This is a genomic window from Rhizobium sp. BR 362 (genome assembly GCF_036528765.1).
GTDB lineage: Bacteria > Pseudomonadota > Alphaproteobacteria > Rhizobiales > Rhizobiaceae > Rhizobium.
Genome location: NZ_JARWGH010000010.1, coordinates 1 through 115,343, shown reverse-complemented (window position 1 = coordinate 115,343; position 115,343 = coordinate 1). Strand labels below are relative to the sequence as shown.

General features: G+C 56.3%; 109 protein-coding genes and 7 pseudogenes (1 of these 116 running past the window's edge). 47 read left to right on the top strand and 69 right to left on the bottom strand.

Annotation, left to right across the window (positions count from 1 at the left end; translation table 11 throughout):
• The 5 genes from QDY28_RS15935 to QDY28_RS15915 form a co-directional block, all read left to right on the top strand.
• Positions 1–255 carry the 3' portion of a hypothetical protein gene (locus QDY28_RS15935; protein WP_331382645.1) on the top strand. Its footprint begins 54 nt before the window's first position, so 255 of the gene's 309 nt are visible here — the last part of the coding sequence; its start codon lies off the left edge, out of view; the stop codon is at positions 253–255.
• Complete coding sequence (locus QDY28_RS15930; RefSeq protein WP_331382644.1) at positions 255–608, top strand: hypothetical protein; 354 nt, start codon at positions 255–257, stop codon at positions 606–608. The genes QDY28_RS15935 and QDY28_RS15930 overlap by 1 nt, the downstream gene beginning before the upstream one ends.
• Before the next feature lie 498 nt (positions 609–1,106).
• Positions 1,107–1,421 carry a hypothetical protein gene (locus QDY28_RS15925; RefSeq protein WP_331382643.1) on the top strand — a complete coding sequence of 105 codons (315 nt, stop codon included), beginning with the start codon at positions 1,107–1,109 and terminating at the stop codon, positions 1,419–1,421.
• Positions 1,422–2,084: 663 nt separating this feature from the next.
• Positions 2,085–2,567, top strand: coding sequence for a hypothetical protein (locus QDY28_RS15920; RefSeq protein WP_331382642.1), 483 nt, complete (start codon positions 2,085–2,087; stop codon positions 2,565–2,567).
• Positions 2,568–2,583: 16 nt separating this feature from the next.
• Complete coding sequence (locus tag QDY28_RS15915; RefSeq protein WP_331382641.1) at positions 2,584–2,904, top strand: hypothetical protein; 321 nt, start codon at positions 2,584–2,586, stop codon at positions 2,902–2,904.
• Between the two features lie 104 nt (positions 2,905–3,008).
• Here the strand turns inward: QDY28_RS15915 and QDY28_RS15910 are convergent, their stop codons facing one another.
• Together QDY28_RS15910 and QDY28_RS15905 are read right to left on the bottom strand one after the other, a co-directional pair.
• Positions 3,009–4,670: a hypothetical protein gene (locus QDY28_RS15910; protein WP_331382680.1), complete on the bottom strand. Its 1,662-nt coding sequence runs from the start codon at positions 4,668–4,670 to the stop codon at positions 3,009–3,011.
• Between the two features lie 59 nt (positions 4,671–4,729).
• Positions 4,730–5,803 carry a glycosyltransferase family 2 protein gene (locus QDY28_RS15905; RefSeq protein ID WP_442967532.1) on the bottom strand — a complete coding sequence of 358 codons (1,074 nt, stop codon included), beginning with the start codon at positions 5,801–5,803 and terminating at the stop codon, positions 4,730–4,732.
• 228 nt (positions 5,804–6,031) lie between these two features.
• Between QDY28_RS15905 and QDY28_RS15900 the strand changes: the two genes are divergently transcribed.
• From QDY28_RS15900 to tnpC (QDY28_RS15890), 3 genes and pseudogenes are all read left to right on the top strand, one after another.
• Positions 6,032–6,403, top strand: a complete 372-nt coding sequence (locus tag QDY28_RS15900) for a transposase (protein ID WP_331382640.1) — start codon at positions 6,032–6,034, stop codon at positions 6,401–6,403.
• Complete coding sequence (tnpB, locus tag QDY28_RS15895; protein ID WP_331382639.1) at positions 6,400–6,744, top strand: IS66 family insertion sequence element accessory protein TnpB; 345 nt, start codon at positions 6,400–6,402, stop codon at positions 6,742–6,744. Before QDY28_RS15900 ends, tnpB (QDY28_RS15895) begins: the two co-directional genes overlap by 4 nt.
• Before the next feature lie 75 nt (positions 6,745–6,819).
• Positions 6,820–8,209 (top strand): annotated as a pseudogene (tnpC, locus tag QDY28_RS15890) (IS66 family transposase); the annotation flags it as partial.
• Between the two features lie 27 nt (positions 8,210–8,236).
• On the opposite strand, the pseudogene QDY28_RS15885 reads toward tnpC (QDY28_RS15890), so the two are convergent.
• The 6 genes and pseudogenes from QDY28_RS15885 to QDY28_RS15860 form a co-directional block, all read right to left on the bottom strand.
• A pseudogene (locus QDY28_RS15885) lies at positions 8,237–10,272 on the bottom strand (recombinase family protein).
• The gene (locus QDY28_RS15880; RefSeq protein WP_331382638.1) at positions 10,269–10,763 is read right to left on the bottom strand and encodes a hypothetical protein; all 495 of its coding nucleotides are present in this window, start codon (positions 10,761–10,763) and stop codon (positions 10,269–10,271) included. Before QDY28_RS15880 ends, QDY28_RS15885 begins: the two are co-directional and overlap by 4 nt.
• A 52-nt stretch (positions 10,764–10,815) precedes the next feature.
• Positions 10,816–12,405, bottom strand: a complete 1,590-nt coding sequence (gene tnpC / locus QDY28_RS15875; protein WP_331382637.1) for an IS66 family transposase — start codon at positions 12,403–12,405, stop codon at positions 10,816–10,818.
• 54 nt (positions 12,406–12,459) lie between these two features.
• Positions 12,460–12,813, bottom strand: a complete 354-nt coding sequence (tnpB, locus tag QDY28_RS15870; RefSeq protein ID WP_331382636.1) for an IS66 family insertion sequence element accessory protein TnpB — start codon at positions 12,811–12,813, stop codon at positions 12,460–12,462.
• Positions 12,797–13,255 (bottom strand): IS66-like element accessory protein TnpA, encoded by a 459-nt coding sequence (tnpA, locus tag QDY28_RS15865; RefSeq protein WP_331382635.1) that lies wholly within the window; start codon positions 13,253–13,255, stop codon positions 12,797–12,799. Before tnpA (QDY28_RS15865) ends, tnpB (QDY28_RS15870) begins: the two co-directional genes overlap by 17 nt.
• 298 nt (positions 13,256–13,553) lie before the next feature.
• Positions 13,554–14,054, bottom strand: a complete 501-nt coding sequence (locus QDY28_RS15860; protein WP_331382634.1) for a DUF995 domain-containing protein — start codon at positions 14,052–14,054, stop codon at positions 13,554–13,556.
• A gap of 238 nt (positions 14,055–14,292) precedes the next feature.
• Here QDY28_RS15860 and QDY28_RS15855 point away from each other — a divergent pair, with 238 nt between their 5' ends.
• The 6 genes from QDY28_RS15855 to QDY28_RS15830 all read left to right on the top strand — a co-directional run bounded on the left by QDY28_RS15855 (position 14,293) and on the right by QDY28_RS15830 (position 19,478).
• On the top strand, positions 14,293–14,766 hold the full coding sequence (locus tag QDY28_RS15855) for a hypothetical protein (protein WP_331382633.1): 474 nt from the start codon (positions 14,293–14,295) through the stop codon (positions 14,764–14,766).
• 172 nt (positions 14,767–14,938) lie between these two features.
• Entirely contained in the window at positions 14,939–15,298 is a 360-nt protein-coding gene (locus tag QDY28_RS15850; RefSeq protein ID WP_331382678.1) for an aminotransferase class I/II-fold pyridoxal phosphate-dependent enzyme, read from the top strand.
• A 334-nt stretch (positions 15,299–15,632) separates the two neighbouring features.
• The gene (locus QDY28_RS15845; RefSeq protein ID WP_331382632.1) at positions 15,633–16,754 is read left to right on the top strand and encodes a helix-turn-helix transcriptional regulator; all 1,122 of its coding nucleotides are present in this window, start codon (positions 15,633–15,635) and stop codon (positions 16,752–16,754) included.
• Between the two features lie 93 nt (positions 16,755–16,847).
• A complete protein-coding gene (locus tag QDY28_RS15840) occupies positions 16,848–17,387 on the top strand; it encodes a pyridoxamine 5'-phosphate oxidase family protein (protein ID WP_331382631.1) in 540 nt (179 codons plus the stop codon).
• Positions 17,388–17,485: 98 nt separating this feature from the next.
• The gene (locus tag QDY28_RS15835) at positions 17,486–19,036 is read left to right on the top strand and encodes an aminoacyl--tRNA ligase-related protein (protein ID WP_331382630.1); all 1,551 of its coding nucleotides are present in this window, start codon (positions 17,486–17,488) and stop codon (positions 19,034–19,036) included.
• Positions 19,037–19,241: 205 nt separating this feature from the next.
• A complete protein-coding gene (locus QDY28_RS15830; RefSeq protein WP_331382629.1) occupies positions 19,242–19,478 on the top strand; it encodes a hypothetical protein in 237 nt (78 codons plus the stop codon).
• A gap of 166 nt (positions 19,479–19,644) precedes the next feature.
• On the opposite strand, the gene QDY28_RS15825 is transcribed toward QDY28_RS15830, so the two are convergent.
• Both QDY28_RS15825 and QDY28_RS15820 read right to left on the bottom strand, forming a co-directional pair.
• On the bottom strand, positions 19,645–20,211 hold the full coding sequence (locus tag QDY28_RS15825; RefSeq protein WP_331382628.1) for a nucleoside 2-deoxyribosyltransferase: 567 nt from the start codon (positions 20,209–20,211) through the stop codon (positions 19,645–19,647).
• 215 nt (positions 20,212–20,426) lie between these two features.
• Entirely contained in the window at positions 20,427–21,341 is a 915-nt protein-coding gene (locus QDY28_RS15820) for a LysR family transcriptional regulator (RefSeq protein ID WP_331382627.1), read from the bottom strand.
• A 95-nt stretch (positions 21,342–21,436) separates the two neighbouring features.
• On the opposite strand from QDY28_RS15820, the gene QDY28_RS15815 reads away from it, so the two are divergent.
• The 5 genes from QDY28_RS15815 to QDY28_RS15795 all read left to right on the top strand — a co-directional run bounded on the left by QDY28_RS15815 (position 21,437) and on the right by QDY28_RS15795 (position 26,063).
• Positions 21,437–22,423, top strand: coding sequence for a quinone oxidoreductase family protein (locus QDY28_RS15815; protein ID WP_331382626.1), 987 nt, complete (start codon positions 21,437–21,439; stop codon positions 22,421–22,423).
• 183 nt (positions 22,424–22,606) lie between these two features.
• Positions 22,607–23,767 (top strand): alpha/beta fold hydrolase, encoded by a 1,161-nt coding sequence (locus QDY28_RS15810; RefSeq protein ID WP_331382625.1) that lies wholly within the window; start codon positions 22,607–22,609, stop codon positions 23,765–23,767.
• Positions 23,768–23,821: 54 nt separating this feature from the next.
• The gene (locus QDY28_RS15805; RefSeq protein WP_331382624.1) at positions 23,822–24,673 is read left to right on the top strand and encodes a class I SAM-dependent methyltransferase; all 852 of its coding nucleotides are present in this window, start codon (positions 23,822–23,824) and stop codon (positions 24,671–24,673) included.
• 73 nt (positions 24,674–24,746) lie between these two features.
• Positions 24,747–25,004, top strand: a complete 258-nt coding sequence (locus QDY28_RS15800) for a hypothetical protein (RefSeq protein ID WP_331382623.1) — start codon at positions 24,747–24,749, stop codon at positions 25,002–25,004.
• Between the two features lie 432 nt (positions 25,005–25,436).
• Entirely contained in the window at positions 25,437–26,063 is a 627-nt protein-coding gene (locus QDY28_RS15795; RefSeq protein WP_331382622.1) for a hypothetical protein, read from the top strand.
• 214 nt (positions 26,064–26,277) lie between these two features.
• Here the strand turns inward: QDY28_RS15795 and QDY28_RS15790 are convergent, their stop codons facing one another.
• Genes QDY28_RS15790 through QDY28_RS15780 form a run of 3 tightly spaced genes read right to left on the bottom strand, consistent with a single transcriptional unit; the run spans position 26,278 to position 28,199 of the window.
• On the bottom strand, positions 26,278–27,177 hold the full coding sequence (locus QDY28_RS15790) for a universal stress protein (protein WP_331382621.1): 900 nt from the start codon (positions 27,175–27,177) through the stop codon (positions 26,278–26,280).
• Positions 27,178–27,211: 34 nt separating this feature from the next.
• The gene (rnk, locus tag QDY28_RS15785; protein WP_331382620.1) at positions 27,212–27,676 is read right to left on the bottom strand and encodes a nucleoside diphosphate kinase regulator; all 465 of its coding nucleotides are present in this window, start codon (positions 27,674–27,676) and stop codon (positions 27,212–27,214) included.
• Between the two features lie 19 nt (positions 27,677–27,695).
• On the bottom strand, positions 27,696–28,199 hold the full coding sequence (locus tag QDY28_RS15780; protein WP_331382619.1) for a PTS sugar transporter subunit IIA: 504 nt from the start codon (positions 28,197–28,199) through the stop codon (positions 27,696–27,698).
• A gap of 509 nt (positions 28,200–28,708) precedes the next feature.
• Here QDY28_RS15780 and QDY28_RS15775 point away from each other — a divergent pair.
• From QDY28_RS15775 to QDY28_RS15760, 4 genes and pseudogenes are all read left to right on the top strand, one after another.
• Positions 28,709–29,287 (top strand): SMP-30/gluconolactonase/LRE family protein, encoded by a 579-nt coding sequence (locus QDY28_RS15775; RefSeq protein ID WP_331382677.1) that lies wholly within the window; start codon positions 28,709–28,711, stop codon positions 29,285–29,287.
• Positions 29,288–29,397: 110 nt separating this feature from the next.
• Positions 29,398–29,868 (top strand): annotated as a pseudogene (locus QDY28_RS15770) (VOC family protein).
• Between the two features lie 72 nt (positions 29,869–29,940).
• The gene (locus QDY28_RS15765) at positions 29,941–30,930 is read left to right on the top strand and encodes an AraC family transcriptional regulator (protein ID WP_331382618.1); all 990 of its coding nucleotides are present in this window, start codon (positions 29,941–29,943) and stop codon (positions 30,928–30,930) included.
• A gap of 59 nt (positions 30,931–30,989) precedes the next feature.
• Positions 30,990–32,198, top strand: coding sequence for an MFS transporter (locus QDY28_RS15760; RefSeq protein ID WP_331382617.1), 1,209 nt, complete (start codon positions 30,990–30,992; stop codon positions 32,196–32,198).
• Between the two features lie 668 nt (positions 32,199–32,866).
• On the opposite strand, the gene QDY28_RS15750 is transcribed toward QDY28_RS15760, so the two are convergent.
• Complete coding sequence (locus QDY28_RS15750; RefSeq protein ID WP_331382616.1) at positions 32,867–33,826, bottom strand: LysR family transcriptional regulator; 960 nt, start codon at positions 33,824–33,826, stop codon at positions 32,867–32,869.
• 108 nt (positions 33,827–33,934) lie between these two features.
• Between QDY28_RS15750 and QDY28_RS15745 the strand changes: the two genes are divergently transcribed.
• Positions 33,935–34,384 (top strand): cupin domain-containing protein, encoded by a 450-nt coding sequence (locus tag QDY28_RS15745; RefSeq protein WP_331382615.1) that lies wholly within the window; start codon positions 33,935–33,937, stop codon positions 34,382–34,384.
• 274 nt (positions 34,385–34,658) lie between these two features.
• On the opposite strand, the gene virB11 is transcribed toward QDY28_RS15745, so the two are convergent.
• Genes virB11 through QDY28_RS15685 form a run of 13 tightly spaced genes read right to left on the bottom strand, consistent with a single transcriptional unit; the run spans position 34,659 to position 44,791 of the window.
• A complete protein-coding gene (virB11, locus tag QDY28_RS15740) occupies positions 34,659–35,666 on the bottom strand; it encodes a P-type DNA transfer ATPase VirB11 (RefSeq protein ID WP_331382614.1) in 1,008 nt (335 codons plus the stop codon).
• Between the two features lie 15 nt (positions 35,667–35,681).
• Entirely contained in the window at positions 35,682–36,854 is a 1,173-nt protein-coding gene (virB10, locus tag QDY28_RS15735; protein ID WP_331382613.1) for a type IV secretion system protein VirB10, read from the bottom strand.
• A gap of 9 nt (positions 36,855–36,863) precedes the next feature.
• Positions 36,864–37,724: a P-type conjugative transfer protein VirB9 gene (virB9, locus tag QDY28_RS15730; RefSeq protein WP_331382612.1), complete on the bottom strand. Its 861-nt coding sequence runs from the start codon at positions 37,722–37,724 to the stop codon at positions 36,864–36,866.
• Positions 37,721–38,392, bottom strand: a complete 672-nt coding sequence (locus tag QDY28_RS15725) for a virB8 family protein (RefSeq protein WP_331382611.1) — start codon at positions 38,390–38,392, stop codon at positions 37,721–37,723. The genes virB9 and QDY28_RS15725 overlap by 4 nt, the downstream gene beginning before the upstream one ends.
• Positions 38,392–38,676 carry a hypothetical protein gene (locus tag QDY28_RS31010; protein ID WP_442967534.1) on the bottom strand — a complete coding sequence of 95 codons (285 nt, stop codon included), beginning with the start codon at positions 38,674–38,676 and terminating at the stop codon, positions 38,392–38,394. The genes QDY28_RS15725 and QDY28_RS31010 overlap by 1 nt, the downstream gene beginning before the upstream one ends.
• 43 nt (positions 38,677–38,719) lie before the next feature.
• Complete coding sequence (locus QDY28_RS15720; protein ID WP_331382610.1) at positions 38,720–39,649, bottom strand: type IV secretion system protein; 930 nt, start codon at positions 39,647–39,649, stop codon at positions 38,720–38,722.
• Positions 39,650–39,652: 3 nt separating this feature from the next.
• The gene (locus QDY28_RS15715) at positions 39,653–39,886 is read right to left on the bottom strand and encodes an EexN family lipoprotein (protein ID WP_331382609.1); all 234 of its coding nucleotides are present in this window, start codon (positions 39,884–39,886) and stop codon (positions 39,653–39,655) included.
• The gene (gene virB5, locus QDY28_RS15710; protein WP_331382608.1) at positions 39,883–40,578 is read right to left on the bottom strand and encodes a P-type DNA transfer protein VirB5; all 696 of its coding nucleotides are present in this window, start codon (positions 40,576–40,578) and stop codon (positions 39,883–39,885) included. Before virB5 ends, QDY28_RS15715 begins: the two co-directional genes overlap by 4 nt.
• Complete coding sequence (locus QDY28_RS15705; protein WP_331382607.1) at positions 40,578–42,944, bottom strand: VirB4 family type IV secretion/conjugal transfer ATPase; 2,367 nt, start codon at positions 42,942–42,944, stop codon at positions 40,578–40,580. Before QDY28_RS15705 ends, virB5 begins: the two co-directional genes overlap by 1 nt.
• Positions 42,937–43,275, bottom strand: coding sequence for a type IV secretion system protein VirB3 (locus QDY28_RS15700; protein ID WP_331382606.1), 339 nt, complete (start codon positions 43,273–43,275; stop codon positions 42,937–42,939). Before QDY28_RS15700 ends, QDY28_RS15705 begins: the two co-directional genes overlap by 8 nt.
• Before the next feature lie 5 nt (positions 43,276–43,280).
• Positions 43,281–43,583, bottom strand: coding sequence for a TrbC/VirB2 family protein (locus tag QDY28_RS15695; protein WP_331382605.1), 303 nt, complete (start codon positions 43,581–43,583; stop codon positions 43,281–43,283).
• Positions 43,580–44,248: a type IV secretion system protein VirB1 gene (locus tag QDY28_RS15690; RefSeq protein WP_331382604.1), complete on the bottom strand. Its 669-nt coding sequence runs from the start codon at positions 44,246–44,248 to the stop codon at positions 43,580–43,582. The genes QDY28_RS15695 and QDY28_RS15690 overlap by 4 nt, the downstream gene beginning before the upstream one ends.
• A gap of 3 nt (positions 44,249–44,251) precedes the next feature.
• Positions 44,252–44,791, bottom strand: coding sequence for a hypothetical protein (locus tag QDY28_RS15685; protein WP_331382603.1), 540 nt, complete (start codon positions 44,789–44,791; stop codon positions 44,252–44,254).
• 99 nt (positions 44,792–44,890) lie between these two features.
• Between QDY28_RS15685 and QDY28_RS15680 the strand changes: the two genes are divergently transcribed.
• Positions 44,891–45,244, top strand: coding sequence for a MarR family transcriptional regulator (locus QDY28_RS15680; RefSeq protein ID WP_331382602.1), 354 nt, complete (start codon positions 44,891–44,893; stop codon positions 45,242–45,244).
• A 198-nt stretch (positions 45,245–45,442) separates the two neighbouring features.
• On the opposite strand, the gene QDY28_RS15675 is transcribed toward QDY28_RS15680, so the two are convergent.
• From QDY28_RS15675 to QDY28_RS15655, 5 genes are all read right to left on the bottom strand, one after another.
• The gene (locus tag QDY28_RS15675) at positions 45,443–46,168 is read right to left on the bottom strand and encodes a winged helix-turn-helix transcriptional regulator (protein ID WP_331382601.1); all 726 of its coding nucleotides are present in this window, start codon (positions 46,166–46,168) and stop codon (positions 45,443–45,445) included.
• A gap of 51 nt (positions 46,169–46,219) precedes the next feature.
• Positions 46,220–46,990, bottom strand: coding sequence for a 3-oxoacyl-ACP reductase FabG (gene fabG / locus QDY28_RS15670; protein ID WP_331382600.1), 771 nt, complete (start codon positions 46,988–46,990; stop codon positions 46,220–46,222).
• On the bottom strand, positions 46,990–48,702 hold the full coding sequence (locus QDY28_RS15665) for an acetolactate synthase catalytic subunit (protein ID WP_331382599.1): 1,713 nt from the start codon (positions 48,700–48,702) through the stop codon (positions 46,990–46,992). The genes fabG and QDY28_RS15665 overlap by 1 nt, the downstream gene beginning before the upstream one ends.
• Positions 48,699–50,060, bottom strand: a complete 1,362-nt coding sequence (locus tag QDY28_RS15660) for an aspartate aminotransferase family protein (RefSeq protein ID WP_331382598.1) — start codon at positions 50,058–50,060, stop codon at positions 48,699–48,701. Before QDY28_RS15660 ends, QDY28_RS15665 begins: the two co-directional genes overlap by 4 nt.
• Before the next feature lie 94 nt (positions 50,061–50,154).
• Positions 50,155–50,799, bottom strand: coding sequence for a GntR family transcriptional regulator (locus tag QDY28_RS15655; protein WP_331382676.1), 645 nt, complete (start codon positions 50,797–50,799; stop codon positions 50,155–50,157).
• Between the two features lie 295 nt (positions 50,800–51,094).
• On the opposite strand from QDY28_RS15655, the gene QDY28_RS15650 reads away from it, so the two are divergent.
• The 5 genes from QDY28_RS15650 (at position 51,095) to QDY28_RS15630 (ending at position 56,872) form a co-directional block, all read left to right on the top strand.
• On the top strand, positions 51,095–52,201 hold the full coding sequence (locus QDY28_RS15650; protein WP_331382675.1) for an ABC transporter ATP-binding protein: 1,107 nt from the start codon (positions 51,095–51,097) through the stop codon (positions 52,199–52,201).
• 3 nt (positions 52,202–52,204) lie between these two features.
• The gene (locus tag QDY28_RS15645) at positions 52,205–53,104 is read left to right on the top strand and encodes an ABC transporter permease (protein WP_331382597.1); all 900 of its coding nucleotides are present in this window, start codon (positions 52,205–52,207) and stop codon (positions 53,102–53,104) included.
• Positions 53,105–53,177: 73 nt separating this feature from the next.
• On the top strand, positions 53,178–53,954 hold the full coding sequence (locus QDY28_RS15640; RefSeq protein ID WP_331382674.1) for an ABC transporter permease: 777 nt from the start codon (positions 53,178–53,180) through the stop codon (positions 53,952–53,954).
• Between the two features lie 87 nt (positions 53,955–54,041).
• Positions 54,042–55,076: an extracellular solute-binding protein gene (locus QDY28_RS15635; RefSeq protein ID WP_331382673.1), complete on the top strand. Its 1,035-nt coding sequence runs from the start codon at positions 54,042–54,044 to the stop codon at positions 55,074–55,076.
• Positions 55,077–55,393: 317 nt separating this feature from the next.
• Complete coding sequence (locus QDY28_RS15630; RefSeq protein WP_331382596.1) at positions 55,394–56,872, top strand: NAD-dependent succinate-semialdehyde dehydrogenase; 1,479 nt, start codon at positions 55,394–55,396, stop codon at positions 56,870–56,872.
• Positions 56,873–57,105: 233 nt separating this feature from the next.
• On the opposite strand, the gene QDY28_RS15625 is transcribed toward QDY28_RS15630, so the two are convergent.
• Both QDY28_RS15625 and QDY28_RS15620 read right to left on the bottom strand, forming a co-directional pair.
• Positions 57,106–58,299, bottom strand: coding sequence for a glycosyltransferase family 4 protein (locus tag QDY28_RS15625; RefSeq protein ID WP_331382595.1), 1,194 nt, complete (start codon positions 58,297–58,299; stop codon positions 57,106–57,108).
• Between the two features lie 461 nt (positions 58,300–58,760).
• Complete coding sequence (locus QDY28_RS15620) at positions 58,761–59,051, bottom strand: hypothetical protein (protein ID WP_331382594.1); 291 nt, start codon at positions 59,049–59,051, stop codon at positions 58,761–58,763.
• Positions 59,052–59,457: 406 nt separating this feature from the next.
• Between QDY28_RS15620 and QDY28_RS15615 the strand changes: the two genes are divergently transcribed.
• The 3 genes and pseudogenes from QDY28_RS15615 to rctB all read left to right on the top strand — a co-directional run bounded on the left by QDY28_RS15615 (position 59,458) and on the right by rctB (position 62,109).
• Positions 59,458–60,171, top strand: coding sequence for a winged helix-turn-helix transcriptional regulator (locus tag QDY28_RS15615; protein ID WP_331382593.1), 714 nt, complete (start codon positions 59,458–59,460; stop codon positions 60,169–60,171).
• A 250-nt stretch (positions 60,172–60,421) separates the two neighbouring features.
• Positions 60,422–61,677: pseudogene (locus QDY28_RS15610) on the top strand (8-amino-7-oxononanoate synthase family protein).
• 114 nt (positions 61,678–61,791) lie between these two features.
• Complete coding sequence (rctB, locus tag QDY28_RS31005; RefSeq protein ID WP_442967531.1) at positions 61,792–62,109, top strand: SMa0974 family conjugal transfer regulator; 318 nt, start codon at positions 61,792–61,794, stop codon at positions 62,107–62,109.
• Positions 62,110–62,133: 24 nt separating this feature from the next.
• Here the strand turns inward: rctB and QDY28_RS15605 are convergent.
• The 4 genes and pseudogenes from QDY28_RS15605 to traA form a co-directional block, all read right to left on the bottom strand.
• A pseudogene (locus QDY28_RS15605) lies at positions 62,134–62,426 on the bottom strand (IS66 family transposase); the annotation flags it as partial.
• A gap of 48 nt (positions 62,427–62,474) precedes the next feature.
• A pseudogene (tnpB, locus tag QDY28_RS15600) lies at positions 62,475–62,824 on the bottom strand (IS66 family insertion sequence element accessory protein TnpB).
• Entirely contained in the window at positions 62,821–63,291 is a 471-nt protein-coding gene (gene tnpA, locus QDY28_RS15595) for an IS66-like element accessory protein TnpA (RefSeq protein WP_331382592.1), read from the bottom strand. Before tnpA (QDY28_RS15595) ends, tnpB (QDY28_RS15600) begins: the two are co-directional and overlap by 4 nt.
• A 381-nt stretch (positions 63,292–63,672) precedes the next feature.
• Entirely contained in the window at positions 63,673–68,286 is a 4,614-nt protein-coding gene (gene traA / locus QDY28_RS15590) for a Ti-type conjugative transfer relaxase TraA (RefSeq protein WP_331382591.1), read from the bottom strand.
• Positions 68,287–68,419: 133 nt separating this feature from the next.
• Between traA and QDY28_RS15585 the strand changes: the two genes are divergently transcribed.
• Genes QDY28_RS15585 through traG form a run of 3 tightly spaced genes read left to right on the top strand, consistent with a single transcriptional unit; the run spans position 68,420 to position 70,834 of the window.
• Positions 68,420–68,701: a TraC family protein gene (locus QDY28_RS15585; protein WP_331382590.1), complete on the top strand. Its 282-nt coding sequence runs from the start codon at positions 68,420–68,422 to the stop codon at positions 68,699–68,701.
• The gene (locus QDY28_RS15580) at positions 68,691–68,930 is read left to right on the top strand and encodes a conjugal transfer protein TraD (protein WP_331382589.1); all 240 of its coding nucleotides are present in this window, start codon (positions 68,691–68,693) and stop codon (positions 68,928–68,930) included. The genes QDY28_RS15585 and QDY28_RS15580 overlap by 11 nt, the downstream gene beginning before the upstream one ends.
• Positions 68,921–70,834, top strand: coding sequence for a Ti-type conjugative transfer system protein TraG (gene traG, locus QDY28_RS15575; RefSeq protein ID WP_331382588.1), 1,914 nt, complete (start codon positions 68,921–68,923; stop codon positions 70,832–70,834). Before QDY28_RS15580 ends, traG begins: the two co-directional genes overlap by 10 nt.
• A 189-nt stretch (positions 70,835–71,023) precedes the next feature.
• Here the strand turns inward: traG and QDY28_RS15570 are convergent, their stop codons facing one another.
• The 18 genes from QDY28_RS15570 to QDY28_RS15485 all read right to left on the bottom strand — a co-directional run bounded on the left by QDY28_RS15570 (position 71,024) and on the right by QDY28_RS15485 (position 93,449).
• A complete protein-coding gene (locus QDY28_RS15570; protein WP_331382587.1) occupies positions 71,024–72,469 on the bottom strand; it encodes an oligosaccharide flippase family protein in 1,446 nt (481 codons plus the stop codon).
• Between the two features lie 227 nt (positions 72,470–72,696).
• Positions 72,697–73,617 carry a glycosyltransferase family 8 protein gene (locus QDY28_RS15565; RefSeq protein WP_331382586.1) on the bottom strand — a complete coding sequence of 307 codons (921 nt, stop codon included), beginning with the start codon at positions 73,615–73,617 and terminating at the stop codon, positions 72,697–72,699.
• Between the two features lie 213 nt (positions 73,618–73,830).
• A complete protein-coding gene (locus QDY28_RS15560; RefSeq protein ID WP_331382585.1) occupies positions 73,831–74,793 on the bottom strand; it encodes a glycosyltransferase family 2 protein in 963 nt (320 codons plus the stop codon).
• A 421-nt stretch (positions 74,794–75,214) separates the two neighbouring features.
• Positions 75,215–76,294 carry an acyltransferase family protein gene (locus QDY28_RS15555; protein ID WP_331382584.1) on the bottom strand — a complete coding sequence of 360 codons (1,080 nt, stop codon included), beginning with the start codon at positions 76,292–76,294 and terminating at the stop codon, positions 75,215–75,217.
• Positions 76,295–76,489: 195 nt separating this feature from the next.
• The gene (locus QDY28_RS15550) at positions 76,490–77,602 is read right to left on the bottom strand and encodes an O-antigen ligase family protein (RefSeq protein WP_331382583.1); all 1,113 of its coding nucleotides are present in this window, start codon (positions 77,600–77,602) and stop codon (positions 76,490–76,492) included.
• Positions 77,603–77,816: 214 nt separating this feature from the next.
• Positions 77,817–78,992: a polysaccharide biosynthesis/export family protein gene (locus tag QDY28_RS15545; RefSeq protein WP_331382672.1), complete on the bottom strand. Its 1,176-nt coding sequence runs from the start codon at positions 78,990–78,992 to the stop codon at positions 77,817–77,819.
• Positions 78,993–79,223: 231 nt separating this feature from the next.
• Entirely contained in the window at positions 79,224–79,904 is a 681-nt protein-coding gene (locus QDY28_RS15540) for a sugar transferase (RefSeq protein WP_331382582.1), read from the bottom strand.
• 258 nt (positions 79,905–80,162) lie between these two features.
• Entirely contained in the window at positions 80,163–80,939 is a 777-nt protein-coding gene (gene rfbF, locus QDY28_RS15535) for a glucose-1-phosphate cytidylyltransferase (protein WP_331382581.1), read from the bottom strand.
• 92 nt (positions 80,940–81,031) lie between these two features.
• The gene (gene rfbC, locus QDY28_RS15530; RefSeq protein ID WP_331382580.1) at positions 81,032–81,610 is read right to left on the bottom strand and encodes a dTDP-4-dehydrorhamnose 3,5-epimerase; all 579 of its coding nucleotides are present in this window, start codon (positions 81,608–81,610) and stop codon (positions 81,032–81,034) included.
• A 78-nt stretch (positions 81,611–81,688) separates the two neighbouring features.
• Positions 81,689–82,783 carry an NAD-dependent epimerase/dehydratase family protein gene (locus QDY28_RS15525; RefSeq protein WP_331382579.1) on the bottom strand — a complete coding sequence of 365 codons (1,095 nt, stop codon included), beginning with the start codon at positions 82,781–82,783 and terminating at the stop codon, positions 81,689–81,691.
• Positions 82,784–82,845: 62 nt separating this feature from the next.
• Positions 82,846–85,200 carry an AAA family ATPase gene (locus tag QDY28_RS15520; RefSeq protein ID WP_331382578.1) on the bottom strand — a complete coding sequence of 785 codons (2,355 nt, stop codon included), beginning with the start codon at positions 85,198–85,200 and terminating at the stop codon, positions 82,846–82,848.
• A 186-nt stretch (positions 85,201–85,386) separates the two neighbouring features.
• Entirely contained in the window at positions 85,387–86,385 is a 999-nt protein-coding gene (locus QDY28_RS15515) for a glycosyltransferase family 2 protein (protein WP_331382577.1), read from the bottom strand.
• Positions 86,382–87,584 carry a glycosyl transferase family 1 gene (locus tag QDY28_RS15510; protein ID WP_331382576.1) on the bottom strand — a complete coding sequence of 401 codons (1,203 nt, stop codon included), beginning with the start codon at positions 87,582–87,584 and terminating at the stop codon, positions 86,382–86,384. Before QDY28_RS15510 ends, QDY28_RS15515 begins: the two co-directional genes overlap by 4 nt.
• A 77-nt stretch (positions 87,585–87,661) precedes the next feature.
• Positions 87,662–88,432 (bottom strand): glycoside hydrolase family 16 protein, encoded by a 771-nt coding sequence (locus QDY28_RS15505; RefSeq protein WP_331382575.1) that lies wholly within the window; start codon positions 88,430–88,432, stop codon positions 87,662–87,664.
• Between the two features lie 477 nt (positions 88,433–88,909).
• The gene (gene lhgO, locus QDY28_RS15500) at positions 88,910–90,106 is read right to left on the bottom strand and encodes an L-2-hydroxyglutarate oxidase (protein ID WP_331382574.1); all 1,197 of its coding nucleotides are present in this window, start codon (positions 90,104–90,106) and stop codon (positions 88,910–88,912) included.
• Positions 90,107–90,172: 66 nt separating this feature from the next.
• Positions 90,173–90,895: an SDR family oxidoreductase gene (locus tag QDY28_RS15495; protein ID WP_331382573.1), complete on the bottom strand. Its 723-nt coding sequence runs from the start codon at positions 90,893–90,895 to the stop codon at positions 90,173–90,175.
• On the bottom strand, positions 90,892–92,166 hold the full coding sequence (locus QDY28_RS15490) for a DUF4910 domain-containing protein (RefSeq protein ID WP_331382572.1): 1,275 nt from the start codon (positions 92,164–92,166) through the stop codon (positions 90,892–90,894). The genes QDY28_RS15495 and QDY28_RS15490 overlap by 4 nt, the downstream gene beginning before the upstream one ends.
• A gap of 44 nt (positions 92,167–92,210) precedes the next feature.
• Positions 92,211–93,449: a class I SAM-dependent methyltransferase gene (locus QDY28_RS15485; protein WP_331382571.1), complete on the bottom strand. Its 1,239-nt coding sequence runs from the start codon at positions 93,447–93,449 to the stop codon at positions 92,211–92,213.
• A gap of 421 nt (positions 93,450–93,870) precedes the next feature.
• On the opposite strand from QDY28_RS15485, the gene QDY28_RS15480 reads away from it, so the two are divergent.
• Positions 93,871–94,158 carry a hypothetical protein gene (locus QDY28_RS15480; RefSeq protein WP_331382570.1) on the top strand — a complete coding sequence of 96 codons (288 nt, stop codon included), beginning with the start codon at positions 93,871–93,873 and terminating at the stop codon, positions 94,156–94,158.
• 42 nt (positions 94,159–94,200) lie between these two features.
• Positions 94,201–94,473: a hypothetical protein gene (locus QDY28_RS15475; protein ID WP_442967530.1), complete on the top strand. Its 273-nt coding sequence runs from the start codon at positions 94,201–94,203 to the stop codon at positions 94,471–94,473.
• 180 nt (positions 94,474–94,653) lie between these two features.
• Here the strand turns inward: QDY28_RS15475 and QDY28_RS15470 are convergent, their stop codons facing one another.
• The 4 genes from QDY28_RS15470 to QDY28_RS15455 form a co-directional block, all read right to left on the bottom strand.
• The gene (locus QDY28_RS15470) at positions 94,654–95,430 is read right to left on the bottom strand and encodes an amino acid ABC transporter ATP-binding protein (protein ID WP_331382569.1); all 777 of its coding nucleotides are present in this window, start codon (positions 95,428–95,430) and stop codon (positions 94,654–94,656) included.
• 1 nt (position 95,431) lies between these two features.
• Positions 95,432–96,094, bottom strand: coding sequence for an amino acid ABC transporter permease (locus QDY28_RS15465; protein WP_331382568.1), 663 nt, complete (start codon positions 96,092–96,094; stop codon positions 95,432–95,434).
• Complete coding sequence (locus QDY28_RS15460; protein WP_331382567.1) at positions 96,094–96,741, bottom strand: amino acid ABC transporter permease; 648 nt, start codon at positions 96,739–96,741, stop codon at positions 96,094–96,096. The genes QDY28_RS15465 and QDY28_RS15460 overlap by 1 nt, the downstream gene beginning before the upstream one ends.
• Before the next feature lie 90 nt (positions 96,742–96,831).
• Entirely contained in the window at positions 96,832–97,650 is an 819-nt protein-coding gene (locus QDY28_RS15455) for a transporter substrate-binding domain-containing protein (protein WP_331382566.1), read from the bottom strand.
• 352 nt (positions 97,651–98,002) lie between these two features.
• Between QDY28_RS15455 and QDY28_RS15450 the strand changes: the two genes are divergently transcribed.
• Together QDY28_RS15450 and QDY28_RS15445 are read left to right on the top strand one after the other, a co-directional pair.
• Complete coding sequence (locus tag QDY28_RS15450) at positions 98,003–98,218, top strand: hypothetical protein (protein ID WP_331382565.1); 216 nt, start codon at positions 98,003–98,005, stop codon at positions 98,216–98,218.
• A 65-nt stretch (positions 98,219–98,283) separates the two neighbouring features.
• Positions 98,284–98,775, top strand: coding sequence for a cupin (locus QDY28_RS15445; RefSeq protein ID WP_331382564.1), 492 nt, complete (start codon positions 98,284–98,286; stop codon positions 98,773–98,775).
• A 37-nt stretch (positions 98,776–98,812) separates the two neighbouring features.
• Here QDY28_RS15445 and QDY28_RS15440 read toward each other — a convergent pair whose 3' ends face one another.
• Complete coding sequence (locus tag QDY28_RS15440) at positions 98,813–100,711, bottom strand: glycoside hydrolase family 15 protein (RefSeq protein ID WP_331382563.1); 1,899 nt, start codon at positions 100,709–100,711, stop codon at positions 98,813–98,815.
• Positions 100,712–101,376: 665 nt separating this feature from the next.
• Positions 101,377–102,612 (bottom strand): cytochrome-c peroxidase, encoded by a 1,236-nt coding sequence (locus tag QDY28_RS15435; RefSeq protein ID WP_442967529.1) that lies wholly within the window; start codon positions 102,610–102,612, stop codon positions 101,377–101,379.
• 155 nt (positions 102,613–102,767) lie between these two features.
• Between QDY28_RS15435 and QDY28_RS15430 the strand changes: the two genes are divergently transcribed.
• The gene (locus QDY28_RS15430) at positions 102,768–104,342 is read left to right on the top strand and encodes an acid phosphatase (protein WP_331382562.1); all 1,575 of its coding nucleotides are present in this window, start codon (positions 102,768–102,770) and stop codon (positions 104,340–104,342) included.
• Positions 104,343–104,370: 28 nt separating this feature from the next.
• Here the strand turns inward: QDY28_RS15430 and QDY28_RS15425 are convergent, their stop codons facing one another.
• Positions 104,371–104,493, bottom strand: coding sequence for a hypothetical protein (locus QDY28_RS15425; protein WP_331382670.1), 123 nt, complete (start codon positions 104,491–104,493; stop codon positions 104,371–104,373).
• Between the two features lie 165 nt (positions 104,494–104,658).
• On the opposite strand from QDY28_RS15425, the pseudogene QDY28_RS15420 reads away from it, so the two are divergent.
• Positions 104,659–104,784 (top strand): annotated as a pseudogene (locus QDY28_RS15420) (ABC transporter permease); the annotation flags it as partial.
• A gap of 72 nt (positions 104,785–104,856) precedes the next feature.
• On the opposite strand, the gene QDY28_RS15415 reads toward QDY28_RS15420, so the two are convergent.
• From QDY28_RS15415 to QDY28_RS15400, 4 genes are read right to left on the bottom strand one after another with little or no spacing between them, the layout of a single operon-like run.
• The gene (locus QDY28_RS15415; protein ID WP_331382561.1) at positions 104,857–105,804 is read right to left on the bottom strand and encodes an ABC transporter permease; all 948 of its coding nucleotides are present in this window, start codon (positions 105,802–105,804) and stop codon (positions 104,857–104,859) included.
• Positions 105,805–105,809: 5 nt separating this feature from the next.
• Positions 105,810–106,787, bottom strand: coding sequence for an ABC transporter permease (locus tag QDY28_RS15410; RefSeq protein WP_331382560.1), 978 nt, complete (start codon positions 106,785–106,787; stop codon positions 105,810–105,812).
• A gap of 1 nt (position 106,788) precedes the next feature.
• On the bottom strand, positions 106,789–108,285 hold the full coding sequence (locus QDY28_RS15405; protein ID WP_442967528.1) for an ATP-binding cassette domain-containing protein: 1,497 nt from the start codon (positions 108,283–108,285) through the stop codon (positions 106,789–106,791).
• A 29-nt stretch (positions 108,286–108,314) separates the two neighbouring features.
• Positions 108,315–109,328 (bottom strand): substrate-binding domain-containing protein, encoded by a 1,014-nt coding sequence (locus tag QDY28_RS15400; protein WP_331382558.1) that lies wholly within the window; start codon positions 109,326–109,328, stop codon positions 108,315–108,317.
• A gap of 871 nt (positions 109,329–110,199) precedes the next feature.
• Between QDY28_RS15400 and QDY28_RS15395 the strand changes: the two genes are divergently transcribed.
• The 4 genes from QDY28_RS15395 (at position 110,200) to QDY28_RS15380 (ending at position 112,217) form a co-directional block, all read left to right on the top strand.
• Complete coding sequence (locus QDY28_RS15395; protein ID WP_442967527.1) at positions 110,200–111,279, top strand: hypothetical protein; 1,080 nt, start codon at positions 110,200–110,202, stop codon at positions 111,277–111,279.
• A 157-nt stretch (positions 111,280–111,436) separates the two neighbouring features.
• A complete protein-coding gene (locus QDY28_RS15390; RefSeq protein ID WP_331382557.1) occupies positions 111,437–111,619 on the top strand; it encodes a hypothetical protein in 183 nt (60 codons plus the stop codon).
• 50 nt (positions 111,620–111,669) lie between these two features.
• A complete protein-coding gene (locus tag QDY28_RS15385) occupies positions 111,670–111,849 on the top strand; it encodes a DUF3606 domain-containing protein (protein WP_331382556.1) in 180 nt (59 codons plus the stop codon).
• A 56-nt stretch (positions 111,850–111,905) separates the two neighbouring features.
• Complete coding sequence (locus tag QDY28_RS15380) at positions 111,906–112,217, top strand: hypothetical protein (protein ID WP_331382555.1); 312 nt, start codon at positions 111,906–111,908, stop codon at positions 112,215–112,217.
• 76 nt (positions 112,218–112,293) lie between these two features.
• Here QDY28_RS15380 and malQ read toward each other — a convergent pair whose 3' ends face one another.
• Positions 112,294–114,219, bottom strand: a complete 1,926-nt coding sequence (malQ, locus tag QDY28_RS15375) for a 4-alpha-glucanotransferase (protein WP_331382554.1) — start codon at positions 114,217–114,219, stop codon at positions 112,294–112,296.
• A 389-nt stretch (positions 114,220–114,608) separates the two neighbouring features.
• Here malQ and QDY28_RS15370 point away from each other — a divergent pair, with 389 nt between their 5' ends.
• On the top strand, positions 114,609–114,998 hold the full coding sequence (locus tag QDY28_RS15370; RefSeq protein ID WP_331382553.1) for a hypothetical protein: 390 nt from the start codon (positions 114,609–114,611) through the stop codon (positions 114,996–114,998).
• A gap of 161 nt (positions 114,999–115,159) precedes the next feature.
• Here the strand turns inward: QDY28_RS15370 and QDY28_RS15365 are convergent.
• Positions 115,160–115,343: transposase (locus QDY28_RS15365; protein ID WP_269824817.1), on the bottom strand; the 184-nt coding region annotated here is incomplete at its 5' end.

Here is a 115,343-nt window from a genome sequence, read left to right as displayed (position 1 = left end):
TGGATTGTTTCGCTATGCTTACATGAGGGCGCCCATGCGCTTTCGGCATATTGGGGAGGAGATCGAAGTGTTGCTGCAAAGGGATATCTCAGTCCCGAATTACTGGCTTACACGCAGCCACTGTTGAGTTTCGCCCTCCCCCTGCTTTATCTTTTACTAGGCAGGATCGGTCTTCCGGGCGGCGCGGTGTCCATTGATCACGGAGTAAGCGTTGGCGGGCTTTCGTATCTGCTGCCTGACCATTGGCAAACCTAGTGTTCCTTCTAATCCTCTCGATCCCCCTCCTCTTCGGATTGGCAGACAACGATTCCCGTTTTTGGCAGACAGTCGCACTTTTGGTCGCTTTGCAGGCTTCTGCGGTCGACTTGAATCTTCTTCCCATTCCGGGCCTAGATGGTTTTGGCATCCTGCAGCCATACCTTCCGCGTGACATGCAAATGCAGGCTAATCAAATTACCCCAATGCTGAGCATCCTCCTGCTGATGATGATCACTTCCCATTCGGTAAGCAAAGCTCTCTGGAGCGCGGTATACGAGCTTACCGATTTCTTTGCCTTTGATCGCTTCCTCATCTATGAGGGATTGAAATTCTTCCGCTTTTGGACGTGAAGTGTTTGAGTGACAATGAAATAGCTCTCGATGACGATGCCATCGGCGCTGACATTGATTGTATTCCGAAGAACATGCTGCCGGTTAACGGCAGCGTCTCGCATGCAATCGTTGAAGACATGCAAGAAACAAGGATGCTGAGCCGTTGTTAAGATGCTCCGTTAAGTGGTACGGGTTGTGGTAGGCGCTTGCGGCGACGCTTGGAGAACTCACTTTAGCTGGGAGAGGCATCGGCTTATTGGAGCAATGCGTTAGGATTCGTCGGCTTCGTGGCCAACGGATTCCTGAGCTCACCAGAACTTCTATTGGAAATGTTGGAACATGCCTTTGGCCCTTGAAGCGGAATTAAACTGAATTTCCATCAGCCCCGACCTTGCCTAGAGACGACAGCTGTTAAGACCTTTGTCTATAGTGCAAGCCCCGTCGAACGCATATGGCAGTTCTCCTACTCGACTACACAAATGTGATCGATTCTTTTGGAGTGGGCTTGAGATAGAAATGACTGACTTAGAGCAAATGAAAATCGAGCGCGACGCTTATGAATTCTGGTTGGACCGGGTCTTAATGCACGCCGGGACCGGCTTCATGCTGACACCGGTGGGCTTGGATGGCCACCTGCAAGAGATCAAAAATGGTGAGCCTCTCGATTTTCTGCCTCCTGGGGAAGAGATGGCCGCAGCTTGGATCGATGAAAAGCATCTTCAGCGCTTCCCCGTTTTTGAGGCGGTTGCTCGGAGAATAAGGGAGCGGCTCATCGCTTATGGCCAGACGGGATCTCTGGAAGCCCTGCAACTAATCCAACCGTCGGATTAATGCTCGTAGCCAACGGGATTGTCTCCCTCGCGGATTTTGACCACGAACCTAGAGTATCTGGACGGCATGAACAGTGCGGGCCTTCGCGGCGCGTAAGTCTCTTGTGTGAGGCCAACTCGACTTTTAGGTGGCTAGCCCGCAAATGCCACCAGCTGTATCGGGATCATTCATCACAAAGGACTCATTGCCGATTGTTGTTCAGCTGCTTGCCTCGCGCTGCGTCCGGCGTCGCCCGCGTGAATATCCTTCAGCGCCTTCGAAGGGCTGCTATTGACGCGAACGCAAATCTTTGAATGAGCACTTCGCTGGCTAGACGTAGAAGATAAGCCACCTATTTCGACAACAAACGGCGGCGCCGCGATCCGCCAAAATCGGATGAACCAAGCGGACCCAGCCTCGACTCGCTCCAGCAGGAAGAGATAAGCGGCGTTTTAGTCTTTTTTTGCCTCTAGGCGGGCGCCAGAACGCTCGCATTTGCCTCCGGTGGTGGTTGAACATACGAATCGCCAACTATCCGGTTCTCACTTATTCAGCAATCAAAGAGCGAAATTCCACTGTGAATCGCTGAAAAGCAGGGTAGTTCCCCTTGACTTTTCGCAATCTGAAATGGAATTAACCAGAAGATAACGCTGCGCCATTTTTTTAATTTCAGGGCCGCATCCCTTGCGCATTATCACGCTTTCTACGATACCGCCACGGTTCGCGACGCTCGCACCCACTCTGAACAGCCTGCTGCAACAAAAGGGGCAGATTGACGAAGTGAGGCTCTACATTCCGAAAAAGTATCGGCGCTTTCCCGAATATGACGGTTTTTTGCCATCAGTCCCTGCCGGTATCAAAATCTTCCGGCCTGATGATGATATGGGGCCGGCGTCGAAGGTCCTCTTCGCCGCGAAGGAATTTCGCAATCAATCCGCGCAAATCTTGTTTTGCGACGATGATAAGATTTTCTCGTCGGTCAGAAGACCTCTTTTCAGCACAATTTTCGCGGCCAGGCGAATGCGTCGCGCTAATCGGGAAAGATATCCCAGCAAGCGACGGAAAGCCTTCGCCACTGCGACCAAGGGCGGTCCGTCGCGGCAAGACAGATATCGCTCTCCGAGCCAAACGCTTAAAGCACAAATTCAGTTCGATTGTCTTGCGTAGCGAAGCACAAAGACCAATGCGTTGCCCTGTAGCAAAAGGCGGGTATGTCGACATTCTCCAAGGCTTGGGCGGAGCCGTAATTCGCCCTGAATTCTTCGACGATATTGCCTACACGATCCCTGAAGTCATATGGGCCGTTGACGACGTTTGGCTGTCCGGCATGCTCGCTTTGAAGAATATCTCCATTTGGCTACCGGCAGGTGTCGAGGAGCCGGAAACCACGGAAGCACACGATATCTCGTCTCTATATAAGGCGACGATCGAAGGCGCCGGTCGCACAGAAGCGAACCGGCGATGTATTGAGTATATGCAAAATACGTTTGGCATTTGGCGGTGAAATGATCCCCTACCCGAGGTTGGGTTAGGCGCATTGGGAACGCGTCTCGTCGTCCCAATTGTCCCACTAAGCGGTGAAACTTCCCACCGCTTCCAATCATCTTCCTAGGCTAGTGGGTCCGGGCAGGCTTTTGGTGATGCCGCACCATCCGACGAAATGAAGCCCTTGTCGATCGCGTAGAGCTTAGCAAAAGGTGTATCGCTGATAATCTTGAGTCCGGCGGGTACGCTGTATTCGCCATAACGATCCGGCAGATCAGCATTGACGACAAGGACGAAATCGAAGCGCTGCCGCCAATTTATCAAATAGGGCGCAAAAGCGCTGAAGCTTTCCACCGAGTCCGGACAATCCAGCACGCTGACGGAAAGCAGGTTGCCCTCTGGAACGGCGATATCGGTCCATGGCGGCAATACCGCCAGTGGCTGCTTGCCTTTGGCAGTAAATAACGTAGGCACGAAAGAATGGGCGAAAGGAACTGCGAGCGTCGGCAGGTGCCGGAAAGTGTCCTCATTCCATGCGAAGTGCCGATGCTCGATTCCGGTGTGAATGTCTCGATGCTCATGGGCCATGGGTAGGATTGCCGATCCTTTCGGTATGGCGGTAAGGACCGTGCGAATATTTGCGACATCGGCCTGCCCACACCACCAGTTGAAACCAACCCAGACCGTTCTGCCAAAGACCACACAACTTAGAACGGCAACGAGCATTAAGGCTTCGCGGCGTGGCAATTGCGGCAGAGGGCAGATCATCGCCATCGCCCCAAGCGCCGCCATAATCGGAAAGCGCCAGCTGATCCACCCCGTGCCCATGATATGGAGCGGCGAGACGCAAGAGAGGATGAGCAGGCCCGTCACGGTCACCCCTAAGCCGCGATGCACCTGAAGGCGTCTCGTGCGAAGCGCATTGCTACAGACAAGCACCAACGGAATCAAAAGCAAAACGTCAACCGTTGACGCATAGGTCCAGATCGCAGACATGAAATTTGCCAGGATTAAGATAGGCGAATTGTTCCATATTGCGCCGAAGCCGGCATTCCCACTGTTAGGTAGCACGGGTGCATAGGCGAACAGCCACAGCGCTGGAAGCACGGAGGCGAAAATCCCAATCGACAGTCTTGCGCACCGACGCACCAAGTCACGCGACGACAAGGCCGCAAGTGTCGAGGAAAGCTCGAGGCCGCAGAGAATCGCGATATAAAACCCAAGGGAGAAGAGATGCATAATCGTCAGCAGCAGGCCCGCGGCGATGCGCCAGAGAAACAACGCTGTCCAATTTCTTGGCTGCAAGGCATGATCGACCGTTGCAAAGAACAACGCCATTCCTAAACCGATTTGAAAATTGATAAAGCCGCCGATCAGCGTCGCGCACCACGCAAAATAGAGAATGGCAACCTGCCAATAGAACGCTCCTTGAAAAAGGCGCCGGTGCAACGCGATTGCCCCCAGTGGCGGCAATACGATCGCCAAAAAAAGCAGAATTCTTGCCAGAAACGAAACGCCAATCAGCGGTCCGAGATAGTAGGCTAGGAGGTCGATGCCGGCATTGGTGAAAGTCCTACTCCAATCGATCGCGTAAATCTGCTGAAACGGCTGCTCTGTTATTCCGCCGGCGAGCAGCCACATGCGCGCATAATGGTTGGGATAATCCAACAATGGTGGAAACTCGAATGCAGCGACGAGAACGGCTACGACGCCAACAAAGGCCGCGATCGCGATATTCGGCCGCTGCTCGACGATCACACACTCGTCACTAACATCTCTCGCCATGGAATCCGCTGGTACCGACGCGGTAGAAATATCCAAAGTGTGCTCCACAAGACGTGACATTATCGATGCATTTTCAAGTAATCGGCATTCGGCAGAGTTTCGATCTGCGCGGCCAGCGCAGCTTCAAGCGCCCGGCGTTTTTCCGTGGCATTCATATCGGCAAAATCGCTGGCAAGGTCGATGGAATGTCCATTTTGAATGAGACTTTCGATCACGAACATCGGCCGCCTTTTGTTCTCCTGAACCAGGCGGCCGATATATTCGCCGATGATGCCGATGCAAATCAGCTGGATCGCGCTAAAAGCGGCGATCGCAGCTATAATGCTTGACCAGCCAACGATAGTCTCGCTCTCGATCCAACGCACCAGCGTATAGATCAACAGCGCGATAGCGGCGGCCGCCGTAACCATGCCGAGCCATGTACTGATGCGCAGCGGCACGGTGGAAAAACTGGTAATAGCGTCGATGGAGAAATTGACCATCTTGCGCAGCGGATATTTTGTGGCGCCAGCGAACCGGGCGTCGCGCTCATAAGGCAGTGCTACCTGCCGCCCACCGATCCAGCTCACCATTCCGCGAATAAAGCGATCACGCTCGGGCATCGACAGCAAGATATCGACGATCCGGCGGCGCATCAGGCGGAAATCCCCCACGTCACGGGGGATAGTCACAGAGGCCAGTCGCGACAAAAGGCGGTAAAAGAGCGAAGCGGATGCGAGCTTGAACCAGCTTTCCCCTTGTCGGCGCGCGCGCTGCCCATAGACGACATCTGCGCCGCGATCCATGATGGTCATCATCATCATCAATAGCTCCGGCGGATCCTGCAGATCGGCGTCGATCAGAAGCACACGCTGGCCGCGCGATGCGGCAAGCCCGGCCGTCGCAGCAAGCTGATGACCATGATTGCGCATCAACCGGACGCCGAGCACCTGCGTGACTTCTTCGGCAAGCGAGGCAATAACGTCCCAGGTCCTGTCCGTTGACCCGTCGTCCACCAGAATGATCTCAAAGGCATCGCCGACTATGTTACGCGCTGCCGCTACCGCTCGCCGACAAAATTCCCGCAGCCCCTCTTCCTCATTATGGCAAGGCGCAACGATGGAAAGAAGGAACTCTCGCGATATGTCGTTCATAGTCACCAACACGGGATTGAAGCGGCGAGATTAAGTCCAAAAAGTCAAACAAGATTTAAGGATACGAAAGACCGCACGGAATCGGTTTGACGGACTTGATTGTAGACAGTGTTGAGACGCCGAAGGCGTACGGATTAAGGTAAGCGCATAGGCGACCCCACGTAGCATCCAGATAGAAAATCGCTCATTTTCAGCATGAATCATGCTGGGAACCCTATGAGTGAAGATATGAATCATGATCGTACGTTCGAAATTCTGACGGCAGAGCCGGTGCGAACGCGGCGGAAACCGAAGTCGTGGTCAGATGAGGCGAAAGCTCTGATCCTGGAGCAAGCTCTCGCTCCTGGCGCTAATGTCTCTGCGGTGGCGCGTGCCCATGGAATGGACCCGTCGCAGCTCTTTGGATGGCGGCGAGTAGCCCTCGCATCTGGTTCGGTTCAGCGCCTGAAAGCAACCGAAAACGAAGAGGCCTTTACTCGTTTTGAGGCGGTGCGGACGGACACTGTCGAGATCCAGGTGGGCGACACGACACTTCGCGTCAGCGCTTCGATCAATCCGGCGCTGCTAAGCGGCATTGTCCGGGCGGTACGGCAAGCATGATCGCTTCGGGTGTCGTGGTCTATGTGTCGTGCCAACCGGTCGACTTCCGCAAAGGCGCTGCATCGCTGATGGCCCTGGTTCGCGATGGCGGCCTCGACCCCTTTAGCGGCGCTCTTTATGTATTCCGCTCAAAACGCGCAGACCGGATCCGCATTGTTTGGTGGGACGGCAGTGGGGTCTGCCTTTACGCCAAAATAATCGAGGAAAATGGCTTCTGCTGGCCTGTCCCGTCTGCTGCCTGCGTCCGTCTCGACCATGCGCAATTAATGGCGCTTCTGGCCGGAATGGATTGGAAAAAGATCCGCCCCGCCAAGGTGCGGCGGCCACTTTCGATCGGCTGATGACGATGTGCGGCAAGATGAATCATGTTGCTGTAAGTGTTGGGAAATCGGCTGATTCTATGCTCTACTACGCGCATGGTTTTACCCGGTCCCGACCTTCCTGACGACGTCGATGCGCTGAAAGCGATGATCATCGCTTTGAACGCAGAGAAGGCTGCGACTGACGCCGAAATTGCCCGAATGAAGGCTGTCCAACAGAAAGCCGACGAGCGGATCACCACTTTGACGGCGATCTTGAAGGTTTTGCAGCGGGCCCAAAACGGGACGCGCTCCGAGCGACTGCGGCTGGCGATAAACGACGAGCAGATAGACTTCGCTTTTGAGGAGGTCGAGACTGGCCTTGCGGCGATTGATAGCGAACTCGGCCAAGTGGGCAAGGCGCGGCCAAAAAGGGAGGCCCGGCCTCGCAAAGGTTTTGCCGCCCATCTCGAACGCATCGAGGAAGTGATTGAGCCGGAGATCCCCGACGACTGCCAAGGCTTGGAAAAGGTTCTGATCGGCGAGGACCGATCCGAGCGGCTTGATGTCATACCGCCGAAGTTCAGGGTCATCGTGACACGCCGCCCGAAATATGCGTTCCGCGAACGTGACGGCGTGCTGCAGGCTTTGGCACCCGCGCATATCATCGAAGGTGGGCTGCCGAGCGAACGGTTGCTGGCCTATATCGCCGTGTCGAAATACGCCGATGGTCTTCCGCTCTACCGGCAGGAGGCGATCTATCTGCGCGACAAGCGTGGTCCTCAGCCGCTCTTTGATGGCCCAATGGATGGGGCATCTGGGCTTCGAGCTGCGGATCCTGGCGGATTACATCTTGGAACGCATCAAAGCCGGAGAGAGGGTTTTTGCAGACGAGACCACCTTGCCGACGCTGGTCCCCGGCTCTGGTAGAACGATGAAGGCGTGGTTATGGGCCTACGCTTGCGATGACCGACCGTTTGGCGGGTCTGGCCCGCCGATGGTTGCCTATCGCTTCGAAGACAGCAGGGGTGGCAAGTGTGTCGCGCGTCATCTCGCCGGGTTTAGTGGCATCCTGCAAGTGGATGGGTACTCGGCTTATACCAGCATGCTCAAGGAGCGCGCCAAGTCCGGCAGCAATGAAACGATCAAGCTGGCCGGATGCTGGGCACATTTACGCCGAAAGTTCTACGAGCTGCATGTCGGCGGCATTAATGACGCTGCGACAGCGACGATTACAGCGATGACGGAACTTTGGAAGGTCGAGGACGAGATCCGCGGCAGTGATGCCGAAACCCGTGCCACACGTCGTCAGGAGACGTCCGCTGGCATCGTCGCCGATCTCTTCCGCTTGTGGGAGAAGGAACTCTCCAAAGTCTCCGGAAAGTCCAAGACCGCTGAGGCGATACGCTACGCCCTGACATGCCGGGAGGCGCTGGAGCACTTCTTGACGGACGGTCGCGTGGAAATCGACTCCAACATAGTCGAGCGTGCCATCCGACCCCAAACCACGTTGTGTTCATTATGCACCCCCTATTCAAGTGTCTGTAAACATTGGAATTTGACTTTCCGGCGGCGACTGACACGGGCGCCCTTTCCGCCTCATCGCAGTTGTGACGCCGGGATTGCGAAGATCCGAGGCGTTAATTTGGTACGGCGCGCCAGGAACAACCTGTTGGGCCGGCAATATTCCGGCCGCTATCAGGCTGCGAATACGATGAGCAGTAACGTTACTAGCCTTGGCAGCTTCGGTTAGCGTTAGCCAGCTTGAATTCCACGCACGCGGCGGATCGAGCCGACGCGTTTTGCTGTCCAGGTCTTGCCTTGAGCAGTCGGTAGTCCCATCCGATTCAAGGTCGCAGCGATGTGCTCATCAGACCAACGGCTCGCCATACTCTCTATGACGGCCAAGGCGTCGTCGGACGTGACACATTCGTGTTCACCGGATTGTGGTTTGCGCAAGCGGAGGGTGGAATGTCGACCACCCTTCCAATGGATCGTCAGCACGATCTCGCTGTCGGCCTCATCGAGGTTGACGGTAATGTCGTTTATGAGCGCGCGCACCAACTGCTGGCGCGTGCGCATCGACACGTTGGAAGACGACCAGGCTACGTCGAGATCTTCGGCAAGGCCTGTAAAATCGGGCTTGGGCATAGCCGAGTTGGACATCTTCATGTCTTCCAGACGAGCCTCATACTCGCCGACACGGCGTAGTGATGTCTCCCAGTTCTTCTCGAGCTGTGCGGCAATCAGGCGATTATCCGGATCGCACGCCGCGTAGCGCCGCTCGGCGAGGGAAGCTTCGTAACGAGCTTGTTGCAACTCGAGTTCGAGAATGCGCTGTTGTTCCCGTTGGGTTTCCATGTGCGTCCGCTCTGCAACAAGCGCTGCTTGAATTGCAATCGGCTGAACGACCCGCACCAACTCACGCGCAATCGCCGTGTCGACCCGCTGGCCGCCAAAACACATGCACCGTGGTAGTCCGAGAGCCGTCCGGCCGACGCATTGGTAGACAGGATAAGGGTAACGCCCTCGATACGCTACCCTCAGCCGATGCCCGCATTGGCCGCAGGTCATCAACCCGATCAATAGGGATCGGCCACCTCGCCCAGACTTGGCTCCGTCGCGTTGACCATATGCATTAATGGCGAGTTGCTTCTGATTACGCTCGTATATTCCCCAGTCGATATAACCTTCATGGTGATCCTTCAAAAGGACCTCATACTCGTTGAGTGGCAGAAGGTGACCGTACGTCTTGTGGGGGCGGCCGTCGACGACTTCGGTTCTGCTCTTGCTTTTGCCATAGGCATAAGCTCCAGCATAAAACGGATTCTTCAACACCGAGATCACATTGCGATAGCGGATCGGCGTCCAGTCGAGCGCCGTCAGTTTCCTGCCATCCGAAGGGCGAGGAAAATGCATTCCTTCGCGATGCAGCGCCAAATGGGTCTGACGAGCGCTTCCCAGTTGGCGAAAACGGCTGAATATCTGCCGCACTGCCTCCTGGACGCGAGCGTCAGGATCCAGGCCAAGGCCGATCTCGCGATGCCAGATATAGCCAATCGGCACGCCAATACGCAGTTCTCCTCGTCGTGCCTTGGAGCGGACCGCTTCGTGCATGCGAGTTCGCAAAATATTTAACTCGAATTCGCTGATACTCCCCTTCATGCCCAACAATAGCCGGTCATTCGGACGGCAAGGATTGTAAACACCGTCGAGGTCGATCACCCGAGCTTCAACAAGGCCGCACAGTTTTAATAGGTGATGCCAGTCTCGGCCGTTACGGGCGAGACGGGAAGCGTCGAGACAAAGGATGGCGCCTACATTACCAGCACACAACCAAGCCACCAGCTTGTCAAACCCCGGTCGCGCGACGGTCCCGCTCGCCGAACGGCCAAGATCGTCATCTATGACCTCGACATCTCGAAATCCACGCCGCCGTGCCTCCTCGACAAGTTCATACTGGCGCCGCTGGCTCTCGCGATTGAATTGCACTTGGGCGGGTGTGGACTGACGGACATAAACGACGGCCTTCCGCTTTAGCAGCGATGCGGGAAGATCAACGTTCGTCATCGCCGGCCTCCATGATTCTTATCCCGCCCGCCTGCAGGATCAATTGCGCGAGGCGCAAAATCATTGCTTGTCGCTCCGCCGTGTTCATTCGCGTCAACTCGGGTGTTTCCAACGTCATGCTGAGCTGGCAGGGTTTTACGATGGCGGGGTGCTGTCGTGCTTTCATCGCATGCCTCCTCGATAACTGTTGTGTCATCCGAAAAGACTTGCCTGAGTCCGTGATCCTTGAGTACCCGATCGAGGTCCGTCAGCGCTTGCAACGATACCTGCGGCTCTCCCAATGTCATCGAGGCACAGGTCGCGCGGTCGAGCATCCACCGGTCCACAGCCGTCGTTACTCCGGGTTCGTGCTCGACAACTACGACTTCCGATCCGCTGCGCTGCTCGCCGTAGTAGCGTCGGACATGCCGACCATAAAACGCATGCCAGCGGTAATGGATCTCGACTTCTTCCCCGATATGGGCAGAATGTCCGTAAGCGCTCATTTCCATGCGCGTTGACGTGGCCGGTTTGATTTGGTCGCTGTTAGACGGCTGCATCGGATCAGGCAGCGGCGGCTTTTGGGAAGTTGAAGGGCAGCAGGTCGGTGATGTCGGCATCTGTTGCACGCTGCGGTAATTCGCTAAGAACGTGACGCATATAGGCCAAGGGTTCGATATCGCAAGCTCTGCAGGTCAGCATGAGGCTGTAGACGACGGCGCTGGCCCTGGCTCCGTCCACGGTGTCGCTGAACAGCCAACTCTTTCTTCCCGTGGCAAAAATCCTGATGTCGCGCTCAAGCAAGTTGTTGTCGATCGGCATCCTGCCGTCTTCAGTGTAACGCGTCAGGTACTCCCACTGGTTCAGGGTGTAGGACACGGCATCGCCGATCTTGCTGTCGGGCAGGACCTTCGGCGTTATGTCGTCGAGCCATGCCTTGAGAGCATTGAGGATGGGCACGCTGTGTTGCTGGCGGAAGCGGCGAATGCAGTCGGCTTGTGTTTCGTCCTTGTCGGTACCGGCGGCAATGTCCGGCTTCTCGCTGCGCGCCTGGCTCTCAATCCGGTAGAGCTGCTCGAAGAACTTCAGCGCCTGCTCCGGCGGACCGCCGCCTTTCTTCCTTGCCTTCAGTGCATCGACGAAGCGACGCCTGGAATGGGCCATGCATCCCAGATGGGTGGCCCCTGCCAGCGTGCGCCAGGCGGAATAGCCATCGCTCATCAGTATGCCGCGGTAATCGCCGAGGAAGGCCTGCGGATAAATTTGGCCGCGGCCGGGTTGATAATCGAGAAGCACGATCGGCTCGTGGCTGTCCTCTCCACTCCGATACGCCCACATGAATGATGTGCTGGTGGCCTCCCGGTCCTTTTCCTTCAAGACCTGGACCGTCGTCTCATCGCCGTGGATGAGCGGCTGCGACCTGAGCCGCAGCTTCAGCGCGTCATAGATGCGGGAGAGATGCTTCTCGCTCGATCCGATCACCCAGTGACCGAGAGCGCCGCGGCTGACGGGAACGCCGGCACGCTCGAAGGCCTGGGCCAGACGATAGAGCGGCGTGCCATCGACATATTTGTGGACGAGCGCGAAGGCCAGCGTCGAGGCCGTGGCGATGCTGCCAGGCAAGGGCTGTGCGGGCATCGGCGCGATGACAACAGGCGTGTTGATACCGGTTCGGTCGCAATGGCGGCAGGCGTACTTGAAGCGCACATTCTGCAGGACCTTCGCCTTCACCTCGATATGGAGCTGTTCGGTGACGGCCTCGCCCATGCGATGCATCTGGTGAAGGCAGCAAGGACAGGCCTTCTGGTCGTCGGTAAGATCATACTCGACACGCTCGCGCGGCAGGTGTTCCGGTAGGGGCTTGCGGCCACGCTTCTTTCCCTCCGGCTTTCCGGCGGACGCAAAGCCAGTGTCCGGCAGGTCGACGACACCACCGTCTTCGCCGCCGGCGTCGTCTTCATCGGCAACCTGCTCGGCTTCGTTGAACAGCCGATCGATGTGCTTCTCGCTCTTCGGCGCAAAACGATGGAGCCGCGCCAGTGCCAGTTCTTCCTCGAGCTTGACCACGCGTTCCGTGAGCTGACGGTTTTCCGCCTGCAGCGCCGCAATGCGCGCCATCAACTCCTCAACAGTCGGTTCGCCGGGTCTGATCATCAGATTCTTGAATCTGAACCGCACCGCCGCGTCAACCGCAGAAGTCGAGAGCCGTCAGCCGGCGATCTGGTATTGCCGCACCGGATGGCGGACCATCGCATCGATATCGATACCGTCGAGGATCCAGTGGAGCTGCTCGGTCGAAAGCGCCACCACCGCCGTCTCCCGGCGCGGCCACCGGAACCTGTCTTCCGTCAATCGCTTCAGGACCATCACAAAACCGGACCGATCGAAGAACAGGAGTTTCATCCGGTCGCGGCGGCGATTGCAAAACGCAAAGACCGCAGGCGCAAACGGGTCGAGCTCCATCACCTCCTGCACCAGGACCGCAAGGCTGTTGATGCCGGCGCGAAAGTCGATCGGTTCGCGATGCAGGTAGACCTTGAGATCATCACGTAGTCTGAACATGACCCAGAGCTCCGATGATGGCCGTCAACGCATCCACATCACCGCATTCCAGCGAAAGCTTCACGCCGTTCGGAAGCAATGCGCTGATTTTGGAAAATCGCGACAGATGGGCTGTCTTTTCCTGTGTTGCCGCATGGGTTTCACCACACGTGGCCGGCATATCCAACGAGCCGTTCTCGACAGGCAGGCTGTAGTCTGCTGCGACGACTGGGATAAACGCCGATCTTGCTGATCTCACCGAGGAGCCAGTCTCCTTGGCATCCTTGACCCACTTGCGCAGAAGGTTGGCATTGATCCCATGGGCAAGCGCAAGGCCTGATATCGACACACCAGGCTGAAGGCAGGCCGCAACAAGCCGCTCCTTCGATCCAGGATCATAGCGGCGTCGCCCATCACGCCCAACAAGCCGCACACGCAGCTTCTGCCCACCATCGTCACTCATATTTGGTGTCCACCTATTTCAAGTGGACACTTCATGCGACACAGGCCCCGATGGGAAAAGGTGCGGGGAAATGAGCGCTTTCGCTTATGCGTGCTTCGATCCAGGTGGAGTAGCTTTCAAGCCGATCGGAAAGAGACGGACCTTTCGGCGAGGCGAAACGCGCATTGCTTTTGTTGAGTGGGTGAATCTTTCGCTGCCATCACGGTCTCCCGGTTTGGGTATTGCGATGAGCCCCGGCAGTGCGGGAACGGTCCGAGATCACCGTTCACCGCACTCAGATCATGCTGCCGCCTCAGACTTAATCTGGTAGAGATGCCTTAACCGTCTCCATCCGCCCAGAAACTTTGTCACCCATCTTGAAGCTGTCCCTGAATTCGCAATCACAGACGTTACCGGTCCACTCTCCGTTTCCTGATCCGTTCTTGCTCCAAAAAACCTTCCCTACCTTGAACCAGGAAACGCACGGGGCCCACTTGGTGCCGTCTCCGGTCTTTTTGCCTCGCCAAACTACGTCATAGCAGAATTCGTTATCCTTGACGGTCCACTTACCTTCGGCCCAGGCCTTCTTGCCATCCTTCTTGTCCATGATGCCGAGCACGTTGCCATCCGCTGTCCATGTGTAACTCACCTTCCCCCCATCGGTGTCCCATATGGCGGTGTTGCCAACGTAGAGTCTTGTTGTTTCCTCGGCCGTCAGCGCCTTGGCATTTTTGGGCATCTTCATGTTGGCCTGCGCAACGCCAAATGATGTGGCAGTGGCCAGGCTTGCGGCGATCGCGATCGAAATTATGCGTTTCATAGTTTTCCCTCCAGTTTGATGGTCCATAGGTACGCCGCGATCTGTGTGCTCACATCTCCCAAATGGGATATGACCTGCCCCCAGCACCTCCGTATCCTCCAGGTCCGGTCATGCGGCCTTGGGGGATAGCACCGTGGATAGCGCGGAATTCGATGTCTTTGATGGGGTGACAACCGACTACTACGACCAGGCAATCATCGACAACCTCCCTAGTCGATAGAAGCCCCTGACCGGGTGGATGGACGCGCGGACGCGGAACGGCCTCGATCCCTACAGCAAATATACCGCCGCCTGGATCGACACCGAAATCGTCGCCTACGCGAGAAACGGGGAACCCTTTCCCGGCGTGAACTTCGCATCCCAGGATTACCTGAACCTCGCGACGGAGAAACGCGTCATCAATGTGGCGACGGAAGCGGCCGAGCGGTACGGGGTCCACAGCGCGGGATCGTCGGCCTTGATGGGGCTTACGGAGATGACGATCGAACTGGAGAGGAAGCTCGCCACCTTTCTTGGGCTCGCCGATGCAACCGTGTTCCCGACCGGCTGGGGAGCTGGCTACGGGCTCATCAGGACGCTCGTGCGCCGGGATGCCCATGTCGTCATCGACGTTCTTGCACATGCCTGCCTCCAGGAGGGAGCCGACGCCGCGACGGGCAACGTCCACCGGTTCCCACACTGCTCGAACGAGGGCGGTTGCAGGGTGCTTTGAAGAATGTCAACATCGTTATGGGGAGCTTCTCCAAGACATTCGGTTCCAACGGCGGTTTCGTCGCCTCGAACAGGACGGAGCTGAAACTCCCGCTGAGATACACGTGCGGCCCTCTGACCTTCACCAACGCGATATCGCCGAGCAGGCGGCCGCGGTGCTTTCCTAGCTCGGTATCGTCGACAGTTCCGAAGGCGAGCGTCGGAGGAAGCGCTTGATGGGCAACGTCATGCACATGCGCTCATCCGTCCAAAGCGCCGGATTTCAGGTCATCGGAGAGCCAAGCGCGATCGTTCCGGTCGTGCCCGGGTCCAACGGACTGTCGCGCAAGATGACCTCCTACATGCTGAACAACGGCGCGATCGTTAATCTCGTCGAGTATCCCGCCGTCGCGAAGAACGGATGTCGTTGGCGGGTGCACTTGATGCATAATCACACGCGCGAGCAGATAGACGCCTTCGTGATGACTGCCATGGCGGCGCGCGACGCCGTATCATCCGGCTGCGATCGATTGCTATCGCTTGCCACAGCCTGATACCTTGCGGAAGGAGCACCGAGGCGCAAACAGCCTACCATACCCTCGCGCCTCGCCAAGCTAGCAAGAAATTGCGGCCCCCTGCGAGCGATGTCGTCTTCCATCTGTGATAAGCCCCGCGCAGAGTTGTATGATCAGTTGTCAGCCGAAAGCGCACTAGCCTAGAACAAACCCTTCGTCCGGAGCCCGCCAATACCAGTATCGACCTCGGCGCTTACTGTCGACTTCGCACCAATAACGTGCTTATATAAGCGTAGTTGCGAATATAACGATTGCGTAATCGACGATACTAGGTGTTTCCAAATCGCAGGGACGGGGCGACCCAGCGCAAAACATGGCGTACCACGTTGTCGACGTCGAAAGGACGACTGATCATCTTGTCGACCTAATCTATGCCTGCCTTCTCGGCGAGGCCACTTGGCAGCGCTTCCTTGACGAATTGAGCAACTTACTCCCCGCAGGGAAATCGCTGTTTCTGTTGCATGACACCGTCAGGCATAAGGGTTCTTTTTCATTGGCCTCCGGGCTGCGCGAGGACGATCTCGTCGCGTATTCCCAGCACTATTCGAAGATTAACCCGTGGATGAAAGGCGCAGCCATCCGTCCTATTGGGTTGGGTGTCGTTTCCGAACAAATGCTTGAGAGAGCCGACCTCGTCCAGACAGAATACTATTGTGATTTCCTGCGGCATGTTGATTGCGAGGCGGCCGTCGGAGTGACGATTGCCCGCGAAAACGGGAGGCTGTTTGCTCTAAGTACGCTCACCGCAAATCCCGATCCAGATGACAACATGGCCGCTGCCAAGGTGCTCACGGGACTCTCCCCGCATCTCCATAAGGCGTTCCGTTTCTATCGCGGGCAGGAACAAGGGGGTAACGCCGAGAACCAAATAACCATCCTCGATCACGCTGACATCGGGGTTGTGGTTGTCGGAGAAGGCGGAGTGCTCAGACGTTCCAACTCATTGGGTGATCGTCACCTCGGAGCCGGGGAACTCGTCGGACTTTCGCCTGTCAGCAGGGTGACCCTCAGAGATAGGACTGCCCAAGGCGTCTTACGTGAAATGGTCGACGGGATAGCGGCTGCGCCAAGGCTGCACTCCTACGTCGTAATGACCTCTCAAGGTCTGACTAAGGTCACCCTCGCAAAGATTTGTAGGGACGCGCTTGCCGACTTTTTCATAGGCCCGGCTGTGGCGATCATCATCGATACGGCAAGCTGGTACAATTCCGCCGGCATTGCAAGCTTCGCGCGCCGCTTCAAATTAACTCCAGCAGAACTGAGGCTGGCGGATGCCCTCGGCCGTGGCGCATCGGTACGTGAGGCTGCCGGTTCCCTGGGGATCGTTGAAGGCACTGCCAGGCAGCAACTAAAGTCGATCTTCCGCAAGACAGGAGTGTCGCGGCAGTCGGAACTGGTGATCTGCATGCACAGCCTCTCGACGGGAGCCACGTAACCCGCGTTCGAAGCTCGCGCCGATCTCGAATGGACCGTCTTATTCGTCCTGGAAGGCACGAGGTTAGAACGGACGCAACAATGGCTTGGTCGGATGGCGAACGCATATCTCGCAAGCTCGCGGCGCTGGCGGCCAAACTCCGCTGAGCCGGCGGGCTTTCGAGTGGGACTGCACAAAAATCGAGAATACTCACTGAGGGACAGGACAATGGATGATTTTCATACGAAACGCATGATCCTTGAATTCCTGAGAAAGCACACCTTGGCGGTCATCGCGACCTGCCATCGTGATGGAACGCCCGAGGCTGCTACGGTCGACTTCTCGGTGCGCGACAATCTTGAGGCCGTGTTCAGCACCTTCAAGGAAACGCGAAAGTTCGACAATCTCGCGGAGCGTCCAGGCGTCGCATTCGTAGTCGGATGGAACGACAATATCACGGTGCAATACGAGGGTGAGGCAACAAGGGTTCCTGCCGCGGATATCGAACAATACCAGGAAGCTTATCTCAACAGCCTTCCGGCCGCGAGGGAGTTCATCGAGAGAGGGGCCGTGATATTCAAAGCGACGCCGCGGTGGATTCGATATTCGGATTTCAACAAGGAGCCTCCCGAGCTGATCGTGATTCAATTGTGACAGACGCAAACGGCTTCGGGTCGCCATCCGAAGGCGTCGGCTGCGTAGCACCTGTGCGATGTTGTCACCCATCGCAATCCAATTTGGATTTTGACCGAATGCAGAAGTTCGCCCTTAAAATAGCCCGCGCCCAAAACTTCCCCGAATGGTATCAGTCGGTCGTTCGCGATGCCGACATGGCCGAACTTTCCCCGGTGCGGGGCTGCATGGTCATTAAGCCATGGGGCTACGGTATTTGGGAGCTTTTGCAGCGTCAGCTTGATGACTGTATCAAGGCCCTTGGATTTGACAACTGCTACTTCCCTCTGTTCATCCCCATGAGCTTTATTGCCAAGGAGGCGGAACACGTCGAAGGGTTCGCCAAGGAAATGGCGGTGGTCACGCACCACAGGCTTAGAAACATTGATGGCAAGCTAGAGCTTGATCCTGACGCCAAACTCGAAGACCCGCTGATTGTTCGGCCGACGTCTGAGACAATCATCGGCGAATCCTTCCAGAGATGGATTCAGAGCTATCGCGACCTCCCGCTGTGCATCAACCAATGGGCAAATGTTGTCCGTTGGGAAATGAGAACGCGCCTGTTTCTCCGGACGGCCGAATTCCTTTGGCAGGAAGGTCATTCCGCACATGCCGATGAAGCGGAGGCGCGGGAAAGCACCCGCGATGCGCTGGAGTTGTATCGCGACTTTGCCGAAAGGGTCCTTGCGGTTCCTGTGGTCGCAGGCGAAAAACCGGAGCACGAACGTTTCCCGGGAGCCGATAACACATATTCGATCGAAGCGATGATGCAGGACGGCAAGGCGCTTCAAGCTGGCACCGCTCATTATCTAGGAACCCATTTCGCTACGGCGCAAAACATCAAGTTCCAGAACAAGGATGGCGGCAACAGCTATTGTCATACATCAAGTTGGGGGCTCTCAACGAGGATTATTGGCGGCATCATTATGACCCATGGTGATGATGACGGCCTTCGTTGTCCCCCGGCAGTTGCCCCCCGTCAGGTGGTCATCGTGCCGATTCTTCGCGATAAGCCGGAAGACGCGGCGGTTCTCGCGTTCTGTGACGAGATTCTGCGTGGCCTTCGGTCGCAATCGTGTTTCGGCATGTCCGTCCGCGCGTTTGTAGACAAAAAGCTCACCAAAAGCTCCGACAAGCGTTGGAACTGGGTCAAACGCGGCGCACCGATTATTTGCGAAATCGGACCTCGCGATGCTGCTGGTCAGGTCGTGAGCTTCATGCGCCGGGACAAGCTTCGCGACGGTGGCGCGATGGCATCCGAAACCGTCTCGTTGGCCGAGTTCATCGATACCGTGCCGTCACTTCTCGTTGATATCCAGCAGGCTCTTTTCGAGGAGGCAAAAACGCGGCTTCACGCCAATATCCGAACCGATATCGACAGCTTCGAGGCACTAAAGTCCTATTTTGGAGAAGCATCCGACGATGGCGACGATTCCAGCGATGCGAAAGGATGGTTGCGATGCTCATGGTCCAAGCCTACCGGCGATGACCTCGCAAAAATAGTCGACCTCCTCAAAACGTTGAAACTCACAATCCGCAACGCTCCACTCGACCAACCCACATCGTTCAAGCGATGCCTGTTCACCGGACAAGCTGGGGTAGAGGAGATAATTGTCGCTCGGGCGTATTAGTCCAACGCCAGAATCTCCTGTTCTTGTCGTCTCAGCTGTGGAGGGGGTGCAACCGCCGACAGGGTGTCGATCTAGACCGTTCAGCACTCGCCGATTGGGTCTCGGTTGATCGAACGGTCGGAAAGCGCCGGGTGCTCGACAATCACCGACCAGCCACTGGATGGCTACAATCGTGGGTCTTCCTCACTTTGTGTAGTGGTGTGTTTTGCATTTTCTCGAGGACTATGTACGCAGCGGCAAGCAGGACTTTTTGAACCGGGAAATCCGCCGCGATCGGCGCTTGCAACTGCCGGACTTCAAGGACAATCTGGAAACTCGGCTCATTCTGCTGCGCCGACGGCTTGAGGAAAAGGCCGGGCCGATCGTCCTCCAACGGGTTGACCGCGGTCGCCTACGGCTGACGCTCGCCGGTCGTCCAGATATCGAGGTGATCGAGGCCTAGGCTTTTTCGGTCGAGCCTCGGAGGGCCACGATCGCGGGGTATTGTTCTGGACGCTGTCCTGTGACGTGGCCACCTAATTTAATGCCATAACTCACCGGAACAGCCGCATTCTCACGATCTGCCAAGCGGCAATGGCGGCCCGTTGTTCGGCTCGGATCGTTACACCTCAAATTCGTGTCGCCAAGTACTTGAGGCAATCTTCAAAACCCGTCAGGTCCGTGTAGAGTGCGTCGAACGCCGCCCTATGAATCGCGATATGACCTGCTCGGCGTGCCACCCCGCCATGCAGCATCAAGTTGTCGATCATCTCGAAATCCTCAAGAGCCGTGCCATCCGGGCCGCGTTTGCGGCCGGTCTCGTCTGGTGCAATCTGGCCATCATAATAGCTGGCAACGCGCGCGAAATGGTTGTCGGTAATATTTGTGTAGGCTGCCACGAGTTTGCCCTGCGCGCATATGTAACCGAGCTCGAAGGCGGTGCCGGTGTCGGCGGCCATTCCGCGAAACGGTGTCAGATTGGCGATCACGCCGTCGGCGCTATTCATCATACTTTCGTCGACGGCGCTGATCTTCAGCCCGAACTCGTGTCGGGTCGGCGCTGGCTCAATGAAAATGTCGCCAGGGCAGATTGGTTCGAAATCATAAGAACGAGTGAGCGCGGCTTTGGCATCTAAGATCTCGCGGGCGTTTCGGAGGAAGACTTCGGGGCCGGCAAGGTAGAGCTTGAGAGGCATGTTGAATCCCTGAATTGACTGGTCCTGCTCTTTTAATCGAAGTTTTAAAATTTCACTCTGAAATGTGAATGCACGACGTATTAACGAATATGGCAGTCGCCTGGGCAGGAGAGACCTAGGATAGCACTACCTCGAAGGCAATCGAGAGCTTGGGGTGCTTTAATTGCACGTGCATCTTGCGCCTCGTTGTACGTACTGGTGTTGGGCTGTCTGCTTCAAGATTGCCCAGCGCCGGCAAACCAACCCAGCTGGCCTTTCAACTGCGAAGCGAGCGCGTCCCTTACGACAGCAACGCGCTGTGTGAGGGCCACATCGGGTCGAACGAGAAAAGTCTCGACGGAGAAAGCCGGTTGTTCGGGCATCACCTGCATCAGTGACCCGTCATCGAAATGCGAAGCTAACAGCCAATCCGGCAACCACGTTATGCCGACACCATCGAGAGCAGCGTCCCGCAGGGCTTCAATGTCATCGGACATGAAACCCGTCGGGGGATCAAGCTGGACGAGGCCTTCATCGGTGGGGAAAAGCCATTGACGGGGGCGTCCATCGCGGCAGTAACGTACCGTTCGATGATCTCGCAGATCATCCAGAGAGGCAGGAAGCCCAAACGTCTTGGCGTAAGCCGGCGCGGCAGCTAACACCAATGGCCGTCTGGCAAGCACGCGTGCAATCATGCTCTCTCCACCGACAAGCGGTCCGTTGCGGATCGCGAGATCCAGGCCCGATCTCACCATGTCCTCCGGCTGATCCGAGAGCCTGAGCTCTAGTCTTAGCTTCGGATATTGTAGCGACACGTGGCGAATGATCGGAGCCACAAAGCGTCGACCTATTCCTAAAGGCGCCGAGATCCTGACATGGCCCTCCGGATCTGATCCTCGTTTGGCCAATTCCTCCAATTCGGTCATTTCCGCAAGGATTGCTGCAGCCCGTTGCGCAAGTTCTCGGCCTTCTTCAGTGAGGTTTTGTTGACGGGTCGTGCGCCGCAGCAGCGGTGTTCCAAACCACTCTTCCAGCGCACGCACATGATTGCCCACCATTGCGGGAGATAGCCCCAAATCTCGGGCGGCAGCGGCAAAGCTGCCGAGTTCGATTGTCCGAGAGAAGACCTTCAAGGCTTTAAGCTGATCCATTCAACACATATTCTAATCAATGATCCCACTGTTTCGACAATAATCATATCTGAGGAAATACGCCATCTATTAGCCGCACAACACAGGAGACAGTTATGAAAGCCATCCTTTTAGAATCTTTTGGAGGTTTGGACCGCTTACAACTGAGGGAAACCGCAGATCCTCAGCCCGGTGCTGGCCAAGTCAGCATCGACGTGGCGTTTGCCGGAGTGGGTTTTGTGGACACGCTGATCCGCGCCGGCAAGTTCGATTTCTTTCCGCTGCCGCTTACACCAGGCATTGAGGTCTCGGGCTATATTCGAGCTGTCGGTCCTGGCGTGACCCGCTTCACCACCGGACAACCAGTTGCGGCGTTGCTCACTGACTTTACAGGACCGGGCCTCGGTGGCTATGCAGAGATTGCGCTGGCGCAGGCGGCTCTGACCGTTCGCCTGCAGCCCGAAACGGATCTCGCCTTTGCCGCGGCCATAGCGGTCAATGGCGCCACGGCAGTGATGGCAGTTAAAGAGATGCCGCGGGGGGCAACAGTGGCGATTAGCGGAGCATCTGGTGGGCTGGGTCGCAGCTTGATTGCTTCCGCCCTAGCGGCAGGAGCCGCTCGCATCGTCGCAATTTCTGGCAAATCAGATATGGAAAAGGAACTTGGGCTGCTCGGTGCATCGGAAGTAACGTCACCAGCGCACTTCGCCGAGGCGGCACCGCATCTCGATTTCGCTTTTGATACAGTCGGTGGGGAGTTGCGGCTCATGATGCTGCGAGCCCTGAAGCCCCGCGGGCACTTGATGATACTCGGCAATGCCAGTGGTTCAGATACGAGCATCTCCGGCGATGACGTCTGGCTCAGGAACCTCTCCGTATCGGGGCTGTCGACCGGCGGACTGTCCCACCTCAAGCCTGAGCGAATTGCGGCAGCGGCAAAACGGGCGTTGGAGATTGTCCGCTCGGACGTCGCGAAGCCGACGATCCTACCACTCGCCCAGGCAGACGAGGCGCATCGTAGACTAGAAAGCGGCTCAGGCGGCAAGATCGTTCTAGCCGTTTGCCCCCATTCCGCTTCTGGAGAGCACGGAAGACCTCGCTGACCGCAGAAGGAGCACCGTAAGCTCAGCAGCCGTACGACGAAAATCGCGATGCTCGGCAACGCTCAGAATCACCTCGATCTCCTCCAGGACGTGAAGTTCTGCTTCATAGCCTATCAACATTATCGGCAATAGTCGCTCCCGGAAAGAGGACCTATCGTTTCCCTGCGAAATGGAGGGACATCGATGGCAAACCCGAGAGGACGAGAGGCTGGAAGCCCCCTACCCGACAGCGGCGGAGCAAGCCTATCAAGACGTACGGTGCTTTTGGGGGCGGGCGCTCTCGCCGCAGGTGCCGTCGTAGCCGAGCCGATCCGTGCACTGGCTGCAGGGCTCGCCAATCCCGACGGGCCAAAATCCTGGGCTGACCCGAAGGTGCCAGAACTGACGCACCACGTCGTCGAGACTAATGGCATAGGAATGCATTTGGTCGAGCAGGGATCGGGGCCGTTGGTCATCCTTCTCCACGGCTTTCCGGAGTGTTGGTATTCGTGGCGGCATCAGCTGACGATGCTGGCCGAGGCAGGATTTCGCGCTGTGGCACCGGATCTCCGCGGCTATGGCCAAAGCGACTGTCTGCAGGATGGAGGGAAATACACTATCCTTGATTACATTGGCGACGTGGTTGGCCTCGTCGATACCTCGCATGTCGAGCAGGCCGTGATCGCCGGTCATGATTTCGGGGCCACGATTGCATGGCAGGCGGCGTTGATGCGCCCGGATAGGTTCCGCGCCGTCATCGGCCTCAGTGCTCCGTTCAGGCCGCGGGGGTTCGGCACTTCGGTTTTGCCAACCACAGTAATGCCGCAGAACGACAAGGCAGTTTACTACCAGCTCTATCTCGCCACCCCGGAAGCCGAAATCGGTATGGAACAGAATAGGCGGCAGACGCTGCGCTCCCTCTTCTTCCATATGTCCGGCGAGGGGTTGCGGGCCGCTGACCCGGCGGCCGCCGATCTGGAGCCTGGAATGATCCAGCGAAGGGGTGCGGTTCTGGCGGATGACCCACCTTTGCCGGGCTGGATCACGACTGCCGAACTGGATGTATACGTCGAAGAATTCACCCGCAGCGGCTTCCATGGCCCTCTGAGCTGGTATCGTAACATCGATCGCAGCTGGGAGCTTTTAGGAGTGACACAAGGTGCCGCGGTGACCATTCCCGCTCTCTATATGGCAGGCGACCGCGATTTCGTTGTCGCCGCCAATCGTGAATTTATCCCGCAGCAAGCCAAGCTCGTACCGAAGCTCCACCGCCCATTGATACTCCCCGGTTGCGGCCATTGGACCCAACAGGAGCGCGCAACTGACGTCGGCGCTGCCATGATCGACTTCCTGCAAAAGCTCTAGACGCGAACGCAAGTGCGCCGTCGGATTTCCAGGCCTCCAGAAAAGGAAAGCACAATGACCAACGAACTCGATGCAGTACGCGCCCACTATCGCGCCGCTGGTCTGACCGAACGGCTGAAGGCTGCACTCTCCAGCTTCGGCTCGGAGGACAAAATCCTCCATGCCAGTGAGCTTGCCCCACTCGACCACTTTCACACGCGTGGCATGGCAGCAACCGTTGAGCTTGCTGCTCTCGCCGGAATTACCGCTCGGATGTCCGTACTCGATGTTGGGGCCGGCGTTGGTGGACCCGCTCGCTTCCTCGCGGCGACCTATGGCTGCTCTGTAAAAGGCATCGACCTCAGCGAACCCTTTATCCAGGCAGCCCGCTATTTGACCCAGCGTACCGGTCAGCAGGATCAGGTCGGCTTTCAAGTGGGAAGCGCTCTTGAGCTACCTTTTGAGGATGCCACATTCGACGCGGTGTTTCTTCAGCATGTGGCCATGAATATCGGCGCCCGCGATCGGCTTTACGCTGAAATCCGGCGTGTCCTGAGGGCCGGCGGCAGGTTTGCGACCTATGATGTCGTCCTGTGTGAAGGCGAGCCGACTTATCCCCTACCGTGGGCGTCCACATCCTCAACAAGTTTTCTCCTCTCGATCCCGCAGACGCAAAAGGCGATCGAAGAGGCGGGGTTCAGAGCATCTCTGGTTCGCGACGACACCGAGGCGGCCAAGGAATGGGCGAGCCAGCTCCGCTCGACCGGTCCATCGCCGGCGCTCAATCTCGGGCTCGTCATGGGGCCGGACTTTGCAAAAGCTGCCGCCAATCTAGGGCGCAACCTTCTCGATGGCCGGCTTGGCATCCTGAGCGCCGTATTTAAAGCAACCACAGCCGGTATCCGCTACGAAGGAGAATTCGCATGACCGCCGCCGCCATATTTCAGCTCCACCTCGTCCTTGGGTATTTGCCCTGGCTGCTAATCATGGGCATCTATAGATGGCCGCGCTTGAGATCGATTGGTCGAACAGACGCACATCGTGCCACTGCCGCCCTGCACAGCTTCCGATTTATTGGGCTATCTTCCTGATTCCCGATGTTGTCGGGCCGAACCTGCCACAGGAATTTACCGAATTTTCCGCACTCGGCGACTTTGCCACCGGTGTTTCAGCTATGCTCTCCATGGCCGCAGTGAGCTTCCACCCCATGTTTTGGGTGTTGGTCATTTTATTTAACGGGTGGGCGTCGTCGACATAGTCGTTGACTATGCACACGGTTTCCAGTTGGGCTTGCCTATAGCGCGGCGATCTGGGAGGAACTTCCACGTTGATCGTCGCGCGGCACTTGCCGCCGGGCGAGCTCGGATCAGCCTACGAAATCATAATCCTCTATGTGCCCTTGCTGCTGATAACGCACATCACGGGCTTTGTGCTGTTGCTGCCTATTGGACGATTAGGCGAAGTTTCGCTAGCGGATCAACCCGGAACAAGCCTGTGAGCGCGAGGAGGAGGGCGAGACTGCGAAGCGTGTGCAATGAAGGAGGACTAAATGCTAGGAATAGGTTCGCGAGCTCCTCGACGCATCGCCCTTGTGAAGACAGGGGGCATTGTGCTGTTCCTCACGATGGCCCCGCTGATCAGTATAGCATTGGCGCTCCCAGCCTTGGCCGCGGAGATGTGTCCGAATTGCATGGGATTCCGCAACGCCGGAGACCATGTCTTTTTAGAGCGCGACATGCCGACTGCTCAGGCGCAGGAGGCGATTGAGGCCATCGGCTTTGCTCGAGATCGTGTTCGGAATTTTTATCCAGATATGGTCGGCAGACCGGACATCTTCGTTTGCGGAGATGACGACTGTTATCGCCGGATCGGCGGAGGTGGTTCTAGAGGTATGGCGTTGCTGAACATTGCTCTGTTCCTAGCACCGCGTGGCACCACCGTAACAATTGCCGCCCATGAATTGTCCCACATCGAGCTGCATAGTCGCATCGGCATCGTCAAGACCTACCGGCGTGCGGTGCCGCAATGGTTCGATGAGGGGCTCGCGGTCGTCGTCTCCGATGACAGCCGCTATTTGAAGCCCGCATCAGCTGAGGATCGTTGCCTTGCTCCGCCCGATGGCTCGATGACGACGACACGCGAAGCTTGGATCGAGTCCGCGCAGTCCGCTGACCTGTATGCCAAAGCAGCATGTCGCGTCAGCCGATGGATATCAGGCAATGGCGGTTCATACGGAGTAACCGCTCTTATAAGCGCGGTGGCGAGCGGGACCTCCTTCGACGATGCATTTGATCACGACAATCGGGTGTCGAATTAAGAGAGTAGGACTTTCCGACGCCGAATGGCTCTGGCACAGGCGGCAGCGAGGTTGCCCTGCAGCCGATGCAAGAAGATGCGGCAGCTGGCTGCTGCCGGCAATTGCCTTCGTGTTCGGCGCCGCGAAATTCTCGATTAAGCGACACTTGTTTGCTGAATCATCCGACGTCGCAGAATAGGCAATTCCCCCTGCCCACGGCGTCAAGGGCAGGAGATCATTGGAGGCTGCTTGGTACAATCAGCACGTCGCTTTGAATCTCATTCACAATTCGAGATGCCACACTGCCCAGGAGCAGATTCATCACGCCCGTGCGGCTATGGGTCCCGGCAATGACAAGATCTACATCAGCCTCGTCCACCAGCGGGCGGAGAGCATCCACCACGTCGCCACATCTCACGCTGATATCGAACCTGTCCTGCGCCATCGCGCCAGCGGCTTTCGTGACGAACCTGGCGCATTCGTCGAGGGCCGACTGTTCGAATTTGCGTGCATAACTCGCCTTGTCCTCCGCCCACATTCGATAGGGCGGATCGAACGCGTGGAATAGTCGGTGTTGGGTATCAGGAAACCAGTTTAGAGCAAGCTGCATTGCTGGCCCGGACGAAGCGGTCAGGTCAGTCGTCAGTAGCGCCCGCGCCCGGGTCTCGAAGACCTTCTTCTTGACCACAAGTACGGGAACACCAGACGACCGCGCCAATGCAGTAAGAGTGCTTCCGATCGACAGCTCACCCGATAGCATGCTTCTTGTGTGGCCGGCGACGATGAGATCGGCCCGCTCTCTCGCCGCCCGCTTCCGGATCACTGTTGCTGGTGTTCCGATATCGACATGAACGCACGAGCGAAGGCCCTCGATCACTACCAACTCTTCACGCAACCGCCGTGCGTTTCGACACGCAGCAGCCTTGTAGGCGGCGTGAGCTGAGGGGTCTGCGCTCAAGCTGACATCGTCGACCGCATGCACGACTGTGAGCCCGGCATCCCATTCGGTTGCAAGCTGCACTGCCCGATGCTGCGCACGATCACATCGCGCCGTGAAGTCAGTTGCGAGCAGAATACGACTTGGTGGTCGATGGACGATGCCCTCGCTCGCTATTTCCACTGACGGGTTCAACATGTTTTGTTCCGATAATCTAAGACGGATTCGCACGTTAGCGATGATCGTTCTGTCCTTTGTGCAAGAACGCGTCGCGTCCCGGGGACGCCTTCGCTTCCGCCCGATGCTTAACCGCCAGCACCGTCAGCTTGTGCTTGCTGTTATCTCGCGCGATCCAGCCCATTGTCTGACCCGTAGACAAGCCGAGAAGGGCAGTCCCGATGGGGGTCAGAACGGATATCTTTCCCTCGGAAATATCGGCGTCTTTTGGAAACACCAGCGTTACTAGTCGGTGAGCCCCCGTGTCAGTTTCATACTCCACCGTCGATCCCATTCGCACCACTCTGCCTGGCACTGAGCTGTCGGAAACCACGCGTGCGCGTTCGAGCTCAAGGAGAAGACCATCGGAACTCTCGGGAAGGCTGTTGGCCGCGGCGAGCGCAAGGTTGTTCAATCGCCGATAATCCGTATCGCCAATCACGATTGAAGGCTTTCGTGGGGTCTGGCTGTCTTTTTTCATTTTCGTGTCCTCCAATGGTTCACCTTACCGCCATGTTTCGAGCGGCATTGGTTCCGGATATTTCGTTGATCCGCCAGGTATCGCTCTGCACGATAGCCATCACCTCGTCAGGGAACCGGGCCAGGCGCAGTTGTTCCCGGATTAACGGCACCCGCACCAACCGAAATAGTTGCGAAAGACCCGGCAGGAATGTGCGAGCCTCAGAGCTCGGCCAAAGCAAGGTAAAGACGAGATCGACTGGATCGAGGTCAGGGCTGTTGAAATCTATCCTAGGAGCTAATCGCGTAAACCAGATCACTGGCGAGGAGATCGAGCGCAGCAGCGCGTGTGGGACGGCGACGCCACGGCCAATGGCGGTTGAGCCGCGCCTCTCTCGCCTCCAAATGCCGCGAAGAATTACCCGATCATCAAGCCCGGTTCCGCGACCGATTTTTACAGCGATCTTGGAAAGCGCCGAGCGCCTGCACTTTGTCGCAAGGTCAAGGGTAATATTTTCTGACGTCAGGTTTCTGAAGATCATCATGGTCGCCTCTAAGCCGAATGCGCGCGAGCACGACCGCAGTGCATTCGCACTCCATCCTCGTCTCGCATTTTGTTGAAAAGAGCGGCTGACCCCGGACGCGACGCAAGTGGCGTTCGCGTCCGGGTTAGAGGCCTGCTTTGAGGCGTTGGGGCTCTCGTCGTGTCACCACAATACTCATGATAACTTAGACATGGGGACTGAATTCTTCGAATCAAGCTCGCGCTCACCCGCGGTAGATCTGCGCCGGGAACGTAGGCGTCGTTTTGGCGGATTATTTGGCGGTTTCTAGCGGCGGGGTGCTTCTCTTCGCCGCCGCCCATCGCATTGAAGTCTATAGCATTGCGGCGAGCCTGAGCCTGAGCAGCAGCGGAAGAGCGCTCCACAACGTCAAAGCGTCGGTCCACCGCCCGTAGTCCCACGCTCGGAGAAAATTTCTTTCTTAACTTGTCGGCGTGATCGGAAGCCCAGAGAACGACCTCTTCGTTGTCCAGTCCGGTTCGTCATCACTCATGTGTTTCGACGGCGAGGCCTTGAAGGAATTCGCCACGCTGGGGCCGGGCGCATGGAACGAAATCGTCATCGACGCTGCAGGCAGGATTTATGTCAATGGGCCGGCGATTATGCTGATCCTGCCGGATGGCAGCGTTGAGAAGCAGGCGGAGGGATTTCAATTTCCGAACGGCATGGCGCTATCTGCCGATGGCCGCATCCTGGTCTGCGCGGAAAGCTGGGCCAAGCAGTTGACTGCTTTCGGTGTGGCAGATGACGGCCGGCTCTCGAATCGGCGGATCTGGGCAGAGATTCCCGGGCCGCCAGACGGCATATGTTTCGACAGCCAGGAAGCCATCTGGTATGCGGACGTCCCCAATGCCTGCTGTCGCCGAGTACGAGAAGGCGGCGAGTTGCTTGACGAGGTCAAGGTAGATCGGGGGGCTTTTTCCTGCATGCTCGGTGGCGATGATCGCTCGACCCTCTTCATCACCACCGCGCAATGGTTCGGCATGGACAGAATGAGTGAGATGGCCGGCACCGGCCAAATCGTTTCCGTCGACGTCAGCGTTACCGGAGCAGGCTGGCCATTCAATTGAACGTCGCATCGCGCAGATCCCCCTGATGTCGGATCGGCCGCCGCTGGCGCGTCATACTTTTGTGAGGTCGGTCACTCGACCTGAAGGACAATCACCAGGAGGACGACGCGATGTCTAAGAACAAGATTTGTCTCTGGTACAATAAGGACGCCTAGGAAGCGGCGCGCTTCTATGCGGACACCTTCCAGCAAAGTCGGAGCCATCATCCGGGACACCGGGAAATTATCCCAGTGGAGAAGAGGGACACGCCTTGATCGTCGAGTTCACGGTTGCCGGTGTTTCTTGCATCGGTTTGAACCGGGGTCCCACGCTCAAGCACAGCGAAGCCTTTTCGTTCCAGATCAGCACCGAGGATCAGGAAGAAACTGATCGTGGTTGGAAAGCAATTGTCGGCAATGGCGGTCAGGAAGCGAGTGCGGCTGCTGCAAGGATAAGTGGGGTCTATCCTGGCAGATCACGCCTCGTACCCTCGTAGACCGCTTGCCGCAGGCGGTGAAGAAGCCAAGCGCGCCTTCGACGCAATGATGACCATGAAGAAAATTAATGTGGTGGTGATCGATGCAGCACGTCGAGGGAAATAGCGCGCCATGATCTCCGAGCCGTCGTCAGGTATCCCGCTTGAATCCCGGACGGTTAAAACCTAAATTTGCTCCATGGTTGACCATTCGTCTCGACCAAAGTCGCCGTCAACTATTCCAATGGATGCACTAAGCGAAGTCCTGCAAGACTTCCGCTTGAGTGGAGTCAACTATGGGCGCTGCGAACTCAGACATCCGTGGAGCATCGCCTTCCCGCAACAACAGCTGCTTCGTTTTCACTTCGTCAGCCAGGGTCCGTGCTGGATCCATACCGAGGCAGAAGGATGGCAGGAGTTGAACGATGGCGATCTGGTGCTTCTGCCGCAAGGCATCGCGCATCGATTGGCGAGCGCGCCAGAGGTTGAGGGCGATTCGCTTAAGAGCTGTCAAATCACGAGGCTGGGGAGCAACGTCTGCGAAGTGGTGCGGGAAGGAACGGGTGCCACCAGCACCCTCTTCTGCGGCTCCATGGCATTGAGCGCGCATGCGCTTAACCCCCTTATCGCTCTGATGCCATCAATCATCAAGGGCTGCGATGTGGCCGGCAATGACCCGATCGTTGGCCCCCTACTGACCGCTATGTCGGCGGAGGCCACACAGCCGCAGATGGGGAGCGCGACCGTCTTATCGCGCATGGCGGACTTGCTCGCAGCACGACTAATCCGCTGCTGGGTCAACTGCAGCGGAGCCGCGCCCACCGGTTGGCTCGCCGCCATCCGCGATCCTCACATCGGTCGTGCGTTGGCAGCCATACATCGAAACCCCGGTTATAACTGGACCCTCGAACGCCTCGCAGGTGTGGCAGGCCAGTCGCGCTCGATCTTCGCCGAGCGCTTCAGCGCTATACTTGGAGAAGGCGCAGCACATTATCTCGCCCGTCTACGCATGCAGCTTGCCAGGGAGTGGTTGGGCCAAGGCGGCCTGTCGGTTGCCGAGGTTGCTTCCCGGTTGGGCTATGAGTCTGAGGCATCCTTCGCGCGAGCCTTCAAGCGCGTCACAAATGTCTCACCCGGGCTTGTGCGTCGCACAAGTTCCGGACGAATAGACATGGATTTCGGATTTTAAGACACAGATCATCCCAGCACGTTCGTCTATGAAGTGTCCCAACCTAAGGAGAGACACCTATGACGGACACAACATCACAGTTCGACGAAGCCACAATTGGCCTGGAGAACGCTGAACCATCCGGATGGAGTGCGGCGACCTGGTGGGCCGTGCTTTCGATGGCAGCCACCAGTTTTGCGTTGGTATCGGCTGAGTTCCTGCCGGCGGGCCTTTTGACGCCAATGGCGCGCGATCTCGGAATTACCGAGGGAATAGCTGGACAGGTTGTCACCGCTACCGCGTCCGTGGGCGCCGTGACGGCTCTTTTGAGCAATGTTCTCATCGGCAAACTGAACCGCAAGACGGTTCTGGTCGGCCTCAGCGCATTGGCGATCGGCTCCAATACTCTTGCATCCTTAGCGACGGATTTTTGGCTACTCCTGTTGGGCCGCGCGGGGTTGGGCATCGCGCTTAGCGGTTTCTGGGCGCTTTCTGTGGCCGTGGTAGCGAGGCTTGTCGGCGCCAATGCGACGGGTCGGGGCATGGCTATCGTCACTCTCGGCGTCTCACTTGCCACCATAGCTGCGCCATCGATGGGCGCTTTGATCAGTGACTGGCTGGGATGGCGCGTCGCCATGGCGATGACGGCGGGGCTTGCCGTGCTGGCCATGGTGCTGCAGGTACTTAGCTTGCCGACACTGCCTGCAACTACAAGCAACAGTCTTGCTGACGTTTTCCGGCTGACACGGCGGCGCGGCGTTCAACTGGGGATGCTTGCGATCCTTTTGCTGATGACGGGGCATTTTGCCGGCTCGGTCTATGTACGGCCCTTCCTCGAACACGTGACGCTCCTTGAAACCCGATCGATTGCGCTCGCGCTGCTTGGATTTGGCATCGCCTCGGTGATCGGCAATGTCGCCGGTGGCCGAATGGCCGATGCCAGTATCCGCCTGGCACTCACTGTGACCGCCGCTCTGATGGCATTTGCCGCGCTCGCCCTGGTGCTTGGAGGCACTCATACGGGCGTTGCGTTCGCCCTCGTTACACTTTGGGGCTTCTCTTTCGGCATGGCGCCGGTGGTGCTGCCGACCAATCTGTCCCGCGGAGCACCCGACGCCTTGGAGGCGGCGGGCAGCCTGATGGTCGTCTCTTTTCAGGTCGCCATCAGTATCGGCGCGGTTTTCGGCGGCTATATCGTTGATCACTATGGCGCTGTTGGCCCCTTGACCGTCACCGCCGTCCTGGCTGTCTCGACAGTCGCTTTGGGACTACTGCAGCCTCGCAGCTGATCGTTGCTCCGGCTTCGAAGCGAGGCGCAATCGGAGCTAAGATGCCGTAAACCGCTGCGCATCAGTGCAGCGCGAGTAGGCTGCGAATTGCAGTATGGAAAGGCCGTTGCTGCGCCTCTCGATGGGAGATCTCCGGCAGTTGCCGGCGACCTCGAATGCGTCAGTCTATAGTACATCCTTGCCTTCTGTCTTGAGGCGCGCGAGGGCCTCCGTCATCTGCTCTCGTTGGTCAGCCAAGTGAGGCTGCCAGAGCCTACCTTCACTGACGACCCGAAGTGGTTGGCGGGAGCGTTATGACTGCGTGGGGTTGCCGGGGAATTTCATGCCGGTCAGGTTAGAAGGGGCGGTCGGCTTAATAAGAAAGATTCGTCCCCGTCCCCACGGAAGAACTGTCCGCGTGCTTCTTGCGATACTTCACGTCGCCTGTCATAGACGCCCCGTGTAGCTGGAAAAAATTCTTTGCAAGATCCACTCCGATCATCGTACCCTTCATTCGCTGCTCTCTATTCTGTGTCCTACACCACATCACCTTGGCACATTGCCATGCCGATAGGGCAGGATGGCAACCACCCCATCTGCCAAACGAGAGCGGGATTTTACACTCACCTCAGCGTTGCTATGTGATGAAGCCTGAGGATTTTTGGTGCTGATTGGCGATGGAAAACACATCAGCTCGTTTGGTTTGGCAGCGGTTGCTCGCCGACATTTAGCGGCAACAATATCTCGGCGATGAGGTTGCGGATCCAGCGATGAGCGGGGTTCCCGGTCGAGCGTTTGTGCCACACGCCAACGATGAGCGCCGGCGGAAGCGGCATGGGCGGCGTATAAAGGGCGAGCCCGAAAAGATCCGCCAGCCGCTCCGCCATTTGGCGCGGGACGAGTGCAATATAATCACTCTCGCTCACGGCTCGGCAAACACCGAAGAAAACCGGAACCGTCATGACCACCTTCCGGGAGCGTCCGATCTTGGCCAGTGCCGCATCACCCATAGCTTTTGTTTTTCCTTCGGGCGAGAAGACGATATGTCCGAGATCGCAGAACAGATCAATCGGCAAGGTTTCGCCAAGCTTTATTCCGGCCGCTTCGATGGCGCGGTTTCCTCTGCGGGCGATAGTGGTGAAGGACGATCGGAATAGCGGCCGTCGGTCGATCCAGTCTGGGAATTCTGCATCGGGAATGAGAGCCATGTCGGCTTCATACCGCTCAAGGGAGTCGATGTAGCTGTTTGGGACGAGGTCTACCAATTGCACCCGAATACCCGGTGCACGTTCGTGAATCTCTCGCGCCAGCCGTGGCATTAGCATCTCGGCGAAAAAATCGCTGCCTGCTAGCTTGAGCGTGATGCTAGCGCTCCTCGGATGGAATGAGGCGCCACTCAAAATTGCCTCCATTCTGTCGAGCGTCTCGCGAATAGGCACTGCCAGACCTCTCGCATAATCCGTCGGGCGCAAGCCTTGGCCGTGCCGCACGAACAACTGATCGTCGAGCGCATAACGCAGTCTTGAAAGTGCGCCGGAAACCGCCGACTGCGACATTCCGAGTCTTTCGCCGGCCTTTACAGTCGACCCTTCCCGCAATAACGCGTCGAGCACGCGCACAAGATTGAGATCAAAGGTCGCGAAATTCATTTCACCGATAGCTTCTATATCATCAAACGATTTTTATAATAATGGTGCAGATGCTAAGAACTGCAAGACGAAAGCGCTTTCGTTTCATTCTGACCGCAGGAGGAAACGATGATTGACCTACTTGAATGCGCCGATACGATTGAGTGGCTCGGAGTTTATTACCGAACTATTCTTGCAAGCGCAGCAACTGGCGGGGCGATGTCCATCGTCGACAGCCTCTCGCCCGGCGGCAGCGGGCCGCCACGACACATCCATGAAAGAGAGGAGGAGACCTTCGTCCTTCTTTCCGGCTCCTGCGAATTTTGGATAGAGGGTGAGACATTTACCAAGAAGCCGGGCGAGACCGTCTTCGTGCCGCGCGGAACGGAGCATACCTTCAGGGTTGTTGGCGAAAAACCTTCGCGGCATTTGGTCATCCTGACGCCGGGCGGCTTCGAAGGCTTTTTCGCGGATATGGCTGCAGGCCAGTTCCAAATCCCGCAGGACATGGACCAGATCGCGAAATCTGCCGGTAGGTACAGCCTCCGCTTCACTGGACCGCCGCTCGGTGTGGCATAGTCACTATGGCGCCTCAACCGCCTCCTGGAATTTCAGTCCAAAATGTAATAGCGCGCGTCGATACCGCGCAAGGCCCGACCCGATGCCACGATTTGAATGTCCGACCTGACATGGGAACAATCTCGCCCTGAAGCGCAAAAATATCCCGATGGGCCCATACATGGGCTCCGAGTTCAAAGGCTGCTGAGATCGACGGACTTATGCTGAAGCTTCGAGAGGCGACCAAAACGAATGAGGATATGCGCCGGCGTTGCACCGTTCCCGGCGTTGGCCTTCAATCACACTGCCGCGAAGCTTTTGGCAAGTAGATATCGCTCACTCGAAACTGTCCATTGATCCGTTTACACTGAATAATAATATCGACGGCGATCTTGAGCAGACGGCGAATATCACCACGCTCAAGATCGTGTCCACCTTCAGATTCCTTGACGAGCAACGTGAGCTGTTCGAATGCCAATGTCGCGGAATCTGCGTGCACTGTCGTGATCGATCCCGGATGCCCGGAGTTGACATTTCGGATGTAGTAAAAGGCAGAACCATCCCGCAACTCCTGCAGAAGGATGCGATCAGGCCGCATCCGCAGAGAGCATTCCAGCAAATCCTTCACGCCAACTTTCGCCAGTCCCTGACCACCCTTCGAATAGAGCAGCCGAACGTGATTGCGCTGGGGGATAACAAGCTCTGGCGTATCCTCGATTGAGATGACTCGCTCATGCTCCGGAATATGCCGAATCAAAGCCTTCGATAGCGTCGTCTTACCCGAACCCGTCGCGCCCGAGATAATGATGTTTTTACGGGCCAACACGGCCTCGCGCAGAAACTCCGCATAGTTCCCAGCGTCATGGAGTTCGACAAGCCTCATATTCGAGGCTTCGGCATGGTTGTTCTTGGAGGCGAGCCCCGAAAACAACCCGCCACGATCGAGATCTGTCAGCGTCAATGTCACTGATGAGGGCTTTCTCAGCGTGATACTCACCGTGCCGCCCAGCGTTGCGGGTGGAATCACGATCTGAATCCGCTCTTCGTCAGGAAGTGTGGCCGAAAGCAGTGGCCGCGCCTGGTCGATTGCTTGGTTGGAATAACTTGCCACGGCGCGCGCAAGGCGCATTAGCTTTTCGAAAGTGAGGCTTGGCACGTCGAAGCTTCGCCAGCCTCCTGCTCCCTCGGTCAATACCTCCCCTGGGCGATTGACGACGATCTCGTAAAGTGCGGTGTCCTTGAGGAAATGTGACAAGGGCGACAGCAACTCGCGGACAACACCGACATGGGAAACGTCCCCCAACTTTTGTCGCTTTCCCTACTTTGTTATCAATGTGGAGCGAGGGGCAAAATCCGCCAATGCTGCCCGATCTAGAATGCGGCTGTGCGGTTCGATGACGCGCAGACTATACACGCCGGAAAAATCGAGATCGCGGGCAACAAAGAGCGACACGAGTTCGCCCTGATTTTTCAGGAGCGTCGGCGGAATATTGATTGACTGCTCGACTGCGATGCCTGCCGCTTGCTGGCCAGCAGTTCCGGTATTTTGTGCCTGAACATCACTGTCCTGCAGTTGGCTGCCGGCGTAAGTCGTGGCATCGCCGACGATGGACAGGAGAATTGCACTACCGAAGCGCTCCCACCAATGCGTGTCGACATAGCCATCAATGCCACCACGGCCGAGTGCGTCGGTCGCAGGTGACGCAAACGTAATGATAACGCCCTTCGGCGTTTTCGCCCGGTTCCACAGGACGAAAAGGCGCTTCTGACCGCGGTTGAGACCGCCACGAAATTCTCCGACGACTTGCGTACCCTTTTCCATGAGCACCACACGACCGTTATCCGAGAGCACATCACGGTTGACAATACAGCTTGCAAAGCCCGGCTGGTCGGAGGCAAGTGCAGTTTCAAGCACACAAGGGATCGACGTCCCCATCGCCACCACGAAGTCGCGGTTGCCGAGCGTGCCGGCCCGCGATCCTTCCAGATGCGTCGGCGTCAGCATCCTGTCGAAGCGTTGGCCCTCGTTTTCCGCTTGCCCATTGACCCCACCAGGATTTGCCGAGAAAGGAAGATAGTTGGAGTCGGGGTCAGCAGGGGGTGCCCTGTCACGCTGCTGCACTGAAGTTGTTTGGGGCGTATTATAAGCCATTACGGGCGCGCGGCGGGCCGCGTCGAACAAGGGATCCTCCGCAGAATTCGCCGGGTCCTTGGCCAAAGGTGTCGGCAGTTGCACTTCCGGAAGAGGTGTTACGGCCTTAGGCTCCTCCTTGGCTGGCTCGAAATCCGAGGTCTGGCGAATGACGACACGCTCCGGCTGGCTGACATCCGCCTTTTGCCGGCCCTGCAAGGACCATAGCGAAAATCCCACAAAGGCAACCATTGCCAGAACGACGGCGCCGCGTCTTAAAAGTGCATTGCCGTTACCCGCACGGCCTGCCTCTGTTTCAGCACGTTCTCCCGGGATGAGGTCTTCTGTGTCGTCGGTCATCGCGACCTCCTATTCCTGAGCGTTTGCCGTCTGCGCTTTTATTACACGCTCGACCGAGGGCGATGTCGTATTGGTGTCTGGATTTATGCCGACAGGATCGTAAGCCTCGTTGAAGACGCAAAGCACGTCTCCTCCCCGCCGCAGGATGAACTTGCGAGCGATCGCATGGACGAGCACCAGATCCCCATCCACCGACTTCGGAACCAGACTCTCCGACCCATCGGAATTTTCCATGTAAATTGCCGGCATTTCCTGATTGCCGCGGAAGGCGAAGGTCGTAATCTTGCCGTTGTCATAAACCGTCTGGGGCTCGAGAGGGGCGGTCCCTTGCGCCGAATAGCGCCAGTTTCGTGGTCCGTATTGCTCATGCAGCGCCAACACCTTGTCGGCCGCGCTCGCCTGTGCCGCCTGGGTTTGCGCGGCCGCCTGCGCCCGACGGCGTTCCGCCTCGTCGCCAGGATAGCGATACTTGATGTAGAAATAAGTGTCTTGGCCGGCGGCAACCGGACCATCCCGAGCGGTCAGCTCCATTTGGTAGCTGCGAGTGGAACCGTCCCGCCGGGTGGTGACGACTGAGATGTTTGTCAGTGGCTGGTTTTCCCGCGGTTTTAAGAAGAGAATATTGCCCGCGGGGGCCACCTCCCAGGCGACGGTATTTCCAAGCGCCACATGGGCGATTTCTTCATCGGCGGCAAACTCAATTTGGACAGACGAGCGTAGCGAGCCCACAACCCTCGTGATGTTATAGGGCTGATAGTCGACGAAGCGGATGCGATTGTCCTGGGGCGCGCCGCGGGGTGTCTCAAGCGCGAGAGCCGGTGGGGACCAAATGGCGGCGACAATCAGAGCTATTGCGCAGTGATGCTTCAATTGACGGCCTCCGGATCGGATCGATACTCGCTGACGACGAAACCGAGCGGGTTGACCAGTCGATCAGTCGAGGACATCGAAGCGTTGCTATAAGAGAAAGTGAGCGTCGCCACCCAATGGGTGGTGTGGACCTCGTCGCCGCGGGTGATTGCGCGCATATAGCGAACCGAAGCTACATTGCTATTGATCAGCGAAATCGAAACGATGTTGACGCGCGACGTGGCGCCGTGGCCATAGATGTTTTGAGGGGAATCTGGATTGCTACCACGATAAAGGGCCCCGAACCTGGTCTGCTCCGAAGCGGTCGACAGCAGCGAAACCGTGCGGAAATTCTCTTCCGCCTCGCTCCACACATATCCCTCACGGGCACGCACATAGCGGGAGGCAAAATATTTGGTCACCGCTTCATCATAATTCCCGACCGTTGACGTGAGCCCTGAAACGACATCAACAATGCCGGTTGAATTGTCGACCCTCACAACGAAAGGTTCCACTGTCTTTAGAGGTGTCAGGCCGGCGACAGCAAAGATCGACGCTGCCTCCAGGGCGCTCGCGACGATCGCGACGAACCATGCAATACGCGCGGAGCGCTCCAGCTGGATCATGCGGTCCTGGTCGAAGCGCCGAGCCTTATCGAAATAGCTCTTGAGATCGTCCGTGGTGACCATCAGCTCTGCCTCGCACAAGGACGATAAGAATCGCTCACATGGAAACGTGCGAAAGCAGCAGGAACGTTATTCTCCTCCTCCTCGACATAAGACGGCGGCGTGCCCGCGGGCGCCGTCTCGGAACCGGTTCTTTGCTGCGAAAACTTCTTATCGTCATCCCATTGCCACATCGCGCGATTGAGTGGCCGGCGCGCATAACCATCGCATTTCGGCAGAGAATGAGAATGGGAGGCGCAAGCACTCAAAACTAATGCTATGCCTAGAAGCACAAGTATTCGGTGCATACTCAACTCAGCCATATATTTCATGTTTGCGACTCCAGGATTGTCAGCTTCTGTTTGGGAGAAAGCGGCGGCCAACGGTGCGCATGCTGCGGCCCGCCGCACGCGCCGTTTGGGTCGCGCCCCAGGAAAGGGTGCTTTCATGGGCATCGCGCGCAGCTCCATAACCGTAAGTGAGCGATGCCCCACCGGCCGCAAGAGCGGAAGCAATGCCGGGGAGCTGATAGAAGACGTAGAGAGCGGCAAGGCAGATGGCGCCGAGCGCGACGGGGCGCATCAGCACATCGCTATATGTTTCAATGACATCGAAGGTGGAATCAATGCAGGTAATGAGCAACGAGCCTATGGCAACGACGAGCACCTGTAGGATTACGAAATTGGCGAGCTGTCCGATCCAAGCCTCAGTGAAACGCTGGGTCGCCCGAAACATCGCCAGCGCAATGAAGATCGGTCCGATGGCAAGCACGATCGCCAGCGCCAGTCGTGCGTAGAGCGAAACGATGTAACCGATCGCAGCTACCACGAAACTCGACACGATAACGAGCATGCCTTCAATACCGGTCACTATATCGACGGGCCATGAGGCACGAGCCCAGATTTCCTTTGCGCATTTCTGGCCCTTGTCGAGCAGGCTGTCGAAGGTGGAGGCGCTGGGTATCGTGCCCGAGTTCAGCGCCTGCGAGATTTCCTTCGGAAGCGCATCAAAGAAGATGTTGGTCACATAGGTTTGATACTCGCCGGCGTTTTTCACCAGCATCAGGATGATGGCGAGCTTCATTGCCCGAAACGCAAAATCCATGATTGGTTCGTGGATTGATCCGCGCAGGATGAGGAAACCATAAAGAAGAACGTAAAGCGTCAATGCCGCTGTGAGCGGACCAGTCACCCAACTGGCGATATTCGAGGTCCCCGAGGAGATGAAGGTCTCGAGTGGCGTCTTGAACTGTCCGTCGACGAAGGCAAAGACCTGATACATGCGTCAGCCTCCGAGCGCCTTGCCCATGCCATCAAGGCGGGCCTTCCAATCAGCCGCCTCGGCATTCGTGCAGTTTGGCGTGCCTCGGAGCTCACCCGGATTATTTCGGCATTTCTCAATTGTATCGGCAAGCAGTTGGCGATCAGCCGGTAGCTCCTCGACCGAATAGACGCGTTCCGATTTTTTCCCGCAGCCGGCCAACGTGATGAGGAGTGTGAAAAGAACAAGAATTTTCATTGCAAAGCCGCTCCCATCGCATCCATGCGCTTGCGCCAATCCTCGGCCTTGCGCTGTTCGTCGACCTGAACCTGAGCTTGCTGCACCATGCGCAAACCCTGCATTCTAAGCACATCGGTCTGGAGGAAGGCGGTCTCGGCCTGCAGCCGCGCCTGTAAATCGGCTATGTCTTTAGCGTCACTCGCCGACGAGATTTGCTGACGCAACTGATCGATACCGTCGATCCGCCTGGTGGCAGCGTCATAGATTTGCTGACCGAGGCTCATCTGGCCGGCATTCCTATTCTGGAGGCGCGATAGCTCCTGAGCGTAAAAGTCGTTAGCGCTTGTCTTGTAGGTTGAATTGTCGCTCAAGAATTTCGAGACAGCATTGCCGAACACACCCGAGCCTGATCCTTTGAAGAGACTTTCGATTGAGGAGAAATCCTGTGGCAAGGCTTTGCGGACCGATGGATCATTCAAGAGGCCGGCAATATCCGCCATGTTGGTCAGCTTGTTCAGCGAGCCATAAAGCTGTTGTGCCTGCTGAAGCTGCTGGTTCAATGCGTCGAGCTGTGATTTCAGCTGGGTAATGCTCTCGATCTGCTTGGCGATCGCAGTTTGGTCAATGACCGGAATGCCTTGCGCGCTTGCGACCTTGGCCGAGAGGAACAGCGCAAGCATTGCCCCGGATAGCATTTTGGCCTGAACCATCACTCCATCCTCCTTTTTTGCTGGAATATCCTCAGCCAGTCGTCCTGGCTGGTTCCGAGTTCGGCGCGGATCGCGTCGGCAAGTTCGACATTAATCGTCCGTCCCGAAAGGATCGCGAGTTCGTCGTCAAAACCGTTGAGTTTGAGCTCGGCGACAACGCTGTTATGGCCCTGCTTAACGATGAAGCGGCGGCTCTCTAGAGAGAGCTCACGTGAGAGCAGCTCGAACTCGCGTTCGGTGAGTTTAAAGCCATCAACATAGTCGGCGCGGTCGCCACGGGGATTTGGCAGGAATACCTGCGTCGGGCATTGCTCAATAATCGTATGCGCTATCGGTGAGTTAATGGCGTCTCGCGGGCTTTGTGTGGCAAATAGCATCAGCCCATTCTGCTTGCGGATCGTCTTGAGCTTGTTTTGGGCGAGATCAAGGAAGCTCTCGTCCTGCAGCGCCCGCCAGAACTCGTCGATGACGATGATGATGCGGCGGCCATCGATCAATTGTTCGATGCGGTGGAAGAGATAGGCCATCAAGGGAGCGCGGATCTCCTCATTGTCGAGAAAGTCCGTCATGTCGTAGCCGAGGAACCTGGCGCCAATACCAATATCGTCAGCCTCGTTGTCGAAGACCCAGCCGAGCGGCCCTCCCCGCTCCCAGCGGCGAAGTTTCGCGGCAACCCCTTCCGGATCGGTATTGTTAAGGAATGTGCGCAGAGCTCCGATCGAGCGCTGTTCTCGTGGAAGGTCAGCAAGTCCTTCGATTGCCAAGGCAATATCGGCGACTTCGCTGACTGAAAGCTCGCGCGCCGTCGAGCCGACGAGCTTGCCGACAAAGCGCGCCAGGAAAACTTTGTTTTCCGGCGTCAATTCTAGAGCCTTTAACGGTGCGCATTTTGTCGGCTGCCCATTTCTGAGCGGCAGATACGTGCCACCGGCCGCGCGTACGAAAAGGTCAGATCCGCGGTCCTTGTCGAAGAAGACCATGTGCGGATTGTGCTTTTCGAGCTGTGACAGCATGAAATTAACGAGCACGGTTTTTCCAGCACCCGATGGGCCGCAGATGAAGGTGTTGCCGAGGTCGCCATAATGGAAGTTGAAATAGAACGGCGAACCTGAGGCTGTCTTCAACATGGCGACTGCCGGCCCCCATTCGTTTCCGTCTTTCTTGCCGACAGGATAGGAATGAAAGGGCGAAAGCGCTGCGAAATTTCGCGATGTTATTGCACCTGAGCGGGCTCGGTAACGAAAATTGCCAGGCAATTGCGCCCACCAGGCTGCCTCAAGCCCAAGATCTTCGCGCGCTACGACCGCTCCGCCGGTGGTCAGATGCGAGCGCGCCTTGGCGAGGTTGCCCGTCAGCTCCTTTACCGAGGATGCGAACACACAAAGCGACATATGGTGCTCACCGAGGACGAATTGGTTCGACTCTAACTCGTCCATGGCGGCATCGAGCTCCTCGATTTGGGAGACCGCTTTATCACCGGAACTGACCATTTGGTTCTGCTTGCGCCCCATGACTGTGCGCGCATCGGTTTTGGACATGAACCCGAAGGATTGCGTCAGGATCAGCTCGAATGGTGCCGTCAGAATGCCATCCAGCATGCCGCAGCGAGTCCTCGCCGGATACTCCTTGAAACCGAACATGCCGGCATAACGGCTTGATCCCTCGTGGCGGATCTCAACAGTCTCGCGCCCGAAGATGAGGCGATCGGAATAGATTGCCGAGGAGATCTTGCCGTCCGTCAGCGGCACCGGTTCACGGCGGCCGCCGATCAACTGGTGCAACACTTCGCTCAGTTCGGAAAAAATGATGCCGTCCCGGTTGTAGAGTGACAGCACACGCGGAGCGAAACGTTGCAGTCCCGCGGTGACATCAGTCACCTTTTCATGCAGATGCTTCAGACTGTCTCCATCGAGTTCACTCGCCATACGTCTAGCTTTGCGCAGCCGCGTTAGGAGATTTACGAGCTGTTCGGCCGGATCGCGGCCGGGATGCCAAATAAGGGTGAGATAGAGATCGTTGCGGAATAGATCTTCGCCGACCATGCGTTGGCGATATTTGCCATTCACCGTTGCCGAGAAGGTGTTGACGAATTCGCCGTCGGGATAAGTGTTGTCGCGTCGGCGCAGAATGTGGGTCCAGATTGCCAGACGTTCGTCGGCAATATTGCGGTACAGCGTGTTGAGATCGCGCTGCAGGCTATTTAAGTCGATTGTATCGGCCGTCTCGAATGACACTCCCTCCAAAGCAATCATCACCATCAATGCCCGGGAATCGAGTGCTATGGCCGTCCCGTCTAGATATCGGACATAGGGGATAAACGTTTCCGGCTCGAGTTCTCGGAATTTAAGGCGGGACATGTCAGTCATGACCGAAGTCCCTTTCATCGTAGCGCCGCACGAGCCGGAGCGGCGTTATCGAAGCGCCATTCCAATGTCTAATGTTGCGCGAACGACCGCGCGTCTCGACCCAAGCAATCAGAGTGCGAAACATATTGTGGTCGTGCTTGACGAGTGCCCGAAAGATGAAGTGAAAGGCCACGCCGACCAATACATAGGCGATCGAGCTGGCGAGAACATAAAGGATGGTCGTCACAATGACATTGATGCCCATCGCTTCCATGGTAACCCCTGCTATCATTGCCGGGCGCGTACAAGCGAGAAACAGCACATCTTCTTCAAATGCAGGTATGCGGCTCATTGTCGTCAGCCTCCCGCAAGAGTGCTGACAATTTGCGGAGCGCCATAAGCGATACCGATGCCGAGTACGCAATAGGCCGCCTTGCGCAAATCTAAGTAGCCGAACATCCAGGCAATCCCGACGATGATGATCGCAATCGTCGCCACTAGCTTCATCACATTGCCCGTAAGCATATTCACGATATTCTGCAGGACCGTCTCGATGCCGCCGGCGCTCTGAGCGAAGGCTGGCTCAATCGCAGCTGCCGAAAAGACGATGGTCATCAAGGCAGTGACTGCGAATGCACGCGTGTAGGACTTCGATATCATTCTGGCTGCTCCGGTTGTTCGATTTGGAAGACGAGAGCGGACGAGTGACGCGCCGCATTAAACACATCCCAGGAAGGAATCCTTATTTGCGGCGGCGGCGATACGTCGGCTTGGTCGTCGGAAGATCGTGCGAACGCCTTGGCCTCGGCTCCCTCCTGCCTGTCAGACCCCGCTGCGATCGTCAGCAAAGCCAATTTGGGCAATAGCCGTTTTGCCTCGCGCTGCACCTGCTCGTCATATTGAACCATCGCTCCAATAGAAGGATCGGACCGCCCGTAGTAGGATTGCAGCATGACCCGCTGCGCTTGCTCGGGAGCAGCACCTGCGTAAATAGCCAAACGATAATAACCGTCGAGCAGTGTGGCCGTCGCCTTGAGATTGAGGCAGGGGTCAAAGGCGTCGGAAATAGTAAGGTCACGCTTCCGCAACTCCTCAATTCCAATTCCACCAAGCCCCAGCTGGATTTTGTGGTGCTCGGCTATCAGTGTTGTCGCGTCCTGGATGGCCTGCGCCTTGCTATGCGGCTGCTTGCTAACGGGCAGATCTCTATCGAGGCGAATGGCAAACGGCTGGAAATTGCTTTCTAGGCTGACGACGGCTGCGAGCGTTTCGACGGCCACCGCTGGCGCGCAAGTTTCAGCAAGATCGATGAAGGATACGACCATGGGTCAGTACCACACGCGTTGGCTACCGACACCATCGATGATCACGTCGATATAATGCGGCTGCGTGCGCCGAAGTGGTTTCAATGTCGGATAGCCCACACATTGGGCATGCCTTCCGTCGCGCTGCCATCGAGCCGAAATTACCAACCCGTTATTGTTTGACGCACTGCTCTTACCGAAGCTGCAGAAGTGTTCGTCGACTTTTTGAAGGAGCGCGGCGACACAGGTTGCCTCCTCACCGCGGCCACCAAAACCAGTGGTAAGCTTATAGCCGTCATTGCAAAAGAAGGGCTCGTATCGAGGCTGAGAGGCACGAAAGCCGACGCCGCTGCAGGTCGGAAACGAACGTCCTTTCGCCAGCTCTTGCCAGAGCCTGCTGATGGGTGGGCGGCACTCGGCATATTGCGTCGGCCCACCTGGATTTGAAAGGCAGAGGATAACCTGACATCCCCAATCGTCAGCGCGAGCATCACTCTCTGAAATGCTGTATATAAAGCTGCTGCCGGCAACGGCGAAGACCATTCCAACCATAAGGCTTTTCATGAGCATGACCCTTCAACGTGAACGCATCACACGATCTTTGCGGGTAAGGACAACAATTCCTGCGTCATTTATACTGACGTATATAATGTACTTAAACCAATGACAAGTACGCTCAACACACAATTGCACAGCATTTCGTTCGCAGCCTTCATCCTGCAGGAGATCATGGGCAACCCAAGGGAAGACGAGACGCCGCAATCAAGACTGAAGCAGGTCGGCATGATGAGTGTCCTCTACATCATGCATCAGGGGCATCAGCCGCTAACTATCTCGAATCTCGTTGAAATTACAAAACTCACACGCATGGGCGTCTCCGAGGTCATCGAGCCATTGATTGCGCGAGGCATGCTCACCGAGACATTCGTGAAGAATTCGATGGGACGCGGCAAGGCGCGTCAGTTCGCAATTTCTGACGAGATTTTTGAAAAGTTGCGGAGCTTTCAGATAAAATAAAGCCTTCTGAAGAATTTTCGCAAGATCGAGCCAAATCGCATCAAAGAAATCAGTTTGATCCTCCGACGGCTATGGGCAGGAGGTGAGCTGCTGGTTGCGGTCGAGCTCCTCCGGCCGGAAGGTCCTCAGGCCGAATGCCCCGACGATATCGCCATTTAACTGCAGATTTTTACATCGGTTCTGATCGGAAGCATGGGCTCACAATTGTGTCCGTGCCAAAGGCGGCGGATCGAATACGTAGCCCGACTTGTGCACCGTTCTGATGCCAGCCTCGCATCCGGGCAGCCGCTTCAGCGCTTTGCGCAAGCGGCCGATATGAACGTCTACCGTGCGCGGCGTAACAGGCAAGAAAGCCGGCCAGGCCGATGCAATCAATTCTGAGCGGCTGCAAAGTTGCCCAGCGTTGTCGACCAGGCAAGATAGGATCTTCATCTCGACCGGTGATAGAACGACATTCTGGCCATTGCAGCGGACGCGGCGACCCTGCGCATCGATTTCGAACCCGCTGCACGCTTCTGCTGCCAGCATTTCCACTGAGGTTCCTGGCGCTCCTGAGGCTGTCTGTCTGAGCGACATCAGCAATTTTTCTGGTGAAAGTGGCCGGGCGAGACAATCATCAACACCGGCTCGTAATAAAGCAAGGTGGATCGGCTGCGCTCCGTCTCGAAGCAGCGCAATCAAACGCACGTGTCGGAGCGCAGACTGCTTAACTTCGATACAAAGGGAAACCGCATCTTGAGTTTCAGGAGTGCAATCGAGGAGGATGGCTTGGACCGCATCGTTAGCACATGAGTTCAAAACGTCGCTGGCGCTACACGCGAGAGATGGCGCAAATCCTTCCATCTTCAGGATATAGCTGAAGGGCAGAAACAGCTCTGCATCCTCAGTCCAAATGACGACCCTCTTACAGCCTGCCGGATTCATGTCGCTCGCCCTTTCGGAGTCCGCGTGGCTGAACACGCCAACGGCTGGAAGCTATGGAGGGRAAAATTCACCGCCATTAACGTCTATGATTGCCCCATTAACGAATCCAGCATCCATTGACGTCAAAAATGCAATGACTGCCGCGACGTCCTCTGGCGTGCCGAGCCGACCAGCCGGGATGCGGCCGACAGCTTCACGATTTGTCGGCGTGTCGGGCTCGCCTGTCAAAGGCGTTAGAATTCTGCCGGGCGCCACTAGATTAATGGTGATGCCAAAGGGACTAAACTGGCCCACCAGCGTGCGCACCAGACCAGCCATGCCCGCCTTGCTTGTAACGTAGGCAGGCCCCGCCACGCGAGGACGCGTTCGGCCAGCAAGCGACCCAACGAGAACGACACGTCCGAAACCTCTTTGCCGCATACCGCCGATTACTGCCTGACAGCACAGCATCGCACCCGTCAAGTTCACCGCCAGCACGTGGTTCCATTGATCCAGTCCAACGTCCTCAAACCGTATAGGACCGTTCGGGCCTTTCGGCGATATTCCAGCGTTGCAAACAAGGATCTCCGCAAAGCCCCAGATGGATTGGAGTTCATCGAAGAATTGTGTGAGCGCCGCAGGGTACGCTAGATCCACAACCCGACCGAGAACCCGATCGGGATCGAATTCTTCGGAAAGGGCCGTGCATGCCTCTGCAACAGTATCACTGCCGTGGCTGAAAACGGCGACACGATGTCCCGCCGCGAGCAGTCTTCGCGCGGTCGCCAATCCTATGCCGCTCGTCCCTCCTGTCACAACCGCCACGCGAGATCGATCCGACATTATGCCGCCTCGTCCATACTGACAAACAAGGATAGAGCCGGATGAGCGTCAGGGTCTGTCATGACCTCGATGAGCAATGGTCCCTTCCGCGACAATCCATCTTGCAAATGAGCTTTCAGCTTGCTCGGATCCTCGACACGAACTGCAGGGCATCCGCAGGCTTGTGCGATCTGGACATGATCGACGGGCGCGAAATGGCAGGCCGATGTGAAGCGACCGAACTTCGCAGTCTCGGCATCTCGTTGAAAGCCTAGAATGCCATTGTTGAGAAGAATGACGATGACAGGCAATTCGGACCGCACCATCGTTTCAATTTCCGCCCAGCTATGCGCGAACCCACCATCTCCGACCAAAGCAACAACAGGCTGGCTCGGCAGAGCAGCCTTTGCCCCCAATGCCAGAGGCAGCCCCCATCCTAATCCCGCAAGTCCACGAGGCGTAAGAAATCGCATTCCCGGAGCAAGGGCGCGCAACTGACCGACCACCCACATCGATGAATAGCTCGCGTCCGCAACAATGGTGGTTTGCGCAGTCAATAACTTCTGCAGTTCGACCATGATACGCTCGGGTCGGATCGGTGAAGACGTCGCGTGGACAAGAGGATGCCGCTCCTCTTCGAACCGCCGCCAGCATTCGGCAATTCGGCCAACGACAGCGGCGCGGCGGTCCCGGCGCTGTGAGAGATCACAATCCTTCAACGCACGAACAAGCTCGCGGAGCGTCTCTCTGGCATCGCCGACCAGACGCAAGGCCTGATAGTTGCGGCCGATTTCCTGCGGATCAACATCGATATGGATAATCTGTGCGTCTGGAGGAAGCTGTCGCCAACTATCCGTCCCGTTTTGGTTTGTACGGGTTCCGATGAGTACGACAAGATCGGCGTCATTGACCAAACCAGCGGTATGGCGTCCAAGCGAGCGCGGACCGATCAGCGATCCCAATACTCCCGCCGATAAGGCATGGTGTTCATCAACGGCACCCTTGCCCATATTGGTGGTGAAAACGGGGAGCGCCGCCGTCTCCTGCAAATCAGCCAGTTCCTCGCAAGCATTGCTACCGAGGACGCCACCGCCTGCGATTACCACGGGATTTCTGGCATGCGAAATCAGCTCTGCCGCCTCTCGTAGTGTCGCACGATCGGGGCACGAGCGATCAAGTGGCCAATGCCCGAGATTGAGAGATCGCGCCGACGACGGGACACTAAGCTCTATGCGGAGCAAATCTGCGGGCAACAGCAATGCCACGGGCCCCGGCCGACCGGAGCCGGCGGCAGTGAAGGCGGCATCGATATAATCCTCGATCCGTTCCGGCACCATGACCCTGCGGACCCATTTCGTACACGATTGGAAGAGAGCGATGTGATCGAGCTCCTGAAAAGCGTTTCGATCCATCTGGTCACGCTCGACTTCCTGCACGAGCGCGACGATCGGAATACTCGCCTTCAGCGCCTCAGCCATTGGCGGCACGAGGAGAGTTGCCGCTGGGCCATTCTGAGCTGCTACGACGCCGATTTTACCGGAACGCCGCGCATAACCATCCGCCATCGCGCCACCCATGTTTTCCTGGCGATAGGCGATCTGGCGAATGCCAGCCGCCTCGGCAGCCAGGATGAGCGCTGATGGCAAGCTTTGGGCGAAGATATGAGTGACGTCGTGGCGCAGTAGCGAACGAGCTAGCAATTGAGCGACGGTTTCTAGGGTCTTCACGGTCATGCCTTCAACTCCTCGAATGCAGATTGATAGGTCTCAAGAAAGTCGCCGAAGGCTTCAACGATCAGATCGAGATCGGAATTCGTCATTGCAGTGGAAAGGCAGGAGGCAGCACCAAAGGGAAGAAGGATGTCGAGCGAGCGAAAATGGCTCGTCATATTGGTCATCCAACTGTTCTGTTCAGGCGTTGGGAACGCCTGCCGATATTCGCGGGGCGTGTGGCGCTTCGGGTGGATGCGGAAAAGCGAAGCTGACCCGGTTACCGAAAAAGGCGCCTCATAGCGCGCTATCGCTGCGCAAAGACCATTGCGCACGTGTGTTCCCATCTCCTCGAGCCGTTCAAAACTTGCCGGTGTCAGAGCTTCCATGGCGACTCTCCCCGCTACCATCGACACTGGATTGGCCGAAAATGTGCCGCCTTGGGGTAGTACCGGTCTTGTTCCAACCCCTGCAAAGACCTCCATTACCTCCTTGCGGCCTCCCACAGCGCCGACAGGAAAACCGCCGCCGATAATCTTTCCAGCTGCTACCAGATCGGGCACGAGCCCAAATCGCGCGGATGCGCCGCGGTATCCTTGCCGCAGGTTGAGAACCTCGTCCGCAACGACGAGAAAGCCATATTGTCGTGAAAGGGTAGAAATTGCCTCGACAAAGGCCGGATCTGGTGCCATCAGCCCCGCCCGGCTCGGCATCGGATCTATCAGAATGCAGGCAAGTTCACTCCCGGAAATTGCCATTCGCCGCTCCAGGCCCTCAATGTCGTTGAAGCGGATCACATCAACTTCCTCGGCAACACTTTCTGGTGCCCCTCTGTAGACGGTCGTTGCCGACGGCGCCTCCTCAGGCCCCCACGATGCCGGCGCCGCGCTTTGGCTCACCTCGGCCCAATCGTATGCCCCATGATAGGCTCCTTCCGTGCGTGCAATGCGCGACCGGCCGGTGAAGGCACGCGCCGCCTTGATCGCAAACATAACGGCTTCCGTGCCACTATTGACGAAACGAATATGTTCGATCGCTGGAATGCGCTGAACAAGCAACTCTGCCAGACCCAGCTCGTGCTCGGTGGGATTGGAAAAACAGGTCCCTTTCTGCAAAATATCTGCAACAGCGTCGGCGACGGGCAGATAACCATGACCATGGATCAGCGTCGTAAAGTTATTGTTGAGGTCGAGCAGACGATTGCCGTCGACGTCAATGAGATATGCGCCTTCGCCGCGCGCAATGTAGGTCGGCATGGGGTCGCGTTCGACGGTCACACGCGTGGTTCCATCAGGAAATATGAGCCGTCCGCGATCGAAGAAATATTGCGAGCGAGACCGCAGTGCTGCCCGTCGAAATGAAAGAAAATCCTGATGAAGCATGTCTTATCCTCTCCGGTCGGCGATGCATTCGCATCCCGTTCATATTTTTGTTGCAACAAAAAAACATGAACGGCCGGAAAGTGCAACATAAAATTCAGGATCGACAGAGATTCCTCTGGTCGCGCTCGTTGTCGGCCTTCTTCATCTGGCGAAAGCCGTCGCGGATATCCGTCTCAATGGCAGCACGCGCACCTTGAGCGTCTCTTTCGACAAGCGCTTCGATGGCAACTCGATGGTTGCGGGCGCCGTAACGCCTCTCCGAAAACTCTGGATAAAGATTATTAAACGAAGCCCCCACCCGCAACCAAAGAGCCTCAATCACCTGGAGAAGATAAGGCATGGCGGTTAGGCGATAGATCCCGAAGTGAAACTCTTTGTTGTGCCAAAGGGCATCGAAATAGCGCCGCTCATCCAGTGCGGCATCGATTTTCGTTTGAATTGCCTCCAGTTCAGCGATCGTGACATCAGTGACCGTCTTAACGGAGAGCTCCGCAGCCAAACCCTCGAGCGCCAAGCGCATCTGGGTGATCTCCTCAAGGTCAACCAGCCTTAGATGTGGCACGATGACAGTTTTGGGGCCGGAATATACGAGCGCCCCATCGATCACCAGACGATTGATGGCGTCGCGGGCCGGCGTGGAACTGACGTTCAGCATTTGCGACACGGCGCGCACTGTCAGTTTTTCCCCAGGGGAAAAAGCACCCCTTATAAGGCGCTCTTTCATGTTGTTGTAGGCCATGTCGCCCAATCTCGTGGGCTGATGCTGATAAATTTCGTCGTCCTGCGTGGGCTTTTTCAAGTGATTTCCTCCAAATTCCTTTGACAAAGAAAATTTTTGTTGCAACAAAAAGAAAATGCGACAAGATTGCAAACATTATGTCGCATCAAATGTCATAGCATCTTTGCAAATCGCCGTCTTTCTCAAAGTTCAGTTTGGGAAAGGTGGACCGCAACAGATTAGCAATTGGACGTGCGCGAAAGCCGTCGTCCAGAAATTCGGGATATCTCAAAACCAAAACAATGGGAGAGGAACTTTGATCGGTCAAACACTTGCATTGAAAGGACTGACAAAACGATACGAAAACGCGGTCGCCGTCGATGGTGTTTCGCTCGTGATCCGGGCCGGCGAATTCCTGTCGATCCTCGGTCCGTCCGGATCAGGCAAAACGACGCTTCTAACCATGATTGCGGGCTTCGAAAACCCCAGCAGCGGCCAGATCATGATTGGCCCTCAAGATGTGACGTACATGGCGCCGAACAAACGCAATATCGGAATGGTCTTCCAGCGCTATGCGCTCTTTCCCCATCTCACGGTGGCTGCGAACATCGCCTTCCCGCTACGCATGCGACATATGAGCGAAAATCTGATCCGCCCCAAGGTGGAAGCGGCGTTGGCGCAGGTGCATCTCGGCGGCTACGCTGACCGATATCCGCACCAGCTATCCGGCGGCCAGCAACAACGCGTTGCGGTTGCCCGCGCCATCATCTTCGAACCCCCCGTCCTGTTAATGGACGAACCGCTCGGAGCGCTCGACAAAAAGCTACGCGAGACGCTGCAATTGGAGATCAAAAGCCTCCAGCAGCGCCTCGGAGCGACGGTCGTTTATGTGACGCACGACCAGGAGGAGGCCATGACCATGTCCGACCGCGTGGCGGTGGTAGCGAATGGGCGGCTAGCCCAGGTCGGTTCACCGCTCGAACTTTATCGCTCTCCCGTCTCCGCCTTTGTCGGAGATTTCATCGGGCGCATGAATTTTCTCGAAGCCGAATACCTGGGACTAGAGAATGGAAATCATATGGTGCGGTTGCGAGGTGGCAATCTTGTTTCTGCCGCACCAGCCGATGAGGAGGTCAGCCCCTTTTCGCTCGGGCAGGCAATCAGCGTGGCGGTGCGCCCGGAACGACTGTCACTTGCGCCACATGGCCGTGACCGCGGCGCGATATTGACGGGCACCGTTGACGCAGCCGTGTTCGCCGGCTCGTTTTTTTTCTTTTTTGTGCGAACTCAGACCGGCAATGACCGCCTGCTCCAGATCCAAATGCCCGTTGGGCATGCGGCCGCAAGTCTGCGCCGGGGCGACCTAGTCGATGCCATTGCAGAATCAAACGCCTTGCGCCTGTTTGCAAAAACGGAGGCCTAGTCGGTGACCTTCCCCATTCAAAACCAATCAGCAGCGTCTTCTTTTCGCTGGCTTCTAACCGGGACATCCCGCCACTATTCTCCACTGCTGGCGATCCTATTAATCCTGCCGCTGCTCATCCTTCTGGCAGTGGGTTTCATCTACCCCGTCTGGCGGCTAATCGAAATTAGCCTTTCCGCCGCAACCACATTCGAACCTTATCAGCGCGCCTTCGAGAACCCTCTCTACGTGCAGGTGCTTCTCAGAACACTCAGTATCGCGACGATAGTAACCATTGCTTGTTTTGCTATTGGGTACCCGACTGCGTACGCGATCGCGCGCATGCGCGGCCGACGTGCGAAGGTCGCTATGGCCTGCCTATTTATCCCCCTTTGGACCTCAGTGCTCGTCCGCTCCTATGCATGGATCGTATTGCTAGGGCGCAACGGCATCGTTAATAACCTTCTTTTTGACATGGGTCTCATATCCGCGCCAGTGAAGATGCTCTATACCGAGGGAGCTGTCATCGTCGCTATGACACATGTGCTGATGCCGTTCATGGTGTTGCCCATCCATTCGGCACTGCGCTCCGTCCCCGACGCTTATGAGCAGGCCGCGCGCAACCTGGGTGCGGGCCAGATTGTCGCCTTTTGGCGGGTGACCTTTCCGCTCAGTCTGCCGGGCGTCTTTGCCGGCTGCGTTATCTGCTTCATTCTTGCTATCGGCTTCTACATCACGCCAGCATTGGTCGGAGGACCGGGCGCGCTCATGATGGCGACCTTGATCGGTCAACAGACAATCGTCTTGCTGGATTGGCCGTTCGCCGCGGCTTTATCGGCGATCCTTTTGGCGGCAACATTGCTGCTGGTCACGGCTTTTCGACGCGCGCTCTCTTTCAGCAAAGGTTTAAACAGTGTCCACTAAGTTCTCAAACTTGACCCGAGAATTTGTTTCGCATTCGTCCGGCGACAGTTGTCCTAGCACCCTTTTGCCGTGGATGGTGAAACGCTCCGCCGACCTGATAATCGCAATAGTGCTGTTGTTTCTTGTGTTGCCGACGCTATTGATTTTGCCTCTGGCGCTGAACAATGCCTCCTACATTGCCTTCCCGCCACAGGGACTGACGCTACGATGGTTTCAGGCTTATCTATCTGATTCCGACTGGCGAAATGCGACTGTTTTCAGCCTTGAAATCGCCGCAGCGACAACGGTGGTCGCAACTATCGTAGGCACCATGGCTGCAGTCGCCCTCGTCCGCGGTAAGCTGCCGGGCAAAGCGTTGCTGCAGGCGCTCTGCCTCGGGCCAATGATTGTGCCACAGATCGTATTCGGTATTGCGCTTTTTCTCGTCTTCTCTCCGCTACATTTAACCGGCAAGTTGCCTGGCTTCGTCCTTGCACACTCGGTATTGGCGGTCCCGTTCGTCGTGATTATCGTCTCCGCAGCACTTGAACGAATTGATCCTCTTCTCGAATTGGCGGCTCTAAGCTGCGGGGCAAGTCGAATCCGGGCGTTTTTCGCGATAACGCTGCCTAATCTCGCCCCGGCAGTTGCGACCGCGGCCGTCTTCGCCTTCCTGACGTCATTCGACGAAGCAACCGTCGCTTTCTTTATCTCCGAAACTGACGGAAAGACGATCAGCCGGAAAATGTTCGAAGATATAGACTTTAACCTGACACCCGTCATCGCCGCGGTCTCGGCCATCGTTGTCGCCGTTTCGCTGCTTCTGATGGGGACAGTCCACCTCCTGAACGGCCGCCGGGCGCAACAATAGCGGCCGAACGTCCGCCGCAAGCGGGCTATCAAATAAAGGGGAAATCTAATGTTGACAGATTCAGTCATCCGGCTGAGCAGCATTGCTATGCTTTGCGCGGCCGCTTTCATGGGGGGCGCTACGTCGCGACCAGCGCTTGCCACCGACAGAGTCGTGATCGCGACCACTGGCGGTGCGTACGATGCGGCACTGAGGAAATGGTGGTTCGATCCGTTTACGGTCAAAACCGGTGTTCAGGTCGTATCAGTCGCGGCGACCAACGCCGAGATGCGCGCTAAGGCGGCGGCGATGGTCAAGACGGGCAATGTGACGTGGGACCTCTATCCCGATGGAGAAATCCAGGTCAGCTCGCAGGACCATCTCGCCATAGCCGAACAGCTCGACAGTTTTTGTGTGCAGTTCAAAGATAGGCAGGATCTAGTCCCCGACGCCTGTATTCCAGCGGGCGTCCGGCTTTTTTCCACGGCCACCTTGATGGCGTACGATCCCAAGGCGTTCGTGGGCAGTCAACCGGCGACCTGGGCTGACATGTGGAATACAACTAAATTTCCGGGTGGGCGTTCGTTCCCGAACTTCGATGATCCATGGCGTGTCATGGCCGCCGCACTTCTGGCTGATGGTGTAAAACGCGAAAACCTATTCCCGCTTGACGTGGACCGCGCGCTAAAAAAACTTGACGAATTACGGCCATCAATTTCGCTCTGGTGGAAGACAGGGGATCAAAGCGTTCAAGGCTTTCGCGAGAAAGAATACAGCGTTGGGCAAATTTGGCTAACGAGAGCAAGCGCGCTTAAGTCTGAAGGGCGTTCGATCGCCTGGTCGAACAAGGCAGCATTTCTCGTGGGCGATCGCCTCACTGTGGTGAAAGGTGCGCCTAATCGCGACAACGCGCTCAAGCTCATCGCCTTCTGGTTGGACTCGCCGGATATTCAGGCCAAGGTCTGTGAAGCGTTGTTGTGTACACCGCCGAGTAGCGCGGCGATCGCGCTGATGCCTCAAGCTGTTCGCGATCAGATGCCGAGTGCCCAAGACGTGCGCGACAACATCGTCGTGCCTGATGCCAAATGGATCAACGATCATGCCGCCGAATTGCTGGAACAGTGGAATAACTGGATACAGTAAGCAGGACATTCAATGTCGCCGGAAACGAAGCTGCTAACTAAGGCCGCTTAAATTCCAAGGGGATTATATTCAGCATTGTCCTACCGAACACTCACGCAGATGCACCCCGATAAAGATCGGCGGAAGGTTGATCCGTAGAACGTGCGCGCAATGACAGGGACGTTTAGCGCGCGCTCCACATGATTGATCCTCCTGAAATGCGGCATCTATAGCAACATCATTCGCCTCCTGGCGCCATCAGTACCCAGGACGACTTCTTCGCAGAGGACGTGTTCGTTCTTGAAAGGAAGCTGCGCGAATGCGAAGGAGATTAAAACATGACCATCGCAGATTCACTTCTATCGAAGCTTTCTGACCCATCGCTGGTGATCGACAAAGCCCTTATAGCTGGAGACTGGGTATCGAACAGTGAAGATGGCCAGACGTTTGATGTACTCAATCCTTCGACCGGCGATCTTGTCGCGACACTCCCAGACCTCTCTCGCGACGACGCAGCACGCGCAATCGATGCAGCCTATCACGCCCAAAAAGTCTGGGCGAAGAAAACCGGTAAGGACCGCGCGGCGGCTCTGCGAAGGCTTTACGATCTAATGGTCGCAAACGCAGACGATCTTGCGGTCATCCTGACAATGGAAATGGGAAAACCGCTCGCCGAAGCAAAGGGCGAGATTCTCTATGGGGCATCCTACGTTGAATGGTTTGGCGAGGAGGCAAAACGTGTTTACGGCGATACGATTCCAGGCCACGAGGCCGACAAGCGCATTATCGTGCTGAAGCAACCGATAGGTGTCGTCGCTGCAATTACCCCCTGGAACTTCCCGAACGCCATGCTCGCCCGCAAGTTTGCTCCCGCGGTCGCGGCAGGTTGCGCGATGGTTTCGAAACCCGCGGCCGAAACTCCGCTCTCTGCACTCTCACTTGCTCTTCTTGCCGAACGTGCCGGAATTCCAGCTGGCATCTTCAACGTAATCACGTCACGAGATTCGGCTTCTATTGGTAAGGAATTCACCGAAAATGAAAAGGTGCGGAAGCTGACCTTTACCGGCTCAACAGGCGTCGGCAAAATTCTTATGAGGCAGGGAGCCACCAAGATCATGAAGCTCGGCCTTGAACTTGGCGGAAACGCACCCTTCATCGTGTTTGATGACGCTGACGTCAATGCGGCCGTGGAAGGCGCAATGATTTCCAAATACCGCAACAATGGGCAGACGTGTGTTTGCGCAAACCGCCTTTACGTTCAGTCTGGAATTTATGACGTTTTCGCTCAGAAGCTTGCGGAAAAGGTCGGCGCGATCAAAGTCGGTGATGGCTTCGAACCCGGGGTCGGCGCCGGGCCGCTCATCACCGAGAAGGCCGTTGCAAAGGTGGAGGAACACATCGCTGACGCGCTTGACAAGGGAGCGAATATCCAAATTGGTGGAAAGCCAGACGCCAGGGGTGGCCTGTTCTTCCAACCGACAGTCCTCACCGGCGTCACATCGGAAATGAAAGTTGCCCGAGAGGAAACCTTTGGGCCGGTCGCACCGATCTTCAAGTTCGAAACCGAAGAAGATGTCGTGCAGATGGCAAACAACACAGAATTCGGCCTTGCCTCGTATTTCTATTCCAAGGACGTCTCCAAGATCTTCCGGGTCGCAGAAGCTCTCGAGTATGGGATGGTTGGCATCAACACCGGCTTAATCTCAACCGAAGTGGCACCATTCGGTGGCATTAAACAATCCGGTCAAGGTCGCGAGGGCTCGAAGTATGGGATCGATGACTACGTTGAAGTAAAGTATCTCTGCTTAGGTATTTGAGGCGTCTCGGTCGAGCCAGTTTGGAAGCTGCGCAAAAACTTGCCTTTCACCGCTTGATTTGTTTACGAAAGAGCGCTGGCATTTTCGTCCACCCATATGACCGTGCGAAGGCCGAGAATAATATCTGCGAGAGCGTGAGCCCATGCGAGCGCACCCTGCGCCAACGCGCGGCCGCACCAGTTCGTAGATTGCGGACCGCAAGGCGCGCGGGAATGTGAGAGAGACTCCAACCTTTACCGCTTTTCCACGCCCGCTGGCACTAACGTTGGATATTTCCCTGAACGGCCGGCCAGCGCAGTTTGATAGGTGTCGTTCCAGAATTCTGCAGCGTCTCTCGCATCGAACAATCGTTTGCACGTGTTCACGGCGGCAGGGCGCATCGCCATATAGCTTTGATGGTCATTGAGGATTGCTTCAATTTTTCGAACGCTCTCGATCGCCATGCGCTCTATTTCATCCTGATACAGTTTTTCGAACTTTGGGGTTTTTCTCTCATCAGTTTCTGGGCCCCAGTGTGATAATCCAGGTGTCAGAGCCGGGGCGATCATGAGGCCGTTGACCCCGTCGGCGACAAATTCCGGCAATGCGCCTTGGGCAGTACAAAGGGCTGGCGTTCCTCTCGACATGGATTCGATTACGCTGAAGCCAAAGGTGTCCGAAAAAGTCGTTAGAAGAGAGAAGTGGCTCCGGTCAAAGAGGGCCAGGACATCGCGGTTTGGCAATGTCTGGAAGTAGCTGACATTTGGCAGGGTCAGCATCTTTACGTATCGCTCCAGGACCTTACCATCGACCGGATCAGTCCATATGGATCCTCCCATTTGAAGCTTTGATACTATGTTTACCCGCAGAGGAAGTTTCCTTTCCTGCGCAAGCTCCGCAATTCTCGCGGCCACACACCCTCCTTTCCTTCCGAAGTGGTTTCCGACGAAAGTCAGCTCGAAAATCTCCAAACTTCCCTGAAACTGAGGAGGCGTCACGCTGTCGATGATTATATTGGGATAGCGGATTGTCGTCTTCGAGATAAGGACTTCACGTTCCTGTTCCGACAGTCCATCTGCATGCAATCCCGCAACGAAATTCTGCTTGGCAAAATTTGAGATGGCAACGATACGCCTGCATTTTTCGGAAAGGAGCTTCTTATATAAATAGGACCTGTAGTAATTTGCGTCGGGCGAGAATGTTCGGGGCAGGTGTGATTCAAAGCCGATAATGAATGGCGTGCCATTCAGAGGGATTCTATTAAACGCGTGAATAAGATCACACCGGACAACATCGATTGGGTTGAAAACAGTAAAACCGTCCCATCCGCGTCCAAGCCTATCAAACGGGATAAATTTCCGTCGCATTGTTTCGTAATGTCTTATCCGTGGACCGGTAAACTCCCAGGGATAGCCAACAGGGGCGAGTATTCGTATGCCTTTGGCCATTCTCCAGTCCCTCCAAGGTTCAATTAGGGCTTCGATCTGCGGTTCGGGGAATCGTTGCGGCGGGCGCCTTGAGCAGCGGCTGTGCGCCAGCCTATATCATAAAATACTCACTCGTGCGACAGTTGATGCCAAAAAGGGACGCATTCCAAACGCGTGCTATACCTTTGCGCGAACGTTGGCGTCGAACTGCGATGATGCTTCCTACGAATGCAGCGTACCTGGCACATCGCTAGTTGCGGCCATTGATATCGGCCGGACGGGCGTCGTTCCTGTTAGCAACATCGTCGGCCCTTAGCACCGACTATCGCGTCAACGCAGCTATTGACGCATAGTTTCACAACGTCGAGATCCCGGTCAAAGAGCCAAATCTCAGATTTAGTTCGATAGGTACCGGAGGCGATCACGGCTCTGAGGAGCAAAACGCCTATATCACGCTTTCGCAGTCTTTTTTTGCAGCGTAGTCAAAGCAAGCGCCTTCCAGTCGGTCGCTTGGCGTTGTTTATCGGTCCGCCAACCGACAAAGCTCCGCCGCGACGTAATAGATTAAAAACCTCGAACCAGAAGTGGCCGTCCATGACGCGCCCGTCCATCTTGGCGCATAGTGCGCACCAAGCTACGGCAAGAGCGGCATCAGCACCATAAACTGCCAGCGCCGCTGATGCTGCGGCTCCAGGCTCTGATTCGAACAAAGTAGAGATATTGGCATCTGGGAAAGACAATTGGCAATCTTTAGAAGAACCGGAAACAGCCATAGGAAATTCTCCCGCGAGTGTCCGACACGGGTCGATTAGTTGGCCGGACGTTGTTCTCACGAGTGAGTCACGACTGCGAATATTGCTTGTGTCGTGTGATCCCTGGCCGTTTCCTATAGTTTTGGCCGATCCAGCTGGATCGTTGAACTACCTCTCTCCTGTTTAATGCCCTGACTTTCAGAAGCTGAATTGCTCTCCTATTTTGTTGCAACAATTGTTCAATCGAAAAACTAGCATTTTCCCTATTTACACGCAATATCGAATTGTGACAGAAAAATTACGCTACGCTAACGCGAAATTCGGCGCTTGCGCGACCAGCGAAGATCACTTTTGTTGCATCAACGAGTGCTGAGCGTTGCCGAGCCTTGCTTGGCGGATCGCCTCATCTTTCGAAAGGCCGCTATCGATGAAACCGCTCGTCCTCATTTGCTCATTAGACTATGAGCTATATCTTCTCCTTGCATATATCCTGAATGGGGAAGGTTTCGATTCCATCTTGGCCGAGGGGACGGAAGAAACGCTGGCCAGGATGAGCTTAGATGGCCTGGTGGCCGTGATAATCGACTGTGACATCGATGCTCTCCCCATCCGAGATTTCGTGACGGAAGTCAGGGCAGCTTCAAGCCATAAGGCTTTGCCCATCGCTGTATTCGTAGGAGCCGGCAATCAGGAACTCTACCTCGAGGCGCTTAAAACAGGCGTGAATGAGATTTTCATGCGCCCATTCAATCCAGAGCGTTTTTTGTCGTACCTGGGAAGCTTATTGCCGGAAAAGATTTCGCGACTAGGCGTTGAGAAACATTCACGTAACATCTTGATCTACGCGGAAATCACTATGGAGCTTGATGCTCGAAGAGTTGATTACAAAGGTCATGATGTGCGGCTCAGTCCGATCGAGTTTCGTCTTCTTCAACAGTTCATGCAAAGACCAGAATATGTGTTCAGCCGGGACGACCTAATAAAAGCGGCTTGGCCAGCAGGGTTGTTCGTCGAGCCGCGAACCGTCGATGTTCATGTCGGACGTCTACGTCGAGTACTCAAGAGCATCATAGGTCGCGACATTGTCCGCACGGTGCGTGGCGCTGGCTACGCACTTGAAGACTCTGATAAGATAAGTTGAAGGCAGAAAGATCCGTCGCAATCATCCGGTCACAAATAGAGCCTGCATGCAGCGCATTCATAAAACCTTCGACTTTCGTGTCATTGGCTTCTCAGTATCTTCCGACAATATTCTCGCAATCATCGTTGTTCCCCGGACCATTCCACGGCAATAAAATCACGTCGCGTCTCAGTTAAGATGCGAACGCCGCGAAAGTATCCATTCACTGATCGCGTCGTTGGTCCCACCGCAAACAATTCGGATCTTTCCAATGAGCGATGAACATCAATCGCCCACGGCTGCAGCCGTGCCGCGGTCTTACCGCAATACTCTTAGCGTTATCGATTTCGCCGAACGAAATTTGGCAGCCGCTGAACAAGAGGGCCTCATGGCCCTCTATGTCAAGCCATCAAAGGATCGATCCGTTTTCTTGCCCACGGTCTCCCACGACCGCAAGGTTGTAGACTTCGTTCGCTGCTCCTACCTCGGCCTAGACAATCATCCGCGTATTCTCGAAGGCGCCGTAGAGGCGGTGAGACAACATAAGGCGCTGCATTGGTCCTGTGCCAGGACGAGATTGAATTTCGGCTTCCTCGGCCAATTGGAAGAAGCTCTATCCGACTTATTCGCAGCGCGGGTCATCACCTACACCACGGTATTGGCGGCCAATATGGGAGCCTTGCCACTGTTAGCATCGGGGCATCTGACTGAGAATAAGCGACCAACAATCGTCTTTGATCGTTTGGCTCACGCAACACTCGCCTTCCATAAGCCCGTCGCAGCCTGCGAAACGCAAGTGGAAACAATCGCTCATAACGATCTCAACACACTTGAGGACATCTGCCGGCGCAACGATCGGGTCGTTTATGTCTGTGATGGTGTGTATTCCATGGGTGGCAGCGCGCTGATTGCAGATCTCCTGACTCTGCAAGACCGCTATGGATTGTTTCTCTACATTGATGACGCTCACGGTATTTCCCTTTTCGGCACATCAGGCGAAGGATTCGCGAGATCGCAATTAGGTCCGAATCTTGGCGAGCGCACGATCATTGCTGCATCGCTCGGCAAGGGCTTTGGTGCTTCGGGCGGTTTGCTGATGCTTGGTACATCACGGCAGGAACAATTGTTTCGCCGTTTTTCCGTTGCCTATGCCTTTTCCGCGTCGCTGAATCTTGCAGCAATTGGCGCTGCCATGGATCACACGCGCTTCATCGCACCGAAGAACTCAAGTTCCGTCAAGACGCGCTCGGACGGAGGATTACTGCGTTCGATCGAAAGGTGGCAAGCGAACAGGCTGGCTCAAAGCTGCCAATTCGCACCATAGAATTCGGAGACGAAAATTCAGCCATCCGTGCCGCTCGCCGTATTCTTGATAAAGGCTTTTTCACCTCCGTCATCTTTTTCCCGACCATTGCAAAGGGCAAGGCTGGCCTGCGCATCTGCGTCACAGCTAGCCACACCATGGAGGAAATAGAGGGATTGGCACGAGCCATCACCGAAGCGCGCGCGGAACAGGAATCAAACTGACGATCAATGCTTCGGATTAGAAAGCCCTCGCGAATTACACCGTGAGAGGTGCACTAAGTCCGAATTCATCAGCGCAAGGCCGAGCTACACCCGCAAATCAAAGGCGGCTTCAAGATGTACGAGTATGTTACGGAAATCGATATTCCACTATCCGATGCCAATACATTGCTGGAGCAAATTTGCCGGCCGATCACGGGTCTGTGTCATTCAGTGCCCGTGAGAGACCGGGCGCGAATCCTTGAGTTTGAAGACGGCTATGCCGTTGTCGGGGTGGCAGATACCGGATTGGTCTGCTTGGTCGCTGCAGAAAATATCCTCACCTTTCTTGGCATCAGAACGGTACTCGAGACGCGGCTCTTCAAATTCTCCCATTCCAAATCTCAATGGATCCGCGGGGGGCCGGCCGAGTGTGAGTTCACTGAAAATCACTGAAAGGCGCGGATCGTGTCCATGGGAGTGGTGTAGTTGACGGCCGATATTGCGAGCTGGCGATCTCCGTGCCTGCGTTTTGTCGTCATCGACCGGCGCGACATCGTCATTGGCAGCAACGGGAATGTCGCTTAGATCGCCAAGATCGAGCATTGCCTGCGCCGGATCGAGCACCGTCATCTTCTCCGATTCGTGCCGAAGAGTTGGCCCTCCAGCAAGGCAACACGCGCTTTGAGATCGGCATTCTCTTCGTCAAGCGAGAGAATGATCCGGGTCAATTGCGCAGCATCCTGGGGCAAGGGATCGGGTCGAAGCGGCATGACTGACCCTATCATATGAGCCTGAATCTTCAAGCGAAACCAATAGGATCAGCCTGCTTTTGAGGGCCTCCTCACCGCGTTTCGTTTGACGCGCGTCCAGTCAATGCCGGCCAGTAGAAGCGAGAACTCCTGGGCACTCATCTGCATCGCGCCATCGCGGATCGGCGGCCAAACGAACTTTCCGCTTTCCAACCACTTCGTCGCTAGGATCATGCCAGAGCCATAATGCAGCGAAGTCGATCGAGACGCTTGGCGCGGAACACGAACACGTCCCCGCAATAGGGATCGGCCGCAAGCGCTGACGCCACCAAAGCCACCAAGCCATTCATGCCGCGCCGGAAGTCGACAGGCTGCGTCGCCACCATGATCTTCACGCCACTCGGCGAAACTCCGATCACCGGCGACCTCGCAAAACCGCCACCATCGCTTGTGCCAGTTCAGGTGCTACCGAGCCGATAACTGTCATGCGCGCGCCAGCAATCTCGATCTCAATTCGACCTGCGGCGAAGTGGGCGACATCTGACGGCGAGCTCTCGGGAGACGTTCGATCGCCAACCATCGTCACCGGCACGAACATCGCCTGCTTCGTGCAGGTCTTTGCGGTTCGTTGAGAGGTCAGCCCGGCTTCCCGACGCCAGACGTTCAGCAAGCCGCGATTGACGCCCCAGCGCCGGGCAACGGCCGAGATGTTCACGTCAGGTTCCGCGCTTTCCGCAAGGATCCGCGCCTTCTCCTCGTCAGTCCAATTCCGCCGCTGCCGCCGACCGGTGATCACCTCGATCCGACGATACTTTCCCTCATGCCTGGCTTCATGCATGCCTTCATCCATGACTTCAARCATGGCATCAGCGCGATCTCCAACCATTCCGTTCCGCTCCTATCGATGAAGGAGCTTATCTCACGGCCCCAATCACAAAAGAAAAGGTGGGCTGTTCGTCGCGCTCACGGCTGACGCTGGAATTTTCGACCGACCCCGCTACACCTCACCACCGCCTTATCCCCTCCTCGGTGTCTGTCTGCGCGGGGCCGGCGGCTCTCGAAGCCGGCCCAATTTGGGTATTGATTGCAGTCGAAGGTACCCATATTGCGCGGCACACAGAAGCGGGTACTGGTCCGAAGGCGCAACCCACCTTGAGGCGTAGCACCGGACGCCGGGGCCAGAATGATGAGTCGCATCTCAGTCGCACTGGTGCACTCATTTGACGAAAAGTAAGATCGTCGTTTCTGCCGCCACAATTCTCGACCCCTAGTTCCCGATCTCATGTGTTCCATTGATCGAACGTGTATTACGCTCTTCGACAATCTTCTGACTGCCGATCCTAACCGCCCGCTGCAACACCCTTAGAGACTCGCGCATAATTTCGAATTCTTGGCGCTGTGTGGGGGATAAGAAGTTGGCGGCACTCTTATCGCCATGCTCAATCGCGTTTCGCCCAAAACGGGCATCGAGCGCTTTACTGATTGCGGCAAATTCCGCACGAACTTGTGGGTCCAACGCGTTCACTGCAGCATCGAAAGCTTGATTGTCCAACGTTGCGATGTTGCTCAACCGTGCGAGCTCGTCGCGTACGGATCGCGACAATCCCGGGATGGCGATAGCCATTCGCCGACGCTCTTCTGCAATGGCTTGGCTCTCTCGGTCGAATGCCTCAGCATAAGAAGACGCAAGCTCTTTGATGCGGATATCGACGTCGGCAATTGCTTGCAACGCCTCCTTCCGCTCACGACCGGGTGCAAGCAGACGGTCGAGCGTTCTGCCCGAACCCCGGAGTGCACCATATGCAGTTGGATCGTTGCGAACGGCGGTTGCAATCCGCTTGGGAGATATGCCTTTGAAAATGAAATCTTCGATTGTTCCAACCGCACTTGCAGGATCACGCCAGATGCGTGTTGCATTCTGTGCAAATCGCGCACGTTGCCGCTGATAATCGGATTTGGTCAACACTCGACGCCGAGTCTCCTCTTCAACGGGCGTATTAAACTCGGCGACTGCGGGAATCATCGGAACAATTTTGTCTTTGGAGCCGCTTACGGTGGCAAAGACCCGCGAAGGGTTATCCCGCTCAATCTGTTGCACTTCGGCAAAATGCCTTACGAGTTCAAATAGCCTTGCGAGCTCCTGGCGTTTTTCTGGTGTCAAGTTCGGGGGCATGCGTTCGATCATGCTACGCTCGGCGAGAATGTCGGGTTTCGATGTGAAAGCGCTCCCACCGAAGCGTTTTGTCAGGGCTTCGCCAACTTGGTTGAGCTCCCGCATTATCGCCGGATGTTCGGCGGCTAGGGCAAATGCAGATTTATAAGCGTCCTTTCCACCTTTCATACGCGCCGCGTCAATTTCGGATAACAGAACAAGCGCCTTTTCGGAGAGTGTCGGAATGGACACGGACATTGCGGAACGTCGAATCTGCTCGCGTCTTTCGAAATCACCAGCATCTCTCAGGAACGCTTCAGCATGAGCTCTTGCCAAAGGAATCAAATTTGCAACAGCAGCCGTAGCCTTGTCGAATTCGTGGCGCGACATTCCGCCGTCGGCCGGTTCCTCTGATCCGCGCAGTCGCCCCAGCTGATCCGGCACACGAGCGAGAGCCTCCATAACTCGTCTCGGCTCTCCATCATTTGCCAGAATTTTTTGATTTAGCATGATGAGGGCTTGATCCGGATCGCGATAGATTTTTCTGAGCACGCTCCACAAACTGGCTTCCCGCTCCTTCCACTCTCGAGATGTCATCTGAGCGTGGCGCGCGTCCTCCTCCAGGCTCAGAGGGAATGACATCGTCGGCGCCACGAGATAGCGCGGAACGTCCATCACGTTCTTACGGGCTGCCGGCTGTGACTGTGACATCAACCCGTCCTCGTCGTAGGACATGCGCCGTTCCCTTTCGATTGCCAACCCTAATGCAACGCTGGCGCGCCTCCAAAGCTCAGCTAATCTTTCCTTCTTGCCGACAATCCCTGCCCACTGTCTGGTTAAAGCCTGCTCGACTTCACCTGAAGCTTCGGCAAGGCGGACAATACCCCGGCGGCGCGCAAAATCATCGATGTGGCGCTGGTAGCTAGCTTCGTTCTGGTAATCGAGCGTTACCGTTTTTGCATCCGAGCGCGAGAGGCGTTCGACCAATGGCTCGAACAACTCCGGCCTATGGCTTTGCGAGCCCACACGTTCGCCGCTCGACCCGGCACGTTCAAGCCGCTGCGCCGTCCAAGCATTGCGCTCGACCAGCCGGTCTTCATAGCGTGTTGCGCCGGTCGTGGTGTCGATAGCAGGTACCTTCACCGTTACTCGCTCGATGCCGTCTTTACGCAGACTTACGGTATCACCGATGCGAATACCGCCCTTCTCCAATGCAGCCAGCAAACCGACGCCCCACACGCGATGGGTTTGTGCACCTTCGATCTTCACGTCAGCATAAGGAGTTAGATTGACATCGGTATCGTCCCGAAACTTTGCCTGGCCGACAGCCACAAGCTCACCACTGAAGCCGGCGGCATGATCAATACGCGCCTGCTTTTCCCGGTCCCTTCGCGGGGCAAAATCCTCTTTCGCCGCATAAAGATCCACCCGCTCGCGATGACGTGTCATTGCAACATAGGTCAGATGCCGATCCATTGCGCCGGTTGCCAGAACGAAAGTCCGATCGACGGTCGCGCCCTGCGACTTGTGAATTGTCGCCGCATACCCATAATCGATATTGCGATAGCTGTGCTCGCCAAAGACTACCTCGCGGCCATTATCAAGACGAACCGACAGCAGCGTGTGGGCATCCCGCCCAGTAATGGTCCTCACCGTCCCAAGCATACCGTTTTTCACATGCTGTGGCCCCAGGTGTTCAGCTCGCGGTTCGACGAAACGCGCATTCTCGAGGAAGATGATGCGGTCCCCAACGGCGAATTCGCGCTTGCCGCGCTCCGTCATGACGGCGTGGTGTTCGTACAAGATCCGCCGTTCGACCAATGTCGCTCGTAGGGCTTCGTTGAGCCGCTTAACATCCGCATTTGTGTGGGCAAGAACGAGTAGTTTATCGCCGCGCGCGCGCACATTATCACCTTCAGGGTTGGCTGCGCCGAGAAGCCCAATCCTAACTCTTGTCCAATCGACAACGATCCTTCTGATGGCTTCTTCCCTGCTATTAGTTTCGACGATGCGACCGTGCGCGGCATACAAATCGAGCGCTGGTTCCACCCGCCCGACCGCCAACAGGTAGGATGCATCGCGGGCCCAATCCTCGCGCTGGCGGCGCACGCCGGTAAGCTCAGCAAAGCTTATGCGCTCCACGATGGCACGGAACGCAGCACCCGCCTGGATTGGCTGCAACTGCATCGCATCACCAATCAGAACCACCTTCGCGCCGGTTTCCTCTGCGACCTTCAAAACACGTGCCATCTGACGCGATGACACCAGGCCAGCCTCATCGATGACAAATACATCACCACGCGCAAGGCTGTCGCGCCCGGCACCCCAGGAGACCTCCCAGGAGGCCAGTGTTCGCGAGTGAATTCCCGAACTATTCTCCAATCCTTCTGCCGCCTTACCCGCAAGGGCGGCGCCAATGACGCGTCGCCCGTCTTTTTCCCAGGCTATGCGCGCAGCTTCCAAAAGCGTTGACTTGCCGGTGCCAGCAAGTCCGACAACGGCGGCAATACCGTTGTCCCGTACGATGTGGCGGATTGCACTGACCTGTTCTCTGTCCAAAAGAAAGGTCAGTTGAGGATCGCGCGTCTCGATACGTCTGATGGCGGCGGCGACGTGCTTCTCCGCAACGGCGAACCCAACGCGCTTTGATAAGACGTCCGCCGACCGCGCCATCTCAAACTCGACTCGCAGCATGTCACGCGTCGTGAAAATGGCCGGTTCGGCCGTCATACCGGTCTCAGGGTCGACCTGTTGCGGCTTCAGCACCACAAGCTCGTCAGACATTATCAGCTTCGCGTGGATATTCGCGAACTGGGTGGGATCGTCGACATGACGATGCAGGGCCTTGGCGATATCGCGTTGGTCGAAAGTGGAACGTTCGTTGCTGATTTGTTTTAAGAGAAGCTCCGGATCGGCAAGCAGCCTGTTAGCCACCTCTTGTCGGCGCGCAAGCTCAGCCGGCGAAAAAAACATGTCCGTGCCCTTTTTAATCAGGGCAGTCTTCGCGATGCTAATACGTGTTTTGGCAAGACCCTCGAATCCCTGCTCGGCATAGGAGCGTCCATCAAGTTGGATATCATGGCCGGCAAGCGAGAGGTGGCGATTGGCCGTTTCGGCCCATGCGATCTTCCACTCCTTCAGCGTTTTGCGGTTGCCAGCCCATTTGCGACGGACAGTGTTTTCCCTCCGCCCGTCCGACCCAGGCACGCGCCGCAGCTGACCGTGCTCTCGGTTAACGACCATTGTCTTAGCGCCAAACCCTTCATCGGTCAGCGGACGTAAGGTCATTATCAAGTGAATATGCGGGTTACCTTGTTTCTCATGATAAACCCAGTCGACTACCATACCCTTATTGGTCAAATTCTCGTGCACGAATTGCCGCACGAGCGCAATGTTCTCTGCCTGCGTAAGCTCTTCAGGTAACGCGATTATCAGCTCTCGAGCAAGCTGCGCATTCACTCTTTTTTCAAAGGCTTCAACAGCATTCCACAAGACTTCGCTGGCACCGGCGGCCGTCAGCCCTTCAATTGCTCCAAGCAGCCAATCCGGCACCCGATCAGGCAACGCCAGCTCCTCGTGCACAAGATCCGATCGGTTGCGCTTATTGGCAAACGGAACGCCAATCCTTTCGTCCACCATCTTCTTTCGGTGACGATACGAGGCCGCCGAGACGACGCTGCGCCCCGCACCTCTGCTGATCATCTGCGCTCTGATGAACATAATTGCCATGAAGATTTTAATCCTTTCTGCGCAGATCGCACTGGTAGTCGGGGTAAAAATAGCCTATTTTACTGACGTATTCTAGTCAGTATAATAGCATTCCGAATGTGTGATTGACACGTCCATCTATGAGGAAAGAACTATGAAATCATCGATATCTGACATCGACGCGCAGATCGAAAAACTCCTCGAACGAAAACGAAATTTGATAGTTAAATCCGCCGAGCGCTTCTCCCGCGCCGCGACTAAATCAGGCCTAGCCGAGATGGACATTGGTGACGACGAGCTCGATCAGATCTTCAAAGAGATCGCCGCGCAATTTCGCCAAGATGCAAAAAAAGGGAATACTGACGCAGGTGCTCAGACGCATCGATCAGCGGATAGCGGGTCTAGAGCTGAGGCGCAACGAACATATGACAGCTGAGCGCAAACAAAGAGCTCGGGAAAAGTTCCTGCTTGGTGACATTGTCGTCAAGGCCGGGCTGTCGAATTCCGATAGGGCTTTTCTTCTCGGCGGCTTGCTTGAGCTAGCGAAGGTTGTCCCAGGCTCAGTCGAACATCGGCGGCTGTGCGATGCCGGCGAAAAGGCATCCAAGCCTCCTTCATTGGACAACGTCTCGCCAGGCACTGACGAGACGGCAAAATGGCGATGAAGGGCAGATTACATCCGCGACTTCTGCTCGTCCTCGTGCCACTCGCCGTCACCGCCATGACTGTCTACATCACTGGTTGGCGATGGCAGGAAATCGCTGCCAACCTGCCCGGCAAAACCATATACTGGTTTCTACGGGCGGCGCCGATCCCCGCCCTCGGATTCGGCCCATCTGCAGGACTCTTAATCGTCTGCAGGTTGCCGTTGCATCAGCGTCGACCGGTGGCAGTAGCAAGCCTTCTATGCTTGCTGACCGTGACTGGATTTTATGCGTTACGCGAATATAGCCGCCTTGTCCCGTGGGTTGAACACGGAATAGTTTCCTGGGACGAGGCGCTCTCATATTTGGATATCGGCGCGGTCATTGGCGCTTTGGTCGGCTTCATGGCCGCAGCAATTGCCGCTCGCATTTCCGTCGTCGTTCCTGAGCCAGTCAAGCGTGCAAAGCACGGCATCTTCGGGAATGCCGATTGGCTCTCAATGTCCGCAGCAGCCAAGCTGTTCCCGCCGGACGGCGAGATCGTAGTGGGTGAGCGATATCGCGTCGATAATGAAACCATTCAGAAACTGGCGTTCGATCCCACCGATCGAAGCACATGGGGCCAGGGTGGCAAGGCTCCATTGCTCACTTACAAACAGAACTTCGATTCAACCCACATGCTGTTCTTTGCCGGTTCCGGCGGGTTCAAGACCACAAGCAATGTAGTGCCAACCGCGCTTCGCTATACTGGTCCGCTGATCTGCCTCGATCCCTCAACCGAAGCCACCCCCATTGTTATAGGGCATCGGATCCGCTCCCTTGGACGCGATGTTATGGTGCTGGATCCGTCGAACCCGGTCGTAGGTTTCGACGTTCTCGATGGGATCGAGGCCTCGAAGCACAAGGAGGAGGACATCGTTGGCATCGCCCACATGCTGATGTCGGACAGTGCGCGTTTTGACTCATCCACTGGATCCTACTTCCAGAACCAAGCTCACAATTTTTTAACCGGGCTGCTCGCCCACGTGATGCTTTCACCCGAATATGCCGGGCGCCGAAACCTTCGTAGCCTGCGTCAGATCGTGTCCGAGCCTGAGCCTTCGGTGCTTGCCATGCTTCGCGACATCCAGGCGAACTCCAGGTCCGCCTTCATTCGTGAAACGCTGGGCGTGTTCACCAATATGACCGAGCAGACTTTCAGCGGCGTGTATTCGACCGCGTCAAAGGATACACAGTGGCTCTCGCTTGAGAACTACGCCTCCCTTGTTTGCGGAAACACCTTTAGGTCAAGCGACATCCTCAAAAGCAACACGGACGTATTCCTGAACATCCCCGCGCCCATCTTACGGTCTTATCCAGGTATTGGGCGGGTGATCATCGGCTCGTTGATCAATGCTATGATGCAGGCCGATGGCGCTTTCAGCCGCCGCGCCCTCTTCATGCTGGATGAGGTGGATTTGCTAGGTTACATGCGGGCGCTGGAGGAAGCACGCGACCGCGGGCGCAAGTACGGCATCACCATGATGCTGATGTATCAATCTGTGGGCCAACTAGAGCGACATTTCGGGAAGGATGGTGCGACGTCTTGGATCGAAGGATGCGCTTTCGTTTCCTATGCTGCCATCAAGGCGCTCGAAACCGCCCGAACTGTTTCGGCCCAGTGCGGAGAAATGACCGTGGAGGTTCATGGGCGCTCGCGCAATGTCGGTTGGACCAACAAACACGGCGCAGCAGCCAGGTCGGAGAGCGTAAATTTTCAACGGAGACAATTGATCCTGCCGCACGAGATCATCCAGTCCATGCGAAAGGACGAACAGATCATCGTTGTGCAGGGGCATAGCCCAATCCGTTGCGGTCGAGCGATCTACTTCCGCCGTAAGGATATGAATAAAGCTGCAAAGGCAAACCGCTTCGTGCGACCATGAGCATCAGCTACACAGGCAGCGGAAGAAAGGATCAATATTTGTCACTTGCGTGGAAGACTTACACGCACTTCACGTGAATGAGACTTAGCCTGCCACCGCGTTCTGGGCACGCATTCCGGCTGCCGACGTCATTATGTTAACGTTTGGCGCGGATGCAATCAAATCGGCAACCCGGACGCGCCTCCCATCTCAGCTACGGCCAAGCAGAAGATTGACGCGCTCAGTCATCCATTGGCGATGAAAAAGTCCAAGCCAGCCCAAATACGCGACCACCCCAATCAGGATCGTCGTCCCGAGGCGAAGGCCGATGCTCCAATCGAGCATTTGTGACCTCATCCACCACGTCGTAAGAGCCATAAAAGCAGATGCAATTACCGCGGGAGCCAAACCCCGGTATACTGAAAGATGCGACAATCCCAATCGGTTATGGAGAAATAGATTTCCGGCAAGACCGTAAGCCAAAGCGGGCACGGACATCCAGATAATGGCAGCCTGAGGAGAAATCTTCGGCAAGCACAACAGTACCGTGATGCAGGTCACTGCCACCGCCGTACTATACTTCAATGAAGCCCTGTTCATACTCAGGGCGTTCATGGCAATTGGGTTAAACCAGGCGATCGGGATCATCAAGGATGTAATGGCGACTGCCCGAATGATCGGCGCAACCCCGTTATAGGTGTGCGGCAAAAGCAAAGCCACGATATCATCAGAAACGACAATCAGGCCGCTGAACGCAGGCAATGAAACAAACGCAGCCGTTCGAATGATTGCCACGTAGACTTCCTGTTCCTTAACGAGGTCGCCCCGGACCTTTGTCATCAGCGGAAGCCATAGCGAAAATAGCGGGCCGATCAGAGGCCCCTGCATCGTTTCACTGATGCGGTCGGCGGCGCGAAATAAGCCGACGGTCCGTTCATCATACCGCAAGCCAAATATGAAGATGACCGCACGCTGCATCGAAAGACTGAGGGCGGCGACAGACCATAGGGGGATGAAGCGCCGCAAAATGCTTAGCGCAATGCGCCAATCCGCGTCAAATCCTGGATGCCAACGCGTGCAGCGATACTCGAAGAGCAGGACTGCCGCCAGAAATACCATCCTTTGGGCAACCAACGCCCAGATTCCCCAAGGCGAAAAAGCAAGCATGATGCCGGCAGCCCCCCCTGCAAACGTGCTGACGATATTGCGCTGCGTGAATGTCTTGAAGCCAAGATCCTTCATGATCAAAGCATCCATCACCGAAAGCCAAGGGGTCGCCAAAAGCATCAATCCGAATATCGGCATGAAATATTGGATCAGAGGCGCGTTTTGGTAATCGGCGACAATTGGTGCAGCAATAACCAACAGTGCCGAAAACGGCAGCGCGATGGATAACAAACTGTAAAAAGCTGAATTCAGTGTCTTCCGGTCGTATCCGTTTGCTTGGATAACGGCGTCCATCCCGGCGTATCTGCCTTCATTGGCAAGGAAGTCGGCAACCACAGACGACAATGCAACGACGCCGAAGAGTTCAGGCGGCAGCGCCCGCGCAAGGATCAAAAAAATGACGAAGCCCGCTGCCTGGGAGAGGATCGCATTGATACTGCTCCACAAAATTCCGCTGCGAAGGGCTCGTGAAATTGAAAGTTCGGTCATTCAGCTTTCCCGCCCCACACACAACGCTTAACGCACACTATAAAAAATTTCGCCGATTAATAAGGCGCCAAGATGAATGAAGCCGTCGTCCATTATTCGGCCATAGGTTCTAAGTGCCGGGTTCGCGAGACATCTGGCGCAATGCAAACGAGCCCCGGCAACAGGCGGCTACCAGTGAGGAAACCCTCTGCGCGGAGATAAAAGAAGCGGCCTTTCCAGGCAAACCGTCATGGCTTTAAAAGCGCCCAGATCAGTGTCGTCTTGATGCGCCGACGAATACTTTTTTTGAAATTTGTTTCCCCAAGCTTGTTGATCGCCTCCCAATAGGGCGTGCGCCGGAGGTAATGATAGTATTTCCAAATGTAAGGATGATATCCGTCGATCGACCACGGTTTGTTGTGCTCGGTGAAATGGATGATCTTTGGCCGCCGACCGTTTGCCATCTCTGATTTTTCGGCAAAACACGGCCTTCCCTCCTGCATCAGCATCCGGCGTTGGACATTCCAAAGCGGATCAAGATGTTTCCATCGCCCCCAAAAGACGATGTTGAGCGCATCCTGATCGATTTGATCAAGCTCATCGAACCGTGTCTCGAGCAAATCGAGGACCTGCGAAAACTCGTTGCTTTGCCGGATCTTTGCAAGGTCCAGCAAAAGAATGCCGGAGTTGAAATAGGCCAATCGCTTCGGTGGCAATCCAAAATGTTTTGCGAATGCTTCGGAATCGATACCAACGTCATAGACGCCACCAATTGCGCACTCGCCGAGCTCCTGCGTCCAAAGCTCGCGTATGTCACCGATGACGACAACATCCGCATCGAGATAAACAACCCTGCTGACATCGGCCGGTGCTAGATCGGGCAATGCCAACCGATGGTAAGCCGCGCGGCTTACATGCCTTCTGCCTTCCATGTTCAACACGCGTGAATCCGTGATCTCGAGCCATTCGAACCTTTGGCCCGGTGCGCAGCGCTCCAAATCCGCCCGCTGATCGATTAATATGCCGTCATGCACAATCAGAAAGCGGAATCGAGCGCCCCGCGCATTGTCGATCAGAGATGTCAGTACCACCGCCGCATGGGGCAGGTAACCAGCGTCGATGCCGAAGGCGACGACGACTTCCGCCACATCGAGCGGCGGTATCTTCAAACGCTTTTCCCGGACCGCAGGATCATCCATCACGGAGGAGATGCCATCTTGCCGGAAGGTCGCGGTCCCGGCAGCCGGTCTAACAAAGAAGGAAGAACGCTTTCTCACGGAAACTGCAGTTCCGCGGGCACCTACGGGTTCAACCATCATCATTCCCCTTCTAAGATTGCGAGAGGTGATCTGCGGCCCTTCTCGTCGGCCATGAAGGCGGTGCTATTGCCAGCCTGGATAGCCCGACCAGTTCGTGCGCATTCCCATCTTGACGCATGCCCAATCTGCCAGGGCGTCCAGCGCCAAAGCCGCGCTGAATGTCCACCCGACCTTGTCGAGCGCATCGAAATGAATGCCGAGATTTTCGCGGCCGCGATCCTGCTTCCACCACGCGATAATGCGGCGGACATAATACCGCCTGAACCGAAGCAAATGAGCGCGGTACTCCGGGCCGAAGGCCAGCGGGCCATATCTGATCATGAAATGAAGCGCATCTCGCGTCCACGCTCTTGTTTTGCTCGCGGACGAAAGGGATGTCGTCGTGTTGGCGTGTACGCGCGTAAATCCGAGGTTTTCGTGAACGAAGCCGAAGTCCGACCGCGTCAGCATTTTCAGCACTGCATCAAGGTCCCAACCACTTTCCATGGCATCTTCGAACAGCGGTCTGAACTGATCGGTAACGCTTTTTCTCCAAAGCATCTGCACCGGCATCAAAACGCCCTGGCGCAGCAACATCATCCGGATAGCGTCCGTCCCGTCAAAGACGCTTTGATCTTTCGGCCAGAAAAAATCTTGAACCGCACCGGCACACAGATGCAGGCAACCGATGACGCCAACCTTTGGATTGTTCTCCGCAAGAGTGACCATCTTCGCCACGGAATCGGGCGTTATGGTATCGTCATCACAGAGATAACGGACATAGGAGGCCTCGGCCGGTACGTGCGAATAGGCACGGTTCCAATTGTCGCGTTGATTGAGCGTTTCGTCGTTATGGTATGCGACGACCGGAAGGCGCTGTCTGCTGTAGTTCCTTATGATTTCCGCCGTGCTATCGGTGCTGTTATTGTCAAGCACGATATGAACGATGCTCGGCCATGTCTGTTTCTGCACCGACTCCATTGTTTCGGCGAGAAAACGTGCACCGTTGTGGGTTGGTGTAACGATAGCAACGAGCGGTCCCGGCATGCTTCTTTGACCAACCTCTTCAATAGAAATCCCGAGATCATCACCACGATGATTACCGTCCCAAGTACGTTAGTCAACGCTATATTTAACAGTTTGTTGATATTGAATGTAGTCAATTATAGGTAGCGAGACCTGGACAAAAATGCACATAATTTCTGGAAAATACTGCTTTGCATAATTAATATAGGCTAATCACCGCTGGGTCGGATATACTTCGGACTGGCCGGTCGAGATGCGCATTGGTGAGCGCGTGATCCGTGGTGATTGGAAGGACGCGCTGGAAGTGGGCGGAAATGGCGTCCTTACTGAGAGCTGCTTTGCAGGACGAATCTCACGCCCAGGCGGTTTGCCTCTGTAGTGCGCACTCAGCCGATTCTCACGCGGTTGCGAAGCATTTCTGTCCGAGGTAATGCCCCGGGGATCAGGCGTGATCAGACCGGGGCGTCGGAGCGATGCCGATCTTTCGTGGGAAGATCTGCATGAGACGATGTCTGATCGGCCGGTCATAAACATAGCTCAGCCAGCATGAGGTTATCATCGCGGTGCCCAAACTGAGAACGGCAAAGCGCACCCCATGTCCACTCCATTTTGCCCCGCTGTCCCATTCCGTGATCAGAACAAAGAGGTTCAACAACGGAGTATGGAGAACATAAATGCCGTAGGACGCATCGCCGCTCCACCGGCTCACAATCCGCCACCCACTCGCAAAGCTCATCCGCGACGCCATGATCACGACCAGAGGCCAGAGGAGAATGATTACGAGCAGATTGTAGTAGGGTCGAAGTGTATCGCCTGGATCAAACGCCAGGACTGCGATGCAAAGGACCGACAATAGCCATGGTCCGATTCGGGATTGTTGCACCGGCCGCATCCAATAGCGCTTGATCACGATGCCGAGCGAAAACGAGAAGATCACTCGTGGAAAACCGACAGGATAGGTCGCCCAGGTCGCACCGCCTTCCAACGTTCCGAAGTGGAGAGAGGCGACCACGAGAAAAAATGCCGCGCCAATGATCGCTGCAGTCAGCGCCCGTCCGCTTAATTTCACGGCAACGAAACCATAGGCAAAATTGATCAGCAGCTCGAAAAACAGCGACCAGGCGGGTCCGTTCCAGGGAAAGAGGATGTCGGGAAATGTCGAAAGCGGCGGCGGTGTGGGCAGAAAGAGCGACGAACACAAGAAGGTGCCTAGCAAGTCCAGCCGTGAATAGGCGCCCCATCCTTTTTCCGCCACCGTTATTGCCACAACCAATAACGCGATTGCGATCGAAAGCGCGTAAAGTGGAAACAGTCGTATCAGACGCACGGCGGCGAACTGTTTGAACACCATTCCAGCCTTCAGTTTTTCGTCATAAGAATAGGCAATCACGAATCCGCTGAGGAGGAAAAATAGGTCCACGGCAAGATGGCCGCTGGGGACGAAATTTGGTTCGTCTGTCAGGTACCCGTGGAGATGAAGAAGCATGACCAATATTGCTGCGATACCGCGAAGCAAATGCAACGCATAGAATTGCCCATCGTTTAGCTTTGTATTTGTCATGGACGAGCCGCTTCTCGTGATGATGATCTATTTATTTTCCGAGGCAGTATTCGATATCCATTCCTAACGCTGTTAACGAACTCGCATGTGCGGGGGCGTTCTAAGCCGATAACTGCAAAGTATGAGCCTTTGCTTTCATGATCGGTTCGCGCCCCTTCAAACCGGGCGCAATGACATTGCATATGAACCAGTCTTCTTCGCCCGGCCGCTGAGCATCGGACGGGCGATCAAGCCTGCGGCGTAATAGACGAGGAAAGAGCCGATCGTGTATTGATTGAGAAAGTCGATCTCGACGAATGACCGACTGATGAAAAGGGTCGTAAATCCGAGCATGACCACGTCTTCCCGACATGAGCCTGCCGCCAGAAGGCGTTTCAGTTGCCCGGCCAGGAGCACGATGACGATCACGCTCAGCAGGAAAAGACCGACATATCCGAGCTCCACCATCGTTTCGATATAGGTGTTGTGAAAATGGAAGCCGGTGCGAGATGGGATGTAGAACTGGTTCCAGAGAATCTCCGCCCTTGAAAAGCCCTGTACCCAAAAGCTCTGAAAACCTTCACCCAAAATTGGATTTTCCTGCGCAATCTCGAAGCCTCGCTGCCAGAGATACGTACGGCCCGTCAAAGTCATATCCTTGCCGAACATGCCGAGGAGGATGTCGACGAGGCCCGTGCTTGCGCAAATCAAAAGCGCCACCATCGCCAATGGGATCAGTACGAGAAAGAAAACTGTACGATGTCGCGGCGCAAATCGTCTGAGGAACATGCCGACAAGAACGGCAGCGATTGCGACCACGAGCGTGATCGCTGACGTTGCAGATTGCGATGCGCTCAGGCAAAACAGCGCAAACGCGCAGGAAAACGCCGACCATACACGTGAAATGATGCTTGATCGCATGATGAAAAAGCTCACCAGACCGGTGTAGGCGCCAAGCGAGGCGTAGAGACCAAGCTGGTTTTTCGAGCCGAACGCACCGACAAAGCTGTATTTGCCATCCAACGGATCATAGCTGAACTCGCCAAAGAGCAGGGAGTAGACGAGCACCACGGCGACCCCGATGCTAAGACCGGATAACATCGTGCGAATGCTGATCAAGCGTGATGCAATCAGCGCGCAGACAATTGTCGACAGATATTGAAGACCGCCGCGCAACGACAGTTCCGGGACTGCTGACCAGGTAAAGGAGGCGCAGGCAAAGACACCAAAGCCCAGTATCCAGTAGAGCCTGCTTGGATTTCCGATCACCCGGCGATAGTCGGTCAGCACGAGCGGGAACCAAATCGCGTAAAAGATCAGGATGAAGACTGAGCCGTAGATCGCCGAATATGCCGACAGGAATACCGTGGCAGCGACGGCAATCGTGCCGTAGACCGCATTTTCGTCCGGAGAGGCGATGCGTTCCATTCTGATACGCATGACAATGCCGCGTGTCTAAAGGTTTAAATTAACAATGCCGGATTCCAATACCGGATTTACGCCCTTACGACCGTCCATTGGCGATCGCCACTTTCACGAGATCGCCGGGAAAAAGCGGCGTGCTCTCGCCTGCCGGGATTTCCTGTACTTTTCCGTCGATCGTTCTTACCACCGTGTAGCTGATCAGTTTGCTGTCGTCGCCGCCAGCCAACTGCGATGCTGCGGGCGAGTTGACCAGAGCCTCGTTCATCAGCCGCCTGTACATGATCGCCTTCAGCGCGTTTTCATCGAGTTGCTGCTGCGTCGCCAAAAGTTCGGCCGCGCGTTTGGATTTTTGCTCATTTTGTAGATCGACCGAGTCAAGTGCTGCCTTGTTCATCTCCTGCTTGGCACGCAGCGAGGCCGCATCGATGTCGAGCATATTGCTTTGTGTTTCGGAAAGGGTGGTTTGCAGGCCGAGCACACGCGCGGAGGTCACAAGCCCCTGATCGGCCAGCTTGCTCGTCCTGTCCAGTTCTTTTCTGTAGAGATCGAGTTGATGGCTTTGATTGTCCATCTTCTTTTCAAGCGATCCGATCTCATTGCTATAGAGTATTCTAAGCTCATCGAGACCCTTCAGGCGAAGGCTGACAGAACTGCGGTTTGTCTCCATAATCGCAGCTTCATCTTGAATGAGTTTGGCGGCTTTTGGATTAGATTTTAGTTCCTCCGGCACGCGAATGGCGTCGCTGCCATCCTCTTCCGACATCAGCCGGGCACGTTTGGCCACCAGCCGGTCGCGTTCGGCGACGAGGACGTCGTAACCACCCTGGGCATTGATGAAGTCACGTTCGTAACGTTGGCCTTCGTCCAAGCCGCGCCGCATGCCTCCCGCAAGGCTCACGGCCTTGAGCACCGTCATCTCTGGATCGTAAGGATATTTGCCGGGCGTGTGGACTTCGCCGGCAACGAAGATCGGGCGGAATTCGAGAATCTCGACAGAGGCCTCTGGGAGATCCGACAAGCCGAAGCGCATCTGAAGATTATGAGCGATTTCTTGCGCGACGTCCGCTGTCGTCCGACCGGCGACCTTCAATTCGCCGGCAAACGGCAGCGCCACGCCGCCGTTCGGACCTACGAGATATTCGCCGGTTATGCCGGGCCACTCTCGGAATTTCCCCTCGGCCGTCTGCCACTCAACGACGCGGATGGATAATTTGTCCATTATTCCGAGTTTGTATTCATCGGCCAAACCCGGCATTGCGAGCAAAAGAGCGACAAGTGCAGGAAGCATGCAGCCAAGAAGGCGGTGCAATCCACTCGTCCGTCGGGCTGCGACGGCAGTCAAGAGCCAATGCTTCAAGCGCATAATAATCAAGCTTCCTGTTAACGGCGGAGCCCAAACCAACAATGGACCATTGTTGTAACTCTGCCGGCTTCCCCTGAGCGATGGCGCAAACGTCCAGACCCGCGCCTATTTATGCTGCCTGCTTCAACACGAACCGCGGGTCGATAAGACCACGGGTACCGTTTTCAGGATAATCATGAGGTCGCGGGAGAAGGTCCAATGCTCCACATAATGTTGATCGATCCTAACCCGCTGATCGTATGAGATGTCGCTGCGGCCACTTGCTTGCCACGCACCGGTAATCCCCGGCCTCGACCGGAGATAGTATTGACTGTATTCGCCGTAAAGTTGGATCTCCTCACGCACGATTGGGCGTGGGCCGACCAGGCTCATCTCCCCGCGGATCACATTCAAGAGCTGCGGCAGTTCATCGAGACTGAGCCTACGCAAGACAAAGCCGATACCAGTGACGCGCTCGTCGCGGCGCAGCTTGCGGTTGGTGGCCCATTCAGCACGTGCGACAGGATCCGATTGGAGATATGCAGCCAGGCGCTGCTCACTATCGGGCACCATGGTGCGAAACTTGAAACAGAAAAACGGCTTGCCGTTATGACCGATGCGCCGGTGGCCATAAAAGATATCACCGCCGTCGAACAGTTTAATTGCAAGGGCAATCAACACGAAAAGCGGCGCAAACATGATAATTATGAGAGAAGCGGCGACAATATCGAATATACGCTTTGGTGCTCCTCCGATTGGGGAACAATCGTCGATGGGATAGGGCGTGTAAATCGAACAACTTGGGAGTTTATTGTCACCTTTCATGATGGCACCCCAAATTCGCTTTCCACAGCTAATTACATATCATAATTCAACTACAACGTAAGGACAATTACTCCATTATAAGTACAACCAAAAATTATATAAATACCGGAAAGGCTTAAATCTAGATGATTATACACGCGCGCTTTGGACACCGCATTTTCGACACGTCAAAAAAGGCGGCTCAGATTTGAGACTATTACGAGAGGTCTCGCATAAGATCGGAAAAGCCGAGGTCAAATAACCGGTTATACCAGCCGGTTACTTCCAAATTGCCCAAGGAGGATTGCCACTCTCCCAAGCCTTTTCGAGCACCATCTTATCGCGCAGGGAATCCATGCTTTGCCAGTAGCCATGATGCCAATAGGATCCGACCTTGCCGAGCGACACGGCCCGTGTCATCGGCGCGTCCTCCCACATATCATCATCGCCGTCGATAAGATCATAGACCTCAGGCTCGCAGACAAAAAAGCCGCCATTGATCAACCCACCGTCGCTGGCTCGCTTTTCCCGAAATGAGCGGACGCGCGTTGCGTCTTGCGACAGACTAAGCGCGCCATAACGTCCGGGCTGGGTCACCGCCGTCAGCGTGATCCAGTTTCCATCTCTTTCATGCAATTCGATCGATTTTTGAATGTTGGTGTCGGAAACGCCGTCACCATAGGTCAGTAAAAACCGTTCCTCCCCGATAATGTGGCGAGCACGTTTGATGCGCCCTCCGGTCATCGTTTCGACGCCAGTGTCGAGAACCGTTACTTTCCAGGGTTCTACGTTTGATTTCACGACAGTCACCTCACCCGTTGCGAGGTCTACCGTAAAGTCGCTTTTGCACATTGCGTAATTCAGGAAATAGGTCTTGATATATTCCGCTTTATAGCCCGCAAGGACAACGAACTCATTGAAGCCAAAATGAGAATATAGCTTCATGATATGCCAGATGATCGGTCGCCCGCCCACCTCCACCATCGGCTTAGGGCGCAGTGTCGTTTCTTCAGATAGTCTGCTGCCGTAACCACCAGCGAGAATAACGACTTTCATACGATCCTCCTTAAGACATCTTCGTCAGAACATCTGCTAACTGCCTGAATGTCGAAGCGTGAACTCGCCGCAGTCTTGCCAGTGCGTGAAACCTATTCCTCGCTCGTCCCTAAACCGCGGAACGTCTCGACACCGTGAAAGACGGGATCGAAAGCTGGCCAGGCGGCATCCTTCTCGGACAATTCAATGGGTTGGCTTGGCCAGGCGATGGCGAAATAAGGATCGTTCCATCGCACCCCCCGTTCGTATTCGGGCGCATAAGCTGCACCCATAAAGTAGAAAATCTCGACGTCGTCCGTCAGTGTGATCAGGCCATGGGCACAGCCTTTTGGCACATACATCATTCGCCGATTTTGCGCGGATAGGACTTCTCCGAACCATCTGCCGAAGGTTTTGGAGTCGGGTCGCAGATCAAGGATGCAATCCCAAATCGCTCCTCGAACGCACCGTACGACTTTTATCTCTGCGGCGGGCTGCAATTGATAATGCATGCCCCGAAGCGTGCCCGCCCGAGCGCTCCACGTCGTATTGACCTGCACAATGTCCAGCGGCAAGCAAGCCCGGCGAAATTCATCGTCGCAGAAGACGCGCGCGAAAAAACCTCTGTCGTCGCCCTTTACGTCAAGATCTATTACACTTGACCCTATCAATCCGGTCTTGCGGAACATCATTGGACTTAACCTCGGTCGATGCTCGACAGTCTTGACGCTTTTCTCAGGCGCCCGCAGGTTCGAGCGGGTCGTGCTGCTCTAAGCTTCCCGGCGAAGCGGAAGCGATAATTGATCGCGAGCAAGTACTGGCCGGCGATCCAACCACCGGACGTCGTCATCGAGCAGGCCGCCTTCGATGCCTCGCGTCAAAACATTCAAGCGGACCAGATCAGACGAACGGTAGTTGGCGTCCTTGAAAGCCGACGCCACAAGACCATCATGAATGTCGGCAACCGCGGCAGGCAACGTCATTCTTGGTTGATGATCTGGGGCCAGCGAGCGGAAGAGATCGAAATTGACCCGATAAGAGCGCTTGTCTGGCGGTGCATTGGCGTTGATGTCGACGTCCACACCCGGCATCGCCGATTTGACGGCTTCAGCAAGCTCGCGGACCTGATAATTCCATTCTTCACATCCGACATTGATCGCCAGGAACCTGTCATGCTGCTCACGCTGCAGAGCCCATTCGATAGCTCGTGCCATATCGCGAACATGAATTAATGGTCGCCAGGGCGAACCGTCGCTCAGAACCGAAACCCGGCCGGTCGACAGAGCCGATGCCACAAAGTCGTTGAGCACGAGATCAAGCCTCATCCGGCCGGAAAAACCGCACGCTGTCGAAAATCGCAGGGCCGTTATGATCATGTTCGTTCGCGTGGATATCTCCCGCAATCCGGCCTCCGCCGCCACCTTGGAGCGGGCATAGGCCGTCAGCGGGTTGAGAGGATCGGTTTCACGTCGCGCTCCCGCCTCGGCATACCCGTACATGGAGCAACTCGACGCAAAGACAAAGCGCTCGACTCCGCTCTCTGCGGCAAGTTCGGCGGTCCGCAGCGTGGCGCGATGATTGATCTCATCCGTGACCTTTTCGAACCGAACGCCCATCGGATCGTTCGAGATCGCAGCCAAATGGATGACGGCGTCGATTCCGCGAAAAAGATCCGGCGTCAAATCCCTGACGTCGCTAAAAATCTGTACATCGACCTGATGTTCGGGCAGGCAAGGCTCGGTCAGACAATGGCCGAATAGGCCGGTATCGACACCGGTGATCGTGCAATCATCCAATTGCTGGCGGATATGGGAGACCACCGCGGGTCCGACATAACCCATATTGCCCGTTATCATGATTTTCATTGCAAAAATTCCTTCCCACATCGATGATAGAAACCTCGCCAACGCGAAGAAAGTTGCTCGCTTTATCGGTCCGTGCCGAACGTCGTTTTTTTATCTTCCTCGAGCTTGTCCTGTTCCATCTCATGGTGCTCTCGATAGTAACTAGAATATCGCGCAATGAGATGCTCTGAACTTCCATAGGCACTATAGGAATATAGCTTCTCAAGCTCCGCCTTGTTTAAGATCATCCCAAGGGTTTTGGCTGCAATTTGTGGCTCGGCTTCAAGGATAGTCTTGACCACGGAGCGCGGTGTCACACCCCATTCGGCAACCATGACAAAGCCGTCGGCCAATCGCTCAAACGCCTTGGTATCGAAGACTGGCGCCAGTGGGGGAAGGTCGACTATGACATATTTGAATGTGGTGCGCGCATCGTCCAGAAGTCTCGCCATAGCGACACCCGAGATCAGATCGCTTGTGTTGGGATACTGGAACCGCCCTTCTGTCGGAAGGATTTCGAGCTTAGTTTGGTTGTCAACGATGATTGTGTCCCGCCAGCGCGAATATTGCGGCGGCTGCACAGAAAGCACGTCCGAGAGGCTTTTTTTGATGGGAATGTTCAACAGCTTCGTCAGCGAGCCTTTGCGCAAATCGGCATCGATGAGCAGCGTTCTCGCTCTCGTCGAAGCAAGCAAAGCCGCCAAATTGGCTGCAACCGTGCTTTTGCCTTCTCCGGGCAGCACGGACGCTATGCCGATGACTTTGCATTGCTGAAACCCGAGCATCGTATCAGCGACGATCTTGGCATGGCGCAGCGTTTCGCTGAACTGGGAACCCGGCGCCATTGTCGCAAAGCGCATGATGTCGATCACTTGCGGCTGTTCCGTCGATCCATCCGGTTCGTCGGCCGGCAAGATCCTCGGCAAGTAGCCCAGAAATTTGACGCCCAGCGTCCTCGACACATCTTCGCCAATGCGCAGCGTTACTTCCCGGAATTCTCGCCATCCACCGACAACTATGCCGAAAAACGCACCAAGCAACAAAAATCCTGCCAGCATCCATGTACGCTTCGGACTGGATGCATCTGTCGGGGGCGTTGCGGCCGAAATGACACGCGCTTCGGTGATGGGAAACGATTGGTTCTGAGCCGTTTCCTGATATCGCGCCAAATAGGTCTTATAAAGGTCGCTGATCGCTTCGGCATTCCGCTCGAGATTTTTAAGTTCGACCAGTAACTTATTGTCCTCTGACGTTTTGCCCGTGACCTGCAACAGCCCCTCTTTCAGCGAGGCCTCCCAGGACTGTGCCACCTCATATTGGTTGCGGTAGCTTTCCGTCATTTGCTTCAGTTCGGCGTAAATCTGCCTTCCCACCTCGTTCTGTTCGCTGCGCAGGCTGATTGCTTGCGGGTGGGTACTGCCAAACTTGTCTTCGATTTCCTGAGCCCGTTTTTCAATTGTTTGATAGCGCTCTCTCAGGGTCGTGACCAGCGACGGACTGTCCTGATTGGAAACGGTTGCGGCATTGTCGACAGCGCTCTGCTGGCCCGCGTCTACGATCGACTTATATTGATTGTAGAGTGCCAACGCTTTCGCACTTTGCGCTCTTGCTACAATCAGTTGAGCGCTCATGTCAGAGAGCTGCTCCTCAGACAGAAGCGCCCCTTTCGTCGCCGTCAAATTGTTGGCAGTCCGGAAGCGTTCGACACGGAGGCTGGCTTCCTGCGACTGCTCTTTGAGATCTGCCAAACGTGCTCGAAGCCAGACGGTGGCACGCTGCGAGGCATCGAAATTCGCATCGAACTTATCCGACAGGTATGCTTCGGCGTAAGCGTTCGCAATGGCGGCCGCCAGAACCCGATCGGTTGAGGTATAAAAAAGGTCGACGACGAAGCTCTGGGGCTCCTGTTCGACGCGAAGATTATCAAGCAAGACAGCGACAGCCGCTCCCCGCCTGACATCCTCATTGCTGAAATCTCCCTTTTGAGTGCTTTTGCCGGCGAGGAGATCCATCGCTCCCTTCAGCAATGATTTCACTCGTGCCCACATGGACGGCGAGGGATCGAAGAAGGCGTAGTTGTCATAGAGATGAAGATTGTCGACAACCTTTGCGGCGAGTGCAGAAGATTTGAGAATTGCAACCTGGCTCATGATCTTCTTGTCGGCTTCCATATTGGCAGGCGCCGGCGAAATCTCGCTGCCGAAGCGGTTCAGATTCTCGTCGAGCAGGATGCTGGTACCAGCCGTGAAATAGTATGTTGCAAACGCGAGGTTGGTGACGCCAATCAGCAGTCCAATGCCGGCAAACAGCAGCACAATTCGGACCTGCCGCCTGAACAACTGGACCATATGATCGAGGTCGATAAACTTCTCACCTTCCGGCTCAGCATTTATCGGACCGGAACCCACACCTTTGAACGTCCGCAGCATTTCCTGCATGTCACTACGTGGCCTCGTATTGTTTCAGTTCGACCCCTTGTCGGGCACGATTTCGCATCAAGAATTTACCGGGCACGACATCAGCCCTGCTCGCAGCTAGCGCCGCGACCGACAACAACGCGCTCCGTGAGGCGCGACGGTGACAGGTGCAAATGCCTATATCGATTGGCAGAGCGACAGGTTTTGTCATGGCAACCGCCGGCGTTTGAAAAAAGTGAGCAGCTCCATCCAGAAGCCGGTGGACCAGGCAAAATGCATGACCATCGCGGCCAACCCTGCAAGCGGACCTGAGGGATTGCCTCGCCTGACCGCCATCCAGAACCCGTAGCAGACGCAAACGAGAGCCCACAGAACCAAGGGCACGGCTGCCATCCAGTGGAGCACCGCCAAAGAGGCACCGATTACTGTCGGAAGAACGACGAGAGGCAGCATCTGCCGCGGGTTCGGCAAGCGTCTGTGTTTCAATATGTTCCGGGCGCGGCCGCGACCATAATAGAGATACTGAAGGAACAGGCTTCCCACAGTTGCGCGCGGATAATAGATCATCCGTGTCTTATCGGTCATCCAGATCCGGAACCCTGCCTTTTCCAGCCGGAAGTCGAGTTCTGCATCCTCGTTGTGGCTGAAGGTTTCGTCGTAGCCGCCGATAGCTTCAAATGACGCCACGCGCATCAAGGCATGGTGACCGTGACGGGTCCAATGACCATTCGTGTTCCCCCGATGTTTAGAGCCGCCATTGCCAAGTCTCGAGTTCTGTGCGCTGGCGGTTGCCCTTTGCACCAGGCCAAATCCGACGGTATCCATGGCGACAACCACGGAATCTGCTCCGGTGACCTCGGCCTCCTCAATCAGGCGCTTGCAGTAATCGGGGGGATAGCGACCGTGGGCGTCAATGCGAATGAAATAATCGAAGCCATTGCCAAAGCATCTGACGGCGAGGTTGACGCCGGCGCTTTGGATCCTTGCTGGATTATTCAAAAGCATGATGCGCGGCTCGTCGTTCCTCAACCGAGCGACAACATCGACGGTACCATCTTCGCTACCGCCGTCGACCACGACGATGTGTGAGATCTGCTCATCAAGCGCATAGCGCAAGTCAACCAGCAACGCTTCGATATGCTCCACCTCATTCAAACATGGAATGACGATGAAGGCGCGCCGATTGGAATGAACCTCCGTCTTCATATCGGTTCACCGTTCGAACGGACGTTGGCGGAAACAAGGGAATGCAATCGCCTTTGCGGCGGCTCAACTGCGCTGATCTCCGTCAGCTTCCCGACAAGTGCGACGCAATCGGCCCTGACGGCGGTCCAGCGCTCTTTATCTTTGCTGATCACGGCATTTCGCAGTTGCCGAAATAGCGGGATATCCATCTGTGAGAAAAGCGCGATCAGCCCCCGAGGTGTTGCCTCGCGAAGGCAAAGACCGATCGCGTGGCGGGCAAGAAACCGTGCTGTTTCGGTTCCTTCAACGGCGATCGGCACTGCTCCATGAAGGCATCCTTCATAAAGGCGGTTGGGCAGAAGCCAGCTCGAATTCAAGCCTTCCTCAAAAAAGTCGATCGCCCAGGAAAAGTGCACGTCCCCGTATATGGCCGGAAGCTCCTCCGGGTTCTTATAGGGGCCAAGAAACGAGAGATAAGGTTCCTTCGCAACGATGGCATCGAAATCGTCGAAGGCCCCGTAAGCCGGTCGGCCACGGAGCACGATTTCGAACTTGCCTTCCAGGGCGCGCGAAAAGTCAGAAAGCAGCTTCAGGGAGCGTCGGCATCGCAATGCACCGAACCAACCAATTTTCCATGGGGGCCCGTGCGACCGGGTGAAAGGGGATGATTGAGCGGGCTCATCCAGCGCGATGACCTTATTTTCGACGAGCATCACCGGGGCACGAAGCGCTGACATCGACCGAAAATAGTAATCGATGAAAGCAGGCGAACTGGTCACAATCAGCTTGGCTCTGCGGCCGAAGTAGCCTTCACTTCTGCGGATGATCGCGCCGGCTATGTCATGGCGCAGAAGCAGGCGATGAATGTCGAGGCACTCATAAACGATCGGTATCGCACCGCCGAAAACAGCATTTGCTCGATGCGCGATCGCCAGCATCTCCAGGTTGCGACTGACGATAACGTCAGGCTTGCGAATGCGCTTGAAGAGGTGCTGCAGTCTTAACATGGTACGCGCAACCGCTCCTGCACGCTGAATAAGTTTCCCGTCAGCGGTCAGGCCAAAGTCTATCGGCGTGATGCCCTCGATCGCCACCGCGCCAGTTCTATCCCTATGGAATCCGGCAAGCGTCACGGTTGCTCCTCCGGCCGCCAGCATGATGACCCGGCGGCGAACTGCCGGATCATTGAGATCATGAACGAGGTAAAGGACATGAAGCATCGGATCTTCTTCGATTAGGCCGGCTGGCCGGCGGTGGCTCTCCAGAGTGGATAAATCGTTGAACCTAACTTCCCGATCTATTGCAGAGTGCAGACAACCGATTGCGGGAACTGGCATTTGTCGCCGGCGGCCGTGAAAGCCACCCAATCGACATCAAACGTAACCGGTCGCGAATAGCTGAACTTACCCATCCAGTCCGACAGCGTGTCCGTTCCCCAAAGACTGAAGAAAATCTTCTGCGGACTGGTCGGCACCTTCGATGCGTCTGTCACGTCGTGAACCAGACGACCATTCAGGTAGTAGCGCAAACGCTCGGGTTCCCAGACGAGGGCATAGGTGTTGAAGTTTTGATCGGCCGGACTGCCGATATCGACGAGGTATTCATTGCCTCCCTTGGCTTTCACAAACTGATTGAGTTGTACCGCGCTTGTGTTTTTGCCGAGGATCTCAAAATCGATTTCGTCGTGTATTTGCTGGGTTGGCGGACCGATATAAGTGAAGAATGCGGAATTGAGACCGGAGCCACTCGCCGCCTTGAGGCGAGCTTCGTATGTGCCGTATCCGTAGCGGCGGGTCGTCTGAATTTCACCGCAGAGATAGTCTCGATCCTTGGATTTGCCTTTGGTGAAGGTTAGGGCAAGGTTATCCCCTTCGATGCGAACCTCGTTGCGAGACCACGTGCAATTTTGATGATTGCCGTTATTCCAGCCGTCGGAAACGTACCAGAACGCCGGGTCGATGTTCCTGAAATCATCTCGGAATGATACCCCGGATTGCGGGTCTTGGGCGGAAGCCGCTGTCGCTGTTAACACGATGCTACCGAAAGCGATCATGGCATTTATAAGCATTTAGCCCCCTTTGTTCATTGCACTCAATTCACATCGGAGGAGAAGAGCCCTGTGCCTTGGTCGCACTCCTCCGGAAAATGTCATTCTCAAAATCGTCAAGATAATCGATCCCAGACCATCAATGCATTCTGAGCAGAAGACGATGTCCAAAGCAGCCGTATGGGACGGCTGCAATATGAAGGCCAGGTACCCGTGTGAACAGGAGCCTGCCCAACCAGGAACGAGGGGAAATTGAGGCCTCTGCAAATAAAATTCGCAGAACCTCTCATACTATCTCATCTACCGAGTTGTGAATTTTTGCCGATCGAACAACAGCAATACCAATTCACAACGAGGCCTGCTCTCGCGCACCTGGCTTTCCCAAGTATCGATAACATAAATTAGTTAAGTTTATTATACAGTTCAATATTCAATAGCGGGTAGCACAATTTAATACTATTGAATTATAGATGATTAGTCCCTTTGGATGAAACACTACTACCAACCGAACCGTTCCGTCGCCCGAGACAGGAGCTCTCTTGCGATGGGAATGGCGGAAGTGGCCGCAGGCGACGGGGCGTTGCAGACGTGGAGCGACCGCCGAGTCGATTTTATCAGGAAGTCATGAACGAAGGTGCCGTCCTTCAAAACCGCCTGGGCACGCACCCCTGCTCGATAGCGCAGAAGATCATCGATACGCAGTTGCGGACAATAGCGCTGACACAAAGAAAGATAGCTGCGCTTGAAAAGAGAGTTGCGGATCTCGCCGAGACCAAACTTCAGATTTGCCCGAACGAGTTTGCGGAAACCGCTATAACCGATCATGCCCAAAAGCTCGGGCCACTCGACGTCGTAGAGACGATATCCTTCTTTGGCGAAGGCGAGAACGGCATTCGGCCCGACCGTTACATATCCGCCGATCATCTTCGTCAGATGCACGCCGAGGAACGGCAGGGCGGGATCTGGTATCGGATAAATGAGATGGCGAACGATGTTATTCTTGGCGTCCGGCAAGCGAAAGTATTCCCCGCGAAACGGAATGATCCGGAAATCCGGTTCAAGGTTGGCGGCCATCGCCATTCGATCCGCGTGAAGCCCCGCGCAGACTATGAGGTTTCGCGTCTGGATGCTCATCCTGTCGGCTTCAACAGTGATTAGGGCACCTTCTTCCCTGATCACTTTGACGTCGTGCCCCAATGCAATCTCGGCGCCCGCCCCAAGGATTTTCTCGGCCATTTTGGCCGCAACCAAACCATAGTCAACGATCCCCGTCGCAGGAACAAAAACGGCTCCCAACCCCTCGATATTTGGCTCGCGGCGGGTCAATTCGGCTCGATCCAATCGTTCGGTCTGAAGACCATTGGCCTCGCATCGGCTTTGAAGCGCAGTCATCCGTTCAAGCTCGATCGGCGTCGTTGCAACCAACATTTTTCCGCATTGTTCAAACGCAATATTGTTGCCCCGACAAAACTCTGCTGTTGCCGAGGCGCCCTCCTTGCAGAACCGCGCTTTCATGCTTCCTGGCTGATAATAAACGCCTGCATGCACCACGCCGCTGTTCCGGCCGGTTTGGTGCGCGGCAAGCTGGGCCTCTTTCTCAATCAAAAGGACCGACATGTTCGGAAAGCGCTCAAGCGCTTCCATTGCGACTGCCAAGCCGACGATGCCTCCACCAATGACAACCAAATCGAACATGTTTCCCCAAATCCAATTTTGCGTCCTGCGCGACACACTGCCGGCGTAGCTGCCGCATTTGCTCTTTCAGCGCCTGGGCTTTGCAGGGCGAATAAAGATATCGGTGATCTCAGCTCTCGGCGGAAGCGCGAAGGCATCAAGAAGGCTCGACGCGATTGCTTCGGGTTGCAGGAGGCTTTCAGGATCATAATCCAAATTCTCCTTACGGAAAATTTCCTCCTGCATCGGCGTTGCTGTCCGGCCGGGAAAAAGGCTGACGACGCGAACCCCCTGCGGATTGACTTCGGCACGCAGCACATCTGCGAAAGCCTTCAAACCGTATTTGCTCGCTGCATAGCCACTCAAGCCCGCCCGCGGATTGTTCCAGACGCTTGAATTGATAAATGCAATTTGCCCCGCCCGGCGAATGAGCAAGGGAAGCAGCGCACGGGTGAGGACGTAAGGGGCCCGCAAGTTGAGCATCACTTGCTTATCGAACTGGTCGACATCCGTTGTGGCCACATCTCCAGTTGCGAACAGACCGGCACAATGAACGAGAAAATCCAGCTCCCCGCCTTTACTCAGAAGATGCTCGGAAAACGCGATGACCTCCGCGTCCTTCGTCAGATCGACCTTATGCCAGACCAAACCACCGCGCTTGCCGCCCGCCCCATCGCCAGTGGGACGCCGACTGAGAGCGTGAACGCTGACGCCCGCAGCAACCAGTGCGTTGGCAATCGCGTTGCCGATACCGCTGCTCGCACCGGTTACGACAGCGACACGATCGGCAAAAGTCGTGCCGTGGATCATGCGTTCGCTCCTGGACAGCGCGCCAGCAGGCCGTGCTGAGTTAGAATTTCCGCAGCGTCGGCAATCACGTCAAAATCAATCCCGGCCCGTTCGGCAATGTCTAAAAGCGAATGTTCGCCATCCGAAAAGTTCAGCACCCAAAGCATTGCCATCTGCCGTTCCTTCGCATCGGAACGTCCGCCTATCGATCCATAAAGACCACGCTTTCCAAGCTGAGGCTCGCACATGGGCTGAAGATTTCGAAATCTGCCATTCCGATTAAGAACTTGGATGATCTCCCTATAGGCAGCGAGAGAATGTGCCAAAGCTTCCGGCCGGACGAGCCTCATATTGTCAGCGGACGTGTGGTATTCGGGAAACTGGCCGTAAGGCGTGCGGGACAGGCAACCGAACGGCAAGTTGATTCCCGGCGAGCAAAATTGCCGTTCATCATAGCCGTAAGGTGAAAAATCGATCACCGTACAATCGTCTTTTCGCCCGTGAAGAACATACTCCACCACGCGATTGATCTCGGCATCTCCCCGCCGGCTGCGCTTGTAATGCAAATGGCCGGGATCGCCGAGATTTACCGCGATGAGACCGTGCCTGATCATTTTCAGGCGCTCAACATTCGTCGCCAGCCAGACAATTGACCCTATGGTTCCAGGAATGAACAGAATACGAACGGAGTAGTATGAGCCGGAGGCGGCAAGCAGGCCTTTCGCCAGCTCGACTGAAACCGCAATTCCCGAGAGATTGTCGTTCGCAAGCGATGGGTGGCAAATATGCGTCGAAATGACGATCTCATCGGATGTCGCGCCGGGGATCAGGCATTCTCCCCAGATCAGTTTGCCATCTTCGAGCGTCGAGTCGATACAAACCGTGTAATCGTCATCTGGCAATGCCTGCAATGCCGAGTGCGCCAGGCAAAAACCCCAATCCTCGCGATAGTAGCTGGTGCGGTAAGGAATCCAGTCGGGATGCTCGGGATCCGAATGAAGGTGCAGCCGCAAGTCCGCAAGGCTCAATCGTGTGTTGACGGGGCAGCTATAGCTCATCACGTGCAAATTATGCGCACGAAAATCAATCACCCGCTCTCCGCGGCTGTTTTTCACAAAGGCATCTCGAATGGTCCATTGTTTCGGCACGGTCCAGTCGAAAACGGCAGTGCCGCTCGCGATGTCATGGATCTCAAGCGGAATCTGCTGACCTATGATATCCAACGTCTCCGCCACCCCAGGCCCGGTGATACTCCGGCATATCGGATATAGCCGCTCCATCAGAGCGAACATCGTCGCGCCGGCTTCGGCGGTGTGGGACGAAACTGCTGACGACATCAGGCCAGTACCTCGACATCCGGCAGAGGCACGACGAACTGGCCTCCCCACTGCCGTATGACCGACATCTGCTCCATGATCTCGGATTTGATATTCCAAGGCAGGATAAGAAGGTAGTCCGGCTTTGTCTCTTTGATTTTGGCGGGCGAGTGGATCGGGATGCGCGTGCCCGGGAGCAAACGGCCCTGCTTATGCGGGCTGATATCGACCGTATATTCCAGCAGATCGGTCTTGATGCCGCAAAAATTCAAAAGCGTGTTCCCTTTGGCGGGAGCGCCGTAGCCAACCACTGTCTTCCGATTTTCCTTGGCATCGCTCAAGAACCGCAGAAGCTGTCGTTTGCTGCGGTGAACCTTGTCGGCAAAATCATGATATCGCGCCAGTGAATTCACCCCACCTTCGAGCTCGCGATCTCTCAGCGCTTTGACGCGCGTGTCCACAGGATGGGTCTCGTCCTGCCCGTGGCAGGCGTAGATACGCAGAGATCCCCCCTGAGGAGCAATTTCCTCGACATCGAAGATCTTCAGCCCGTGGTGGGCAAATATCGCCTCCGCGCTAAACAGCGAGAGATATGAATAGTGCTCGTGATAGATGGTGTCGTAATAAATCTTCTCCAGCATTTGCATTAAATGCGGAAATTCCATCGTTATTATACCAGTGTCGGACAGGGCAATTTTCATCCCCGCCACGAAATCGTTTATGTCCGGCACATGCGCCAGAACATTGTTTCCAATGATAAGATCGGCCAGCAGACCTTCATTGCGAAGCGATTGTGCCGTTTCGACGCCGAAGAATTGAACGCGGGTCGCAATCCCAGCTTCTATTGCAGCCTCTGCAACGTTTCTCGAGGGCTCAATTCCTAGAACCGGTATGCCGCGTTCTTTGAAATTCTTGAGCAGATAACCGTCGTTACTGGCGATTTCGAGGATCTGACTATGGGCATCGAACTTAAATCGCTCCATCATCTTGTCGACGTAGTTCTTGGCATGCGCCAGCACGGAGGCTGAATAGGAAGAGAAATAAGCGTAGTCTTCATCAAAAATGTCTTCTCGTGCCGCCATCGTTGGAACCTGAACGAGAAAACAATTGGTGCAAACGAAGGCATGCAGGGAGAAAAATGGTTCCAAATCCATGACCCGTTCGGCGGAAACGTAGGAATTTGCGAGAGGAGATGCTCCCAGGTCGACGACAGTCTCCGTCAACTCACAGGCACAAAACCGGCAATTCAATGCAACCATATGCTGAAGCCTCCAGGAGCCGCTTTGGCGTCTCGTTGCAAGCCGATAAAATCAAGAGAAAGATCCGAACGGCTGCCCGACCAAGAGCTTGTTAAAGGTAGCGCTGTAGATGTCCGGCGAGAGGCAGCTATACGTCAGTTGCTAAAGCCGCCGCAGCCGCGGTCTGCCAATTTCTGCGCGGATGCTACGCTGATCGGTTAGGCGATACAAGTTGGCCCAAAGGCCATGCGAAGCTTTCCCTCTACTCCAATATGATGAGGCAATAACTCCCGGCTGTTCCAGTCGGGCGATTTTGGCGTCAGGAGCAGGGTGATAGTATTCCCGGTGAATGCGGGTGCGAAACCATGCGGCGTTCGTTCACCAAGATACCGGTCCACCGACACGTTTGCTCCCTGCTATTCCAAACAAAAGGAACTAGCCGATGAGCGTCAACTGCCCCATCTGTGAAGCCGAGGCCGAAGAAAAGCTGCCGCGTATAAGCGGCCGCATCGAGATCGTCTGTCCAAGGTGCCGTCGCTTCGGCATCACCGCCTCCGCGCTGGCCATCGTTTACCACCGACCGCCAGAGGACCGGCATGCGGCTCTTTGCCATGCCAGGGCAATTGCCGAACACGACAAGGCAACACCGCTCATCACCACCGCCGTGGTAAATCCATCGAACGCGAGCCATTTCAGATGGCGAAAGCAATCCGTCGTTCATGTGATCTAACGTTGTGGGGTATCCACTCAGGAGGCGGGCTCTCTCTGGGAGGTGGCCGAGCGCTACAGGCGGGAAGGCCGGCCCTTGATGATCATTGCCGGTGAACGTTATGGTGCGGGTTCATCGCGCGACTGGACCGCCAAGGGCGTGGCACTGCTTGGTGTGCGGGCAATCATCGCCAGAAGCTTTGAGCGAATCCATCGAATCAACCTGATCGGAATGGGCGTCCTTCCTATCATTCTGCCGCCCGAGCAGTTGCTCCGGGCAGGTGCGATGGATCGTATTGATGTCATGCGGATAATGTTGTTCCCCGTGGCGCAATAGGGCTCACCTGGAGAAGAGCATCCGGCGGGCGACAGCGAATCACCTGCCGAGCAGCAGAACCGACCAGGAAGTCGAAATCCTCCGTTCCGGTGGGATGATCCCCCGCATTCTCAGCACGCACGTCAATTCGTAGATGTCATCGAGTTTTGACAACCAAGCGGAACCGATGACCAAAGCCAATCAAAAGCTGTTGCGCTCGTGATAGGTGCGGAGGAAGGATTGGATGCGCTGATCTTCGGGATGGTGAAGAATGCGGGCCGGCGCATCGACACCCACGAGTTCGCCCTTTTCCATGAAGGCGACCTGGTCCGCGACATGGGCGGCGAAACCCATCTCGTGCGTGACGACAACCATGGTCATGCCTTCGGCGGCGAGCGTGCGCATGACGCTGAGCACCTCGCCCACCAGTTCAGGGTCGAGCGCCGAGGTCGGCTCGTCGAACAGCATCAGGCGCGGCTCCATGGCGATGGCGCGCGCAATGGCGACGCGCTGCTGCTGCCCGCCAGAAAGGCGTGAGGGATGATTGGCCATCTTGTCGGCCAGTCCCACCTTCTTCAGCGCCTCGGCGGCACGCGCCAAGGCTTCGGCTTTCGATAGGCCGCGAACGCGGATCAAGCCTTCCGCCACGTTTTGCAACGCCGTCATGTGCGGCCAGAGATTGAACTGCTGGAACACCATACCGATGGAACGGCGCATCTCGCGAAGCTGTCGGCCCGGCATCTTACGGCCACCTGGGCTGGCATAGCCGATCAACCGACCGTCGATGGTGATCTCACCGGAATCGTATTCTTCCAGGAAGTTGATGCAACGCAACAGCGTGGACTTGCCCGAGCCGGAGGGGCCGATCAGGCAGGTGACCTTGCCCGGCAGGATCGACAAGTTCACTTCCTTCAACGCCTGAAAGGGACCGTAGAACTTGTTGACCTTGCGGATCTCGACGGATGACGCTTGAACCATCCTACGTCCTTTCGATCAGATGTTTGGTGATGCGAGTCTCCAGCAGACGGCCGGCACGCGAGATGAGTTCGACCAGCCCCCAAAAAAACAGCGCCAGCACCAGGTTCGCTTCCAGATAGCGGAATGTTTCGGTGGACATGCGCTGCACCGAGTACATCACCTCCGGCACGGTGATGATGGAGAGGATCACCGTCTCCTTCGTCAAGATGATGGAGAAGTTGACTAGAGCCGGGAGTGCCGAGACTAGGCTCAGCGGCAAAAGGATGCGGCGCACGATGGTCAATTCCGACATGCCGATGGCGCGCGCTGCCTCAAGCAAGCCTGCCGGCACGGCGAGATAGCCGGCACGGAAAATCTCTGCGAAATAGGGACTGCCATAGACCGTGAGCCCCAGAATACCGGCCGGCAGCGCCTCGAGGCGGAGCCCCAGCAATGGGCCGCCGTAGTAGAGCACGAAGAGCTGCACCAGGAAGGGCGTGCCACGGATGACCTCTATATAGGCCCGCAGCAGCCAGCCGAGCGGTCGCGGCCCGTAACGCTGCGCCAAAGAAATGATCAGGCCCAGCACCATGCTGAATATCGTGCCGAGCACCCAGCAGATGATCGTCAACTCGAAACCGCCGAGCAGGGTCGGCCAATATTGCACGAGGATGCTCAGGTCCATTACACGGCCACCCTATGTTCAAGATAGCGCCCGAGCGCTGCCAGGCATAGATTGATGATCAGGTAGATACAGGCCGCCGCGATATAGACTTCCAGTGGGCGGAAGGTCATGGCCGCTTGGGCCTGGCTGGCGCGTGTTACCTCCAGGATACCGACGACAGAAACCAGGGACGATGCCTTGACCAGCAGGATCAACTCGTTGACCAGCGCCGGCAGCGATATCGCAAACGCCTGCGGCAGGATCACACGCAGCCAGATGTCACTCGGCCGCATGCCGATCGCGGTTGCCGCCTCGATCTGTCCTCTGGGCAATGCGATGATGGCGCCGCGCCAGATCTCCGAGACATAGGCGCTGGAGCAGACGCCGACCGTGACCACGGCCGCGACCATGGCCGGCACGTTGATGCCGATGACAGGCAGCAGATAATAGCAAAGGAGCAGTTGCACCAGCAGCGGCACGCCGCGGAGAAAGCTGACCCAAAGGGCCGCGAACCAGCGCAGCCAGCTTGCGCGCGAAAGTGCGGCGGCGCAAATCAGCGCGCCGACCACAAGCCCGAGCGCGATGCCAAGAATGGAGATCAGCAGCGTGAAACGGGCCGCCCAGAAGAGCGGCTCGAAACTGCCGAGAAAGGTCGAGATCGAAAACATCACCCCTCCAGGACCGGGCGCGCGCAACAGATGGCTCCCGGCAAGGGGAACTATTGCGCGGGCGGGATCACTCCCGCCCGCGTCGGATCCTCACTTGGTCGGCACTTCGCGCGGCAGCGCGGTGTAGGCGCCAAGCCACTTTTCCTGGATGGCCTTGATGCGCCCGTCGTCCGTCATCTTCAGCATGGCGGCGTTGATGGCCTTGACGAAGCTTTCGCTGTCGGCGTCCTTGCGCACGACCCAGGCGAAATAGGTCGGCTGGCCAAACGCCGCCTTATCGAACATGGCAAATGTCTCCGGGCGGGTCTTGACCAGGTAGTTGAGGTTTGGCAGCGAGCCGGCCACTGCATCCAGACGACCGGCGGCGAGATCCGCATAGGCTTCGTCAGTGGTGCCATATTCCTTGATGTTCACGCCGCCAATCTTGTCGCCGAAGGCCTGAAGCTGCTTGAACTGCGCAGTGCCCTGCTGCACGCCGACGGTCTTGCCCTTGATGTCCTCCGGTTTCTTCAGGTCGGTATTGCTGGCGGCGCGCAACAGCGCGACGGTGGCGTCGGCGATCGGCAATGTGAAGGCATAGCGCTGCAGGCGCTCTGGTGTAATTGTGACCGGCGCGATGATGATGTCGAACTTCTTCACCTCAAGGCCGGGCAGTTCGGCGGTCCAAGGAATATCCTGGTAGACCGGCTCGGCGCCGATCTCCTTCGCAACGCCGTCGAAGAGATCCTTCGTCATGCCTTCGTAAGTGCCGTTATTGAGCATGTCGAACGGTGCGTAGTGCATGTCGGTGGCCGTTTCGATCTTGCCCTTGGCCTTGATGTCAGCAAGCTGGTCGGCCATGGCAGGCACCGTCACGCCCAGTAGGGCCAGGCCAAACACAGCGGATTTTAAAAGGTTGGAAAAGGTCATCGTCGTTCTCCCTTTCTGGATGAGTGAGCTTTCGAAATTCATCGCGCGCCGCCACTCTCCAACGGCACTTGATAGGATCAGAGGATAGGCGCTTCCGTCAACCTGTTCTTGGGGCTGATGACGATGCTCGCAACACGAAAAATGTCGCTTACATTCCACTTGGAAACAGGGGTCCCCTACCCCTTCTGCCAGGCCAGCGTTTGCCTGAGATGATGTTGCGCGTGCCCGCCCCGAGACCCGCCGTCTTCTCCGCCGGGTCAGGCTCGAAATCATATCCGCTGCTGTTGACGAGGGAACCACTCCCGCCGTCCACAGTTTACCTCATGCAGCCAGTAACGGAGGTGATGGATCAATGGAAAACGCATCGAAAAGCCTTGCTGAAGAATACCGGCGGCTCGGCGGTCGTCGCATCGCCGTGATCGACGACAACCTTGGCTCATCGCGTGACTGGGAGGGCGATACGCCGGAGGCCGCGAAGTTTTGGAAAGAGCGGATTGCCACGCTACCCGACCGGGAAAAGCGCGACGTTCAAACATTCCTGCCGTCGATCAATGACGAACGAGGCTAAGCGGTATCCAAGTGAAAGAGCCACAGTTGGGGGAAGCCGCTTTGTCTGATGGAGACAAGTCCTGAATGAAAATCGAGAAAATCTTTTTTCAGCCGAGTGACTGGGTACCGAACAATCAGCAACGTCCTGTTCTGGTTTACAGAAGCGCGCTGCCGAATGGTGCATCGCCCGCAGATTTCGAGGGCATCTTCGCCGCGAACGAATGGAGCGGCATCTGGAAAAATGGAGTCTTTGATTATCAGCACTACCACTCCGGTGCTCACGAGGTATTGGGCATCGGATGTGGCAGCGCCACCCTGTTGATAGGTGGCCCAGGAGGACAGCCAATAAAGGTTTCAATGGGAGATTGCTTGATTCTCCCCGCCGGAACAGGTCACCGAAATCTTGGCTGCTCTTCGGACTTCGAGGTCGTCGGCGCCTATCCGAAAGGCCAGTATGCCGACATTCAGACCGCCGCTGCCACCCGCGATATGCTGGCAAAAATCGCATCATTGCCCGTGCCGGACACCGATCCCATTCATGGATCCTCAGGCGGCCTTCTTGAAAGCTGGCGCTAACTTTCAAGAATTGGCGGTTGCCAATGCGCCGAATTTTCTATGTTTGCGGAAGATCCTGCCCAGTCGTTTTGGCATTCTGCGCAGCGACATCGGGCCCGGTGCGGGCTGCTCTTTGACGTGCGGGGCCTGCGGCGCGTACCAGGTTGAAGGCAGTATTGACGAGGCCGACATGTGAGAAGGCTTGCGGGAAATTGCCGAGCAACTCTCCCGACGCGGGCTCATATTCCTCCGCGAGAAGGCCGAGATCGTTTCGCACCGAGAGCAGCCGCTCGAACAGCGCCTCGGCCTTATCCATTCGCTTTGACATGACATAGGCGTCGGCAAGCCAGAACGAGCAGGCAAGGAATGTGCCTTCCGGTTGCTTGTACGGGTCGACGGTGTGCTCTGGGCGGTATCGAAGTACGAAACCATCCTGCAGGAGGTCGCGCTCAACCGCTTCTACGGTACCGAGAATGCTCGGATGGTCGTCCGGGAGAAAACCGACCTGGGAAAACAGCAGGAGGCTCGCGTCGAGAGCTTTCGAACCGTAAGACTGGACGAAACTGCGGAGCTGCGGGTCAAAGCCTTTAGCACAGATTTCCGCGTGGATCGCATCGCGCTCCGCCCGCCATCGATCCACGGGCCCTTCCAACCCAAACCGCTCGACCGCTTTGATGGCACGATCGAAGGACACCCAGCACATGAGTTTCGAATGGGTGAAGTGTCGCGCCGGCCCCCTCATTTCCCAGATGCCTTGATCCGGCTCCCTCCAGGTCTCTACAAGATGCTTGAGCAAGACCTTCTGCAGTTTCCAAGCGTCCGGAGCCGAGGCGAGTACGTCCTCGCGCGCGGTATGAAGCGTGTCGAGCACTTCGCCGAAGACGTCGAGTTGCACCTGTTGGGCAGCGCCGTTGCCAATCCGAACTGGCCGGCTGTCCCTGTATCCAGCGAGCCATGGGATTTCATGTTCCGGCAGCCAACGTTCGCCGGCTAGACCGTACATGATCCGAAGCTGGTCTGGCCGCCCCGCAATGGCGCGCAAGAGCCAACGCCGCCATGCCTCCGCCTCCTCTCGATACCCTGCGTTAAGAAGGGCATAAAGTGTCAGCGCCGAATCGCGCAGCCAGCAGTAGCGATAATCCCAGTTCCGCTCGCCGCCCAGCGTTTCCGGAAGAGAGGTGGTCGGCGCCGCGATGATCCCGCCGGTTGGGCTAAAAGTGAGCAGCTTGAGTGTGATGAGCGAACGCACGACCGCTTCCCGCCAATGCTCTCGCGACGGGTCGAAGGAACAGCGCTTCGACCATTCCTGCCACCAGCTTACTGTATGTTTCAGTGCCTCGCCGCGGTCCGGCACGAAGTGCGGCCGCTGGTGTGACCGATGATACGACAAGGTGAATGGGACGCTCTCACCCTCGCCGACCTCGAAGCGGGAGAGGGTCTTCATGTTCTGACCCTCTAACGGTGCCTGAGTGTGAAGCTCGACCGCGTCGGGGCCGGCGACGGCACTCAGACCATAGTCACGTCGCCGCACCCAAGGCACCACGAGCCCATAATTGAAGCGCAGGATGAGTTCCATCTCGACGGCTACGCGCCCGCGCTTGCCGCGAACGATCCGCACGATATCGCTCCTCTCCTCATCCTCGGCGAGCGGCATGAAGTCGATAACCTCGAACGCACCGTCTTCGGTCTCAAACGTGGTTTCGATGACCGCTGTTTGGGGGAGATAGCGTCGGCTGCTGCGCCTCGCGGTCGCAGCCGGCGTGATGCGCCAACGGCCGTTTTCCGGGGTGCCGAGAAGCGAAGCAAAACACGCCGGTGAATCGAAACGGGGCAGGCAAAGCCAGTCGATAGAGCCATCGCGGCCGACGAGCGCAGTCGAGATCATGTTGCCGATCAGACCGTAGTCAGCGATAGGCCTGCAGTCGTTTTCCCTCACTTTTTTTGCTCGGCTCGTCATGTCAAGCCTCCTTGTCATTGCGGCGAAGTTCCCACCATCTGGCGACATCGCCATGCCCGCTCATGCGCCACACCACCGCAGCTTTTTGGCAACCGCGATCAATCGTTCGGTATCCCAATATTCGGACCGACCCATTTGTTCCCCCACGGCTCGACGCTGCACCACCGCCGCCTCGAATAGCAATTTCCCGCAACTAAAGTCGGCCGTCATTGACATCTTATCCGTAGGCCCGTCGGTTCGCCTGAGCCTAAGCTCGAGTACGGGCGTGCCAAAAATTCGCCTTCGGCGGCGAATTGGAGCCTTGTCCGCATAGACGGAACAGTGCGGCGTGGCCGACGTGCGCGATCCCGCCAATTTGAATTTCGCATCCCGCTTGTAGACCGTCCGAACACTGAGTAAAAATGGTCGAAAAACTTTTGCAGGATGATGATGATGGACGTCGATAAGGCAATTGCGCGGATATCCGCCGCCGGTATCGAACTAACAGACCGGCGCCGAACGGACGCCGATGACGGGTGGTCCCTCAGTTTTTCAAACGGAACCGAACTTCAAATAAGCGATGCTGGCAAAGTAACGGTTTCTGGCAAGGGCGCGGAGACTGTCACCCGCTTGCTGGATCTACCGGCAAAGCCACGGCAACGGGTAAGCCGTGGCCGCTCACGCCGTCACTCCGATGGTTCGTAGCCGTCGGTAAGCGTGCCAAGGAAAGCTACGACATCATCGATCTCGGCCGGAGAGAGCGCCGGCTGGTCTCCTGTCTTACGATCGAAAGGCGGGTCGGTGTTGATGTTGGCTTTGGCCGCCTCTGGCAGGTCGTCATATTTGTCTACGCTCCCGTCGGGCTTGCGGGGATACCAGCGCTCCGGATGGGTCTCCCGTTCTACGTAGAAACGGACGGCGTCGCGCAGCGAGTGAACGTCGCCGTTGTGGAAAAAGGTTTTGCGAAGAGCGACGTTGCGCAGTGTTGGTGTGCGGAAGAGCCCGCAATAATCCTCATGCGCACTGAAATCGGTGCGCAAGGGACCGCAAAGGCCAAGATCGTAGAACGCCGGATCCTTGTTTGCAGGAATGTCGCGATTACGGGGCACGCCGATGGCGATCAGTCCGTAGTCGGTGAATTGTGGCGGCGTGCCGTCATTCCCGCGCTGGCTGACGTGACAGGAAGCACAATTGCCCTTGTCCGGCGCATTGAACAGGTCGAGCCCCCTTGCCTCCTGCGCAGTAAGCTTAGCCTTGCCGGCCAACACCGCGTCATATTTACTGGAATAGGGATAGAAGGTGCGATAGTCCTGCTGAAAAACTTCAAGGGCCTTTACCGCCGTGCGAAAGACGATCGCCGGATCACTGATGTCCTTTGGCCCGGCAATATCCGTGATCGCCTCACCGTAGCCCGCCGCGAGCACGTGCCGAGCCACCTCGGCTTCGCTTTTATTGCCCATCTCGAAGTCTGAGAGCAGTGGAATCCTGGCTTGCTCCCATCCGCGATCAACCCGGCCGTCCCAAGTCAGACCACCGGTCGGCCCGTTATCGACACTTTCGTCGGCTTCGTCCTCCGACTCGAAGAAATGCTCGGTGAAGGGTGGCACCGCCTGCAAATACTTGAGCGAGGGTACTGCCCGCAACCCCGGCTGATGCAAGTCGCCGCCGCCAAGTTGCACCGCCCGGTCATTAGTCGGCGCAAAGGCGTGGTTTGGGTCGTGACAGGAAGAGCAGGCCATCATGCCTGACGCCGACAGGGAAGGATCGAAGAAAAGGGCTTTACCGAGCGCGGTCAACGCCTGTGCTTGCCGTCGCACGTCGGCCCGCGACAAAGCTTGACCCGCATGGACCGAGGTCATCGTGAGCAACAATGCAGCGGCACAAATTTCGACCCACTGTCTTGTTCGCGATTTGGATTGCATGGCTATGGTCGCGTCCCTTCACTGCAATCTCGGCTTCCGGAGTTATCGTTAAACGGATCTTAGAATCATTTCAATTAGAGCTTGCGTTAGCTGTTCGCCCGGATAAGCTGTCGCATGAGGTGTCATAGCCACCAAATCTGGGGAGGCCAATCCAAATGAAATCGATCACTGCTGCTGCCTGCGCGCTGAGCTTTTCCGTGGCGGCTTTTGGGCCCGCGATCGCCGGCGATAGCACTTCGAGCACAAAGGCGGGATCTGCCGGCAATGCTGCCAGTGATCTGAAGCTGATCGACACCGTGGTGGTGATTTATGCGGAAAATCGAAGCTTCGACAATCTCTACGGCAGCTTCCCAGGGGCAAACGGGGTTTCGAAGGCGCCGGTAAGCGCGCGCATCCAGCGCGATCGCGACGGCAAGCCTTTTCGCGAGTTGCCGCCGATCTGGGAGGGTCTCACCGCCAAAGGCGTGACACCACCTGTGACCCAAGCGGAGACCGAGCATTTGCCCAATCGGCCATTCCGCGCCGACGATCCCAAGGGCTTCAATCTCACCTCGAATACGATCACGCGCGACCTCTGGCACCGCTATTATCAGAACCAAATGCAGATCGACGGCGGACGCAACGACAAATTCGTCGCCTTTGCCGATTCAGGCGCGCTGGTGATGAGTTCGTGGGACGGCTCGAAGACGGCGATGTGGAAGGTCGCTCAGAAATACGTGCTTGCCGATAATTTCTTCATGGGCGCTTTCGGCGGGTCTTTCTTCAACCACCAATGGCTGATTTGTGCCTGCGCACCATATTATCCCAACGCGGACACCAGTGCCGCCAAGCCCTCGATTGCAGTGGTCGAGCCGGACGGGGTGACCCTGAAGACCGCTCCCAACTCACCAAAATCCGCGATGGACGGCATTCCGAAATTCGTCGGTGACGGCAATCTGACGCCCGATTTCTACGCCGTCAACACCATGCAGCCGCCCTATCAGCCGAGCGGTAACGGTCCTGCGCCCGACGGCGACAAGGCACTGGCAGACCCGAGCAAGCCAACGACATTGCCGCCACAAATCGAGCCGACCATCGGCGACATGCTTAGCCTCAAGCATGTGACCTGGGCTTGGTACGGCGGGGCTTGGCAGGATGTGCTCGACCACGGCAACAAGGAGCCGGTTCCGAATCTCCAATATCACCACCAGCCTTTCAACTACTACGCCAATTTCGCTCCGGGCACTGCGGCCAGGACCGAGCATCTGAGGGATGGCGGCTTAGGCGGCGTTGAGTTCGTTAAGGCGATCGATGACGGCACGCTGCCGCAAGTTTCCTTCTACAAGCCTCAAGGCAACCTTAACGAGCATTCCGGCTATGCCGATATTGAGGCGGGCGACGCCCATATCGCTGATCTGATCGGGCATCTTGAGAAGAGTCCGCAATGGCCTCATATGCTGGTCGTCGTCACCTATGACGAAAATGGCGGCCTATGGGATCACGTGGCGCCGCCGAAAGGCGACCGTTGGGGACCAGGTTCTCGTATTCCAGCAATTATCGTCTCGCCCTTCGCGCGCCACGGTTATGTCGATCACACGCCCATGGACACGACCTCCATTCTGCGTTTCATCACGCGCCGCTTCGAACTCCCAACCCTTCACGGCATCACCGTACGCGATGCTGCTATCGCGGCCCATAAGCAGAAGCCCCTCGGCGATTTGACCAGTGCACTCGTGCTCAAGGACAAATGAGCGGCCTGCGAAAACTCTAGCCTATGCGTCAAGCGACACTACTTTTGAGCGAGGAATCGGCATCCCAGATATCTGGAAGCGCCTCGACCTCGATGCCGAGCGTCGACATCATCTGAGGTGTCCACTCCTTTTCCGTCGTTGTCCTTAAGATCTGGAAGGGGCTCTGCTGAAGCAGGATACATGATCCTCGGGGCGGGCTTCATCAATTCGGGATCGGAAGCGGGGGGCGGTGTCACAAGCGCCTTGATGAGTTGGTGACCGAACCCCGACATTTTGTCTCGAGATATTTAACAGCGGATCATTCCTGCAGGCAGGCGGGTTTGATACGGTTGAGATGATCCGCAACAGCCACTGCCTGCTCGGCATCAACGCCTTCTGGGAAGGGACCTTTATCGGCGGCGCGATCGTGCTTGCGGTGCTCTTCGATCGACAGAGTGAATAGCCGGAGAGCTCAAGAAAAGTGACAAGTTTTCGTGACGGAGATCGTGTTGCCCGCGCAGCTTGCTCATAGGCTTTACGTCGGAGTTTTTTGCCCTCCTGCGATAGTGATCACTCCGACGATGATAAGCCCGGTAAGCAGCAGGCGAATGCCGGCGCTGACACCGAACGTGTTCAGCATGGTCAAAAGCAGCACAATGAAGAGCGCTGCGCCCCAGATGCCCGGAACGTTCGCCCTCCCACCCGCAACCGAGGTTCCTCCAATCACGACCACGGCGATCGATGCCAGCAGATATTCGTCGCCTATATCGACATTGGCGCCGCGAAAATAGCCCGCAAGCAGGGCGCCGTTCAAACCAGCCAATGTGCCTGATAGCGTGTAAGTCAGGAACCGAATCCACCCAACACGAACCCCCGCCAACCAGGCAGCCCGGATGTTTTGGCCGATCGCGAGGACGCAGCGACCATAGATCATCCGTCGCAGAGCGACGGCTGCACCGAGCGTAAAGGCCGCGGTCAGAATCGCGAGCAGCGGAATGCCAAGGATTTGCACATTGGTAAAGGCAGCAAAGCCGGGTGGTGGCTTGATCTGCAATCCGCGACCAAAGCTGATATCGATAGACTGGATGATGAAGCTCGCCGACAGAGTGGCGATGATCGGCGGAATGCGCAATGCCCAGATCAGCAGATAGTTGGCGACTCCGATTGCCGCACCGCTGGCGAGCGCTGCCAGAAGCCCGATCGCAATCATATTGTCCTGCCCATCCATCGCTTTCATCGCAACCGCGCTGGCAAGACCGATGTTGGCCGGCAGCGACAAATCGACATTACCGGGTCCCAGAGTGATGACGAACATTTGACCGATGCCGGCAATCACCATGAAGACTGCGAGCGACAAAGCAGCTGTTATCATACCACCAGCGCCATAGCCGCCAGTGAAAACGATCGTGACAAGCCATACCAGCGATGCGCCGACAAAGGACCATATCCACGGCTGTGCAGCCAGCGTCTTGATCTGCGGCATGGCGTTTACGCCTCCTTCCGGCTGATGAGCACGCGCGCAGCAAGGACGATGATCAGGATCGCGCCATTCGCCGCGACCTGCCAATCGGGTGGGATATGCATAAAAGTCAGCAGCGAAGAGGCTGCAAGCGCAAGCGTCAGCGCGCCTATGACTGCGCCGATCGGCGAAACCCGCCCGCCCATAAATTCGCCTCCGCCAAGAATGACGCCGGCAATCGCCAGCAGCGTGTAACCGTTGCCGATGTTGGCATCTCCCGAAGAAGTAATACCGATCAACGTCATTCCGGAAAGAACCCCGAAGATCCCAGCAAGCGCAAACAGAGTGACCTTGGTCCGCAGCAGCGACCAACCGGCGCGACTGAGCGCGGCGGGGTTACCGCCAGAGCCCCGCAGAATGACCCCATAGGACGTGCGCATCAATCCGAAATGCACCACAACCGCGATAACAACGGCTGCGACGATTGGGAAAGGTATGAAGGGCGGCTTGAAGGAGGTGATCGCCTGCAGCCATTCCGGCGCTTTGCCGCCCGGCTTTGGCAGAACCAGAATCGCAAGCCCTTGCCAGACGAAACTCATTCCCAGTGTGACGACGATCGAGGGCAGATTACGCAAATGGATCAACGCACCAAGCAACGCGTATATCCCAATGGATCCCAACAGAATGATCGCGCCGAGAAGCGGGGCATCTCGCAACCATGTCGCTGTGACACAACCGACAAAGCCCACGAAGGTCCCAATAGAGAGGTCCAGCTCATTGCCGGCAATGACGAACATTTGCGCGATCGTCGCAAGTGCAATGGGAATTGCAAGGTTCAGCATCAGGCTGAAACCAAAATAGGAAATGGCGCGCGGATTAAGCCAGGCGATAGCAATCAGCACCAACGCCAGCGAAAGCGCCGGCAGAAGCGCCCTCAACATGCGCGCTCGGCCGGCTGACCCTCTAGCTGCGGTTCTGAACGCGGTCTCTGGGTTTAGACGTGTCATGTCATCGCGCCTCCTCGAAGGATGACTGGATGATCTTTTCTTCGGTTAACTCCTCCCGCCGCAGATTGGCGACGATATGTCCTCCCTTAAAGACATAGATGTGATCGCAATTGTCGAGCTCCTCCGTTTCCGTTGTGTACCAGATAAAGGTCCTGCCCTTGCGCGCTTCTTGCCGGATCAAATCATAGACTTCGAGCTTGGTGCCGATGTCGACGCCGCGCATGGGATCATCCATCAGGATGATGTCTGCGTCCGAACCAAGCGCGCGTGCAAAGAGCGCCTTTTGCTGGTTGCCGCCGGAAAGCGAGAGAATATTATTGTTGAGATCGGGTGTGCGGATTTTGATCCTCTTTTGCCAGACTTCCGCAAGTTCCGCTTCCTTCTTGGCTGAAATCAGCAATCCCTTGCGCATCCGTGAAAGCGAGCGGATGCCAATATTTTTGGCAATCGACCATTGTGGAAAGATGCCGTCCGACTGCCTATCGCCCGCCACAAGAGCGACTGGAGCCCTAACCTCGACTCTCGTCTTTCGATGCCGGCTCGCCGCCCTGTAGATATCAAGCAGGAGATCCGTCTGACCGTGTCCTGCAAGGCCTGCAAGACCAATGATTTCCCCCGCATGCGCTACGAGCTCTGTTCCATCACGTTGCCGCGCCGCCCGAGCTCTCACCCGAAGCGCGCCAACCGCCCTGTCTTCGGCTCGAACATCGGCTGCAGCCTTCTCGCGACGCTCCGCGCCGCCCATGGTCGCTACCAGGCTGTCGCGGTCAAAGGCTTTTGCACTATCCGCAGCAACGATCTTGCCGTCGCGCATCACCACAATTCGATCGGCATTCTGCAACACTTCGCCGAGCACGTGGGAAATTAGAATGCAGCCACCGCCGCCTGCCACGAAGCGGCGGACGAAGGCAAGCAGTTGTCCGGCAGTGTGCGCATCGAGCGAGGACGTCGGTTCATCCAGAATGACGAGGTTAAGCGGATCCTCGGAAACTGTAAAAGCGCGCGCGACTTCCACCATTTGTCGCCGCCCGAGGGAAAGATCCGATACGATATCCGACGCGTCGATGCCGTGATCGGGAAAAATCTCGTCCAGTTTGGCACCGATGAGTGCGGCGGCTCGACGATACCAACCAAATCCCCGCAGCGACGGGTGATTGATGCGGGTATTTTCCGCCACGGAAAGATTGGGGCACAGCGACAACTCCTGAAACACACAGCGTATCCCAAGTTTCTTGCCGCGGCTGACGGTATAGTTATCCTCCGCGATATCGGAGATTACCACTCCCCCGCGATCCAGTTGCATTGTTCCGACGACCATGTGCACCAAGGTCGACTTTCCAGCTCCATTATGGCCGACGAGCCCGACGCATTCGCCTCTTCCAACCGTAAAGTCCACTCCATCCAAAGCGCGAACGGCGCCGAAATGCTTTTCGGCGTCGTGCAGCTTGATGAAAGTTTTGCGAGCGTCAGCCAGCACCGCAATGTCCGAAGGCGTCATAATAGATGGCAAAGATCAAAACGGCTCCATCACTTGATGTTCGCCTTGATCGCTTGGATGGCATCTTCCTGTGAATATTCCTTGCTGGCAACGCCGCCGACTGGAATGTCCGGAAGATGCTTCTCAAAGTCATCCTGGGTAAAGGCGAGATAAGGAACGAGCAGGTCGTGCGGTATATCCTTTCGGCCATCGAGGACCTGCTGGGCGACCCAGAAAGCCAATGTCGATATGCCAGGGGCGATTGACGCGGACCATGTCCTATAGCCGTCTTTCGCCTTCTGCTCCTTCCAGTATTCCAGTTCGTCCTGGCGATTGCCCATGATGATCGTCGGGCGCGGCTTGCCGGCGGCTGCAAAGGCCTGCGCAGCGCCATAGCCGTCGCCGCCCTGAGTGACGACGCCGACAATGTCTGGCAATGACGGGAGCACGGTTGCGACCGCCTTCTGCGCTGTAGTCTGATCCCAGTTGCCGGTTACTGAGTTGACGATCTTGAATTGCGGATTGGCCTTGACGCCCTCTTCCAAGCCCTTGTGGATGGCCGCGTCGATCGAGGTGCCGGCAAGGCCGCGGATCTCAAGCAGATTGCCGCCATCCGGATGGATCTTCTTCATCTGCTCGACTTCTTGTTTGCCCATGTCCTCGAAGTCGACAACAACCCGATAGGCGCAGGGCTCTGTGACGATGCCGTCGAACGATACCACGACGATGCCGGCATCGCAGGCCTGCTTGATCGCGCCGTTCAAGGCGTCGGGCGAAGCGGCGTTGATAACGATGGCGTCATAGCCTTGCAAGATGAGGTTCTGAATCTGGGCTGCCTGCGTCGGCACTTCCTGATCAGCAGTTGTGAAGACATCGGCCGCAGCGACGACCTTGTCGGCAACGGCTTTCTTGGTGACGATGTCGTAGCTCTTCAACATCGCCTGGCGCCAGGAATTGCCAGCATAGTTGTTGGAAAAGGCAATCTTCTTAGTGCTGGTATCTGCAAGAGCCGTGCCGGAAGCGAGCGTCGCAGCAAGCACGCCGAGAACGAATAGTTTACGCATTTCGATTCCATCCTCCCTAGACTAATTGACTTCTCTCAGTTTCCTTTAACCATCGGTCGGCGACTCCTTGCGCGGGCTTTCCGGCCGTAGAACAAGCTCAGTCGGCCGTGCGTACATGCCATGGCTCGAAGTCTCCCTCTTCTGCCATTTCAATATGCTGTTTTATCCAGCGGCGGCCATCTTCCCTTCCAATCGGCATAGTCAAACGCGCGACCGATGACGAGGCTGACCCAAAGGCGCTGTCATGGCAAGCTCGCTCGCCGGCTATTAGTCAAATTTCTTCTCATTGACGTAGTCCAGCAATGCTGGTGCTCGGCATAATGCACAGCAGCTTTAACTGGCTTGCCGTCCTTTGAGACGGAGAAACGTCGCGTCATGAAGGTCATCCATAGAAGCAAGCACCGATTACGAGGTTGAGAATGCCACCGCGAATATGGCAGCCCAGCAAAGAGCAGACATTTCGGCGGCCAACAAAAAGCCGATGGCTCGATCGCTCACAAGATTCTCCTCCCGCTACCCTCCAGTCCTCCAAGCAACACTATAATAGGGAATAAACCTTTCACACCCATCGCTCTGAAAAATTTGAACCATAGAGGCCCAATGCGACTGCCACATCACCATTCGCGCTGCATCATCGACCTTCCGCTCACAAATCACCTAGAAGGATCTGCTTCTTGCTGGTGCGCACAACTCCATTCAGCAAATCCGAAAGTCCAAACGAGCAAACGTCGAGAATACCGTCGCGGGCACGTAAACCGATAGGTTTTTACCCTCTCGGAAATGTTAATGGCCTTGAAAGTCGTTGGAGAACGACCACACGAGCGTTGCCCCGACATACTGTAAGTGCGTTGTTAAGGGTTTCTAAACCACGATGACTGAGCGTGTGCAAAGTTCAACAGGATGTTCTCTGCCAACGCAAGGGTTGCGCAAATTTTCAGGAGAAAGCATGCCTAAAGGGATCACGCTCGCTGGCTGCCTCGGCCTTTTTTCGGGATTCATCTCCGCCTTGATCTCGCTGCCGGCATTTGCGGCAGAACGAACCGTGCAAACTCCGGACTGGTTGATGGCTCACGTCGGAGGAGGTACTGGCCAAATCGCGCAGCCGGTGCTTGAGAGAGCGCGTGCCCTGCACCTGACGAAGGTCGCCGAAGGGGAGGTGAAGAACGCGTGCTATTTCGCCATGGACGCGACGCGGCCGAACGACCTCAGCGATGGTCAATCAGGCGGTCGATTTTACATAATATGCGAGGCCGAGCGTTTGTTTCGGGTGATCTCAGCAGGCCATGGCGGCGGCCGCAATCTGCCGGGCGTGTTGAATTTTTCCAACAGCCGTGAATGCGCGAAAAACTTCGGCAACGCTCTCGATTCGAATTTGACCGCCGGAGGAGCGTATTTGACGAGCGAGATTAAGACGACTTTCAGAGGCTACTATCGCACAACTGCCGACCAGGAGGCTGTCCTGACGCGATCCTTCGTGCAGTTTGATGGTATCGGGGAGACTGCGAATGCCCGGCAGCGCGCAATTGGCGGACATGCGGCAGCCCTGGTTTCGGGGATATGCATGCAGAAAAAGCCTGACAGTGCATATGCCAATCGCGACGGCTATGTTCCGCTTGGCAAACTTGTGACCTATGCGGGCGGCCGCAGCGATGGCTGCACCAGCTGGTCGCCGGCGGAAGCGCCACAGGTTCTTTCGATGGTGAAAGACAATCCCACCACACTTTACATCTATCCCGAGTCGCGTGACATCAAGGCTGTCGCTCAGGCGGTTTCGGCTGGCCAATCGCTTACCCACAATGGCTTGTACTGGAATGCAGCCTGCCTGAAAGAGATCGGCTCGCCAGCGTTCTGGCCGAAAGAGAAACTCGAACCGATCATCGCCCAATACAAGAAAGATCATCCCGCTCCACCGCCCAAACCAGCACCGATGTGCGATGCCGCTCTAAATTGAGATTTAAGGCTCGGGCCGAAAACATGGCACCGGCGACATGAAGAATTGCAAGCGCCTGCAGAGAAGCGAACATCGATCCTCCGCCCGCTTTCATTGCTCGACGGAACTTTCTGCTTCTTCGGAAGTAAGGTCTCCAGCAACAAAGGTGGAGGCCTTCATGGTGGATAAACAACCCACTTCTGAGCAGAAAAAGTCCGACAAAATAATCAAAAAGCCTGGCCCTAGGGAGCCGCTTGGCGGCTCCAGTGAACAGGGCGGAATCGCGCCGAGCGTCCATGACAAAGACCTTGTCATGCCCATTGGAAAACCAGGCGTCAGGATCAAAGACGAGAAGCGGTAGAGAAACTGCGAAGACGACATTTGATTGTTGTTCGAGCGGGGGAGAAAAACATGGCTGACGATAAATCAAAGCTGGGACAGGACCGCAGAACAATAGCGGCCGGAGAGCCGTACGAGGTCAACTACTTTGCGCGGAAGCACGGCCTCTCCAAAGAGGAGGCCGCCAAGATCATCAAAGAGGCCGGCGGCAATCGCGAGAAGGCGAATGCGTTGGCCGCGAAGAAGAAGTAAGGCGCCGCGCTCCCAGAAATACATCAGGCCCGAATTGCCGGCGCAGGAGAACCTTCGTGACCATGAAATCAATGCTGGTCGTCGCCATCGTTGGATTTACCGGCTTAATTCTGTCGAGTTGCGTCGACGATGGCTCCCTGTACCGGACCAGCGGATATAGCCCAGGCTATTACAGTGGTGGCGCCATCTTTATCGGAGGCGGCGACCATTACCGATATCGCTATGATCGAAACCACCACTACCGAACTCGCTATCCCATCACGACTATCACAGATCGGGCAGGCCGGAATATCGGGGTCATCGTCCGGAGTATCAGCACGGTCGTCCGGGTCGACATCAACGCATTATACCCTTCGACAAAAACTTGAGTCGGTGAGACGCTTCAATCTCGGTGCCAGCAAGTAAGCCGTGCTGCTTTCAGATCTGTGCAAAGCATTTCCTGCTCTACATCCGAGAGGCGGGATTCTCATCTGTGGGTGTTCCACCGCAGTCTGATGCTCGGCGTTTCGGCCGTTCCTCTTCGAAAACGGTCGAGATCCGGGCAAACAAGGCCGTGTCTTTCAGACGCTCGACAGGAATGCGCAGTTTCAAACACCAGTTTGGGTATTCTTCAGCAGTGCCGGGCACATTGGTTGACCGATCTTCTCCGACCATATCAGCAAGCCGAGGAGCAACGAGCATGCTGTTGGTTTTCGCCAGCAAGCGGTGAAGCGCGACCACGGCTTCGTCCGGCAGGTCGGCGCCTTGGCTGCACTCCAACAACGTGATGTCGATCAATCGTGCCTCCGCAAGTTTATGAAGCAGGGCTCTCTTTTGCTTGTCTCTGTCTTCGCGCGAGCGAATGGCCGCGTCGGCATCAGACCATCCTAGCCCTTCGGCAAACAAAATATCGTCCCCGCGCCACCATCCTATGAGTGGAGGCAAGTCATGGGTCGACAGACATGCGAGCGACAACGAGGCAGGGAAGGCCGGATCGATATTCAGGGCGGCGATATCTTCGAAATAGAGGACCTTGTAGCCCAGGATGCCCGCCTTCTCCATCGCAGGCCGAAATCCTTCCGGAACGTTTCCAAGATCCTCGCCGATAATTAGGGTTTGTCGTTCCCGCGACACAACGGCGAGGCTCGAAATCATGTCCGGAAACGGATAACGCAGATATCCACCCGCTGCGGCCGTCTCACCGGCCGGTATCAGGAAAAGTTGCCAAAGGCCGAGAGCGTGGTCCAGTCTCAGCGCGCCGGCGAATCTTGCGGTTCGATCGATCAATCGCCGATAATTGGGCTCGCCAGGGTCGGCGAGGAGACCGGGAGATAGAGGCACGATCCTCCAATCCTGCCCTTTGGCGCTGAAGGCATCCGGTGGTGCGCCAATGTTCATCGTGGGTAGAACTAGATCCGGCGCCGACCATGTTGACGATCCATCCGGAACCTCTCCGATCGCAAAATCGAGATAAAGGCCGAAGCGAAGGCCTGCCTGGCGGGCGCAATTTGCAAGATTCTGCAATTGATGCGCGGTCAGCCACTGTAGCCAGATGTGAAACCCGACATCATCTAGATGGTCTGCAGCATAGCTCTCCACCGCCGCCGCATGCCGATTCTGGAACTCCGCCGGCCAATCCTGCCATCCGCTCCCATAGCCTCGCTCAGTCATGAAAGACGCCAGGCTTTCGAACAAACAATGGCCAAACAGCACATCGCCGCCTTCTTGCATGAAATCGTCGAAAGCACGCTTCGCCGCGTCCGCATCGGTGAGATCCGTCTTGTTCCACTCGTGCCACATTTGTCTAAGAACAGTCAGCTTGAGTGTGGCGACGGCGGCGTAATCCACGAACTCGGATGCTCGGACGTGCGATAGCCTCTCCTCATCGACCATGTCTTTTCGAAAGCCGGTAATCTTGTCGACGGCGAGGTATAGCGGATTGAGGAACAGGCGACTGGAGGGGGAGTAAGGGCTGCAGCGTCTTGGCTCCGCCAGGAACAGCGCATGAAGCGGGTTGAGCCCAATGAAGTCGGCCCCCGCTTCGGCCGCAATTAAGCAGAGTTGTCTGACATCCTCGAAGTCGCCGATGCCCCAATTGCGGCATGACGTGAGTTCGTAAACCTGAGTTGAGATGCCCCAAGCTCGTGTCGCGCCAGGTGAAGCGGGAAGAAAACAGCGGGCATCCTCCGGAACGTCCAGAGATGGCTTTGCCCATTGCTTATCGGGTCGCACCCCCAGACGATCAGGAAAACCGAGGGCTTGCAGGATTCGCAGCCTCGTTTCCGCCGGAACAGTGCGTCTCCTTCCTTGAAGATCTTCGTAGGTCGCAGTGATCCCAAGCTTCTCAGCCAATCTTTCGAGATCAGGACCAAGGCGTTGCTTTCGTTTCATCATGCCACCTAGCATGAAAGCTTGGCGAGCCGGATTTGCGAGAACCGAAGATGGACACCGGTTCCGTGAGCGGCGCAGGCTTCCCGCCGTCTTCTTTTGATGTCACGCAATTGAGCTTGTCAGATTTTTGCCGCCGGCTCAATTGCTCCGCCATGTCTTTGATGCGGCTTTGAGCCCGAGTGAGCCATGATTTGTTGCGCGCTCGGGTCTGCGAAAAAGCAATGTTTTAGCGTCTAGAAATTCATCTTGCGGTAGTATAAATTCGGCAGGCGAACAAGTTTCCCCGACACTTGAACGCACTGAGTGAGCCGTCATCCGGTTCCCGGCTCTGCCTTGCCCCACAAGGCAGAGCCGAACCTTCCACGCGAAGAAGTGCTGATGCCATCTTGATGGACGGGCGTGATTGCCGATGCTCCCTACCCAATAAAGGCGATGCTCACAATGCATCGTCCGAACTATTTCCGCTTTATCACTTTGATAACAAGCTCCATTTCGCCTTCCACGATACGCCCGCGCTCAGTGACCGTCTGTATCTCTTTTTCAGCCATTTGGGCCATGAGCAAATTATAGGCGATGGCCATAATCGTGGCATGAGACAAATTGCGGTAATCACGAGGAAATACCGGATCCTGATTGGGCATGCGGTCGCTGCCGAAGAGCCAACCAAAAGAATGAAAGGCAAAGCGGCAATAATCAGCGCGGCGTATCTGATGAAATTATCGAATTTATACATGTTTTCATCAAACGGATCGCGCCGCCGGTCCTGGTTCCAGATGTGAAGATTGAGCTTCTGAGCCTCGACATCACCCTTGTTCCATGCCTGTGTTTCTTCGCTGAAGAGATCGAGCTTTTCAGGCTTCGGAATGGATCGATAAGATCATGTCCCAGGACGTGGTGTAGCTTAGACGACCACGGCTCATCCCAGAGGGTCGGATGAGTATCAGCTTGCTGCTGGCAGGCTGATGAGCGGATCATCGCTCATTGTGGCGATTGTCTCAAGTGTCATGTAGCGGGATCGCTGGACGGCCCATTCATCGTTCTGTTCGAGCAGCAGCGCACCGACCAGGCGCACGATGGCGTCGTCGTTGGGGAAAATGCCGACGACCTCTGTGCGCCGCTTGATC

Coding starts and splice junctions, on each gene's coding strand:
- QDY28_RS15925 (WP_331382643.1), top strand. CDS start 1,107: ATGACTGACTTAGAGCAAATGAAAATCGAGCGCGACGCTTATGAATTC.
- QDY28_RS15915 (WP_331382641.1), top strand. CDS start 2,584: ATGCGTTGCCCTGTAGCAAAAGGCGGGTATGTCGACATTCTCCAAGGC.
- QDY28_RS15910 (WP_331382680.1), bottom strand. CDS start 4,670: ATGGCGAGAGATGTTAGTGACGAGTGTGTGATCGTCGAGCAGCGGCCG.
- QDY28_RS15905 (WP_442967532.1), bottom strand. CDS start 5,803: ATGAACGACATATCGCGAGAGTTCCTTCTTTCCATCGTTGCGCCTTGC.
- QDY28_RS15900 (WP_331382640.1), top strand. CDS start 6,032: ATGAATCATGATCGTACGTTCGAAATTCTGACGGCAGAGCCGGTGCGA.
- tnpB (WP_331382639.1), top strand. CDS start 6,400: ATGATCGCTTCGGGTGTCGTGGTCTATGTGTCGTGCCAACCGGTCGAC.
- QDY28_RS15880 (WP_331382638.1), bottom strand. CDS start 10,763: ATGGAAATGAGCGCTTACGGACATTCTGCCCATATCGGGGAAGAAGTC.
- tnpC (WP_331382637.1), bottom strand. CDS start 12,405: ATGATCAGACCCGGCGAACCGACTGTTGAGGAGTTGATGGCGCGCATT.
- tnpB (WP_331382636.1), bottom strand. CDS start 12,813: ATGTTCAGACTACGTGATGATCTCAAGGTCTACCTGCATCGCGAACCG.
- tnpA (WP_331382635.1), bottom strand. CDS start 13,255: ATGAGTGACGATGGTGGGCAGAAGCTGCGTGTGCGGCTTGTTGGGCGT.
- QDY28_RS15860 (WP_331382634.1), bottom strand. CDS start 14,054: ATGAAACGCATAATTTCGATCGCGATCGCCGCAAGCCTGGCCACTGCC.
- QDY28_RS15855 (WP_331382633.1), top strand. CDS start 14,293: ATGGACGCGCGGACGCGGAACGGCCTCGATCCCTACAGCAAATATACC.
- QDY28_RS15845 (WP_331382632.1), top strand. CDS start 15,633: ATGGCGTACCACGTTGTCGACGTCGAAAGGACGACTGATCATCTTGTC.
- QDY28_RS15840 (WP_331382631.1), top strand. CDS start 16,848: ATGGCGAACGCATATCTCGCAAGCTCGCGGCGCTGGCGGCCAAACTCC.
- QDY28_RS15835 (WP_331382630.1), top strand. CDS start 17,486: ATGCAGAAGTTCGCCCTTAAAATAGCCCGCGCCCAAAACTTCCCCGAA.
- QDY28_RS15825 (WP_331382628.1), bottom strand. CDS start 20,211: ATGCCTCTCAAGCTCTACCTTGCCGGCCCCGAAGTCTTCCTCCGAAAC.
- QDY28_RS15820 (WP_331382627.1), bottom strand. CDS start 21,341: ATGGATCAGCTTAAAGCCTTGAAGGTCTTCTCTCGGACAATCGAACTC.
- QDY28_RS15815 (WP_331382626.1), top strand. CDS start 21,437: ATGAAAGCCATCCTTTTAGAATCTTTTGGAGGTTTGGACCGCTTACAA.
- QDY28_RS15810 (WP_331382625.1), top strand. CDS start 22,607: ATGGCAAACCCGAGAGGACGAGAGGCTGGAAGCCCCCTACCCGACAGC.
- QDY28_RS15805 (WP_331382624.1), top strand. CDS start 23,822: ATGACCAACGAACTCGATGCAGTACGCGCCCACTATCGCGCCGCTGGT.
- QDY28_RS15800 (WP_331382623.1), top strand. CDS start 24,747: ATGGCCGCGCTTGAGATCGATTGGTCGAACAGACGCACATCGTGCCAC.
- QDY28_RS15795 (WP_331382622.1), top strand. CDS start 25,437: ATGGGATTCCGCAACGCCGGAGACCATGTCTTTTTAGAGCGCGACATG.
- QDY28_RS15790 (WP_331382621.1), bottom strand. CDS start 27,177: ATGTTGAACCCGTCAGTGGAAATAGCGAGCGAGGGCATCGTCCATCGA.
- rnk (WP_331382620.1), bottom strand. CDS start 27,676: ATGAAAAAAGACAGCCAGACCCCACGAAAGCCTTCAATCGTGATTGGC.
- QDY28_RS15780 (WP_331382619.1), bottom strand. CDS start 28,199: ATGATGATCTTCAGAAACCTGACGTCAGAAAATATTACCCTTGACCTT.
- QDY28_RS15775 (WP_331382677.1), top strand. CDS start 28,709: ATGTGTTTCGACGGCGAGGCCTTGAAGGAATTCGCCACGCTGGGGCCG.
- QDY28_RS15765 (WP_331382618.1), top strand. CDS start 29,941: ATGGTTGACCATTCGTCTCGACCAAAGTCGCCGTCAACTATTCCAATG.
- QDY28_RS15760 (WP_331382617.1), top strand. CDS start 30,990: ATGACGGACACAACATCACAGTTCGACGAAGCCACAATTGGCCTGGAG.
- QDY28_RS15750 (WP_331382616.1), bottom strand. CDS start 33,826: ATGAATTTCGCGACCTTTGATCTCAATCTTGTGCGCGTGCTCGACGCG.
- QDY28_RS15745 (WP_331382615.1), top strand. CDS start 33,935: ATGATTGACCTACTTGAATGCGCCGATACGATTGAGTGGCTCGGAGTT.
- virB10 (WP_331382613.1), bottom strand. CDS start 36,854: ATGACCGACGACACAGAAGACCTCATCCCGGGAGAACGTGCTGAAACA.
- QDY28_RS15725 (WP_331382611.1), bottom strand. CDS start 38,392: ATGGTCACCACGGACGATCTCAAGAGCTATTTCGATAAGGCTCGGCGC.
- QDY28_RS31010 (WP_442967534.1), bottom strand. CDS start 38,676: ATGCACCGAATACTTGTGCTTCTAGGCATAGCATTAGTTTTGAGTGCT.
- QDY28_RS15720 (WP_331382610.1), bottom strand. CDS start 39,649: ATGTATCAGGTCTTTGCCTTCGTCGACGGACAGTTCAAGACGCCACTC.
- QDY28_RS15715 (WP_331382609.1), bottom strand. CDS start 39,886: ATGAAAATTCTTGTTCTTTTCACACTCCTCATCACGTTGGCCGGCTGC.
- virB5 (WP_331382608.1), bottom strand. CDS start 40,578: ATGGTTCAGGCCAAAATGCTATCCGGGGCAATGCTTGCGCTGTTCCTC.
- QDY28_RS15705 (WP_331382607.1), bottom strand. CDS start 42,944: ATGACTGACATGTCCCGCCTTAAATTCCGAGAACTCGAGCCGGAAACG.
- QDY28_RS15700 (WP_331382606.1), bottom strand. CDS start 43,275: ATGAGCCGCATACCTGCATTTGAAGAAGATGTGCTGTTTCTCGCTTGT.
- QDY28_RS15695 (WP_331382605.1), bottom strand. CDS start 43,583: ATGATATCGAAGTCCTACACGCGTGCATTCGCAGTCACTGCCTTGATG.
- QDY28_RS15690 (WP_331382604.1), bottom strand. CDS start 44,248: ATGGTCGTATCCTTCATCGATCTTGCTGAAACTTGCGCGCCAGCGGTG.
- QDY28_RS15685 (WP_331382603.1), bottom strand. CDS start 44,791: ATGAAAAGCCTTATGGTTGGAATGGTCTTCGCCGTTGCCGGCAGCAGC.
- QDY28_RS15680 (WP_331382602.1), top strand. CDS start 44,891: ATGACAAGTACGCTCAACACACAATTGCACAGCATTTCGTTCGCAGCC.
- QDY28_RS15675 (WP_331382601.1), bottom strand. CDS start 46,168: ATGAATCCGGCAGGCTGTAAGAGGGTCGTCATTTGGACTGAGGATGCA.
- QDY28_RS15665 (WP_331382599.1), bottom strand. CDS start 48,702: ATGACCGTGAAGACCCTAGAAACCGTCGCTCAATTGCTAGCTCGTTCG.
- QDY28_RS15660 (WP_331382598.1), bottom strand. CDS start 50,060: ATGCTTCATCAGGATTTTCTTTCATTTCGACGGGCAGCACTGCGGTCT.
- QDY28_RS15655 (WP_331382676.1), bottom strand. CDS start 50,799: ATGGCCTACAACAACATGAAAGAGCGCCTTATAAGGGGTGCTTTTTCC.
- QDY28_RS15640 (WP_331382674.1), top strand. CDS start 53,178: ATGGTGAAACGCTCCGCCGACCTGATAATCGCAATAGTGCTGTTGTTT.
- QDY28_RS15635 (WP_331382673.1), top strand. CDS start 54,042: ATGCTTTGCGCGGCCGCTTTCATGGGGGGCGCTACGTCGCGACCAGCG.
- QDY28_RS15630 (WP_331382596.1), top strand. CDS start 55,394: ATGACCATCGCAGATTCACTTCTATCGAAGCTTTCTGACCCATCGCTG.
- QDY28_RS15625 (WP_331382595.1), bottom strand. CDS start 58,299: ATGGCCAAAGGCATACGAATACTCGCCCCTGTTGGCTATCCCTGGGAG.
- QDY28_RS15620 (WP_331382594.1), bottom strand. CDS start 59,051: ATGGCTGTTTCCGGTTCTTCTAAAGATTGCCAATTGTCTTTCCCAGAT.
- QDY28_RS15615 (WP_331382593.1), top strand. CDS start 59,458: ATGAAACCGCTCGTCCTCATTTGCTCATTAGACTATGAGCTATATCTT.
- rctB (WP_442967531.1), top strand. CDS start 61,792: ATGTACGAGTATGTTACGGAAATCGATATTCCACTATCCGATGCCAAT.
- traA (WP_331382591.1), bottom strand. CDS start 68,286: ATGGCAATTATGTTCATCAGAGCGCAGATGATCAGCAGAGGTGCGGGG.
- QDY28_RS15585 (WP_331382590.1), top strand. CDS start 68,420: ATGAAATCATCGATATCTGACATCGACGCGCAGATCGAAAAACTCCTC.
- QDY28_RS15580 (WP_331382589.1), top strand. CDS start 68,691: ATGACAGCTGAGCGCAAACAAAGAGCTCGGGAAAAGTTCCTGCTTGGT.
- traG (WP_331382588.1), top strand. CDS start 68,921: ATGGCGATGAAGGGCAGATTACATCCGCGACTTCTGCTCGTCCTCGTG.
- QDY28_RS15570 (WP_331382587.1), bottom strand. CDS start 72,469: ATGACCGAACTTTCAATTTCACGAGCCCTTCGCAGCGGAATTTTGTGG.
- QDY28_RS15560 (WP_331382585.1), bottom strand. CDS start 74,793: ATGCCGGGACCGCTCGTTGCTATCGTTACACCAACCCACAACGGTGCA.
- QDY28_RS15545 (WP_331382672.1), bottom strand. CDS start 78,992: ATGCCGGGTTTGGCCGATGAATACAAACTCGGAATAATGGACAAATTA.
- QDY28_RS15540 (WP_331382582.1), bottom strand. CDS start 79,904: ATGAAAGGTGACAATAAACTCCCAAGTTGTTCGATTTACACGCCCTAT.
- rfbF (WP_331382581.1), bottom strand. CDS start 80,939: ATGAAAGTCGTTATTCTCGCTGGTGGTTACGGCAGCAGACTATCTGAA.
- rfbC (WP_331382580.1), bottom strand. CDS start 81,610: ATGATGTTCCGCAAGACCGGATTGATAGGGTCAAGTGTAATAGATCTT.
- QDY28_RS15525 (WP_331382579.1), bottom strand. CDS start 82,783: ATGAAAATCATGATAACGGGCAATATGGGTTATGTCGGACCCGCGGTG.
- QDY28_RS15520 (WP_331382578.1), bottom strand. CDS start 85,200: ATGCAGGAAATGCTGCGGACGTTCAAAGGTGTGGGTTCCGGTCCGATA.
- QDY28_RS15515 (WP_331382577.1), bottom strand. CDS start 86,385: ATGAAGACGGAGGTTCATTCCAATCGGCGCGCCTTCATCGTCATTCCA.
- QDY28_RS15510 (WP_331382576.1), bottom strand. CDS start 87,584: ATGCTTCATGTCCTTTACCTCGTTCATGATCTCAATGATCCGGCAGTT.
- QDY28_RS15505 (WP_331382575.1), bottom strand. CDS start 88,432: ATGCTTATAAATGCCATGATCGCTTTCGGTAGCATCGTGTTAACAGCG.
- lhgO (WP_331382574.1), bottom strand. CDS start 90,106: ATGTTCGATTTGGTTGTCATTGGTGGAGGCATCGTCGGCTTGGCAGTC.
- QDY28_RS15495 (WP_331382573.1), bottom strand. CDS start 90,895: ATGATCCACGGCACGACTTTTGCCGATCGTGTCGCTGTCGTAACCGGT.
- QDY28_RS15490 (WP_331382572.1), bottom strand. CDS start 92,166: ATGTTCGCTCTGATGGAGCGGCTATATCCGATATGCCGGAGTATCACC.
- QDY28_RS15485 (WP_331382571.1), bottom strand. CDS start 93,449: ATGGTTGCATTGAATTGCCGGTTTTGTGCCTGTGAGTTGACGGAGACT.
- QDY28_RS15480 (WP_331382570.1), top strand. CDS start 93,871: ATGAGCGTCAACTGCCCCATCTGTGAAGCCGAGGCCGAAGAAAAGCTG.
- QDY28_RS15470 (WP_331382569.1), bottom strand. CDS start 95,430: ATGGTTCAAGCGTCATCCGTCGAGATCCGCAAGGTCAACAAGTTCTAC.
- QDY28_RS15465 (WP_331382568.1), bottom strand. CDS start 96,094: ATGGACCTGAGCATCCTCGTGCAATATTGGCCGACCCTGCTCGGCGGT.
- QDY28_RS15460 (WP_331382567.1), bottom strand. CDS start 96,741: ATGTTTTCGATCTCGACCTTTCTCGGCAGTTTCGAGCCGCTCTTCTGG.
- QDY28_RS15455 (WP_331382566.1), bottom strand. CDS start 97,650: ATGACCTTTTCCAACCTTTTAAAATCCGCTGTGTTTGGCCTGGCCCTA.
- QDY28_RS15450 (WP_331382565.1), top strand. CDS start 98,003: ATGGAAAACGCATCGAAAAGCCTTGCTGAAGAATACCGGCGGCTCGGC.
- QDY28_RS15445 (WP_331382564.1), top strand. CDS start 98,284: ATGAAAATCGAGAAAATCTTTTTTCAGCCGAGTGACTGGGTACCGAAC.
- QDY28_RS15440 (WP_331382563.1), bottom strand. CDS start 100,711: ATGACGAGCCGAGCAAAAAAAGTGAGGGAAAACGACTGCAGGCCTATC.
- QDY28_RS15435 (WP_442967529.1), bottom strand. CDS start 102,612: ATGCAATCCAAATCGCGAACAAGACAGTGGGTCGAAATTTGTGCCGCT.
- QDY28_RS15430 (WP_331382562.1), top strand. CDS start 102,768: ATGAAATCGATCACTGCTGCTGCCTGCGCGCTGAGCTTTTCCGTGGCG.
- QDY28_RS15415 (WP_331382561.1), bottom strand. CDS start 105,804: ATGCCGCAGATCAAGACGCTGGCTGCACAGCCGTGGATATGGTCCTTT.
- QDY28_RS15410 (WP_331382560.1), bottom strand. CDS start 106,787: ATGACACGTCTAAACCCAGAGACCGCGTTCAGAACCGCAGCTAGAGGG.
- QDY28_RS15405 (WP_442967528.1), bottom strand. CDS start 108,285: ATGACGCCTTCGGACATTGCGGTGCTGGCTGACGCTCGCAAAACTTTC.
- QDY28_RS15400 (WP_331382558.1), bottom strand. CDS start 109,328: ATGCGTAAACTATTCGTTCTCGGCGTGCTTGCTGCGACGCTCGCTTCC.
- QDY28_RS15395 (WP_442967527.1), top strand. CDS start 110,200: ATGACTGAGCGTGTGCAAAGTTCAACAGGATGTTCTCTGCCAACGCAA.
- QDY28_RS15390 (WP_331382557.1), top strand. CDS start 111,437: ATGGTGGATAAACAACCCACTTCTGAGCAGAAAAAGTCCGACAAAATA.
- QDY28_RS15385 (WP_331382556.1), top strand. CDS start 111,670: ATGGCTGACGATAAATCAAAGCTGGGACAGGACCGCAGAACAATAGCG.
- malQ (WP_331382554.1), bottom strand. CDS start 114,219: ATGAAACGAAAGCAACGCCTTGGTCCTGATCTCGAAAGATTGGCTGAG.
- QDY28_RS15370 (WP_331382553.1), top strand. CDS start 114,609: ATGGACGGGCGTGATTGCCGATGCTCCCTACCCAATAAAGGCGATGCT.